The sequence below is a fragment of the Sediminibacillus massiliensis genome (assembly GCF_900156915.1).
In the GTDB taxonomy this organism is placed as follows: domain Bacteria; phylum Bacillota; class Bacilli; order Bacillales; family Amphibacillaceae; genus Sediminibacillus_A; species Sediminibacillus_A massiliensis.
The window spans coordinates 2,535,314-2,650,656 of sequence record NZ_LT732535.1 but is presented as its reverse complement, the minus strand read 5'-3'; the positions used below and the strand labels follow the sequence as shown (position 1 = coordinate 2,650,656).

At 42.6% G+C, this 115,343-nt stretch carries 104 protein-coding genes, 1 pseudogene and 1 riboswitch (2 of these 106 running past the window's edge); of the genes and pseudogenes, 92 read left to right on the top strand and 13 right to left on the bottom strand.

Annotated features, from left to right (window positions below; genetic code table 11):
• The 39 genes from CZ434_RS13800 to CZ434_RS13615 all read left to right on the top strand — a co-directional run.
• Window positions 1–74, top strand: the 3' end of a protein-coding gene (locus CZ434_RS13800; RefSeq protein ID WP_077623686.1) for a polysaccharide pyruvyl transferase family protein. 1,105 nt of this gene lie to the left of the window's left edge; the window shows 74 of its 1,179 coding nt (coding positions 1,106–1,179); the start codon falls outside the window, past its left edge; the stop codon is at window positions 72–74.
• Between the two features lie 109 nt (window positions 75–183).
• Window positions 184–1,749 carry a lipopolysaccharide biosynthesis protein gene (locus tag CZ434_RS13795; RefSeq protein WP_077623685.1) on the top strand — a complete coding sequence of 522 codons (1,566 nt, stop codon included), beginning with the start codon at window positions 184–186 and terminating at the stop codon, window positions 1,747–1,749.
• Between the two features lie 584 nt (window positions 1,750–2,333).
• On the top strand, window positions 2,334–3,416 hold the full coding sequence (locus CZ434_RS13790) for an acyltransferase family protein (protein ID WP_077623684.1): 1,083 nt from the start codon (window positions 2,334–2,336) through the stop codon (window positions 3,414–3,416).
• 218 nt (window positions 3,417–3,634) lie between these two features.
• Window positions 3,635–5,572 carry an asparagine synthase-related protein gene (locus tag CZ434_RS13785; protein WP_077623683.1) on the top strand — a complete coding sequence of 646 codons (1,938 nt, stop codon included), beginning with the start codon at window positions 3,635–3,637 and terminating at the stop codon, window positions 5,570–5,572.
• 14 nt (window positions 5,573–5,586) lie between these two features.
• Entirely contained in the window at window positions 5,587–5,718 is a 132-nt protein-coding gene (locus CZ434_RS21825; RefSeq protein ID WP_143262132.1) for a paeninodin family lasso peptide, read from the top strand.
• A gap of 128 nt (window positions 5,719–5,846) precedes the next feature.
• Window positions 5,847–6,785, top strand: coding sequence for a phosphoenolpyruvate carboxykinase (ATP) (locus CZ434_RS13780; RefSeq protein WP_077623682.1), 939 nt, complete (start codon window positions 5,847–5,849; stop codon window positions 6,783–6,785).
• The gene (locus CZ434_RS13775; protein ID WP_077623681.1) at window positions 6,778–7,071 is read left to right on the top strand and encodes a lasso peptide biosynthesis PqqD family chaperone; all 294 of its coding nucleotides are present in this window, start codon (window positions 6,778–6,780) and stop codon (window positions 7,069–7,071) included. Before CZ434_RS13780 ends, CZ434_RS13775 begins: the two co-directional genes overlap by 8 nt.
• A 17-nt stretch (window positions 7,072–7,088) precedes the next feature.
• Complete coding sequence (locus tag CZ434_RS13770; RefSeq protein WP_077623680.1) at window positions 7,089–7,535, top strand: lasso peptide biosynthesis B2 protein; 447 nt, start codon at window positions 7,089–7,091, stop codon at window positions 7,533–7,535.
• An 11-nt stretch (window positions 7,536–7,546) separates the two neighbouring features.
• Window positions 7,547–8,722 carry a nucleotidyltransferase domain-containing protein gene (locus tag CZ434_RS13765; protein ID WP_077623679.1) on the top strand — a complete coding sequence of 392 codons (1,176 nt, stop codon included), beginning with the start codon at window positions 7,547–7,549 and terminating at the stop codon, window positions 8,720–8,722.
• 11 nt (window positions 8,723–8,733) lie between these two features.
• A complete protein-coding gene (locus tag CZ434_RS13760) occupies window positions 8,734–10,527 on the top strand; it encodes an ABC transporter ATP-binding protein (RefSeq protein ID WP_077623678.1) in 1,794 nt (597 codons plus the stop codon).
• A 367-nt stretch (window positions 10,528–10,894) separates the two neighbouring features.
• On the top strand, window positions 10,895–11,707 hold the full coding sequence (locus CZ434_RS13755; RefSeq protein ID WP_077623677.1) for a hypothetical protein: 813 nt from the start codon (window positions 10,895–10,897) through the stop codon (window positions 11,705–11,707).
• Window positions 11,676–11,942 carry a PqqD family protein gene (locus tag CZ434_RS13750; protein ID WP_077623676.1) on the top strand — a complete coding sequence of 89 codons (267 nt, stop codon included), beginning with the start codon at window positions 11,676–11,678 and terminating at the stop codon, window positions 11,940–11,942. Before CZ434_RS13755 ends, CZ434_RS13750 begins: the two co-directional genes overlap by 32 nt.
• Window positions 11,932–12,396 carry a signal peptidase I gene (locus CZ434_RS13745; RefSeq protein ID WP_077623675.1) on the top strand — a complete coding sequence of 155 codons (465 nt, stop codon included), beginning with the start codon at window positions 11,932–11,934 and terminating at the stop codon, window positions 12,394–12,396. The genes CZ434_RS13750 and CZ434_RS13745 overlap by 11 nt, the downstream gene beginning before the upstream one ends.
• 13 nt (window positions 12,397–12,409) lie before the next feature.
• On the top strand, window positions 12,410–14,227 hold the full coding sequence (locus CZ434_RS13740; RefSeq protein ID WP_077623674.1) for an ABC transporter ATP-binding protein: 1,818 nt from the start codon (window positions 12,410–12,412) through the stop codon (window positions 14,225–14,227).
• Window positions 14,220–15,344, top strand: coding sequence for a nucleotidyltransferase family protein (locus CZ434_RS13735; protein WP_077623673.1), 1,125 nt, complete (start codon window positions 14,220–14,222; stop codon window positions 15,342–15,344). Before CZ434_RS13740 ends, CZ434_RS13735 begins: the two co-directional genes overlap by 8 nt.
• 51 nt (window positions 15,345–15,395) lie before the next feature.
• Complete coding sequence (locus tag CZ434_RS13730) at window positions 15,396–16,373, top strand: metallophosphoesterase (protein ID WP_077623672.1); 978 nt, start codon at window positions 15,396–15,398, stop codon at window positions 16,371–16,373.
• Between the two features lie 162 nt (window positions 16,374–16,535).
• Window positions 16,536–17,051 carry a YtxH domain-containing protein gene (locus tag CZ434_RS13725; protein ID WP_077623671.1) on the top strand — a complete coding sequence of 172 codons (516 nt, stop codon included), beginning with the start codon at window positions 16,536–16,538 and terminating at the stop codon, window positions 17,049–17,051.
• Window positions 17,052–17,083: 32 nt separating this feature from the next.
• Window positions 17,084–17,536: a YtxH domain-containing protein gene (locus CZ434_RS13720; RefSeq protein WP_077623670.1), complete on the top strand. Its 453-nt coding sequence runs from the start codon at window positions 17,084–17,086 to the stop codon at window positions 17,534–17,536.
• Window positions 17,537–17,549: 13 nt separating this feature from the next.
• Window positions 17,550–17,825, top strand: coding sequence for a gas vesicle structural protein GvpA (gene gvpA / locus CZ434_RS13715; protein ID WP_077623669.1), 276 nt, complete (start codon window positions 17,550–17,552; stop codon window positions 17,823–17,825).
• A gap of 75 nt (window positions 17,826–17,900) precedes the next feature.
• Window positions 17,901–18,173: a gas vesicle protein GvpO gene (gene gvpO / locus CZ434_RS13710; RefSeq protein ID WP_077623668.1), complete on the top strand. Its 273-nt coding sequence runs from the start codon at window positions 17,901–17,903 to the stop codon at window positions 18,171–18,173.
• Window positions 18,174–18,179: 6 nt separating this feature from the next.
• Window positions 18,180–20,237 carry a gas vesicle protein GvpN gene (gene gvpN, locus CZ434_RS21740; protein ID WP_095742926.1) on the top strand — a complete coding sequence of 686 codons (2,058 nt, stop codon included), beginning with the start codon at window positions 18,180–18,182 and terminating at the stop codon, window positions 20,235–20,237.
• Window positions 20,238–20,249: 12 nt separating this feature from the next.
• Window positions 20,250–21,011 (top strand): GvpL/GvpF family gas vesicle protein, encoded by a 762-nt coding sequence (locus CZ434_RS13700; protein WP_077623667.1) that lies wholly within the window; start codon window positions 20,250–20,252, stop codon window positions 21,009–21,011.
• Complete coding sequence (locus CZ434_RS13695; RefSeq protein ID WP_077623666.1) at window positions 21,008–21,259, top strand: gas vesicle protein GvpG; 252 nt, start codon at window positions 21,008–21,010, stop codon at window positions 21,257–21,259. The genes CZ434_RS13700 and CZ434_RS13695 overlap by 4 nt, the downstream gene beginning before the upstream one ends.
• Window positions 21,260–21,272: 13 nt before the next feature.
• Window positions 21,273–22,112 carry a GvpL/GvpF family gas vesicle protein gene (locus CZ434_RS13690; RefSeq protein WP_077623665.1) on the top strand — a complete coding sequence of 280 codons (840 nt, stop codon included), beginning with the start codon at window positions 21,273–21,275 and terminating at the stop codon, window positions 22,110–22,112.
• Window positions 22,102–22,347 carry a gas vesicle protein gene (locus CZ434_RS13685; RefSeq protein ID WP_245830989.1) on the top strand — a complete coding sequence of 82 codons (246 nt, stop codon included), beginning with the start codon at window positions 22,102–22,104 and terminating at the stop codon, window positions 22,345–22,347. Before CZ434_RS13690 ends, CZ434_RS13685 begins: the two co-directional genes overlap by 11 nt.
• A gap of 4 nt (window positions 22,348–22,351) precedes the next feature.
• A complete protein-coding gene (locus tag CZ434_RS13680) occupies window positions 22,352–22,660 on the top strand; it encodes a gas vesicle protein K (RefSeq protein ID WP_077623663.1) in 309 nt (102 codons plus the stop codon).
• 15 nt (window positions 22,661–22,675) lie between these two features.
• Complete coding sequence (gene gvpJ / locus CZ434_RS13675; RefSeq protein WP_077623662.1) at window positions 22,676–22,987, top strand: gas vesicle protein; 312 nt, start codon at window positions 22,676–22,678, stop codon at window positions 22,985–22,987.
• Entirely contained in the window at window positions 22,984–23,193 is a 210-nt protein-coding gene (locus CZ434_RS13670) for a hypothetical protein (RefSeq protein WP_077623661.1), read from the top strand. Before gvpJ ends, CZ434_RS13670 begins: the two co-directional genes overlap by 4 nt.
• 797 nt (window positions 23,194–23,990) lie before the next feature.
• The gene (locus CZ434_RS13665) at window positions 23,991–25,391 is read left to right on the top strand and encodes an 8-oxoguanine deaminase (RefSeq protein ID WP_077623660.1); all 1,401 of its coding nucleotides are present in this window, start codon (window positions 23,991–23,993) and stop codon (window positions 25,389–25,391) included.
• 201 nt (window positions 25,392–25,592) lie between these two features.
• Entirely contained in the window at window positions 25,593–26,378 is a 786-nt protein-coding gene (locus CZ434_RS13660; protein WP_077623659.1) for an ABC transporter ATP-binding protein, read from the top strand.
• A 5-nt stretch (window positions 26,379–26,383) separates the two neighbouring features.
• Window positions 26,384–27,241, top strand: coding sequence for an ABC transporter permease (locus CZ434_RS13655; RefSeq protein WP_077623658.1), 858 nt, complete (start codon window positions 26,384–26,386; stop codon window positions 27,239–27,241).
• A 25-nt stretch (window positions 27,242–27,266) separates the two neighbouring features.
• Window positions 27,267–28,289, top strand: coding sequence for an ABC transporter substrate-binding protein (locus CZ434_RS13650; protein ID WP_077623657.1), 1,023 nt, complete (start codon window positions 27,267–27,269; stop codon window positions 28,287–28,289).
• A 179-nt stretch (window positions 28,290–28,468) separates the two neighbouring features.
• Window positions 28,469–29,518: an XdhC family protein gene (locus tag CZ434_RS13645; RefSeq protein ID WP_077623656.1), complete on the top strand. Its 1,050-nt coding sequence runs from the start codon at window positions 28,469–28,471 to the stop codon at window positions 29,516–29,518.
• Window positions 29,515–30,141, top strand: coding sequence for an NTP transferase domain-containing protein (locus CZ434_RS13640; RefSeq protein WP_179107274.1), 627 nt, complete (start codon window positions 29,515–29,517; stop codon window positions 30,139–30,141). The genes CZ434_RS13645 and CZ434_RS13640 overlap by 4 nt, the downstream gene beginning before the upstream one ends.
• Window positions 30,114–31,010 (top strand): FAD binding domain-containing protein, encoded by an 897-nt coding sequence (locus CZ434_RS13635; RefSeq protein ID WP_077623654.1) that lies wholly within the window; start codon window positions 30,114–30,116, stop codon window positions 31,008–31,010. Before CZ434_RS13640 ends, CZ434_RS13635 begins: the two co-directional genes overlap by 28 nt.
• A 15-nt stretch (window positions 31,011–31,025) precedes the next feature.
• On the top strand, window positions 31,026–33,287 hold the full coding sequence (gene pucD / locus CZ434_RS13630) for a xanthine dehydrogenase subunit D (RefSeq protein WP_077623653.1): 2,262 nt from the start codon (window positions 31,026–31,028) through the stop codon (window positions 33,285–33,287).
• Window positions 33,266–33,775, top strand: coding sequence for a (2Fe-2S)-binding protein (locus CZ434_RS13625; protein WP_077623652.1), 510 nt, complete (start codon window positions 33,266–33,268; stop codon window positions 33,773–33,775). Before pucD ends, CZ434_RS13625 begins: the two co-directional genes overlap by 22 nt.
• Window positions 33,776–33,818: 43 nt before the next feature.
• Window positions 33,819–35,015, top strand: coding sequence for an amidase (locus CZ434_RS13620; RefSeq protein WP_077623651.1), 1,197 nt, complete (start codon window positions 33,819–33,821; stop codon window positions 35,013–35,015).
• 368 nt (window positions 35,016–35,383) lie between these two features.
• Window positions 35,384–36,328 (top strand): amidase family protein, encoded by a 945-nt coding sequence (locus CZ434_RS13615; protein ID WP_077623650.1) that lies wholly within the window; start codon window positions 35,384–35,386, stop codon window positions 36,326–36,328.
• Between the two features lie 769 nt (window positions 36,329–37,097).
• Here the strand turns inward: CZ434_RS13615 and CZ434_RS13610 are convergent.
• Genes CZ434_RS13610 through allC form a run of 3 tightly spaced genes read right to left on the bottom strand, consistent with a single transcriptional unit; the run spans window position 37,098 to window position 41,020 of the window.
• Window positions 37,098–38,462, bottom strand: coding sequence for an allantoinase (locus CZ434_RS13610; protein ID WP_077623649.1), 1,365 nt, complete (start codon window positions 38,460–38,462; stop codon window positions 37,098–37,100).
• A gap of 25 nt (window positions 38,463–38,487) precedes the next feature.
• Entirely contained in the window at window positions 38,488–39,756 is a 1,269-nt protein-coding gene (locus tag CZ434_RS13605) for a pyridoxal-phosphate-dependent aminotransferase family protein (protein WP_077623648.1), read from the bottom strand.
• A gap of 19 nt (window positions 39,757–39,775) precedes the next feature.
• Window positions 39,776–41,020, bottom strand: coding sequence for an allantoate deiminase (gene allC / locus CZ434_RS13600; protein ID WP_077623647.1), 1,245 nt, complete (start codon window positions 41,018–41,020; stop codon window positions 39,776–39,778).
• Window positions 41,021–41,185: 165 nt separating this feature from the next.
• Between allC and CZ434_RS13595 the strand changes: the two genes are divergently transcribed.
• The 3 genes from CZ434_RS13595 (at window position 41,186) to uraH (ending at window position 43,876) form a co-directional block, all read left to right on the top strand.
• A complete protein-coding gene (locus CZ434_RS13595) occupies window positions 41,186–42,802 on the top strand; it encodes a PucR family transcriptional regulator (protein WP_077623646.1) in 1,617 nt (538 codons plus the stop codon).
• A 154-nt stretch (window positions 42,803–42,956) separates the two neighbouring features.
• Window positions 42,957–43,475 carry a 2-oxo-4-hydroxy-4-carboxy-5-ureidoimidazoline decarboxylase gene (gene uraD, locus CZ434_RS13590; protein ID WP_077623645.1) on the top strand — a complete coding sequence of 173 codons (519 nt, stop codon included), beginning with the start codon at window positions 42,957–42,959 and terminating at the stop codon, window positions 43,473–43,475.
• 44 nt (window positions 43,476–43,519) lie between these two features.
• Window positions 43,520–43,876, top strand: coding sequence for a hydroxyisourate hydrolase (uraH, locus tag CZ434_RS13585; RefSeq protein WP_077623644.1), 357 nt, complete (start codon window positions 43,520–43,522; stop codon window positions 43,874–43,876).
• Window positions 43,877–43,921: 45 nt separating this feature from the next.
• Here uraH and CZ434_RS13580 read toward each other — a convergent pair whose 3' ends face one another.
• Window positions 43,922–44,176, bottom strand: coding sequence for a DUF4181 domain-containing protein (locus CZ434_RS13580; RefSeq protein ID WP_179107273.1), 255 nt, complete (start codon window positions 44,174–44,176; stop codon window positions 43,922–43,924).
• A 272-nt stretch (window positions 44,177–44,448) separates the two neighbouring features.
• Here CZ434_RS13580 and CZ434_RS13575 point away from each other — a divergent pair, with 272 nt between their 5' ends.
• Together CZ434_RS13575 and CZ434_RS13570 are read left to right on the top strand one after the other, a co-directional pair.
• The gene (locus CZ434_RS13575; protein ID WP_179107272.1) at window positions 44,449–46,407 is read left to right on the top strand and encodes a BglG family transcription antiterminator; all 1,959 of its coding nucleotides are present in this window, start codon (window positions 44,449–44,451) and stop codon (window positions 46,405–46,407) included.
• A gap of 112 nt (window positions 46,408–46,519) precedes the next feature.
• Window positions 46,520–48,472, top strand: a complete 1,953-nt coding sequence (locus CZ434_RS13570) for a PTS fructose transporter subunit IIABC (RefSeq protein ID WP_077623641.1) — start codon at window positions 46,520–46,522, stop codon at window positions 48,470–48,472.
• Between the two features lie 747 nt (window positions 48,473–49,219).
• On the opposite strand, the gene CZ434_RS13565 is transcribed toward CZ434_RS13570, so the two are convergent.
• Window positions 49,220–49,936, bottom strand: coding sequence for a DUF421 domain-containing protein (locus CZ434_RS13565; RefSeq protein ID WP_077623640.1), 717 nt, complete (start codon window positions 49,934–49,936; stop codon window positions 49,220–49,222).
• A gap of 146 nt (window positions 49,937–50,082) precedes the next feature.
• On the opposite strand from CZ434_RS13565, the gene CZ434_RS13560 reads away from it, so the two are divergent.
• On the top strand, window positions 50,083–51,573 hold the full coding sequence (locus CZ434_RS13560; RefSeq protein WP_077623639.1) for an amidase: 1,491 nt from the start codon (window positions 50,083–50,085) through the stop codon (window positions 51,571–51,573).
• A gap of 236 nt (window positions 51,574–51,809) precedes the next feature.
• Here CZ434_RS13560 and CZ434_RS13555 read toward each other — a convergent pair whose 3' ends face one another.
• Window positions 51,810–52,880, bottom strand: coding sequence for a hypothetical protein (locus CZ434_RS13555; protein WP_077623638.1), 1,071 nt, complete (start codon window positions 52,878–52,880; stop codon window positions 51,810–51,812).
• A 104-nt stretch (window positions 52,881–52,984) separates the two neighbouring features.
• Window positions 52,985–53,290 (bottom strand): HesB/YadR/YfhF family protein, encoded by a 306-nt coding sequence (locus CZ434_RS13550; protein WP_077623637.1) that lies wholly within the window; start codon window positions 53,288–53,290, stop codon window positions 52,985–52,987.
• A 155-nt stretch (window positions 53,291–53,445) separates the two neighbouring features.
• On the opposite strand from CZ434_RS13550, the gene CZ434_RS13545 reads away from it, so the two are divergent.
• The 8 genes from CZ434_RS13545 to CZ434_RS13510 all read left to right on the top strand — a co-directional run bounded on the left by CZ434_RS13545 (window position 53,446) and on the right by CZ434_RS13510 (window position 64,561).
• Window positions 53,446–55,155 (top strand): ABC transporter ATP-binding protein, encoded by a 1,710-nt coding sequence (locus CZ434_RS13545; protein ID WP_077623636.1) that lies wholly within the window; start codon window positions 53,446–53,448, stop codon window positions 55,153–55,155.
• Window positions 55,156–55,848: 693 nt separating this feature from the next.
• The gene (locus CZ434_RS13540; RefSeq protein ID WP_077623635.1) at window positions 55,849–56,175 is read left to right on the top strand and encodes a MerR family transcriptional regulator; all 327 of its coding nucleotides are present in this window, start codon (window positions 55,849–55,851) and stop codon (window positions 56,173–56,175) included.
• Window positions 56,176–56,276: 101 nt separating this feature from the next.
• The gene (locus CZ434_RS13535; protein WP_077623634.1) at window positions 56,277–57,944 is read left to right on the top strand and encodes a PucR family transcriptional regulator; all 1,668 of its coding nucleotides are present in this window, start codon (window positions 56,277–56,279) and stop codon (window positions 57,942–57,944) included.
• Window positions 57,945–58,163: 219 nt separating this feature from the next.
• Window positions 58,164–59,372 (top strand): M24 family metallopeptidase, encoded by a 1,209-nt coding sequence (locus CZ434_RS13530; RefSeq protein ID WP_077623633.1) that lies wholly within the window; start codon window positions 58,164–58,166, stop codon window positions 59,370–59,372.
• A 39-nt stretch (window positions 59,373–59,411) separates the two neighbouring features.
• Window positions 59,412–60,614, top strand: a complete 1,203-nt coding sequence (locus tag CZ434_RS13525; RefSeq protein ID WP_077623632.1) for a cystathionine gamma-synthase family protein — start codon at window positions 59,412–59,414, stop codon at window positions 60,612–60,614.
• A gap of 216 nt (window positions 60,615–60,830) precedes the next feature.
• Window positions 60,831–62,045: a M20 metallopeptidase family protein gene (locus CZ434_RS13520; RefSeq protein ID WP_077623631.1), complete on the top strand. Its 1,215-nt coding sequence runs from the start codon at window positions 60,831–60,833 to the stop codon at window positions 62,043–62,045.
• Window positions 62,046–62,051: 6 nt separating this feature from the next.
• Entirely contained in the window at window positions 62,052–63,098 is a 1,047-nt protein-coding gene (locus CZ434_RS13515; protein ID WP_077623630.1) for a homoserine dehydrogenase, read from the top strand.
• Between the two features lie 14 nt (window positions 63,099–63,112).
• Window positions 63,113–64,561 carry an aldehyde dehydrogenase family protein gene (locus CZ434_RS13510; RefSeq protein WP_077623629.1) on the top strand — a complete coding sequence of 483 codons (1,449 nt, stop codon included), beginning with the start codon at window positions 63,113–63,115 and terminating at the stop codon, window positions 64,559–64,561.
• A 57-nt stretch (window positions 64,562–64,618) separates the two neighbouring features.
• Here the strand turns inward: CZ434_RS13510 and CZ434_RS22210 are convergent, their stop codons facing one another.
• Both CZ434_RS22210 and fbpA read right to left on the bottom strand, forming a co-directional pair.
• The gene (locus CZ434_RS22210) at window positions 64,619–64,759 is read right to left on the bottom strand and encodes a hypothetical protein (RefSeq protein WP_179107135.1); all 141 of its coding nucleotides are present in this window, start codon (window positions 64,757–64,759) and stop codon (window positions 64,619–64,621) included.
• 13 nt (window positions 64,760–64,772) lie between these two features.
• Complete coding sequence (gene fbpA, locus CZ434_RS13505) at window positions 64,773–64,949, bottom strand: Fur-regulated basic protein FbpA (protein WP_077623628.1); 177 nt, start codon at window positions 64,947–64,949, stop codon at window positions 64,773–64,775.
• 308 nt (window positions 64,950–65,257) lie between these two features.
• Here fbpA and CZ434_RS13500 point away from each other — a divergent pair, with 308 nt between their 5' ends.
• The 27 genes from CZ434_RS13500 (at window position 65,258) to CZ434_RS13370 (ending at window position 93,750) form a co-directional block, all read left to right on the top strand.
• Window positions 65,258–66,391, top strand: coding sequence for an amidohydrolase (locus tag CZ434_RS13500; protein ID WP_077623627.1), 1,134 nt, complete (start codon window positions 65,258–65,260; stop codon window positions 66,389–66,391).
• Between the two features lie 136 nt (window positions 66,392–66,527).
• Window positions 66,528–67,868, top strand: a complete 1,341-nt coding sequence (locus CZ434_RS13495) for an MATE family efflux transporter (RefSeq protein WP_077623626.1) — start codon at window positions 66,528–66,530, stop codon at window positions 67,866–67,868.
• Between the two features lie 19 nt (window positions 67,869–67,887).
• Window positions 67,888–68,472, top strand: coding sequence for a flavin reductase family protein (locus tag CZ434_RS13490; RefSeq protein ID WP_077623625.1), 585 nt, complete (start codon window positions 67,888–67,890; stop codon window positions 68,470–68,472).
• Between the two features lie 748 nt (window positions 68,473–69,220).
• Complete coding sequence (locus CZ434_RS13485; RefSeq protein ID WP_077623624.1) at window positions 69,221–69,946, top strand: Bax inhibitor-1/YccA family protein; 726 nt, start codon at window positions 69,221–69,223, stop codon at window positions 69,944–69,946.
• A gap of 82 nt (window positions 69,947–70,028) precedes the next feature.
• Complete coding sequence (locus CZ434_RS13480) at window positions 70,029–70,781, top strand: threonine/serine exporter family protein (RefSeq protein ID WP_077623623.1); 753 nt, start codon at window positions 70,029–70,031, stop codon at window positions 70,779–70,781.
• 17 nt (window positions 70,782–70,798) lie between these two features.
• Window positions 70,799–71,239 carry a threonine/serine exporter family protein gene (locus CZ434_RS13475; RefSeq protein ID WP_077623622.1) on the top strand — a complete coding sequence of 147 codons (441 nt, stop codon included), beginning with the start codon at window positions 70,799–70,801 and terminating at the stop codon, window positions 71,237–71,239.
• Between the two features lie 41 nt (window positions 71,240–71,280).
• The gene (locus CZ434_RS13470) at window positions 71,281–72,726 is read left to right on the top strand and encodes a glycoside hydrolase family 1 protein (RefSeq protein ID WP_077623621.1); all 1,446 of its coding nucleotides are present in this window, start codon (window positions 71,281–71,283) and stop codon (window positions 72,724–72,726) included.
• A gap of 89 nt (window positions 72,727–72,815) precedes the next feature.
• Window positions 72,816–73,718 carry an AEC family transporter gene (locus CZ434_RS13465; RefSeq protein ID WP_077623620.1) on the top strand — a complete coding sequence of 301 codons (903 nt, stop codon included), beginning with the start codon at window positions 72,816–72,818 and terminating at the stop codon, window positions 73,716–73,718.
• A 194-nt stretch (window positions 73,719–73,912) separates the two neighbouring features.
• The gene (locus CZ434_RS13460) at window positions 73,913–74,878 is read left to right on the top strand and encodes an NAD(P)/FAD-dependent oxidoreductase (protein ID WP_245831073.1); all 966 of its coding nucleotides are present in this window, start codon (window positions 73,913–73,915) and stop codon (window positions 74,876–74,878) included.
• 361 nt (window positions 74,879–75,239) lie between these two features.
• Complete coding sequence (locus CZ434_RS13455; protein ID WP_245831073.1) at window positions 75,240–76,205, top strand: NAD(P)/FAD-dependent oxidoreductase; 966 nt, start codon at window positions 75,240–75,242, stop codon at window positions 76,203–76,205.
• 930 nt (window positions 76,206–77,135) lie between these two features.
• The gene (locus CZ434_RS13450) at window positions 77,136–77,447 is read left to right on the top strand and encodes a PTS sugar transporter subunit IIB (RefSeq protein ID WP_077623619.1); all 312 of its coding nucleotides are present in this window, start codon (window positions 77,136–77,138) and stop codon (window positions 77,445–77,447) included.
• Window positions 77,448–77,475: 28 nt separating this feature from the next.
• Entirely contained in the window at window positions 77,476–78,810 is a 1,335-nt protein-coding gene (celB, locus tag CZ434_RS13445; RefSeq protein WP_077623618.1) for a PTS cellobiose transporter subunit IIC, read from the top strand.
• A gap of 27 nt (window positions 78,811–78,837) precedes the next feature.
• Window positions 78,838–79,143, top strand: a complete 306-nt coding sequence (locus tag CZ434_RS13440; RefSeq protein ID WP_077623617.1) for a PTS sugar transporter subunit IIA — start codon at window positions 78,838–78,840, stop codon at window positions 79,141–79,143.
• A 27-nt stretch (window positions 79,144–79,170) separates the two neighbouring features.
• A complete protein-coding gene (locus CZ434_RS13435; protein ID WP_179107271.1) occupies window positions 79,171–80,559 on the top strand; it encodes a glycoside hydrolase family 1 protein in 1,389 nt (462 codons plus the stop codon).
• Between the two features lie 279 nt (window positions 80,560–80,838).
• A complete protein-coding gene (locus tag CZ434_RS13430) occupies window positions 80,839–82,776 on the top strand; it encodes a BglG family transcription antiterminator (protein ID WP_077623615.1) in 1,938 nt (645 codons plus the stop codon).
• A 97-nt stretch (window positions 82,777–82,873) separates the two neighbouring features.
• Window positions 82,874–83,812 (top strand): fumarylacetoacetate hydrolase family protein, encoded by a 939-nt coding sequence (locus tag CZ434_RS13425; RefSeq protein WP_077623614.1) that lies wholly within the window; start codon window positions 82,874–82,876, stop codon window positions 83,810–83,812.
• A 194-nt stretch (window positions 83,813–84,006) separates the two neighbouring features.
• Window positions 84,007–84,783: a formate/nitrite transporter family protein gene (locus CZ434_RS13420; RefSeq protein WP_077623613.1), complete on the top strand. Its 777-nt coding sequence runs from the start codon at window positions 84,007–84,009 to the stop codon at window positions 84,781–84,783.
• A gap of 234 nt (window positions 84,784–85,017) precedes the next feature.
• On the top strand, window positions 85,018–86,055 hold the full coding sequence (argC, locus tag CZ434_RS13415) for an N-acetyl-gamma-glutamyl-phosphate reductase (RefSeq protein WP_077623612.1): 1,038 nt from the start codon (window positions 85,018–85,020) through the stop codon (window positions 86,053–86,055).
• A gap of 16 nt (window positions 86,056–86,071) precedes the next feature.
• Window positions 86,072–87,310, top strand: a complete 1,239-nt coding sequence (gene argJ, locus CZ434_RS13410; protein WP_077623611.1) for a bifunctional ornithine acetyltransferase/N-acetylglutamate synthase — start codon at window positions 86,072–86,074, stop codon at window positions 87,308–87,310.
• A gap of 14 nt (window positions 87,311–87,324) precedes the next feature.
• The gene (argB, locus tag CZ434_RS13405) at window positions 87,325–88,110 is read left to right on the top strand and encodes an acetylglutamate kinase (RefSeq protein ID WP_077623610.1); all 786 of its coding nucleotides are present in this window, start codon (window positions 87,325–87,327) and stop codon (window positions 88,108–88,110) included.
• A gap of 10 nt (window positions 88,111–88,120) precedes the next feature.
• On the top strand, window positions 88,121–89,317 hold the full coding sequence (locus tag CZ434_RS13400; RefSeq protein ID WP_077623609.1) for an acetylornithine transaminase: 1,197 nt from the start codon (window positions 88,121–88,123) through the stop codon (window positions 89,315–89,317).
• A gap of 100 nt (window positions 89,318–89,417) precedes the next feature.
• A complete protein-coding gene (gene purU, locus CZ434_RS13395) occupies window positions 89,418–90,317 on the top strand; it encodes a formyltetrahydrofolate deformylase (RefSeq protein WP_077623608.1) in 900 nt (299 codons plus the stop codon).
• Between the two features lie 47 nt (window positions 90,318–90,364).
• Complete coding sequence (locus CZ434_RS22785; RefSeq protein ID WP_077625195.1) at window positions 90,365–90,430, top strand: BBE domain-containing protein; 66 nt, start codon at window positions 90,365–90,367, stop codon at window positions 90,428–90,430.
• A gap of 105 nt (window positions 90,431–90,535) precedes the next feature.
• Window positions 90,536–91,294 carry a hypothetical protein gene (locus tag CZ434_RS13385; RefSeq protein WP_077623607.1) on the top strand — a complete coding sequence of 253 codons (759 nt, stop codon included), beginning with the start codon at window positions 90,536–90,538 and terminating at the stop codon, window positions 91,292–91,294.
• A gap of 129 nt (window positions 91,295–91,423) precedes the next feature.
• Window positions 91,424–92,422, top strand: coding sequence for an NADPH:quinone oxidoreductase family protein (locus CZ434_RS13380; protein ID WP_077623606.1), 999 nt, complete (start codon window positions 91,424–91,426; stop codon window positions 92,420–92,422).
• Between the two features lie 103 nt (window positions 92,423–92,525).
• The gene (locus CZ434_RS13375; protein WP_077623605.1) at window positions 92,526–92,879 is read left to right on the top strand and encodes a YckD family protein; all 354 of its coding nucleotides are present in this window, start codon (window positions 92,526–92,528) and stop codon (window positions 92,877–92,879) included.
• Between the two features lie 133 nt (window positions 92,880–93,012).
• Window positions 93,013–93,750, top strand: a complete 738-nt coding sequence (locus CZ434_RS13370) for an NAD-dependent protein deacylase (protein ID WP_077623604.1) — start codon at window positions 93,013–93,015, stop codon at window positions 93,748–93,750.
• 38 nt (window positions 93,751–93,788) lie between these two features.
• Here the strand turns inward: CZ434_RS13370 and CZ434_RS13365 are convergent, their stop codons facing one another.
• A complete protein-coding gene (locus tag CZ434_RS13365; RefSeq protein ID WP_077623603.1) occupies window positions 93,789–94,190 on the bottom strand; it encodes a secondary thiamine-phosphate synthase enzyme YjbQ in 402 nt (133 codons plus the stop codon).
• 38 nt (window positions 94,191–94,228) lie between these two features.
• Complete coding sequence (locus CZ434_RS13360) at window positions 94,229–95,272, bottom strand: oxidoreductase (protein WP_077623602.1); 1,044 nt, start codon at window positions 95,270–95,272, stop codon at window positions 94,229–94,231.
• 123 nt (window positions 95,273–95,395) lie between these two features.
• Here CZ434_RS13360 and CZ434_RS13355 point away from each other — a divergent pair, with 123 nt between their 5' ends.
• The 4 genes from CZ434_RS13355 (at window position 95,396) to CZ434_RS13340 (ending at window position 100,436) form a co-directional block, all read left to right on the top strand.
• Window positions 95,396–95,776 carry a RidA family protein gene (locus tag CZ434_RS13355; protein ID WP_077623601.1) on the top strand — a complete coding sequence of 127 codons (381 nt, stop codon included), beginning with the start codon at window positions 95,396–95,398 and terminating at the stop codon, window positions 95,774–95,776.
• Between the two features lie 920 nt (window positions 95,777–96,696).
• Window positions 96,697–97,611 (top strand): DUF1002 domain-containing protein, encoded by a 915-nt coding sequence (locus CZ434_RS13350; protein ID WP_077623600.1) that lies wholly within the window; start codon window positions 96,697–96,699, stop codon window positions 97,609–97,611.
• A gap of 141 nt (window positions 97,612–97,752) precedes the next feature.
• A complete protein-coding gene (locus tag CZ434_RS13345) occupies window positions 97,753–99,057 on the top strand; it encodes a purine/pyrimidine permease (RefSeq protein ID WP_077623599.1) in 1,305 nt (434 codons plus the stop codon).
• 71 nt (window positions 99,058–99,128) lie between these two features.
• Window positions 99,129–100,436 carry a lysine N(6)-hydroxylase/L-ornithine N(5)-oxygenase family protein gene (locus CZ434_RS13340; protein ID WP_077623598.1) on the top strand — a complete coding sequence of 436 codons (1,308 nt, stop codon included), beginning with the start codon at window positions 99,129–99,131 and terminating at the stop codon, window positions 100,434–100,436.
• A gap of 47 nt (window positions 100,437–100,483) precedes the next feature.
• On the opposite strand, the gene CZ434_RS13335 is transcribed toward CZ434_RS13340, so the two are convergent.
• Entirely contained in the window at window positions 100,484–101,674 is a 1,191-nt protein-coding gene (locus CZ434_RS13335; protein WP_077623597.1) for an MFS transporter, read from the bottom strand.
• 235 nt (window positions 101,675–101,909) lie between these two features.
• Here CZ434_RS13335 and CZ434_RS13330 point away from each other — a divergent pair, with 235 nt between their 5' ends.
• The 8 genes and pseudogenes from CZ434_RS13330 to CZ434_RS13290 all read left to right on the top strand — a co-directional run bounded on the left by CZ434_RS13330 (window position 101,910) and on the right by CZ434_RS13290 (window position 114,838).
• Window positions 101,910–103,646, top strand: coding sequence for an ABC transporter ATP-binding protein (locus tag CZ434_RS13330; RefSeq protein ID WP_077623596.1), 1,737 nt, complete (start codon window positions 101,910–101,912; stop codon window positions 103,644–103,646).
• Entirely contained in the window at window positions 103,627–105,429 is a 1,803-nt protein-coding gene (locus CZ434_RS13325) for an ABC transporter ATP-binding protein (RefSeq protein WP_425442047.1), read from the top strand. Before CZ434_RS13330 ends, CZ434_RS13325 begins: the two co-directional genes overlap by 20 nt.
• A gap of 97 nt (window positions 105,430–105,526) precedes the next feature.
• Window positions 105,527–106,528: an LLM class flavin-dependent oxidoreductase gene (locus tag CZ434_RS13320; RefSeq protein WP_077623595.1), complete on the top strand. Its 1,002-nt coding sequence runs from the start codon at window positions 105,527–105,529 to the stop codon at window positions 106,526–106,528.
• Between the two features lie 48 nt (window positions 106,529–106,576).
• Window positions 106,577–108,916, top strand: coding sequence for an RNA polymerase recycling motor HelD (helD, locus tag CZ434_RS13315; protein WP_342745691.1), 2,340 nt, complete (start codon window positions 106,577–106,579; stop codon window positions 108,914–108,916).
• Between the two features lie 28 nt (window positions 108,917–108,944).
• A pseudogene (locus CZ434_RS13310) lies at window positions 108,945–110,126 on the top strand (UvrA family protein); the annotation flags it as partial.
• A gap of 558 nt (window positions 110,127–110,684) precedes the next feature.
• Window positions 110,685–110,790, top strand: a riboswitch (SAM riboswitch).
• 97 nt (window positions 110,791–110,887) lie between these two features.
• A complete protein-coding gene (locus CZ434_RS13300) occupies window positions 110,888–111,937 on the top strand; it encodes an LLM class flavin-dependent oxidoreductase (protein ID WP_077623593.1) in 1,050 nt (349 codons plus the stop codon).
• 15 nt (window positions 111,938–111,952) lie between these two features.
• Entirely contained in the window at window positions 111,953–112,912 is a 960-nt protein-coding gene (locus CZ434_RS13295) for an ATP-grasp domain-containing protein (RefSeq protein ID WP_077623592.1), read from the top strand.
• 333 nt (window positions 112,913–113,245) lie between these two features.
• Complete coding sequence (locus tag CZ434_RS13290; protein WP_077623591.1) at window positions 113,246–114,838, top strand: BCCT family transporter; 1,593 nt, start codon at window positions 113,246–113,248, stop codon at window positions 114,836–114,838.
• Window positions 114,839–114,905: 67 nt separating this feature from the next.
• On the opposite strand, the gene CZ434_RS13285 is transcribed toward CZ434_RS13290, so the two are convergent.
• Window positions 114,906–115,343: the 3' portion of an Rrf2 family transcriptional regulator gene (locus CZ434_RS13285; RefSeq protein WP_077623590.1), read on the bottom strand. It continues 9 nt past the right edge of the window; only the last 438 of its 447 coding nucleotides appear in the window; its start codon lies off the right edge, out of view; the stop codon is at window positions 114,906–114,908.

The following is a 115,343-nucleotide window of genomic DNA, read 5'->3' as shown; positions in this document are numbered from 1 at the left end:
ATTTAGTAGAATTCATGCCAAATTACAAAGAAAAAGCACTCCTAGCAGGAGACGAAATAAAAACATTTATATAGTAGAAAAGAAGAATTACTTTATCTAAGTACTTCTTCTTTTTTATTTGCATTCATTTTTTGATAAATCAAAAAGAAATTAAATTATAAATAAATTTCCAAAAGGTGAAATATGAATAATAAACAATATAAAGTCGGAGCTGCATTGTCCTATGCTTCTATATTTATAGGTAATATAGTAGGAATAATATATACACCCATTATGTTAAGAATGCTTGGACAGGAAGAGTATGGTCTTTATGCTCTTGTAGGTTCACTCATAGCAACACTGAGTTTGGTTGATCTAGGGTTTGGGAACGCTTGTATAAGGTATGTATCAAAATACAGAGCTCTGGGAGACAAAGAAAAAGAGTATAACTTAAATGGTATGTTTTTATTAATAAATATTTTCATTTGTAGTTTAGCTCTATTGATAGGGTATATTTCATTTTACTTTTTAGACAACTTTTTTAGCCATAGTTTGTCAACAAATGAGTTAGAAAAATTCAAGATTATGTTTTTAATATTAGTATTTAATTTAGGTATAAGTTTTCCTTTCTCTATTTTTGGGTCTATTATAGTTTCATATGAACAATTTGTATTTCCTAAATTGATAGGAATAATTCGCATACTGCTAAATCCTATAGTTATTTTAGCTGTATTATTTGCTGGTTATGATTCGCTAGCTATGGTTCTGGCTAATACTGTAATTAACATTCTATTTTTATGGGTGAATGTCTTCTATTGTTTTAGAAGATTAAAAATCAAACTTTATTTTAAAAAGTTTGATATGAAACTACTGAAAGAAATATTTATTTATTCAATGTTTATATTTATAGCAATTATTGTAGATAAAATATATTGGTCTACAGATCAATTTATTCTGGGCATGTACTCGGGCACTATAATGGTTTCTATATATGCAATTGCGTCTCAAATTAATATGTACTATATGCAGTTTTCTACAGCTATTTCAGGCATGTTCTTACCTAGATTAACTGCTATGATAACTAAAGAAACAAATATTAAAGAACTTTCACAACTTTTTATAAAGATTGGAAGAATTCAATACATAGTTATTGGATTAGTATTAGTTGGTTTAATATCATTCGGGAAAGAGTTCATTATTATATGGGCGGGTCAAGAATATGCACATGCATATTATATATCTTTAATACTTGTGTTACCTTTTACAATTCCTTTAATACAAAACACTGGACTGACAATATTACAAGCGAAAAACTTACATGGTTTCAGGTCTATTGTACTGTTAATAATTGCACTAGGTAATTTAGCAATAAGCATTCCTCTGGCACGAAATTTCGGAGGGGTAGGATGTGCAATAGGCACTGCTATTGCTATGTTAGTTGGTAATGTAATAATAATGAATATATACTATTATAGAAAAATTAAAATAGATATATTTAAGTTTTGGAAAGAAATCTTTAATTTAAGTTTTCCTTTAACTATGTGTTTATTGATAGGTTACTTTTTAAATGAAATTTTTCTAGGCTATGGATTTTTCTCTTTGTTATTAAAGATAGTATTTCTTACTATTTGCTATAGTGTGTTAATGTATTTAATGGGTATGAACAATTATGAGAAAGAGTTGGTAAAAATTCCCATTCTAAAAATAATGAATAATTTTAAAAAGTGTTATATTGCTCTTAACGTAAATGAAAGAAAAAGTAAGGGTTAAAACTAAGAAAATAAAAAAACGCTGTTATCAGCGTTTTTTACAGGCTGGCGAGAAGATCTCGGCAGCCTTTTTTTATAGATTAATCCTACATATCTCGGGGGTTACTACTGTCTATCTTAATACTCTATAATACGATCAACAGAAAAATAATTAAAATTCCTATCCTCAAAAGTCCAATTTAAAAACAGGAGTTATTCTATTAACTGGTGAAAACCATAGTTACCAGTGGTTTAATAGATTTTTATTTTTAAAAATTGTTTTTACTAAAGGAGGAGGTCTTTAGGTCTTTCTTTGAAAAGTAATAGACGGATAGAATCATTGGACTCATTGAGAGTTATTGGTTTGTATTAAATACCAAAAAAAGGTAATGCGATTGAAACCCTAGTGAATCAAAAATAAAAAATTAAGGGGTTTACGTGGTAAAAATGAGCTAGGGGCAATAAAAAATTAAAGGTAGCATTATCTACTTTTATCATATATCTACATGCTATAAAAAGGAAAGATATAAGAATACTTGTTTAGGTTAGATTAAAAAAAATTTAAATAAATTAACCAAGTAACTCTATTGGTTGGAAGGAGAAACTATGGAACTTTCAAGAAATGATACACGAATTCTTAAAGGTGTAGGTATTATATTTATGGTCATGCTCCATCTATTCACACGAAAAGAAATAAATGGATTATATGAAACTTTTATTTTAATAGGGGATGTTCCGTTAGTATATTATATTGGACATTTTGGTGATGCTTGTAGGCCTATATATTTGTTTGCTAGTGGATACGCTTTTTATATTGCTATAAATAGTGAAAATAACATAATAAATAGAATAAAGAAAAATACTAAGCGAATAATGAAGCTGCTTATCAATTATTGGATTGTATTAATTATGTTTATAATTATTAGTTTTTTTATAGGGAAAGAATATATGATGCCAGGATCAGTTAAAGAGTTTTTATTAAATTTTTTTGTTTTATCTAATTCTTATAATGGTGCATGGTGGTTTTTACAAATCTACATTATATTGGTGATTCTTTCTCCTATTTTAATGAAATTGGTGAAGAATAATAACTCTATTTTGTCCTTATTTTTTATAGGTGTTATTTACTCCATCAGTTACTTACAATTTTATAAAGATATTTTTGAAATCGGAGACCATGGTTTCTTAGCTGCAATTACTAGAACTGCAGTATTAACGGGGACTTCACTATTTTCTTTTATTGTTGGTGCATTATTTGCAAAGAAGAAAATTTTCACCTATCTTCATAAAAACTTTTATGAAGTAAAGTTTAGGAACTTTATCTGCTATTTAGGTATCCTTATTCTGCTTGTCATACATTCTATTTTTGAGTCAACTAGCATAGCCCCTTTAACAGGCATATCATTTATTTGCTTTTTTATATTTATCGATAAAAGTAACTGGGTGAAAAAGATACTTAACATATTTGCTGAACATTCAACGAACATATGGTTAACTCATATGTTTTTTTATTTAACCCTTTTTCCAGGATTAACTTTTGCTCCTAAGTACCCAATATTAATATTTATCTGGCTGCTTATCTTGTGTATTGTTACTTCTTATCTTATAAAGTTTATTTATAATCCTATTTTGAGGTTTATAGATACGGATAAGAAATTAATTAGTTTAAAACGTCAAGCAGTAAGATAGAGATAATTGCTTGTAACAATAGTTCCTTAGTTAATTACAATAAATAAGTATTGCAATTAACACAAAGTTATAGTAATGTTCTTTATAAGGAACGGAATTACAGACATATATAGGTTTATTTTATTTTAGCTGTTTATCAGCTATTTTATTTTGTTGTATAGTTCTTTATTGAGAATATGTGTTAGAGAATTGTAATATTTTGTATTGGAGAGAAATCCATGAGTGCAATTGCTGGTATTTATCAATTAAATAATGAACAAATATCTGATGACCACATCGCAAACATGATGAATAGCTTGCAAAGATATCCAGCAAATGATGTACAGGTATGGCATCAGCAAAATACTTTCTTAGGCTGCCATGCCCAGTGGATCACTCCTGAATCTGTGGGTGAGCTTTTACCTTATTATGACTCTGAGAGAAAGTTGTCGATTACTGCCGATGCGATCATAGATAACCGTGAAGAGTTATTTGAAAAATTGCAAATAGATAAATCTAGACAACGCTTTGTACCTGATAGCCAGTTAATTTTGCTTGCTTACTTTAAATGGGGAGAAGACGCGCCGAAATACTTAATTGGTGATTTTGCGTTTATGATATGGGATCAGAGGAATGGAAAGCTATTTGGAGCTAGGGATTTTTCAGGTGGGAGAACGCTCTACTACTATCATAATCAAAAACAGTTTGCTTTTTGTACGATAATGGAACCTCTTTTTACTCTTCCCTACATAAAGAAAAAGCTAAATGAACAATGGCTTGCAGAGTTTTTAGCTATTTCTAGTGTAATAGAAACCGTAGATACTAATATAACAGCATATCAAGATATTAAACAAATTCCACCTTCTCATTCTATTTCAATAAACGATAAAGGAGTCAAGCTTTCAAGGTATTGTACGATAACTTCTGGAAAGAAATTAAAGCTTAAAGACAATAGGGAATATGAGGAAGCATTTCAGCAGGTATTCCAAGAGGCGGTAAGATCTAGACTTCGCTGTAATCGGCAAGTCGGTTCCCATCTAAGTGGAGGGCTTGATTCAGGAGCGGTTGTTGGTTTTGCCTCTAGGATCTTACAAACAAAAAATGATTCCTTATATACCTTTAGCTATATTCCTCCAAAAGATTTTATCGACTTTACACCAAAATATAGGGTGGCAAATGAAAGCTCCTTTATTAATGAGACTGTCCAATATGTTGGCGGTTTGAATCACCATTTTATGGACTTTAAGGGGGTTAGTCCTCTTTCAGAGGTTGATTTTTTCCTTAATACTTTAGAAACACCATACAAGTTTATTGAGAACTCAATTTGGCTAAAGGGGATCTTTGAAAAAGCTTATAAGGAAGATTTAGGTGTGCTTTTAAATGGAGGAAGGGGAAACTTAACAATCTCATGGGGCTCGGCAATGGAATATTATGCTCTTTTGCTGAAGAGAATTAAATGGATCCGCTTTTTTCAGGAATTAGATTATTATAGCCAAAACATGGATGTGAGTAAAACTAAAACTATACAGTATGTTGGAAAAATGGCGTTTCCTATTGTTAATCAAATTCTCCCAACTTTTAAAAAGTATCAATCAAAAACAATGATAAGTAAAGAGCTAGCGGCAAAGACGGAAGTTTATAAAAAACTTAAAACACATGGAATTAATGAGCAAAGTTCCACTTTACCTAATATTTTTAAAGAAAGAAAGCGACATTTTCATGAGTTGTTTCACTGGAATGCAACTAATACACTTGGAACTAAATTATCTTTAAAATACTCATTATGGAAAAGGGATCCAACAAATGACCTTAGGTTAATTCGTTTCTGCCTATCTCTTCCCGAAGAACAATATGTTCAAAATGGGATGGATCGTTCTTTGATTCGACGGGCGACCAAGAATTTATTACCAGACAAAGTGAGATTAAATTTAAAATACCGTGGTGTTCAAGGAGTCGATTGGGTTCATCGAATGATTCCTAATTGGGATTTATTTGTAGAAGAATTGGAAGAGCTAAGGGCTGATAAAGAAGTATTTAACTATTTAAATGAATCAGTAGTAGAAACTGCTATTAATAAGGTTAAAGAAGGGCCTGAAACAGAACATGCAATTAATCCAGATTACAGAATTGCTCTTAGGAGCTTAATAGTTTATCGCTTTTTGAAAAAGTTTAATTGAAAGGGGGTGATATGATGAAACAAACGTGGAAAAAGCCTGAGTTAGAAGTTCTTAAAATCGAGATGACTATGGCATCAGGATATGAAGGATATCATGATGAAGCCTACAATGGTGAACCTGCTTATGGACCTCATCATGAATCATAAAGCAATTGTAAATAAATACCTACCCCTCATATTTAAATATGAGGGGAAACAATTTAGTTGAAAGCCATTGATTAATTTTTAGTTTGAACATAGTGGTTGTTATCTCTTCTAACGTACAGGAGGAAAATATGATAATTAAAGAAAATAAAGCTTTGTATAAGGCGTTTGGTCTGCATTTTCTTAGTGAAATCGAAATGCCAGAATTATTTAAGGTTAGTCCTGTAGAAGAAAGAGTAGACGTCACAATAGTTATAGAGGATTTGTTAGATTTATGGGCTGCTTATTCTGAACCAAATCGATACTTTTATGTGGAACCAAATCTCTGTATTTTCCTAGTACCTGAAGTAGCGATATTTAAAGTTAATAACGGAAAATGCATCTCCATATCGCCTATAAAAGGAAGCCACGAAGATCAAATACGTCTTTATTTATTGGGAACTTGCATGGGCGCTTTATTAATACAAAGAAAGATTCTTCCATTGCATGGCAGTGCTTTGGCTATAAATGGAAAAGCTTATGCGATTATAGGAGAGTCTGGAGCTGGAAAGTCTACACTTGCTGCAGCATTTTTGAAAAATGGCTATCAGTTGTTAAGTGACGATATAGTTCCCATTAGATTAGATAATAAAGGCATACCGTATATAATACCAGCTTATCCACAACAGAAATTATGGAGGGAAAGCTTGGATAGTTTCGGAGTGGATACAAGCAAGTTCCGTTCAATTATTAAAAGAGACACCAAGTATATCGTTCCTGTCACCAATCAGTTTGCTCAAGAAGCATTGCCTCTTGAAGGAATCATTGAACTGATAAAAACAGATCACTTAGAAATTAAAATGCAGCCTATTCCTAGCCTTCTAAAATTGCGTATCTTATTTGCGCATACGTATCGGAACTTTTTCATTAATCCTGCAGGTTTACTGCAATGGCATTTTGATATTACTACCAAAATTGCTCACAATTGTGTTTTATCCAGATTAGAACGTCCGATAACACGTTTTACTGCCGAGGAATTAACAGAAGTCATTCTAACCACTATCAAGAAGGAGGAACTAGTCCATGATTAATCAGCAAGTTATTGAACTTGATAACGTTGTTGTCCAAACAGAAGGTAATATCGTGAGTGACATGGGTGGAGAGAAAGTTATGTTAAGTATCAGTAATGGTAAATACTATAATCTTGGGGAAATTGGTGGAGAGATTTGGGAGCGGATAAAAGAGCCTGTATCTGTTCATTCGTTAGTGGATTCACTCATAGATCAATATGAAGTCGAAAAAAACGAATGCCGCAATCATGTAACAGCTTTTTTATGTTCATTAGCAGGGGAAGGATTAGTTCAAGTGAAGTCATAAGGAAGGAATTAAGTCTAATGCAGAAGGTAAAACTTTTTTTGCAGACGAACAATGAGTTTAAACTGCTATTAATAGAATCTTATGTTTACTTAGCGTGGGCAAGAATATTAAAATGTGTTTCGTTTTCAAAGGTTGCTCCTTCTTTAGGGATGCAAATGCAAGAGACTTCTTTTGAAATCGATATATCGAATGAAAAATTAATAAAGAATGTTTCTCAAGCGGTCAATCTGATGAGTCGCTATACTTTTTGGGAGAGCCAATGTCTTGTTAAAGCTATTGCCGCTATGAAAATGCTGGAGAAGCGTAAAATAGAAAGTACTCTTTATTTAGGGACGGCTAAGGATGAATCAGGAAAATTAATTGCACATGCCTGGTTGCGAAGCGGTTCATTTTTTGTGACTGGTTATGAAGGCAGGGAGCGGTTTACTATTGTAAATAAATTCGCTAAGAAAGTATGGATATAAAGGAGAGAACAATGGAGACTACTTTTCATCTGGATAAAGCCGACATACCAAAAGAATTAATGTTAATCATAAACATTATAAAGGATAAGAAAGATCATCTAGATTCTCGAATACTTACAGATATTAACTGGGATTTATTTATCGAACAAGTGAATCACCATCGACTTTATCCCACTCTTTATAGAAGATTGAAGCGACTCAAAAAGGGAATTATACCTGAATATGTAATGAAAAGCATCGAACAGCAATATAAAAGGAATACCTTTCAAATGCTGCAGCTTAGTGCAGAAATGGAACAGATAAGTAAGTTGTTTAGTAAAGCCGACATCCTCACTATTTTCCTCAAAGGACCTATGCTTGCACATGAGTTATATGGAGATGTATCTCTCCGAACATCAAGTGATTTGGACCTGCTTATTCCGATTGATCAGCTGGAAAAGGCAGATCGGTTATTAACAGATTTGGGATATGAAAAAGATGATTACATTCAAACTGTATTGAATGACTGGAAATGGCGGCATCATCATGTTACCTATATCCATCCTAAAAAAAGAATGAAGTTGGAAATACACTGGAGGTTGAATCCTGGTCCAAGCTTAGAACCATCCTTTCGACAGTTGTGGGAGCGGAAAAGTAAATGTAACCTTACTAGTTATCCTGTTTATTTGCTAGGAAAAGAAGACTTATTTTTATTGCTGGTTTCTCATGGTGCCCGGCATGGATGGTCACGTCTTCGATGGCTGTTAGATATTGATCGTTTGGTACAGCAAGGGCTTGACTGGAAAAAGACTTGTAATTTGATAAAAAGATATGGTTATCTTCAAACAGGAGGACAAGCGGTTATTTTGGCAAATGATTTGCTAAATACAAAGGTCAGTAAGGAGGTGCGTGATCTATTACAAAATAAGTATTCTCAAAAGCTAGCTCAGGAGGCTGTTTTTTATTTAGAGACAATGATTAATTTACATACAGAACCCCTTCCGGAAAAAGTATCTAACTATCATAAACAGCATTTATTCGCCTTAATGTCTGTAAGGCAAAAAATATTTTTCATTTTAAGTTTTCTATTTCCTTATCCAGAAGATGCTGATACGCTGCCATTGCCAAAGAAACTTCATTTCCTTTACTTTCCGCTACGTCCCTTCTTATGGGCTTGGAGAAAGACGAGGAAACAAGCTTTATCCTAGGGGGATAGACAATGAAAGACTTGTTGTATTTTGTGAAACAAATTAATCGTTATGCTGGGAAAATTCTTTATATAAACCTATTTGCCATGATTGGGATTGGATTGTTAGAGGGGATTGGCGTTCTATTGCTAGTACCAATGATTAGTATAAGTGGTATAGTGGATTTAGAATCCAGTGAGATAGCAGCCTTAAGCTTTTTAGACTTCTTTCAGCAAATGCCTTCCTTAGTGAGTTTATCGATTATTTTGATAATCTATGTTTTAATTGTAGCTGGCCAAAGTATTTTAAACCGTAATATTACTGTTAAAAACGCAGTGATCCAACAAGGTTTTCTTCGACACATACAGCTAGAGACGTATCGTTTAATTACTCACTCCAATTGGAGTTTTTTCATTAAGAAAAGGAAATCTGATTTAATAAATTTACTAACAACTGAAGTAGCTCGTGCCAGTATGGGAGCCCACTCTTTCTTACAGTTTGCAGCTTCTCTTGTTTCTACAGTGATACAAATCGGCCTGGCGTTTTACTTATCCCCTAATATCACTACATTTGTATTATTAAGCGGACTCATTCTTCTCTTTTTTAACCGGAAGTTCCTTACGAAATCAATGAAACTTGGTAACAAGAATTTTGAATTGAGAAAAACCTATATGGCTGGTATCACTGACCAAATGAACGGTATTAAAGATATTAAAAGTAATACATTAGAAGCATCAAGGATGAATTGGTATCGATCTCTGACAAAACAAATGCTGGATGAACAAGTGGCATATACAAAGTTAAAAGCCACTTCCCAACTTTACTACAAAGTAGCTTCTTCTGTATTAATTGCTGCTTTTATTTTTATAGCCATACAGTTATTCAGCAGTCAGGCTGCTCAATTAATGTTAGTAATTGTTATCTTTTCAAGATTATGGCCGAGGGTTGCAGGCATTCAAGCGTCTCTTGAACAAATTGCTACTACCATCCCATCATTTAAGTCTGTTAAAGCTATACAGGAAGAATGTAAAAACGCTTGTGAATTTGAATTTGGTGCGGAAAAAGTTAAGCCGCTTCATATAAATGAAGGAATAAGATGTAAAGGTGTTTTTTTTCGTTATAATCATGCGGAACCTATGTACGCATTAAAAAACGTTAACATAGCTATTCCAGCTAACCAAATGACAGCGTTTGTCGGAAAATCGGGTGCTGGGAAGAGTACCTTAATCGATCTATTGATGGGACTCAATCAGCCAGAGCAAGGTCAGGTATTAATTGATGATCAACCGTTAACAAGTGATAACTTAATAGCTTTAAGGCGTTCTATAAGTTATGTACCACAGGATCCATTCTTATTTAATGCCACCATCCGGGAAAACCTGGCATTAGTTGTGCCTGACACAAGCGAAGAACAAATGTGGGAAGCTTTACGCTTTTCCTCCGCAGCCGACTTTGTTTACAAGCTGCCAAATGGATTAGATACTGTAATTGGAGACAGGGGTATTAAGTTATCCGGCGGTGAGCGGCAACGATTAGTGTTAGCGCGCGCTATTTTACGAAATCCATCCATTTTGGTGTTGGATGAAGCAACAAGTGCCTTGGATACCGAGAACGAAGCACACATTCAAGCAGCATTAGAACGGTTAAAAGGTAAGATGACCATCATTGTAATTGCTCATCGGCTATCTACTATCCGTGATGCGGATCAGGTGATTGTATTGGATCAGGGAGAGATTGTCCAGCAAGGGGAATTTAACCAACTTTCTGAACAGAAACGGAGTGTATTTAGTAACTTACTTGCTAAACAGATCGAAGTCCTTTCATAAGGCAAAAAAAGTGTCGAATGATTATTCTTTAAAAAGAACAAAAGGTGTTTTATTATATTAAGTAAAGGTCAAGTTATTTTTTATAACAAATTTGTTCTTAATAAGGAACGAAAAGGGGGTGTTCAAAATGAAGGTTTATAAAAAACCAGAGGTCTTAAATCACCAAACGATAATGTTTGAAACTGCCCAGAGTTGGAATCGAGGGAAAGGGAATCGAGATCACAAAGGAAACGGTAATGGCGGTAAGAACTATCCACATCCACCATACACAGGTCCTAGACCTAAACCATGGTTTTAATTTTTAAGAGATAAAGGCCAGGGATTTAACTCCTGGCTTATGAACTATAAGGCCAAGGAGTTATTGTTTATGTCTAACTTTATTATAATCGGTGATCATAAATTTAGTATTAATATAGAGGAACATCTCTTTGGTGAATTGTTCGATATAAATTATAAAATATTTAATGAATCGAACAATCATACCGAAAATATGAGGATAGATATTATGCAGGGATATGGTCTCCCCTTCCAAGACTACATAGTTACCATCCAAGAGAACGCCCATAAAATCACCTACCAACGAGCCGACTACCTGATCGAAGTAAATCCATCCTACACCAAAGCAAAGATATTCTTTCATGACGAACTCGCCCTAAAACACGCCATGATGAACCTCTACAGCGCCTTCATCGTCCATAACAACTGGGGGCTGCTCGTCCATTCTTCATGTGTAGTGGATAATGGCGGGGCCCATATTTTCTCCGGCCACTCGGGTGCAGGAAAGTCAACAGCAGCCAAGTTATCAGCGCCGAGACAGCTGCTGTCTGATGAAGCGACTATATTAAAGGTTACAGATAATGGGATAACCGTCTTTGATTCGCCTTTCCGCAGCGAATTGGAAACAAAGGGGGAAGTGACTACAGCCCCTTTGGCAAGCATTAATCTGCTTCATCAAGCCTTGTCCAATAATAGAGAAGTTTTGAAAAAAGGAGAAGCATTTACGAGCTTAATAGATAAGGTATTCTATTGGCCTTATAATTCGGGCGAAACGGCTAAGATCATGATGCTGTTAAGGAAACTGGTTGAGCAGGTTCCGGTCTATAATCTTCATTTTCAAAAGAACAATTCATTTTGGGAGTTGATTACGAATGACAAGTTACAAATGCAGGCAAAGCTTTGAGAAAGTGGAATTGGATGGAGAATGGCTTGTGATGAATACGGATGCTTATACAGTTACCACTTTAAATGAAGTTGGCAGTTTTTGTTGGGATCTGCTTCAGGAGCAACAGACCTTGTCAGAAATCGTGGACGCAGTAAAGAATAAGTATGCAGTACAAGGAGAAGATGTTCAGCATGATGTTAAGTCTTTTGTATCCAACCTGATCAAATGCGGGTTATTGGAACATGCAGGTTAATGCAAAGACATGCCTCATTATAAAAGAAATTATTAAAAAAAGAGGATGGGTGGAGCTGCCGGCGCAAGGAACAAGCATGTTTCCCGTCATACAAGAAGGGGATATTTGTCGATTTGTTTCATGTGAAACAAAAAATTTGCAGAAGGGTGACATTATCTTGTTTCAAGATTCCACGGGCAAGCTGGTCACGCATCGTTATGTAAAAAGTTATGAGGAGTTAAACGAACAGTTTTACCTATTTAAAGGGGACACCAACCTTGGATTGGACGCGCCGATTGCCAAGGATAAGATTATCGGCAAATTATTCTTGATAAAGAAGAAAAAGACAGTGAAAAAAGCGTCTAGTCTGTCATTAGTGGTATGGGGGGCTGTCATTATCCGCTGTCCCATCGTTTCGGGCTGGCTAAGAAGCTATCTGAATAAGAAAACGAGGAAAGCAGTCGCAAACCTTTAGAGGATGGATACATATGAAGAACAGCCAAAAACTGATGAACAAAATACATATTCGGCAGTACTTTTCCCTGGAGGAAGTGAAGCGTACATTCTGGCTGCTCAGGCCTTATATATGGAAGTATAAAAAGGCCTATTTTGGGCTTTTCTTCTTAATGTTTGTCGATATCGCCATAACACTGGCATTTGCCTGGTTCCTTGGAAACATAACGGATGCCGCTGTACAAAGCAATTTTGAGCGGCTTAAATACTTGCTCATTATCGGTGTTGTTCTGTCTGCAATCAGCATTATCTCGAATTTTATTGATACATACTTGGAAACAGTGGCGATCAATGCTGTGAAAAAAGATGTGAGCATAGATTTATACCATCATGTCTTGAGGCTTCCTGGAAAAAATCTTGCCAATATTCATTCCGGGGAATTGTTCTCTCATTTTACAAACGAGCTTCATCATATCGACGGTGTTGCCGGAAGAGGGCTTATCAACTTAGTAAGACTGCCGATTATTTCAGTTGCCGCTTTTATCTACCTCGTGCAAATCAGCTGGAAACTTTCCCTGTTCAGTTTAATGATTGCACCGATAGCGATAATCGGCGGCGCTGTATTTGGCCTGTTAATGCGTAACAATAGCAGGGTAATTAACGAACTGATCAGCAATATAAATAAGAGCCTCAATGAAACGTTTCATGGGCTGACAGTGATTCGGTCATTTACGATGGAAAAGCTGTTTTATAAGAAATATATCAATAACAATAATAAACTCTATGCTTTGGAGTTGAAAGACGCAAAGCTAAGAGGTTCTTTTTATGCAGGAGGAGAGGCTGTCGGCTCGATAACGTTTTTAGTCAGCCTGATTGTCGGAGCCTTTTTTGTTTCAGACAATATTATTACCATTGGTGCCTTGTTATCTTTTATCAATTTGATCAATCATATGGTCTATCCTATGACGGGGCTTGCCGGGCAGTGGGCTGGTTACCAGCGCTCTATTGCAGCTTTAGAGCGGGTGACAAATCTTCTGGATCAGCCAACCGAAGATAAACAACTGTCCACCTATGCACGTCCTAAACAACTAACTAACGGAATCGACATAAAAAATCTTTCTTTCAGTTATGACGACAACCATAATGTCTTTGAACGTTTCAACTTACATATCCCGGCAGGTAAAGTTACCGCTTTTGTAGGGCCGAGCGGTGCAGGGAAATCGACTTTGTTTAACCTGTTGCAAAGCTTTTACAAGCCACAGTCAGGTGACATTCTCTTTGATAAATCAACAATCGGGAATATCGGTGTTTCAGCTTTAAGAAATATGATTGCTTACGTGCCACAGGAGACTTTTCTGTTTAGTGGTACGGTCCGGGAAAACCTTATGCTTGTTCGTCCCAATATTCAACATTATGAAATGGTCGAAGCTGCAAAAAACGCAAACATACATGATTATATCGCGTCACTCCCAGAAGGATATAACACGGTAATTGGGGAGAGAGGGTTAAAACTATCTGGCGGTCAAAGACAGCGAATGGCAATTGCCCGAGCTATTTTAAAAGATGCTCCTATCCTGCTATTGGATGAGGCAACTTCTGCACTCGACAGTGAAACGGAGCATTTGGTAAAAGAAGCGCTTGATCGATTGATGGTTGGGAAAACAACATTGGTGATAGCACATCGGCTATCAACCATTCAACACGCAGACCAGATTGTCGTAATGGATAAAGGACGAGTAGTGCAAATGGGAAACCACGTCGACCTTATCAGCCAGGACGGCTTATACAGGGAACTTAACAAGTCGGATCGTTCTATTCAAAATGAAGCTAGTCCGGTGAGTATGCTTGGATGAGGAAAGGAAAGATGAAACCGTGATAGAAAAGCTTATCAATATACTATATGATTCAGAAAAAGAGCTGCCTTCCAATCATGACTTTTACCATCAAGTCTTAGAGGAAGTGGAAGTCGGTTTCGTCTCCTCGCAAATCTATCATTTGTTAAAGAAACAGGACAGGTTGAAAGAAACACCTTCTTTTTTCCAAGATAGCTTAAAGCAACAGTTTCAAACGGTTTTATACCAGAATATGATTATTAAAACAGAAACAGAGCGTATCCTGAAACTGCTGGAATCTAAGCGAATCGCAGTAATGCCGATCAAAGGCGTTTATTTTTCAGAAAAATATTACGGAAATATCGGAGCCCGAGAAACGTCTGATATCGATTTATTAATCAAGGAAGAGGATTACGATATGGTGGTCTCTGCTGTTAAGGAATTGGGATTTATTCATGAGGAAGAGTTCATTCCAGGTCACTTCCACACTAGTTTCAGTAAGGATATCCCTGGTTCAGCCATTCCTCTGACAGTGGAATTGCATTGGTCTATTTTGAAGGATAATACTTCAAATTTATCAATGGAAGAATTTTGGAGGGATTCTCACAGCATTGGAAATTATCAATATGTAAAGAGCCTGTCAGATTACCACACCTTTTATTTAATCTGTCTGCATGGGTGGAGACATAATTTGGATGCCCCTAAATACTTTCTGGATATTATTCAAATGGCATTCTATATAGGAAAACAACTGGATTATGAAAGATTGATGAAGGATGGCAAAACACATCAAACACGAAGAAGGCTTCAGCGTACGTTGGCAATCGTGTATAGGGAATACCCGGTATTATACGCGATAAGAGATTTTTCACCAGATAAAATTAATAGATATTGGAAAAAACGCAAGTCGAAATGGAAAAGGATAAACGGCTATGCAGTGTTTTTTGATTATCAATTTTTTAGTTATGATAAGCCCAGTCACGGCTTTATAGAATTTTTTCATTGGCTGTTTCCACAGAAACCAGAGATCTTAGCGGAAATAAGCAATCATACGGATCGAGATAAAAGATATGCTTTCCTGTTGTTATTGCTCTATAAAAAAAGATGTACAGGTGCATTAAAATCAATCTTTATCTAACACCCACCCCCGGGTGTTTTTCCATCCTAATAACATGGGAGTGCATGTAATTTGAGAAAGCTGGTAGGTGGTGCATTTATAGCTCTTTTCATTCTCTTAATCTTAGTAGTTATCTATACCTTTTGGGACAACAACCGAATAAAAGTCGTAAAACAAGAGATAGAAATAGAAGGACTGCCTGAACAGCTGGAAGGCTTTTCGATTTTACAGGTAACGGATTTGCACGAAAAACAATTCGGGAAAGAACAAAAGCGGCTCATCGAAACAATCAACGAGATCAACTACGATGCGATCGTTTTTACAGGCGACATGCTTGATGGTACCGATAGTTCAAACTACGGGCCTTTCTATAACATCCTGGAAGGCATCGGTAACAAGCAGCATGCTTGGTATGTATCCGGCAATGCTGATCCTGATAGTTACTTGGTCAATGATTCTCTGGAAAAAAGTGAATTTGTCCGGGGAGTGGAGGCGCGGGGAGTACAGCTTCTTGAATCTATGGAGACTGTTTCGGTAGATGGTGCCAACATTCACTTTGTTAACTTCGAGTTATCAATAGTTAAAGAGCCGGGGGGCAGAGTACAGGGGATTGTGCAGCCTGCTTACACGTCGACACCTCAGTACTTGGATTATCAAGAACAACTAATCAAACAAATGAAGCCGCTTGATCATTTGAGAGATTCGGATATTCTTGTCGCCCTAAACCATTACCCGGTAGTCGATGCGAGAATCGACTTCATTCAATCATCTTCCAACAACATTTGGAGAAACTTCGACCTGATCATGGCAGGACATTATCATGGTGGCCAGATTCGTCTTCCGTTGATAGGCGCCTTATTTGTCCCCGAGGCCTGGTATGAGCCGAATGGCATGCTGCCTCCACGGAACCGTGTGAAAGGGTTATGGGAATACAAACAGAAAAAACAATATGTGAGCGCAGGGCTGGGAAGCAGTGATGCTATTTCCTTGATGAAGTTCAGGTTGTTCAATACACCGGAAATAAATTTATTGAAACTGACAAGCAAGTAAACCACCTAAAGGCGGGGGAACGTACCGATTACGTTCCCCCACCTTTTTGCCGTTTAGGAAAAAATTCCAAACAATTGGTAGATATTACATGCCTTTGTCGCGTTTCATTCCCGGTAGTAAGGGAATTGAAAAACCATGTAAGTTAAAAAAGGAGGAAGTCCTGTGAGTGAGGAACGTGTGAAAGAACGACTGAAAAGAAAGAAGGACGATGTGGAAGATAAAGTCCAGGAAAAAGTGCATGAGTACAAAGATCAGGCCGAAGACAAAGTCGAAACACTGCAGAATACTTCTAACGGAAAATTTATTAAGGGAGCAGTCCTGGGAACGATGGTCGGTGCTGCTATGAGCTTGATTTCTTCTCCGAAATCGGGAAAAGAAGTCAGAGGCAAATTCAAAGAAGGCTACGGAAAAACAATAGATAAAGGAAAGCAGGCCATCGAAAAAGCAGAATCTCTTCCGGAAGAAGTAGAGTTATGGTCCGTTCAAAAAACAGACCAACTCGTCGGCAAGATAATCGAGAAAGCCGAAAAAGTGAAAGGTAATATCTCTGAAAACTATGAGTACGTAGAAGAAGGCTTAGATGAAGATGGCGAACAACAAGAACCAGAAAACCAACAAGGGACCGGGGATCAGGATTCTTCTCCACAGGACCAGAAGTCAAGCAGTCCACAGCAATAAGAGGTAATACTCGCAAAAGGTGGTGAGCTGAAATGGCAAGCTCTCCTAAGAAAAAGCTGAAAAAAAAGGCCAAAAAGACCAAAGAAAAAATAAAAGATGCAGCTCAAGACAAAGCTGAAGACTTAGCAGAAGATTCACCTAAAGCTAAGAATGCCGCCGCAGCAACTATGATTGGAAAAAAATTTTACGACACATTCGACAAAGCAACCGAAAAGAAGGAAGAAATAAAGGACCAGTTTGACAACCTGGGTGATCAGCTTGAAGAAAAAGGACAAGAAGCGAAGGAAAACGTCGGAAAGCTCGGTGAAAATTTAAAGAGCAGTGCCAAGCAAGCTAAAGAGGAAATCCAGGATAATGCCCTGACCAATCCTGGTAAAACGAAGAAAAAGACCATTAAAACACCAAGTGATGTCAAAGGAGTTTCAAACATCAAGGGCGCTACAGATATTAAAGGCGTGAATGATATTAAAAAAATTGATGACTAAAGGAGTGTGCCAAATGGCAGCTATTCAAAAAAGTACAGATAATTCCAGCCTTGCAGAAGTAGTTGACCGTATTTTGGATAAAGGTGTCGTTGTTGACTTATATGCTCGTGTTTCGCTTGTCGGTATAGAACTTATTACAGTAGAAGCAAGAGTCGTTATTGCCAGTGTCGATACATGGCTGCGCTATGCGGAAGCTGTAGGCCTACTAAGAGATGATGTGCAGGGAAGCATCGATGAAGATGAAGTGGATGAAGGCGAGCGTGGGCGCAGTCAGCTCAACTTTGCATAAAGATACCTTAGAAAGCAGGCATATGTGCTTGATGCATATGCCTGATTCTATTTTTTGAATTAGGAGTGGACCGGAATGAAAATCGAAAAGGTAAAAGAGGCCGTAGAACAATTTTTCACATCAAATATTAACCCCCCATTTAAAATAACCTCTATCCAAAAGCAGGAAAACGGATGGGAGGTAGAAGTCGAAGTAATTGAAGAAAAGGACTATATGAAGCGGTATGCCAAAGACCATTTGATTGGAGTATATGAAGCCAAGCTGGATGATGAAATGGAAATTGTCTCCTATCAACGGAAAAGTCTTCGACCGCGCAGCGAACCACTAGTTTCAGAAGAAGGGAGATAATCGAGAATGGCATCAAGTTCCAACAATCAAGACAACAAATCGAACGGCAAAAAAGTACTGCGGAAGAAGCGAATCAAAGTAAAGCCAGACGTGGAATATGTGGAAGACGATAAGCAAGAACAACAAGATGAGAACGAACAGAAGCCTGAATTGAGCGAGAAATCCAGTAATAGTGAGAATAAACAACAAAGTAACCCAAGCGAAGAAGACCAGCAAGATGCTCAAAACAGCGAAGGAAACGATGATTCAGATTCCCAAGTAGATAACGGACAATCGGAAGAGGAACACTCTGCCGAAGAACAAGAGTCTGATCAAAAAGATGACGGCAATGAATCAAAAGAATCCAGTAATAATGGCAGCGATGACCAAGAGAATCAAGATGAAACAGAAGACACAGCATCGAATCAAGAAGGTCAGCAATTAAAAGGTGAAGAGATGCCAGATGAGCAACAAGAACAAAATGACCATTCATCGGGCATAAAAGAGTATCATCCATCCAACGACAGTAATGAGTCAGAGGAATCCAGTAATAATGACAGCGATGATCAAACGAACCAAGACGAAGAAAAAGACACAGCATCTAATGAAGAAAATCAACAATCGGAAGACGAAGGCAAAGAGGATCAAGATGAAGAGCATGATGACCAAAACACCGAAGAAAGGAATGATTCAGATACTGGAGGCGAAAACGATCAATCGGAAGAAGCATCTTCAAGTGAAGAACAACAGTCGGGCATAAAAGAATTTCACCCAACTGGAGACAGCGGTGAGGAGCCAGAAGAACCCAGTAATAGTGAAAATGAAAATCAAGATAACGCTGAAGAGGATCAGCAATCAGAAGAGGAATCTTCAAGTGAAAAGCTGCGATCTGCTATAAAAGAGTTTCACCCTACAGATGAAAGTAATGATTCTAGCGAAAAATCCAGTAACAGAGACGTTCAAGAGAACCAGGACGATACGGAAGCTAAATCGTCAAATGAAGAAGAGCAACAAGAACACGAAAACACCGAAGAGGGCGATGATTCAGAGTCTGAAAAAGAAAACGACCAATCAGCTGAAGATTTTTATCAAGAAGACAAGCCTGATGATAATAGAACATCCAATCAACCTATAGAAGACCAACCAAATAAGAACGAGCAGTATCAGCAAAAGAAAGACGACAAATCCAGCAACAAACGCAGAATCGATATGGATAACTTTGTCGAAACGGACTATATAAAACAAATTGCGGATCGCGCACAAAGGTATATTGAATCCGGATACCCTGTACACTTTACCGGACCTGTCGGTGTCGGGAAAACGTCTTTGGCACTTCATCTGGCAAGCAAGTATGACAAACCGGTGATGCTGCTGCAAGGGAACAGCGAATTATCGAATCAAGACTTATTAGGCTCGATTACCGGTGTATCGACCAAATCTGTCATCGACAACTTTGTCCGTCAGGTTCATAAAAAAGAGGGAGAAATCAATGAAAAATGGACACCAGGACGCCTTGTCGAAGCCGTAAAGAATGGATATACACTGATTTATGACGAATTTAACAGATCAAAACCCGAGATAAACAGCTTATTCTTATCTGTGTTGGAAGAAGGCGTACTGCCGTTGTACGGAACCAAACAGAACAAGCCGTTTGAGAGAGTCCATCCGGATTTCAAAGTCATTTTCACAAGCAATCCTGTTGAGTATCAGGGCGTTCATCAGCCGCAGGAAGCGTTATTAGACCGGTTAATCACAATTGAGGTCAACGGAGTCGGTGAAGAAGCGGAGAGCGAAATTGTCGCAGAGCGAGCGGGAATTGACCCGGAAAAAGCAGAGAAAATCGTTGAATTTGTCAATAAGATCGGTAAGCGTTGCGAGAAAGAAGATGCACAGGGTCCAAGCTTGAGATCGATGTTAATGATTGCTTCCATTGCCAAACAGAATGACATTTCCATTAAGGGTGATGACGAACAATTTGAGGATCTTTGCATGGATGTTCTCGGTGCTCAGCTAGCACGTTGTCTGGGATATAACCAGACAGAGGAAGTTCATTCGATCATAAAAGAAGAATTGAAGGCCGTGTAAGGAGGAGAAAAGATGGAGGAAAAACTAGGTATCTACCTTTTCGGAATTATTGAAACGAATGAATCACAATCTTTTGGGGAAGTAAACCTGGCTGGTGAATCCAGGCAGGTTTACACCGTTTCCTGTCAGGATACAGCCATGGTAGTCGCAGAAGCGCCTGTTCAAATCTATGAGCCGACTCGCCGTAACCTAAAGGCCCATCAAGATGTGGTGACAAGGGTTATGAAGCAGCAGACAATCGTGCCGATGAGCTTTGGCAATGTCTTAGAATCTGAACAAGATGTTGCTATTTTGCTAGAAAAACTTCAGGGCCAGTTAAAGGAAATTTTTCCGAAAATCAGCAACAAAATCGAAGTCGGTCTCAAGGTGATCGGTCATAAGGAATGGATTGAAAAAGTCGCCCAGGAACAGCACGATCTTCAAAATGCCCGGAATAAAGTAGAAGCAAAATCAAAGGAAGCGGGCTACTATGAAAGAATTGAACTGGGAGAAGCGGCCAAGAACTTTATGCTCGGCATGCAGAAGCAATGCGAACAGGAAGTGTTTGAGCCTTTGACAAAAATCGCGGATGCTGCCAAAAGCAATGAAGTTATCGGAGAAAGAATGCTGCTGAACAGCTCATTTCTCGTAGATCTTGATAAGGAAGAAGAGTTTGACCGGAAAGTGAATGAAATCTTTGAGGACTGGGAAGGGAAAGTCGAATTCAAATATACGGGTCCCTGGCCTGCATATAATTTCATCGACATTAAATTGAAGGCTGCCGGTGCTTCATGATCCACAAACTTTTCACCTGGCCGATTGATACGATCATGATGGTCGGCAAAAAGGTAAAGGAAGAAGCCGACAAGGAGTTATATGATGTCGAGCATATTCAAAAGAAACTTGTCCAGTTGGAAATGATGCTGGAGATGGACGAATTATCTGAAGAGCAGTATGACAAACAAGAGGAAGTGCTGCTTGCACAATATCGGATTGCCAAACAGCTGGAGCAGCAAAGGTTGAAAGAAAATCTGGAAGAATAGGGGGAAGTGAACGATGAGTGAACAGCAACTAGTATATCTATATGCTTTTGTTCCGACTGAAGAGTATGAGAACAGTTCTCCTGCCCAATTAGAAGGAATCGAGGCAGGCTCATATGTGGAATATATCCCATTTGGGGAAGTCACTGCTGTCACCTGCAGTGTCGGACCAGAGGATTTTTCAGAGGAAAATCTGGCGAAAAACACAGAAGATATGACTTGGCTGCAGGAAAAAGCTTTTCATCATCACAACATGATGAATGAGTTACATAAAGCTTTTACCGTGTTGCCTTTGAAATTCGGGACTATTTACGAGCAGACAGCCAACTTAGAATCCATCGTGGAAGACTGCCGCGACAATATTGTAAATTTGTTGGCAAAGCTTGAAGGACATGAAGAATGGAACGTGAAGATTTACGGTAAGGACGATAAATTCCGGGAGACAGCGATGGCGGACAATCGGGAAATAGAGAAAAAGAAACAAGAGATTGAACAAATGCCAAAGGGAAGGCAATTTTTCGAGAAGAAAAAGCTGGGTCAGTTTATGGAAAATCTCGTGGAAAAAGAAATCGAAAAAAGCTGCAGAGAAGTCCATGATAAACTGACTGAATTCAGCCAGGCGGATGAAATCAAGAAAAACTGGGCGAAGAAGGTGACCGGAAAGACGGATGAAATGTTTTGGAACAGTGCTTATTTAGTTCCTGAACAAGATGTGAAGGCGTTTCTTGAAACAATCAAGCGAGAACAGGAGCAGGCTGTGACCCAAGGAACAGGTTTTACGTTTGAGGTGACAGGACCATGGCCGGCCTATCATTTTTCCAATTTCACGGACAGAGGTGTCAAAAGTGGAACGTGAAGTTCTGGATAATAAAGACGTTTCGTTGTTGGATGTACTGGATGCCGTTCTCGAAAAAGGCGTTGTCTTAAAAGGCGATCTTACTATTTCTATTGCCGATATCGATCTTGTCTATTTAGATTTACGCGTCTTATTGAGTTCGGTGGATACGTTAATTGATTCTGCAGAAGGAAGAAGGAATTCAACAAGCAAAGAAGAGCATACTCTTAGGTCTTATCCTGTAAAGGAGGAATAATTCGATGAAGCAACCTCAGCAATTGCTAGATGCAAACGGCAATCAGCCGTCAGGGCGTGTCAACTTGGATCCGGACAAAGCAGAAGAAGGATTGTCTCAACTTGTCATGACCGTGATTGAATTGATTAGGCAGCTTGTAGAGCGACAGGCGATGAAGCGTGTGGAAGGTGGCAATTTAACCGACGAAGAAGTAGAAAAACTGGGCATCGCCTTGATGAATTTAGAAGAAAAAATGGAAGAACTGAAAGAAATCTTTGGTCTTGATGACGATGATTTGAACATCGACTTAGGACCTCTGGGAAATTTACTTTAAAGAGGAGGGTGCCATATGTCCGGAAACCATCCGGCCCAAACGAGTAACGGCTTGGTAGAAGTACTGGAAACGGTGCTGGATAAAGGAGTCGTTATTGCAGGGGATATTAAAGTCAACCTGGCAGAAGTGGAATTGCTCACAATCAAAATCAGACTGCTTGTTGCATCAGTCGATAAAGCGAAAGAGATTGGCATGGATTGGTGGGAAAATGATCCACATTACTCTTCCCAGGCTAATCGATTGAGAGAAGAGAATCAGCAGCTGCATGAGCACATCCGTCGCCTGGAAGAGAAGATAGATAGAGTGGAAGAAACGAGCAAGGAGTGATCAATATAAAAAAGAAAGATTTTTTTCAGGATGTCCGGCAGATTATAGAAGATCTAAAGCATTCTGACCGTGCCACAGTTAGACGTACCGAGCAAAATAGAGAGGACAAACCAAGTGAAAAAGTAGAATATCAAATGAGAGCAAGGACGATTGAGTCGATAGTAAAAGAAGAAAATAAGAAGAAATCGCGAGGAAGATCCTATTAAAAATAAGGTTCTTCCTCTTTTTTTGTATTGGCTGTTTTAGAAAAGGTTGATGACTCAGGATATATATAAACTGCGACATAACTTCAGTGTGACTTCCTTTCATCCTTTTCGGATTGAATGCTAAGCCGGCGCTGCGGAAAAATACTCGCTTTCCGTGGGGAACGCTTCAGCCAGGGTACTCCTTGAGTAGGCTCCTTTGCTCCCTTAGGACTGCGATTACTCGTCCCACCGAAAACCCTTGCACCGAGGAAGCTTACTACGAAGCGATACTAGAAGACGCAGGTGCATCACTGCGGGGTCTTCAGACTGTTCCTTTCCCACAGGACTTTGATAATACCTCCCTGAATTTACACCGCACGCAGAAAATTGACCTTTATTTTCAAGGAGTCTCGCATTTTTCCGCAGCTTAGAATAATTTTCTGATTAGGTGAGAAGGGATTTGGAAAGTTGTCTAACATGGAATATTCCTAGCAAAGATTCAAAAACTCCTGCCAGCGAAGTGTTCTGCCGTAGCGAGTGCATGCGCTTAACAATCATCAGAATAACATGAAATAAAAATGTCACTATGTCGCAATTTGCCTCAAAGAAAGCATTAAAAAGCAACAATAGCTAGGAAAAGAGCCTTTGTATCTTACCAACATTTCATCTCTCCTATAACAAAATCCCCAAACTATCCTCCAGAATTTGTACACTCTACCAATGACAAAAATGTCTAAAATTAATATGCTGTATTATAAGTTCACTAACAATGTTAATTAATATAACATTGTTATTTCATAGAATCGAGGCGGTAAATGATGAAGACATTGTTAATAAAAAATGCCAGGAACATTATCACCATGAATGATTCTCGCGATAAACATCCTGGCGGGAGCATTTACATAGAGGGGCAGGAGATCAAGGCGATCGGAAAGGATATTCCGTATAAAAATGCAGATGAGGTAATCGATGCAAGTGGGAAGATCGTTTACCCTGGGTTGATCAATACCCATCATCACTTATATCAGACATTTACCAGGAATATTCCGAGAGCGCAAAATGTGGAATTATTCGACTGGTTAATAACTCTATATGATATTTGGCGCCATATCAGACCGCAGGATGTTTATTTGAGTGCGATGACAGGGCTTGGTGAATTATTGAAGAGTGGATGCACAACGATTGCTGACCATTTTTATGTTTTCCCTGATGGGGTATCCGGAGAGATGATTGATGAAGAGGTAAGGGCTGCGGAAGAAATAGGAGTGCGCTTTTTTCCGACCAGAGGATCGATGAGCCTTGGTCGTTCGCGTGGTGGCCTGCCGCCTGATCAAGTAGTGCAGAAAGAAGATATTATTCTCAAGGACACGATGCGGGTGATTGAAAAATACCATGATGCAAGTAAGTTTTCTAAAGTCAGGGTCGGGGTCGCACCTTGTTCGCCGTTTTCGGTTAGTGCGGACCTGTTAAAAGAATCGGCGGCATTGGCCAGATCGTATGGGGTGCGGATGCATACACATTTGGCCGAAACGAAAGATGAAGCTGATTTTTGCCGGGAGACACTTGGGATGCGGCCGTTGGAATTGATGGAAGAGACTGGCTGGGTCGGTGAGGATGTATGGTACGCCCATGGGATATGGTTTAACGAAAGGGAAATTGCCACGCTTGGTTCGTGTGGATGTGGTGTTGCACATTGCCCGAGCAGTAATATGAAATTGGGTTCGGGGACGATGCCGATCATCGATATGTTGCGATCGGGTGTGAAGGTTGGGTTGGGGGTAGATGGATCTGCTTCAAATGATGCTTCCAACCTATTGCTTGAACTGAAAGTGATGAACTTACTTCATAATCATCATCATGGTACAACTGCCTTGAGTGCGGAAGATTGTTTGTACATGGCGACAAAAGGATCCGCCAAAGTACTCGGATGGGAAGATGCCATCGGCTCAATGGAAGTTGGGAAAGCGGGGGATATGTTTATGATCGACGCTTCAAGACTTGAATTTGCAGGAGCCTTGTTTGACGATACCTCTCTTCCTGTGCTTACCGGTACGCCGCAAGTTGATATGACGATCGTTGGCGGGAAGGTAGTTTATAAAGAAGGACATTTATTGAATGTCGATGAGAGAGGGTTGGCAATCCAAGCCCAACAAGCTGCGTATAGAATGATGGAAACGGCATCGAAACATACGAAAGCTAACTATTTAAGGGCGAGATAATATTCCTGGCAGAATGGGATTTGTATAATATATCTAAAATATTTTGGTAGATTCATCTATTTTAGCCAATGACAAAACGAGTGTTATCCATTAATCTAAGAATAAGCAATAAACTTAACGTAAAATGTTAAAAAACTTAACATACTTCTGTTTTTATTTATCAGAATATTTCTTCTATTCCATAGTAAGGAGAGGATCTTATTGGTTACAGCTCAGCGGGAAGTCGTGGCTTTTCAACATGTTAGTAAAATTTTTGATCAAAAAACAGTCGCTTTAAAAGATTTTCATTTATCGATAAATGAAGGCGAATTTGTCAGTTTTCTCGGTCCTTCCGGTTGTGGAAAGTCGACAGCCTTGAGGCTGGCGGCGGGGCTTGGGGAGGCGTCACAAGGAGAAATTAAGGTTTTTGATAAATCACCGCAAGATGTTATAAAAGCAACGAATGATGTAGCTTTTGTTTTCCAAGATGCTAATTTACTTCCATGGAGAACAGTAATTGACAATGTATTGCTTCCACTGGAATTACGAGGCGGAAACAAAAAGGCACATAAAGAGGAAGCAAAACGGGTCCTGGAGATGGTTGGTTTGAAAGATCACATGAAGTCCTATCCAAGACAATTGTCCGGGGGTATGAAGATGAGAGTCTCCATTGCACGCGCCTTGGCGGCCAAGCCGAAGATGCTGTTAATGGACGAACCATTTGCAGCACTCGATGAAATTACCCGACAAACCTTACAAATGGAATTGCTGGATATCTGGAGACAAGAGAAAATGACGATATTATTCGTCACCCACAACGTATTTGAGGCTGTGTTTCTCTCAACAAGGATAGCGGTCATGTCAGCAAGACCCGGTAGATTGTCTTCCTTACTAGATGTTGATTTAGCATATCCGCGACAGTTGAGCATAAGAACCGAAAAGAAGTTTACGGATTATGTCGAGATAGCCTCAGCTAAATTGGAAAATAGTTCAGAAGGGAAGGAGTAAGGAATATGTCTATGCCTCAAGCAGAAGTGACGAAGAAACAGGAAATCTTGAAGAAGCCCGAAAAGCCGAATAAGTTTTTGTCTTCCTTCAAGCAGTTATACTTAGGTCCTATTATAGCGTTTATCCTCTTTATTGCCTTATGGCAGGCCATTCCGGTCATACTGGGTTTACAGCATTACATTATGCCCAAACCGACTGATGTAGTGGCAGCGGCGATCGAGGATTGGAGCTTGCTGTGGCCCGCTGTACAGATAACTATTATTGAATCTGTCATCGGTTTTCTATTAAGTGCAATAGTCGGTATTGCTGTTTCCGTGTTACTGGCCAGCTCTAAAATCCTGGAAAGAAGTATATATCCATATGCGATTATCCTTCAAACAATCCCGGTAGTTGCCGTCGCACCAATCGTTATTATCTGGTTCGGAGCTGGATATAACTCGATTGTGGTAATCTCTTTCTTGATTGGATTTTTCCCGGTTATTTCCAACACCTTGATGGGATTGAATTCTGTTGATAAAAACATGGATGAATTATTTACCTTATACAACGCTTCCAAATGGCAGAAGATGTGGAAATTAAGAATTCCGTCTGCTTTGCCATATATGATGGCTGGATTGAAAGTATCTTGTACATTGTCCATTGTCGGAGCGATAGTCGGGGAGTATATTGCAGGAATCGGCGGTGGAAAAGGTGGGCTCGGCTATTCCATCACAGTCGCCGCTATTCAAGTGAAGACTTCGTACTTATTTGCCTGCGGAATAGCGGCAGCTTTCTTAGGGATTGGATTTTACTTACTGGTAAGTTACTTATCGAACTTGATGTTGAAGTCTTGGCATGAGTCTGCAATGAAAACAGATAAATAAGGTGATTATCGAAAGGGGAAAACGAATGGGTAAATTAGCGGGAGTTAAAAAGAAATATTTATTTCTATTGAGCACATTGCTTCTATTGCTGTTGGCAGCATGTGGCGGTCAGGATGCAGATGGAGCTTCAGGAGCAACGGAAGGTAATGCAGAAGAAGCTGAAACAAAATCGGTTAAATTGGTACTCAACTGGTTTGAAAAAGCGCAACATGGAGGTGTATTTGCTGCACAGGAACAAGGGTATTTTGAAGAAAATGGTTTGGACGTAACAATAGAGCCAGGTGGCCCGCAAGTTTCTTCCATTCAAATGGTTGCGTCCGGCAGTTCAGAGTTTGGCCTTGCACATGCCGATCAGCTGGTTATCGCAAGAAATGAAGGGATTGAACTGGTTGCAGTAGCCGCTGCCATGCAAGGAAGTCCACAAGCATTAATGTTCCATGAAGGGAAAGGTATCGACGAATTTGAGGAGCTGAACGGACGGACCGCATATATCCAGCCTGGTATTACATACTGGGACTACTTGAACAATCAATATGATCTAGGAGATGTAGAAGAATTAGCCTATTCCGGGCAGCACGTCAATTTTATCGAAGATCCTGAATCAGTGAGCCAGGCGTTCGTCACATCGGAACCCTATTTCATGGATGAGGAAGGTATTGAAACAGAAACAAAGCTAATTTCGGATGCTGGATATGATCCTTACAATATTGTCCTTTATGTGACGAAAGATTACTTAGCAGAAAATGAAGCGACTGTTGAAAAGTTTGTGAAGGCATTTGTGGAAGGCTGGGATTATTATAAAGAATCACCTGATGAAATAACAGAAGTGATCAATGGAGAAAATCCGGATATTTCTTATGAAGCCCTCCAGTTTGAACAAGAAACCCAGGAAGAATTTATTTATGGCAGGGATGCCGAAGAACATGGCGTTGGTTATATGACGGAAGAGCGCTGGGCAACATTGATTGATCAGCTGCTTGAACTGGGACTGCTAGAGGAAGAGTTCGAAGCTTCCGACATATTTACAACAGAATATCTTCCTGAATGATGGTTGATGAGAACGAACGGAGCTGTGAAATTTGCAGCTCTTTCGTTTATTTACCATATATTTGTAAGCATATCTTACAAGAAGATTGAACCTAAGGGGAATTTGTTCCATTATTAGTCAATAAATAAGAATGGTTAGGGAGTATTTATGACAACTATCTTTGAAAAGGAGATACTGAAATGGAAGATATGCATCAAATCCTTGAAGAATTACAAGCATGTGAAGCTGACGGAGTACTTGCTACCGTTATCCATGTTGAAGGATCGGCGTATAAAAAAGAAGGTGCGTGCATGTTCTTTCGACTTGATGGTTCCCGGTCTGGTTTATTGAGTGCAGGCTGTTTGGAGGAGGACCTAGAAGCGAGAATCAGCCAAGGGCTGGGAAGTAATCCTGAAGTGATTGTTTATGACATGAAAGGTGGAGATGAATTTTCCTGGGGAGAAGGTTCGGGCTGTAATGGACTTATCCATGTTTTGGTAGAACCGGTTAACAAACAGATGCGCAGTTATTATAAGCAGCTGCAGGAAAACTTGAACCAGGGAAAAAGTGTCACAATGATTAAACAAATTGCTCCTTTTAAAGAGATGGGAGAGTTTCTATATATATCAGAGGATGGTCATACATTCGGAACCTGGGAGAAAGCTGATTTACCAAGCGAAACAAATCTATTAATCTCTGAAGTGGTAAACGGATCTGCTGGAAACGGGAGAAAGCACCTGTTTTCCTCTAACAAGGATGTATATGTTCATCATTATGAACCGAAACCCAGGTTAATCGTTTTTGGTGCTGGCATGGACGCTGTTCCGTTAGTTGGGATAGCAACACAAGCGGGTTTTTCTGTTACTGTATCTGACTGGAGACCGGCATTGTGCAATGAAAACAGCTTTCCTACCGCAGCCAGGCTTATCGTTGACTTTCCGGTAAAGGCGCTAAGTAAACTGGATCTCCATCCACGGGATTTTGTAGTCATTCTTACGCATAATTTCCAGAAGGACAAAGAGCTGTTATCCGTTTTAAAAGACAAGAAGTTCCGGTATCTTGGAATACTTGGTTCTGAACAGAGAGCAAAGCGTGTGCTTGGTGTAAGGGAACTCCCTGACAATGTCATCTCCCCGATTGGTTTGTCCATTCATGCCGAAGGACCTGAGGAGATTGCCATCAGCATAGTGGCAGAGTTGATCAAAGTAAGAAAAGAAAGTCGTCCAATGATCAGGGCTGTATGTTCATGAATGGACCCCGATTGTTTGGCATTTACCTGGCCGCTGGAAAAAGCAGCCGGATGGGCTGTAATAAACTTTACCTACCGATCGGGAAAACAACGATAGGGAGCAGGTCGTTAATCGCCGCTCTCGAGTCAAACCTTGACGGGATTATTGTGGTTGTCCGAAGAAAAGATTCTCTGGCATGGATGGATGATGTGTTGTTTTCTGATAAATATAAGCATAAATGGACTCCCATCATTTGTGATGAAGCTGAAAAAGGCCAGTCGTTTTCCATCAAGTGCGGTTTGGAAGAGGCGGTGAACCTCGGCGCCGACGGTGTGGTTATCCTTCTTGCGGATCAACCGTTGATTGAAACCAGGATGATTGATCAATTGTTAGTCTGTTATCAAACTAATCCTAGGAGTACACGATTTATCGCTTCAAAATATGATGGAAAAACTCAGCCGCCCATCCTGTTTACAGACTTGTTTTTCCCCGTACTTCGACAAATAAAAGGTGATGAAGGAGCCAGGGCCGTGCTACGCAGACAGGATACAGGACAGATTATCAATTACGAAGATGGGAGAGGTTTTTATGACGTGGATACGGAGGAGGATTACAAATGGGTAAGGAAGTTAACGAATTACTGACACCCACCAGCACTGCATCCACTTTAACAACGACTGTACACCTACCGGGAACCGTTGAAGAAGCATGGGATATGAAAAAGGCATTAGGCGGTTCCTCTGAATATATCGCCGGGGGCACCCTTATGCAGTTGCAAAGAGAACAGGGTAAGCAATTTCCTGCACATCTTGTCAGCCTGGAAAGAATCAAGGGCTTGAAAGGGATCGAGAAAATATATACAGACAGAGGGTTTTTACGAATTGGAGCTATGACAACTCTGTCTGAATGTCTGAAAGACCGGTTAATAAGTGATAGTTACTCTATCTTTTACAAGGCAGTAAAAGAGGTAGCTTCAACGGCTGTGCGAAACAGGGCAACCATTTCGGGGAATATTTGCTACGGCATCGGAGATACAATACCGGGATTATTGGCATTGGACGCTCGGGTATCCTGGTATGACGGAGCTTATATACAAACCGACTCACTGGAAAACTATTTGATGAAAAAAGAAGATACTCTTCTGTTATCAATACTGTTGCCGGAGCGTACAAAAGCGGTTCGAGAATTAAACTTTTATAGAAAGGTAGGGAGGAGAGAATCTTTTATACCTTCTTTGGTGACGACCTCCATTTATCATTGTCAGAATATTGAAAATGAAGCAACCGTTGCCCGAATTGCGGTCGGCGGTGGTACAAACAAGCCTCTTCGTCTGATAAAAATAGAAGAATATCTTATTGGCAAGAAACTTACCGAGCGAGTGCTGACGGAGATATATCAACAGGTGTTCACTGAATTCAATCCAGCATCCGATCCGTTTGTATCTGGTGATTATCGAAAAACCACAGCTGCAAATTTGATTTGTTCAGCATTTGTGCAATTTCAGGAAGAATAGAGAGGGGATGGCAAAATGAATGCAAAGAGAATACGTCCGGATGGCCGTGCGAAGGTAACGGGGGAATTGAAATACCTTACAGATCTCTCTTTTCCCGGTATGTTGTACGGAAAAATTTTGCGAAGTTCCTTTCCTCATGCGGATATCATCTCTATCAATACAGAACGTGCGGAAAATCTGCCAGGTGTTCACGCCGTCATCACATATAAAGATATACCTGGACTGAATGGTTATGGCATCATTACACCGGATCAGCCGGTGCTTTGTCAGGACAGAGTCCGTTATGTAGGTGACGCAGTTGCTGCGGTCGCAGCAGATTCAGTAGCCAACGCGGAGCAGGCTTTAAGTTTAATTGAGGTGGAATATGCACCCCTCGAAGTATTGGATGATCCGCTTAAAGCATTGACACCGGGCGCTCCCTCTCTTCATCCTGATGGTAACATTCTCCACCAAGCTGGATTTAAAAGTGGAAATATCGATGAAGGTTTCAGCGACTGTGCGTTAATAGTAGAAGAGACATACGAAACCCCAAGACAGATGCACGCATACATGGAAACAGAGGGTGGGGTGATTGTACCGGAACCAGGGGGAGGAATTACCGTTTATGTCGGTACACAACATGGATATAAAGATCGTTTCCAGTTATCAAGGATCCTGGCTATTCCAGAAGAAAAAATCCGAATCATCTCGAGTCCGATCGGCGGCTCATTCGGTGGCAAAGATGAATTGAATATTCAACCATACGGCGCACTTTTGGCATTAAAAACAGGATCTCCTGTCAAGATCCACCAAACCAGAAAGGAGTCAGTAATATCAGGACTCAAACGTCATCCAATGAAAATCACCATGAAGACAGGCGTGGGTAAAGACGGGAAATTGCTCGCACACAAAGTCAGGATTTATGCTGATACAGGAGCATATTCTACTTTAGGACCGGCCATTTTAGAATTTGCTGTTGAGCATGCTGCGGGACCTTATATGATTCCGCATATCGATACAGAAGGAATATCGGTTTTCACCAATAACGGAGTGGCTGGAGAGTTCAGGGGGTTTGGCGGTAATCAGATCACTTTTGCGTTAGAAGGGCAAATGGACAGACTCGCAGAGAAATTGGCGATGAATCCCTTGGAATTCCGAAAAATCAATTTGCGTAAATCGCATGACAGGGGACCATTAGGACAGCGAATTGCTGAAACAAATGGTGCAGCTGACGTTTTAGAGTCCGTTAAACACAGGCTTGAAACAAAAAAAGAGAATGAGATACAGGAGAGTCGGTGGATAAAAAGGGGTACTGGTACCGCAATCACAATGCATGGGGGAGGTTTGGGATACGGACGACTCGATCCGGCAGGGGGGCGCATCTCCTTGAACAAAGAAGGGAAAATTGAAATTGCTTTTGGATTCGAAGAAGTGGGCCAAGGTATTTTAGGAGTAATCGAAACAATTGCCACCGAAGAAATGGGCTGTGCGGCGGAAGATCTTGCGATTGTAATTGGGGATACGGAGCTTGTCCCGCACACTGGCTCTACGACAGCCTCCCGAGGAACCAGCATGGTATGGCATGCAGTCCAACGGCTAAAGGGACCGTTTCAACGGCAAATGCTGCAGATGGCTTCCGAGTTGACTGGTGTACCGAAAGATTACCTTCATCTTGGACACGGTGGGGTCGTTTCCCAGGCAAATAATTTCTCTATTATTATCACTTATCAGGAATTGGCGAACGGATTCCGTTCTGATCCCCTAGTTATATCGACGAACTTCGACTTTCCGACAACACCAGATGCCGTGGATTCCGGTCATTTTCTTTATTCTTTTGCCGGTGTATTTGTTCAAGTAGAGGTGGACTTGTTAACGGGCAAGGTTAAAGTAATCAATCTGGACCAGTCTATTTCTGCAGGACCGGTCGTGAATCCGATTGGCTACAGGGGGCAGATCGAAGGAGGAGGGGTAATGGCGCTCGGCTTTTCCTTAATGGAGGATGCTGTCATGGATAAAGGGAGCTATGTAACAGAAAACCTCGATGCATATTTGATACCCAGTATTTCGGATATCCCGTTTGGTATGGAAGTAGAGGCTATTGAACGATTGGCAGAAGGTGATCCGTATGGGCCTAGAGGAGTTGGAGAAATTGGCTCGGTGGCAGTAGCGCCGGCTATCGCAAAAGCAATCCACGATGCGATTGGGTATTGGCCGTGCCGGCTTCCGGTATCCTCGGAAGAAATACTTCAGGCAGTCAGTGAGAGGGGGCTGGTTGAATGGAACACAGTAAAACAGTAAGCGTGCAGGCAGGAGCTGTGTCGAAAATAGCTATATCTTTCACGCTGAATCAAAAATGTGTGGAACTGCATGTATCGCCGACCCTTCGTCTTGTCGATATACTTCGTGACGAATTGAAGGTGACTGGCACTAAGATATCGTGTGGAATCGGCCGGTGTGGGGCCTGCTCCGTTTTGATGGATGGGATGGTCATCAACTCATGTCTATTGATGGCTTATCAAGTTGATAATGCGGAAATAACCACTATTGAAGGTTTGAAAAGAGATAGTGAACTGGATCTAATTCAGCAAGCCTTTCTGGAAGAAGGCGGGTTCCAATGCGGATACTGTACTTCTGGAATGATCATGGCCGTTAAGTCGCTATTAGATGAGAACCTGTCTCCTTCAGACGAAGAAATAAAAGAACATCTGTCAGGGAATTTGTGCAGATGTACTGGTTACGGTGGGATTATCCGGGCAGTCAAAAGATTGTCGGAGCAGAGGAAGTAAGTGTAATAGAAACAAGGTTAAAATAAGGAGAGGTGAATAGTATATGGTGGATAAATTGAATGCTTTTGTCGATGAAAAGCTGAGGCTTGAGCCAAAAGGAAACGGTGAATTGACTGGTTATTCATTTGCAGTTAAAGACGTATTTTCGATTAAAGGCTATACAAATACAGCTGGAAATCCTGATTGGCATAAAACACATATCCCTTCGTCCAAGAACGCTATTGTGATTGACCAATTGCTGGTTGAAGGAGCAGTAATGACAGGAACCACCCATACCGATGAAATCATGTACAGTTTGAACGGGGAAAACCACTTTTATGGGACGCCTGTGAATCCAAAAGCTCCAGATTTAATCCCTGGAGGTTCCTCAAGTGGATCCGCTTCAGCAGCGGCCGGAGATCTAGTCGACTTTGCACTGGGTACCGATACGGGGGGATCTGTGCGGATTCCTTCTGCTTATTGCGGACTGTACGGCATACGGCCTACACACGGACTGGTGGACATAGAAGGGGTAATTCCGCTTGCCGAAAGCTTTGACACAGTCGGCTGGATGTCGAATGATCCGGAATTGTTGATGAAGGTTGGCGATGTCCTGCTTGAGGGCAAAGCCGCTGATGTGAAGGAGGAGTTTAAGCGGGTATATTTTGCGGAAGACGCATGGGAACTGTTGGAGGAGGAAGTCCATCAGGTTCTTAGGGGATACATTCCTTTAGTGGAAAACACTATCAGTAAATCAGAATCCATAAACATCTCAGACGAAGGATTGGATAAATGGGCGGAGACTTTTCGAATTATTCAAGGCCTGGAGATATGGCAGGCACATGGCGAATGGATAGAAAAAGAGAGCCCTGAATTCGGGCCTGGTATAGCAGAACGATTTGCCTGGACAAGTACTTTGAGGGAAGAGGAGCATGAGGATCGGTTTTTGTTGAGAGAACAAATAACAGAACGTCTGGAAGCCCTCTTGGATGATCACGGATTACTGATCATTCCTACCGCGTCCGGTCCAGCTCCTCATCGGAATTTAACCACCGCGGAACTCGAAGACAGGCGGACCCGGACGATGCAGTTATCGTGCATAGCTGGTCTGGCTGGGCTCCCGCAAGTAACAATCCCTATTGCAACAATAAAAGGGCAGCCGCTTGGACTATCTATCATTGCCGGAAAAAATCAAGATAAAAGACTATTGTCACTCGCCGCCAGCCTAAAAACAGGCCTGTCATTATCCCAACCTTATTAAAAAATACAGGTGTTGTTCTCTTTGTTAATACGCATCGCATAATAGATAAACTACGACATAATTTGGTGTGGCTTCCTCCCATTCTTTTCGGATTGAGTGGTGAGCCGTCGCTGCGGAAAAATACTCCCTTTCCGGGGGCAGCACCTCAGCCTCCTCGTGAGCAAAGTGCACTCACTGCGGGGTCTTCGGAAGCTGCTCTTCCCCCAGGAGTGTCGCATTTTTCCTCCGCTTGGGATAGAATTTCTGATTAAGTAAGAAGTGGTCCTAAAGTATGTCTAACATGAGATACTCCCAACCAAATTTCATAGAACTTCTACCAGCGGATGCAGAACACGCAGACTCCTCGAAAATGAAAAACGATTTTCTTCGTGCGATGTCTTGCTGTCGAAGCTTTCCTTATCCTATGGGAACAGCGAAAGGTCTTCGATGGGNGAGGTTCCTCAAGTGGATCCGCTTCAGCAGCGGCCGGAGATCTAGTCGACTTTGCACTGGGTACCGATACGGGGGGATCTGTGCGGATTCCTTCTGCTTATTGCGGACTGTACGGCATACGGCCTACACACGGACTGGTGGACATAGAAGGGGTAATTCCGCTTGCCGAAAGCTTTGACACAGTCGGCTGGATGTCGAATGATCCGGAATTGTTGATGAAGGTTGGCGATGTCCTGCTTGAGGGCAAAGCCGCTGATGTGAAGGAGGAGTTTAAGCGGGTATATTTTGCGGAAGACGCATGGGAACTGTTGGAGGAGGAAGTCCATCAGGTTCTTAGGGGATACATTCCTTTAGTGGAAAACACTATCAGTAAATCAGAATCCATAAACATCTCAGACGAAGGATTGGATAAATGGGCGGAGACTTTTCGAATTATTCAAGGCCTGGAGATATGGCAGGCACATGGCGAATGGATAGAAAAAGAGAGCCCTGAATTCGGGCCTGGTATAGCAGAACGATTTGCCTGGACAAGTACTTTGAGGGAAGAGGAGCATGAGGATCGGTTTTTGTTGAGAGAACAAATAACAGAACGTCTGGAAGCCCTCTTGGATGATCACGGATTACTGATCATTCCTACCGCGTCCGGTCCAGCTCCTCATCGGAATTTAACCACCGCGGAACTCGAAGACAGGCGGACCCGGACGATGCAGTTATCGTGCATAGCTGGTCTGGCTGGGCTCCCGCAAGTAACAATCCCTATTGCAACAATAAAAGGGCAGCCGCTTGGACTATCTATCATTGCCGGAAAAAATCAAGATAAAAGACTATTGTCACTCGCCGCCAGCCTAAAAACAGGCCTGTCATTATCCCAACCTTATTAAAAAATACAGGTGTTGTTCTCTTTGTTAATACGCATCGCATAATAGATAAACTACGACATAATTTGGTGTGGCTTCCTCCCATTCTTTTCGGATTGAGTGGTGAGCCGTCGCTGCGGAAAAATACTCCCTTTCCGGGGGCAGCACCTCAGCCTCCTCGTGAGCAAAGTGCACTCACTGCGGGGTCTTCGGAAGCTGCTCTTCCCCCAGGAGTGTCGCATTTTTCCTCCGCTTGGGATAGAATTTCTGATTAAGTAAGAAGTGGTCCTAAAGTATGTCTAACATGAGATACTCCCAACCAAATTTCATAGAACTTCTACCAGCGGATGCAGAACACGCAGACTCCTCGAAAATGAAAAACGATTTTCTTCGTGCGATGTCTTGCTGTCGAAGCTTTCCTTATCCTATGGGAACAGCGAAAGGTCTTCGATGGGGCGAGTAATCGCAGTCCCACGTGTCCGAAGACCCTGCAAGAAGCGCTTTTTGCTGATGAGGAGGCTGAGGCCGTTACCCATGGAAAGCGAAGTGTTCTGCCGCAGCGAGATTGTACCACCCCTTTAGTATCAGAACGGGAGGAAGTCTCATAATTTTCACTATGTTCCAGTTTTCCTCTACTATCAAATTTTAAAAGTGGGGAATCCTTAGAGAAATAGATAGGGGAAGAAATTCGGCATTTGTCCTGGAGGGGGACGAATGCCGAATTTTTTGTTCATGCCAACTCAAGAAAAAATGGAGTGCATATAAAATGGGTATCTGCGATAATAACAGCCATTTATTTCAGTTGTATAGCTTTCCCTTGAAGCCAGTTGCCTGATCCAGACTTCACTGAACCTTCGTCATACACTAAATTCCCTTGACAGTATGTCTGAATCACACGGCATGGAAAAGAATGGTCCATGTACAATGTTTGTTTATGCTTTGCGAAATAATTGTCAGCAGATACCCGGTGGTTTTCTGCAAGACTGACAATAGCTAAATCAGCATCGTACCCTTTTTTTATCATCCCTTTCGATTCAAGATGGAAGCGACGGGCTGGGTTCGCTGCTGTCCATTCTGCCACCTTATCCAGGGGAATCCCATGTTCCAGGGCAAGTTCGATCAAAGCCATTAAACTGAATTGACCGCCACTTATTCCGCCCCAGGCATTAAGTAAATTATATTTTTCCGGATCTTTCAGCTCAAATGGGGAGGGGGAGTGATCGGAAGCAATGATGTCGAAATAGCCTTTCAGCAGGCAGTCAATTAAACGACTTTGATCCTCTGCACTTCGTAACGGCGGAGCGCATTTCGCTATCGCCCCTTTCTCGATAAGGGCTTGATGGTTAAAAAGTAAATAATGTGGACAAGTTTCGACGGTTACGTCCAAGCCTTGTTGCTTTGCTGCTGTAATTCGATCGACTGCCTGCTTGCTGCTGATATGGACAAAATGCAGTTTGCATCCTGTAATGGCAGCATAATGCAAGGCGCGTTCTACGGCTTCAATCTCGGCGGAAATAGGACGGATCTCGGCATAATCATCGGCACTTGTCTGTCCATTCCGTTTCTTTTGGTCCATAAGAAATTCGGTGATAGGCAGACTCTCGGCATGCAGGGCGAGTACTTTGTCGAGTTTGGCGATTTCACGCATCCCATTTAACAGGGTCCAATCATCGGCAGCTTCAAATTCTTCATTCCCGCTGGCGGAAAGGAACGCCTTGAATCCAACTACCCCTGCGTCCGAAAGAGCAGAAAGGTCTTGTACATTTCCAGGGACCAATCCACCCCATAAACCAAAATCGATGATGGACTTTTGCTTGGCAATAGAGGCTTTTTGATAAAGTGCATCAGTATTGGTAGTCGAGGGGACGCCGTTCAATGGCATATCGAAATAAGTGGTACAGCCTCCGGCGGCCATCATGGCAGATCCCGAAGAGAATCCTTCCCATTCTTCCCGGCCGGGTTCATTAAAGTGTACATGTATATCAATCATACCGGGAAATACATAGTGGCCTTCAGCGTTAACAATCTCTTCAGCGGATGCTTCAATGGATTTTTCCACAAAAGCAATTTTCCCGTCTTTTATACCGATTTCCTGTCTCGTCACACCTTTTGGAAGAACTACAAGACCATTTTTAATAATAAGGTCCAATTGCTTCATTTATTCCATCCCCTTATTCAAGTCGTTACGATGATGCAACAGGTGCCGGTTTTTCTGTTTTCTCCCTTGTATAAACATCGAGGGCAGCTTGCAGTGCTTTCCCGGTAGGAATGGAAACCCCATGTCTGACTAACACTGCTTCCAAAGCGCTCAATACAAATAGAATGTTTTCCTGACGGCAGCTGAATCCCATGGAGCCTATCCGCCAGATTTTTCCATGCAAAGGGCCGAACGAACTCGCTATCTCAATACCGAACTGCTCCAAAAGCATGCTGCGGACAGCATCTGCTTCCACCCCTCCCGGCACTTTGACACACGTAACAGTCGGCAATTTGTTTGCTTTGTCTCCGAAAAGCTCGAGTCCCATAGCCTCCAGTCCGGCAGTAAGCGCGGTTTCATGGAATTTATGTCGTTTAAAACGGTTTTCCAGTCCTTCTTCAAGTACAATCCTTAATCCTTCACGCAACGCGAACAGCATGGAAGTTGCTTCGGTATGATGATTGAGTCTTCTTGGACTCCAATAATCCTGCAGCATACTAACATCGAAATAATTGCTTTTCACCATAGGGCGGTTCATAGTCGATTCTCTCTGACGATCGTCTGCGGTGCTGATACCGCGTTCGACCTTCTTTCTGGAATTGATCACTTTTTCGATTCGCTCATTGTACGTGATCGGCGCCATTCCGGCGGGAACCGACAAACATTTTTGTGTACCTGCAATGATTCCGTCTATACACCATTCATCCACTTTCACCTCTGCACCAGCAATGGAGGCAACAGCATCGACGACAAGGAGGGCATCCACTTCCCGACAAGCTGCACCAATTTTTTCAAGAGGCTGCATTCTTCCTGTGGATGTTTCCCCGTGAACAACGGCCACTACTTTTGGAGACACTTTCTTTATTTCCTCAATAACGGTTTCTTGCTGGAATACTTCTCCCCACCGACATTCCATCGTATGAACGTCAGCGCCGTATCTTTCACATATTTCTGTCAATAAGTGCCCAAATCTGCCGAAAATAGGGACCAGTACTTTGTCGCCTGGCTCAATTATGCTGCAAAGGAGCGCTTCTACTCCGGAACGGGAAGTACCGTCGACTGGAAAAGCCCACTTGTTCTTTGTTTGGAATAGTTTTCGGAGCATATCCATTACTTCGTTCATAATATTAGTGAAAGCGGGGTCGAATTGTCCCAGTATCGGTGTGCTCATGGCCCTTAATACTCTGGGGTCCACTTCAACCGGCCCAGGCGTCATAATGGTTCTAAGCGGTGTGTTAAGTTCTGAATACGTCATGAGAAAATCCTCCTTCAGATCAATAAGCTAGCTTATACAAAACCTCTGTCAATACATCGATCCCCAGATCCATATCCTGCTTCTTGCTGAATTCCCGTGGAGAATGACTGATTCCTTCCAGGCTCGGAATGAACAGGAGTGAGGTGGGGCAATAAGTTCCGAAAACCTGAGCGTCATGCCCTGCACCGCTAAACAAAGTTTGGTGGGGGATGTTTCTGGATTGTGCTGTTTGTTCAAACAATTTCATCAGCCGGCTGTCCATCTCAACTGGTTCGGCTTCCATCCATTGATTGATAGTCAATTGAAAATCTTGATCTTTAGCTACCGACTCAAAATGTTGGAAAACTGCCTGGCAATACGCATCCAGGACTTCTTCTTGATAGTGTCTGACATCCAAGGTGAACAAAACATCACCTGCAATGACGTTGGGGACATTTGGATTTGCATTGATTTTACCTACTGTGGCTACCAGATCCGGATCAGTCTTTTTTGCCTTTTCGGCAATATAGGAGATAAACTCGGATGCCATTTGCAGGGCATCTTTTCGAAAACGCATTGGTGTCGTCCCGGCATGATTGCTTTCCCCGCTTACTCGAATATTGAACCTTCTTTGCCCGACGATATGACTTACAGTCCCCAACGTATCTCCAGTCTTATCTAAAATAATGCCTTGTTCGACATGAAGCTCCAAAAAACATTCCAAATCTTTACGTCGCGGTGAATGATAGGATTCCGGATCAAACCCAGCATCTTTCATAGCCTCGAGCAACGAAATTCCATTAGAATCAACAATTGCTTCAGCATCTTTCAGGGTATATTTTCCGGTAATATTGCCAGAGCCCCAAAAAGTAAGGGGGAAGCGGCTCCCCTCTTCTTCGCATAAGGAAACCACCTCTATTGTCTTTTTCGGATTGCCATATCTTTGTTTCAGTTTCTGTACGGCTACTAAACTAGCAATGATACCAAAAACACCGTCATAGATGCCGCCGTTTACAACAGAGTCGATATGGGACCCCGTTAGTATTGTCTTTGAGCCTATCTTTGAACCTTCAAGTCTCCCAAACAAGTTGCCCACACTATCAAAGTATGTGCTTAAACCGTCCTTTTTCATTTTTGCTTGTAATGCTTGTTGCGCTTCGACCCAGGCTGGAGTGTAGAGTAAACGATTAATACCTCCGTTGTCCGTCTGCCCGAAGGAAGCAAGCCATTTAACCAGCTGTTCCGAGTCTTCTTCTATCAGTTGGCGATCTTGAGATTCTATCATCGTGCTCCCTCCCTCGCTTTTAGCTCTTAATCATATTTTATCAAGATGCTTCCATGACTTCATTGGCAGAAATGTAGTAAATATTCATAATTTTTGTGCAAATTAAATAATTATTCGTATAATTATGATAAGATGGACAGTAAACCACAGAACAGGAGTGCTTTGATGAAGGTATCAGAAGTATTAAATATTCCGGCGCTGGAAGGTTGTCATTTGATTGCAGGAGAGTCTGGTACTAGCAGGGAGATACTGCATGTAAATATGATGGATGCCCCTGATATCGCCCGCTTTTTGAAGCCCAATGAATTGCTGGTAACGACTGCTTACCATGTCAAAGATGATCCAGAGCAGCTGATCGACTTGTTGGAAGCCATGGCTGAACAAGGCTGTGCGGCACTCGGAATTAAGACTCAACGGTTTTTAAAAGCTATCCCGGAACGAGTACTCGACTTGGCAGATAAGCTTGCCTTTCCTGTAATTGAGCTGCCAAACAGTACCTCGCTGGGGGATATTGTCAATCAAACGTTGAGCAGTATATTGGATAAAAGGACAAATGAACTCCGATTCGCAATCGACACCCATAAACAGTTCTCCAAACATATTATGAGCGGAAAAGGCATTCAAAAATTGTTGGAGAACTTGGCAGATCTCGTCGCGCTTCCGGTAGTATTGCTGGATTCCTATGCAAAGCCGATTGCTTTTTCCCATACAGATCCAAACCACGTACATGAAATGGAGAGTCTATACTTAAGGAATGCAGCAGCACTTTTTCCAAACACCCCATTTTTTACTTTTTCCACGATAAAAAACAGACAGACATTCTCTGTGTTTCTGGTGTACACTCATGAAAAAAAGGCCGGATTCTTGATCGCACTAGGAGAAATACATCCGCATAATCACTCTGCAACATTGACAATTGAACAAGCCACCAATGTGATTTCATTTGAATTGATGAAAGAGAATGCGCTTAAACAATATTCCCGCAGAGTCAGAAATGAATTTTTCCTTAATTTCACTGAAGGGCATTTTTCTTCTGATGAGGAAATCGTGAACAGGGCCAGGGAGTTTCAGTTGGAAAATGACCAGAATTATTACTGTGCAGCAGGTAAGCTCGAAGTTCACAATGCGGTTAGAAGTTACACACACAACCAGAAAGAATTCGATACGATTTATGAGTATATCGAAGAGGAGTTGGTGAGTTTGTCCTTATCGACAAACTTATTTACGAGAGGCGATCTTTGTATTTTGCTTTTCCAAGTGAAAGAAGCTTCTAAGGAAACAGCTGAATTCGTTCAAAACTCCCTACAGGTTGTCCAGAAAATGATAGAAGTCAGGTTCGGGAGGTCGATTTCTTTCGGGGTAAGTAATATTTCCCGAAACTTTTTGAATGTCTCTGAAGCATACAACGAAGCACAGGACGCATTACAGACAGGCAAGCTTTCTGGCAAGTCGGGATTCATTCACCGATACCAGACAAAAGATATCATGGAATTGTTGCGGACGGTACCAAAGGATGATTTAAAGGAGTTTTATTATAATTGTCTTCACCAGTTTACCCGGGCTGGAGAAGATGAGGAACAGACGTTGCTACATACGTTATTTGTTTATCTGGAAACGCACTGCCAAATATCGGAAACGGCCAAACGGTTGTTTGTTCACAGAAATACGGTTGTCTACCGCTTGGAAAAGTGTGAAGAATTGCTCGGAAAGAGTTTAAGTGATCCCGAAATGACTTTGCAAATAAGGCTTGCACTCAGAATAAAAACGATGTTGGACTTATAATCCGGATATGCAGCCAACAGAGTGGGGCTGAATTTCATTATGCAATCTGCTTATTAGAGATGGCCACAATTGTTTATTTTGAATAATGACAACATTCACAGAAATATATATTCTAAGAATAAGAACCATTCAATTGTACTAAAGGAGGCGGCAAATGTTGACAATCGAGGAACTAAACCGGCTTGATCAGGATGAATTCGTCAAATTGCTCGGAGAAATTTTCGAACACTCCCCCTGGATTGCCAAAAAAGCAGAAAAGCTCCGGCCATTTCCGACAGTAGATGCTCTTCATCAACAGATGGTGGAAATTGTTCAAAACGCGACCAAAGACGAAAAGTTAGAGTTGATTCGTGCCCACCCGAATTTAGGCGAAAAAATGGAGATGAGCGCAGATTCCAACAAAGAACAACAAGGGGCGGGATTGAAAAATTTAACGGAAGAGGAATACCAAAGTTTTCTTTCATTAAATAAAGCGTACACGGAAAAATTCGCCTTCCCTTTTATATTTGCTGTGAAAGGTAAAACAAAGCATGATATCCATCAGGCTATGAAAGAAAGGATTAATCATTCCATTTCTGAGGAATACGAAGCTGCATTAGCTGAAATATACAAAATTGCTAAGTTTCGATTAAACAGTAAGATGCTGCCTGAGACTGTTGAACCAAGTATTTAAGGGTGTCTATACTGCTATCGGAAAGAAAGGGGACGGAAGATCAAATGGCGGGATTGACTACACACGTTTTGGACTTAACTCATGGTCATCCGGCTTCAGGGGTGAAAATCGATTTATATCGAGTGGATGACCAGGATGTGCGCAGACTGATTGCTTCCAGTATAACCAATCAAAGTGGCAGGTTGGACGAAGCGTTGTTAGTGGAGGAGGATACGGTAGTAGGTCGGTATGAAATGGTCTTTCATATCGGGTCTTACTTTCGCAAGAAGGATGCACATTTAAAGGAGCCTCTTTTTTTAGAAAAAGTGCCTGTACAGTTCGGCATCAGTGAAGACACAGCCCATTACCATGTTCCATTACTCGTTTCTCCCTGGGGATACCAGGTGTACAGGGGAAGCTGATCGAAGTAGATAGACTATCCGTAAATTTTACGGGTAGTCTTTTTGTCATTTTAAATCAAATAAAGCAAAAAGCATCAGCAGCAGGTTCAGCCAGACAACCCCATTTAAAGAAATCAAATAACGTTTTGTTTCCCTCTCATATTTCCATTCAAAGTAAACACGAACACCGAATAAAAGGATGAAAAATGTAATCAAAATATAAAAATGTTTAAAATATGGATAGTTAACGGCAAATATAAAACTGAAAATGATGAACAATATAATCAAACCGATTTCTGCGTGTAAATGTTTTTTATTCACACGGCGGTAGATTCAGCCTTGTTTAGGAATATGGAATTTCTTTTTCACTACCTGTTCACTGATAATACTTAGGATGAAGACAAAGGCCCCTATTGCAATCATTGTAGTAAGATTCATCCTGTGCCTCCTCCAAAAGATGCTATTTTACTCATTTCGACCAAAAGTCTGATTATCCTTCCTTGATAAATCACACCTGTAGCCAGTTGCCCGGATTTTGGTTTATAGTACAAAGGGCGCATGGAAAATCTGTAAACGAAGGGACGGAAAATCAAGTGAATAGCAGGCAGAAAGATATTCTCCGTCTTCTTTTGTTGGAAAGAGAAGGCTACACTTTGGTGCAGGAGCTTACTCAAAAACTAAAGTGTTCGGATAAAACAATCAGAAATGACTTGAAAATCATTGAAGAATTCTTGAAAGACTCTTCGACAGCATACCTGGTCAAAAAGCCCGGGCTTGGTGTCTTTTTGAACATGGAAGAAAAAGATAAAAAAATGCTGTTCCAATATACCCAGCATGACACTGCTAAAGGAGAGGATGATAGAAGGGCGATTTGCATAGCCTACGACCTGCTGACGAGCAGGAAGGCGATCACCATGAACCAATTGGCAAGTAAATACTATGTCAACAGTTCTACCATCAGAACAGATATTGAGAAGGTGAAGAGATGGTTGAACAAAAAAGACTTGGTGCTGATTACAAAGCAAAAAGTGGGCTTAATAGTGGAAGGCGATGAGAAAAAAGTCCGGTTTGCCCTATCCGATTTATCCAGTTTGATAACGTCTCCTATATCTGTCGAGCAATTTTGGGAGGACAAATTTTCCCGCTTTGAAATCGATACAGTGAAAACGGAGCTTCATCATATGGAAAGTCTTTATGAAATGAAGCTTACAGATGAAGCATATGACAGGTTGCTCATGCACGTATTGATCATGGTCAAAAGAGTCAAAACACGGCAGACCATTAAGGTAACCGAAAAAGAACAGCAGGTAGTGAAGAATGCCAAAGAAATTCGAATAGCTGCTGAGTTGTTAAAAAGGATCGGGGAGTCTTTTATCGTCCGCTTTCCGGAAGAGGAAGTAAGTTATCTAGCTCTCCACCTCCTTGGTACGAAAGTCAGGAATGTCCCACTGGAAAACCATCAGAAAATGGCCGAATTGACTGATGAGGCCCCAATGCTTGAGAAGATTATGGAAACTCTTTTAACACGGATGTCTGCACTGATGATAATTGATTTCTCGAAAGACTCCGAGCTCAGGAAGGGATTGAGCCTTCATTTATATTCGGCCTTGAACCGACTTCACGCCGGATTTCAAATTAAAAATCCGATGCTCAGCGATATTAAAAAAATATATCCATACATGTTTGACATGGTGATTTATGTTTTGGATGAAATTAAGGAAACATTTGACGTCACCATACCGGAGGAAGAAGCTGCGTATTTGACCATACATTTTCAAACGGCTATTGAGCGGATGCGAAAGCAGGATTCCGGAAAAAAGCGGTCGGTAATTGTGTGTCATATGGGTATTGGTATGTCGCAACTTCTGCAGGCAAAACTGGAACGGCACTTTCCTCAATTAGAAGTGATTGATACCTTAGCCAAATCGGACATTGATCCATATCTTTCGCAAGAGAAAGTTGATTTAGTCATCACTACTACTTCTTTAGAAAATGTTCCTGTTCCCAACATAGTTCTCTCCCCGTTGATGGCTGACTCTGAGGTTGAAAAATTGGAAGGCTTTTTGCGGGATTTAAATAGCACTCAACAGAAACCAACAGATCGAGACAAATTGGAAAATTTTCTGGATACCTCTCTGGTTTTCTTGGAACTGGAAGAAGAGCATCGCTATGAAGTTATTGAAAAGTTAGCTGTAGCTCTGCATGAGAAAGGGTTTGTGAAGCAGGAATATGGACATAGTGCCATAAAGCGCGAACAAAAATCGGCCACATATATCGGCTCAAGAGTTGCCATCCCACATGGGGCCCCCTCATTGATCAATCATCCTGCGATTGCGGTGGCTACATTGAAACAGCCTTTGGACTGGGGAGGAGAGAAGGTATCTCTCGTTTTTATGCTGGCCATCCGGAATGACAGCCGGGATACGACGAGACATTTGTTCAAGCAACTAGCCTCTTTGACGGACAACCCTGAGTCCATCCAGCATTTAATCGGAGAAACAGATGCGAAAGCTTTTCTTGAAATGCTTCATCATAAAATGGTTAATCAGTAAACCGCTAAATTATGAATGGGTTTCTATCGTTCCGGTAAAAAAATCATTTTTTTAAGAATCGTAACAAGGGTATAGTGGATGTATCGTTAAAAAAGGACAGGAGGATACACCAATGAAATTGTTAGCGATTACTTCTTGCCCTAATGGTATAGCACATACCTATATGGCAGCAGAGAATCTCCAAAAAGCTGCCGATGAACTGGGGGTTGAAATAAAGGTTGAAACCCAGGGTTCTATCGGTGTGGAAAATGAATTTACGGAAAAAGACATTGAAGAAGCAGATGGTGTAATCATAGCTGCGGATAAAACAGTCGAAAAAGAACGATTTGCAGGTAAGAAATTGTTGGTTGTCGGTGTGCAGGAAGGGATTAGAAAACCAAAAGAGCTGATAAATAAAATAGCCTCTGGCGACGTAGAGGTTCATCAAGGGCAGGCGGGAACGGAAGACACTGCCCAGAAAGACAAGAAACAGAAGCAAAATCCCATATATCGCCATCTGATGAATGGTGTTTCTTATATGATTCCATTTATTGTAGTCGGTGGTCTGTTGATTGCAATCGCTTTATCTATAGGTGGAGAACAGACGCCAGGTGGAATCCAAATTCCGGAAGGCTCCTTTTGGAAAACAATCGAAAGTATTGGTGCCGCTTCCTTTACATTCATGGTACCTATCTTAGCTGGATTTATTGCTTATAGTATCGCAGACAGACCAGGTTTGGCGCCAGGTGTCATCGGCGGGTATATAGCCGCTAATGGGAGTTTTTACGGCAGTGAAGCAGGAGCTGGTTTCCTCGGCGGTATTATTGCAGGTTTTCTTGCTGGTTATGTAGCTTTATGGGTGAAGCGGTTGAAAGTGCCGAAAGTCGTTCAGCCGATTATGCCGATCATCATCATTCCGGTATTGTCTTCACTTGTAGTCGGATTGGCATTTGTGTTTGTAGTTGGAGCCCCAGTAGCGCAATTATTCGAGTCTTTGACCGGCTGGTTAGCGGGAATGCAGGGGACAAGCTCGATTCTACTCGCGTTAATCCTTGGTGCGATGATTTCCTTTGATATGGGTGGACCTGTTAATAAAGTGGCATTCTTGTTTGGATCTGCGATGATTGGAGAAGGAAACTATGAAATCATGGGTCCAATCGCGGTAGCTATCTGTGTACCGCCAATCGGCCTTGGACTGGCAACATTCCTTTTCAAAAATAAATTCCAACAGGCCGAGCTGGAAACAGGGAAAGCATCCTTTACTATGGGATTGTTTGGAATCACTGAAGGCGCCATCCCCTTTGCTGCCCAAGATCCGCTTCGCGTCATTCCGAGTATCATGGTCGGTTCGATGGCAGGATCAGTTGTAGCGATGATGGGAAATGTCGGAGACAGAGTTGCCCATGGAGGCCCTATTGTCGGGGTGCTTGGAGCAGTTGATAATGTTTTCATGTTCTTTGTTGCAATTATTATAGGTGCGATTGTGACGGCATTAATGATTAAATTGATCAAAAAGGACGTTCCGGCAGAATATCCTGACACCACTGATGAAGAGCAGGGTGCTGAGCTGGAACAGCCCCAGACCGCAACAGGCCAAGCCCCTGCAGAGGAAATCAATAACGAAGAAATCAATAAACTGACAGATATCACTAGTCTTGACTTAATTGATATTAATCTCCGTGGTAATACAAGAGATGAAGTCATAGATGAAATGATCGAAAAACTGAACCAGAATGATTTAATTAGTTCCTTCGCCGAATTTAAACAAAAGATTTTAGATCGCGAAAGTGAAAGTACCACAGGCATAGGTATGAACATTGCCATTCCGCACGGTAAATCGAATGCTGTTAAGAAGCCAAGTGTTGTCTTCGGTATTAAGAACGAAGGAGTGGACTGGCACAGCATGGATGGTACCGACGCCAAACTTGTGTTTATGATAGCTGTTCCGGAAAAAAGTCAGGGAGATGCCCATTTGAAAATACTACAAATGCTGTCCCGGAAGCTGATGGATGAAAATTATCGTGAACAATTGCTTTCTGTCCAATCAAAAGAAGAGGCTTATCAATTATTAAAAGAAATAGAATAACAACCACAAAGACGCCTGGGATATCACTCCCAGGCGTTTTCATTTACAATTAGCCTGTCAGAACCCCTCATCTTCAGAATAAACCATAAACTGCGACATAACTTGTGTGGCTTCCTTCCATTCTTTTTAGATTGAGTGGTAGTCCGGCGCTACGGAAAAATACTCCCTTTCCGGGGGCAGCACCTCAGCCTCCTCTTGAGCAAAAAGCGCTCACTGCGGGGTCTTCGGAAGCTGCTCTTCCCCCAGGAGTGTCGCATTTTTCCTCCGCTTTCAATAGATTTCTGATTAAGCGATAAGTGGTCCTAAAATAATTCTAATATCAAGTAGTCCCCTGGCTAAGGCCGTGCCTATGTAAAGCGAAGTGTTTTCTGCCTCTGCTGTTTGTAAGTTTCTGCATTTTGGACAGAAAAATCTCTATAATTTCTCAACTGTTATTTCCTCTTACTATTACAGAGTGCGATTACAAGCTGCGATAAAATGCGAGACTCCTACGGGAAAGGAACAGTCTGAAGACCCCGCAGTTGGCGCTTTTGCCAGCGAGGAGGCTGAAGCGTTCCCCGTGGAAAGCGAGTATTTTACCGCAGCGTTGGGTTAGCATTCAACTAACAACAGAAGGAGAGAAAACTTCTTCACAATGTAGAATTATCACTAGTTCGCAATTTGCTTCAACTGTAATCCACACAAAGTGCTTTTGGTTAAGTACGACGGGCAATACTGATCCGGTAGATGGAAAAGAGCTTTGTGCTGTCAGTGAACGATTGGGGGAAGGGAAGTTTGCTCGTCTATTAGGGATATATGTAATTGTTTGTCTTTATTAATGGAAGCATAGAAAACCGAATCCAGCAGAATATTTTGTGTTTCAAGCTGTTTATCCAGCCAAGTTTTGTCCAGCTGGAATCTTTCCAAAACGGACTCATAGACTTTTCCCTCGACAATGACAGGAAAAGTAATCGTGGAATTAGTATGAGAGATAGCCATATCTTCCCTGGTTACTGTGTTCTTTTCGGGTTTTTTTATCACACTTAAAGAACCGTTTGCTTCAATAATTGCTGTTTCCACTTCTGAGATGTCAAAAACGTTTTTCTCTCTCAGCATTTGCAACACATTATCGATTGAATACCGGATTTTTTTAAGTTTAGCCCGCTGCAATTTTCCGTCCTGGATAACGATTGTCGGTTCAAAAGTAATCCATTTGCCAAGTTTGCGGTGGGAAAGTTTCCAATAAGCTACAGTCCGCTGGAGCAGGGTGATGGTTAAAATGGCGACAAAAGTAGGGATATGGTGTATCGCGGGATCAGCAATATCCGCTCCGACCACTGCTCCAAGGACAATGACGATCAAGAAATCGAAGACTGGCAATTCGCCGATCGCCCTTTTTCCCATAATCAGAGTGACAATTAACAACAAGGGCAAAATGGTTATGATCCGTCCTATCACCAGTAACAAATCTTTTAGCATTTCCATTCGGAATATTCTCCTTTGCTTTCCAAACTTTGTATAGTTACCTTTACTTAAACAGGCGAGATTTATGCAAGTAAATCCCATAAGTTGTCGAAGGACGGAGAAATCAGGCAAAATGAATGGAGAAGGACTATAAAAGAGGTGGATATATGAATTACATAGATTTTGATGGTGTAGGGCTTGCAGAATTGGTGAAACAAAAACAAGTGTCGCCAGAAGAATTGATCGAGGCTTCATTTAAAAGGATGGAAGAAATAAACCCAGAAATAAATGCTGTGATTCGTACAAGGAAAGAAAAAGCAGTCAAGGAGGCAAGGGATATAGACTTTTCCCAGCCTTTTGCCGGTGTGCCGATTGTGTTAAAGGATATTTCACAGGCAATCCAAGGAGAGAAGCTGACAGCCGGAGCAAGGCTGATGAGGAACTTCACGGCGAAACAAGATTCCCACCTTGTAGCACGTTTAAGAAAAGCCGGATTCTTGTTTATCGGACAAACTAACACGCCGGAATTTGGTCTGAAAAACATCACGGAACCAGAAATTCACGGACAGACCAAAAACCCGTGGAATACAGACCATTCAGCCGGTGGCTCAAGCGGCGGGTCTGCTGCCAGTATAGCTGCAGGTATTGTTCCGATTGCTGGTGCGAGCGATGGCGGGGGTTCGATTCGGATACCGGCATCGTTCACAGGTTTATTCGGGTTGAAACCGACTAGGGGCAGAACCCCTGTAGGACCTGGAACGGGACGGCAATGGCAGGGGGCATCCATCGACTTTGCGTTAACCCGGTCTGTGCGGGACAGCGCTGCTCTGCTCGATGTGCTGCAAACCTTTCAACCGTCTGCAGCTTTTCATATTCCTAAATTTGAAGTCAGTTATTTAAAAGAACTGGAGAATCCTAAGCTGCCTAAATTCCGTGTTGCGTTTACAACAGAATCCCCAGTAGGAACGCCTGTGAGTGAGGCGGCGAAAAAAGCTGTTCATAAGGTTGCCGGTTCGCTGGTAGAACAAGGCCATCATGTCGAGGAAAGGTCGAATGGTGTTGATGGAATGCGGCTCATGAAAAATTACTACCTAATGAATTGTGGAGAAATGTCGAGTGTCATCTCTAATTTCGAACAAGGACTGGGAAGGGAAATAACCTCCCACGATGTGGAAATTGTGACATGGGTGTTGTACAAAGCCGGGGAAAAGGTTTCAGCCGCAGAATTCGCCAAAAGCCTTGCAGAGTGGGATTTGGCTGCCGCCCAGATGGACGAGTTCCATCAAACTTATGATTTATACCTGACACCTACCAATGCTTTTCCTGCTCCGTTGAATGGAGAGCTGACCCATTCCCATTCGGAAAGGGAGGAATTGCTGGAGGTTGGCAATTTAAACAAACAAGAACAACAGCAATTGGTCTACGATATGTTCGAGCCAAGTTTAACCTATACACCATTTACCCAGTTAGCCAATTTGACCGGTCAGCCGGCAATGAATGTTCCTGTTCATTTGGCTGAAAAAAATCTTCCGATGGGAGTGCAGTTTACTGCCCCGAAAGGAAAGGAAGACTGGTTGTTGTCGCTCGCAAGTCATATGGAACAGTCGGGTCTATGGTTGGATATCACCAAAGCAGCAACAAATCAGAAACCAAGATAAAATGGTTTAAAATCCCGTCGAGGGAGGAAAACTAACCATAAGCAAGATTCGAGGAATGCTTATAAACTTTCACCTCTAAGTTAGGAGGAGTATCAATGGGCAGACTTATCAGGCGAATCATTAAATGGGGACCTGTCATATATCCTCTCATAAGAAAATTCCGTAACAGCCGAAAAACAAACGCTTATAGAAGATAAGGCAAAAACCTGCTGATTCCCAGCAGGTTTTTTGTATAATCAAGCGGTTCTGGCGGTTGTGAACAAGGATTTTACCAATAAAGCCGATTCGATAAGCACTAGGCCCAGTATTGCCCACTTTCCATAAGTAAGGACAGCCTTCAGCATGGCAGATACAATGGAATTTGTGATCGTGTAATTTGTCTTGAAAAAAGAAGTAAATGCATACAACATCCCAAATGTAAAAACCCGGGACCACTGGGATACATCATAACTGAATATCCCTTGCACCAGGCCATACGCTTTGATTCTTACAAGACCTCTTGCACCCTCGATAAGCTCATGAATGACAAAGACAGTAACCGCCAATATCCAGATGAAAAGGATGGCAGTATATCCGAAAGACTGGGATAATGCAGCTGCAGAGCCTGTAATGGAAATCGAACCATGCAGGATGCAATTCGTGTTCTTCCAGTCATCTGCCAGGCTCCAATTGCCCTTGATGTATCTTGTAACAACCATGGTGGCATAAAGCAGGTACAACAAGATGCCGAAAACAATGACACTGCTGTTTAACCAAGTCATCGATTGAATGGACTTCCAAATAGTGTTCGCCATTAACACCATGGATTGTGTTGCAACGACTGTCAAAAGAACGATTCCATGCAGACTGTCTTCCCGGCCATTTTCATAAATAGACGGTACACTTTTCAGCATGAATAATAGATAGATTATCCAGCCTGCGATGATCAAAAAGCCTGCGGACTTTATAAATGATGTAGCCAAGGAAAAATGTTCACTCAATAACATTAAGGAGACAGAAGACCCCGCTATCCATGTTCCTATCGCATACCGCTCAAGCGGATCTTGATAATAATTTTGTTTGAAACTCCCCTCCATGAAAGCCTTTAAGTAAGAGACGAGTAGAAAGACACTAATCACCACAATCAGCATAGTCAAAAACTGAATGTACAACAAATTTACTTTGAATTGAGGCATGACACTTTGAGCGAAAATACCATACGACATGACGATTGCCATAGAAGCAGGTTTTCCGTAGAAAGGTTTCTTTGCAACCAGGAAATAAACTAAGGTTATAGCAGTTGCTGCATATAACAGGTAATAAAGCATAGGAACTCTCCTTTAACGAGGCTATACTGTTTATTTCCTGTATCCGGAAGCGATAAACACTTCGATTAAATAAAAATACCTCCTGTCGGGCGGTATGGGAAAGCTTACTCTGCTGTATCACGTTTTTCAAATACATATTCTATTTCATCGTATTTTCGTTTATATTTAATGTGAAAATCATAATCGTTGAAATACCATGCATCTGACTGTTCTACAAAGAAAGTGACCCCAAGTACTTCTGCTTGGAAAGCAGGATCGTTTGGTTCGTCAAGAGAAACAGCCAGTGAGAAACCTCTATGAATATCGCCATGTCCGCCGTATCTTGCAAAGAAACGGACATAATCACCGTTGGTCAAATCCATTTCATTTATGTACCATTGGGCGGCAGGTTTAGTGATCGAAAATTTCATGATGCACCTCCTCTTACTATCACTATATCAAAAAGGACGGGACAAACACTAGGAAATCAATTGATTTTATAAGTGTTTTAAACTATTGCCTTATCGGAAAGGAAGGCATATAATCCGAATATATTACTAGATTCTGTTAAAGGAAGTGTCTTCGATTGATCAGTCGCTTTTTTTCCTATTATTTACCTCATAAAAAACTGTTTATGCTCGATTTCAGCTGCGCTGTGGTCGTAGCGTTGTTGGAACTGGGTTTTCCGCTGGCAGTTCAATGGTTCATTGATGAACTGCTTCCCAAGAATAACTGGACAGCCATTACGTGGGTGAGTATCGGTCTTCTGACATTATATGTGCTTAGTACATTATTGCAATATATCGTCAACTATTGGGGACATAAACTTGGCATTAACATCGAAACGGATATGCGCCGGCAGTTATTCCAGCATGTCCAGAAGCAGTCATTCCGATTTTTTGATAATACGAAAACAGGCCATATTATGAGCCGTATAACTAACGACTTGTTTGACATCGGGGAGCTTGCCCATCATGGCCCGGAGGATCTGTTTATAGCTGTGATGACATTTGTCGGGGCATTTTGGATCATGTTCACGGTCAATGTGAAACTGGCATTAGTCATTTTGCTGATTGTTCCTTTTCTAGTATGGCTGATTGCATTTTGTAACTTGAGAATGAACAAGGCGTGGAAAAGGATGTACAGAGATATTGCGGAAGTCAATGCCCGAGTGGAGGACAGTGTATCCGGTATCAGGGTCGTTCAGTCCTTCACCAACGAAGAGTATGAAATCAACCGTTTTAACAAAGATAATTACAGCTTCCGGAATGCGAAATTGAATTCTTATAAAGTCATGTCCTATGGAAGTTCGGGAATTTACATGATGACTCGTTTCATTGTTCTTATCGTTTTGGTCTTGGGTGCCTGGCTTAGTTTTAACGGCGATTTATCGTACGGGGAACTGGTTGGATTCGTCTTGTATGTGAATGTCCTGTTCAAACCAATTGATAAAATCAGCGCGCTCATGGAACTTTATCCAAAAGGAATGGCTGGATTTAAACGGTTTACCGAATTGATCGACACGGTTCCGGAAGTTCAGGATGAAGAAGGGGCTAAAAATGTTGCGCACTTACGCGGTGACATCCAATTTGAAAGAGTGACATTTGGATACGAAGATTACAAGCCTGTATTAAAAGACATTGATTTAAATATTCCGGCGGGAGAGACGGTTGCGTTTGTCGGGCCGTCTGGTGCTGGTAAGTCGACAATTTGTTCTTTGATCCCCCGTTTTTACGATGTTGATCAAGGGCGAATCACGATAGATGGAATTGATATTCGGATGATGAAGAAGCAATCTCTTCGCTCTTATATAGGTATTGTTCAGCAAGATGTATTTTTGTTTACCGGTACGCTGCGGGAAAACATAGCCTATGGTAATCTTGAAGCGACAGACGAGGAGATTAAAGAAGCGGCACGGAAAGCCCATCTGGAAAAATTTATTGAATCACTGCCACATGGTTACGAGACTCAAGTTGGTGAAAGAGGACTGAAATTGTCGGGAGGACAGAAACAGCGCATCGCTATTGCCAGGATGTTCTTGAAGAACCCGCCGATCCTTATTTTGGATGAAGCAACATCTGCTCTGGATACAGAAACAGAAGCGATCATTCAATCAGCTTTGAATGAACTTGCCAAAAACAGGACGACACTTGTGATCGCGCATCGTCTGGCAACCATTCGCAATGCCGACCGGATAATCGTCGTGACAGAGAACGGAATCGAAGAGCAGGGCAGACATGAAGAACTGCTCGAAAAAGGCGGCATATTCGCCAACCTCCACAGCGTACAGTCATAGGGCAAAACATGAAACAATGGGGAAAGATCCGCTGATAATAAAGCAAAATGCGCATTTCTTCCATAATAATTTCCATGCCAGCAGCTTTTTGCATAGTAGAGGGAAACTGCGACATAGTGACAATTCCTTCTAGGGAGACTTCCTCTCGTTCTGATTAAAATGAGTGGTATGACTTCGCTGTTAGGGATTTTCTGAATTTTGATGTTAGGAATACCTCCTGTTAGACATACTTTAGAACAACTTCTCACTTGATCAGAAAAACTAATGAAGCGGAGGAAAAATGCGAGACTCCAGTGGGAAAGGAACAGTCTGAAGACCCCGCAGGGCGCTTTTCCCGAGGAGGCTGAAGCGTTCCCCAAGGAAAGCGAGTAATTTTCCGCAGCGCTGGACTACCACTCAATCAGAAAAGGATGGAAGGAAGTCCCGTTAAGTGAAGTTAGTTATGTCGCAGCTTATGGATATTATGGAAGAATAAAGACTTTAAAGCTTTTGACCTTTTGGCCAACGAAGCAGGTACTTACTTAGAGTATCTGCTTCTTTATAATCTCTAAAAACTTATCTGCACATGTAAATTAATTTCACGTAATATACATTTATGTAAGATAATCTTACAAAGTCATATAATCGTTTGAAAATTCCGTGTATACTCAATGTAACGTGTGATTACGAAATCTTAATGGCGGCGGTGAGTAAATGGAACAAGAGTCATCTTATAAAGAAAGAAAAGTAATCACTATTGGTGTGGTTAGCGAGTTAACCGGTCTGACTGAAAGACAAATCCGTTATTACGAAGAACGCAAATTGATTTTTCCGGAAAGATCCCCACGGGGAAACAGGAAATACTCATTCATGGATGTAGAACAATTAATTGATATAGCAAACAAACGAGAAGAAGGCGTACAGACATTTGAAATAAGACAAGACATGTTAAAACAAAAACAAAAAGAAGATGCCAGAAAGGTACGGAAAGAAATGATGAGAGGGCAGATCAATGCCCGTTTTGGCGTACAAAAAGAGTAGTCTTTCTAATTGCCTTCATGCTTCATTCATGAGAGAATTTAAATTGACAGAAAATTTAAATTAAATATCATTCAGCAGATTCTTTCATGTGAGGTGATTCTATGGGATTAACAGCAATGGATGTAATGCAGTTGCCTATCATGGAAACATCAAAAGTAAAAGCAGGAGGCAATTTATTAAAAGAAACCCCGGTTGAATGGATTTCTGTGATAGAAGGGCCTGTAGAAAACTTTGTCCGAAAGCATGAATTCGTTCTGAGTACAGGTATTGGTTGTGAAGATGACCCTGTTCAACTGGAACGGTTTGTCGAGGATGTGATTCAGTCGGGTGCATCCGTCCTTGCGATAGCTACCGGAAGATTTATTTTTAACATCCCCGACCGGATTACCGAATTGGCGGTGAACAACCGCTTTATCCTGCTGGAGGTCCCCTGGGAGGTCCGTTTTGGCGATATAATCCAGGGTGTTCTGCAGGAAATAAATGAAGATAAGCATGTGCAAAGACAGCAGGCGGAGGGAGTCAGGCAGGAACTGACTAACTGCGTTCTGGAAGACAGGGGATTACAGGCTATCACCAAGCTGATTTATAAACACACTCAAATACCAGTGGGAATTGCTGATCAGTCGAAATATATCCGGGCCAACCAGTCATTGAGCAAAAAGATGGTAGACATTCTTGCCAGAGAGCAGCCTGGTAATATGGAAGCCGCTTCCGAGACGGGTGTCCCGTTCCTTGATCACCCTTTATACCATTATATGAAAGAATGTGCTGTCGACGGACAGAAGTGCTATGTGCTCACAATTCAAAACAATAATAAACCCCAGGGGTATATCATTGTTCAACCCGAAATCCCTACACAACTGACATGGTTTGTGATGAATGTACTGGAACATGCTTTGACGGCTTGTGCTCTTTATTTTGCCAAGGAAAATGCCGTGGAAATGGCAGAAATAAGGTTGAAAGACAATTTTGTATTGAATTTGGCTAAGGAAAAGCATATTAACAGTCAAAAGCTGGCGAAAGCACAACTGCTTGGATATGATCTTTCCTTGCCTTATATATGCCTGGTCGGGAAGCTTACCTTGAAGCATTCAGTGTCTATATCTAATGACAATCCGGTCAATTCAAGCATGCAGAGTGTTAACTATTATTTTCAAAAAGAGATAACAAATGCGGGGAATGTCTTGCATAGGAGGACGATGGCCACTTTTGAAGAAGGAAGGGTCATCATTTTTCTAGAGGCAGAGCAGGTTTCTTGCGCAGAGATTGCCAGTCAGTTTATGGACATTATTGAGAGGCGTCTATATGAATTACTCGGTGGAGTAGAAATCTCCTGGGGGGTATCCAAACATGGAGATGGGCTTTACGCTTTTTATGAAAGTTGTCAGGAAGCAAGTACTGCATTAGATATAGGGGAGAAGCAGAACGGTCCTGGGGAACGCACATTTTTTACCGATACCAGAATCAATCGACTGCTCATGGCTGTATCGAGTGAAAAAGTCATTCTGGATATAGTGAAAGACACGCTAGATCCATTGGTGGAATATGACAAAAAAAGACATACTGATTTAATTTATACTTTTTTGACATACAACAAGCATAAAGGAAATGTAAGCCAGACCGCACGGGCATTAAACTTACACCGTCAGTCGCTCCTGCACCGGCTCCGTAATATTGAATCGTTGACCCAGCTCTCCCTGGTGGATTCGGATGATATATTCCTGTTGGAATTGAGCATCCGTTTATGGATGTTGAACAAAATTATTTAAACTGTATGAAGGAATCAGACGCTTCAAAGCAACTTGCTTTGAAGCGTTTTTTTATATTTTGACCAGGCGTTGGATAGTTGGTTAAAGCCGCTAACGTTAAATCTGTATAACACAAATGGATAAAAGTTCATACAATTTTGCCATTACATTAAAATGTATTATTCAATATGCTAGTAGTAAGAAAAAAATAAAATATTCAGTTAACTAGGAGGTAAGCCGATGCTTCCATTTGACATTGTGGAATATCAAAGCCGGTTGAAAAAAACAAAGCAGCGAATGGAAGAAAAGGGGATCGAAGTCTTGCTGATCTCCGACCCTGCCAATATGAATTATTTAACAGGGTATGATGCTTGGTCCTTTTATGTGCACCAGATGTTAGTGATCATAATTGACCAGCCCCAGCCTATATGGATCGGCCGTTATATGGATGCAAATGGAGCAAGAGCAAAAACATGGATCTACGAAGAAAATGTGATAGCTTACCCGGATTATTACGTTAATTCATCCACCCATCATCCAATGGAGTTCATTGCGGAGATTTTAAAGGAAATAGGGCAGGGCAATCGAAGAATCGGAGTGGAAATGGATAATTATTACTTTTCTGCCAAGGCATTTGTTCGTTTGCAACAAAACCTTCCCAATGCCGAGTTCCTGGATGCTGACCTGCTTGTCAATTGGGTCCGCATCGAAAAATCCGACCAGGAAATCGAGTATATGAAGCGGGCAGCAAAAATAGCGGAGAAGGCAATGTTTAACGGTGCCGAAAGCATTCGTCCCGGTGTGCGGGAGTGTGATACAGCTGCCCAAATCTATTATCACATGGTATCAGGAACAGAGGAATACGGCGGAGACTACCCGGCCATCGTACCTTTTCTACCGACTGGGGAGAATACCGCGATACCCCATCTAACCTGGTCAGAAAGGCAGTTCGAAGCGGGAGAAACCGTAACCATCGAACTGGCCGGCTGTTACAAGCGCTACCACGTTCCGTTGGCCAGAACGGTTGCCATAGGCAATCCACCGGAAAAGGTTATCAGTCTGACATCCTATGTTGTGGAGGCAGTAAATGAAGTCCTGTTATCGATTAAACCAGGAATTACTTGCGGAGAAGTGGATGATATTTGGAAACAGTGTATGAAAAAACACGGAATTATCAAAGAGTCCAGGCTTGGATATTCGGTAGGGTTGAACTATCCTCCTGACTGGGGAGAGCATACCGCAAGTCTCCGCAGTGGAGATGCTACGATATTGAAACCTAACATGACCTTTCATATGATACCTGCTTTATGGTTCGACCACTATGGCATCGAATTAAGCGAGACAATCAGAATTACAGAAAAAGGTTGTGAAACACTGACAAATTATCCAAGAGAATTAATTCGAAAAGACCCTTTTATGCCACAACCTCAAGACGGAATCATCAGCTAAAAACGTTTATGGACAAATGTTTACAAGGAGGAATGAGTGATGAAGGACATTAAACAAGGAACACGTGCCATCTGGGCTGGAGAAAAGGACTCCCTAGCATTCGGAGCGACGCAGGTCCCGGTCGTTCATAGCGTATCATTCGGTTATGACGATATGGATGAGTGGTATGAAGTAGCAATCGGCAATAAAAAGGGACACATATATGGTAGGAATACTAATCCTACTGTCCAGGCCTTTGAAGAAAAAATCAGGATATTGGAAGATGCGGAAGCTGTGACAAGCTTCTCGACAGGAATGGCGGCTATCAGCAACACACTTGGGACCTTGCTGCACCCAGGAGACCGGGTCGTCTCTATTAAAGATACGTATGGGGGAACAAACAAGATTTTCACAGAATTCCTTCCTAAGCAGCATGTAGAAGTAGAGTTATGTGAAACAGGGAATCATGAAGCAATCGAAAAAGAAATCGCCAAGGGTTGCAAAGTCCTATACCTTGAAACACCGACAAATCCTACCGTGAAAATTACGGACATCGAACGGATGGCTAAGGCAGGTAGAAAGGCTGGGGCGATTGTCGTTGTAGATAACACTTTTGCAACTCCGATCAATCAACAGCCGCTGGCTCTTGGGGCGGATTTAGTCATCCACAGTGCAACGAAGTTCCTCGGCGGACATGCAGACGCACTGGGAGGATGTGTATGTGGTTCAAAAGAACTTGTCGAACAAATCTATCATTATAGAGAAATCAATGGTGCGACATTAGACCCTATGGCAGCCTATTTACTGTTAAGAGGTATGAAGACACTGAAACTTAGAATCGACAAGCAAAATGAAAATGCAATGGCAGTTGCGAAGTATCTACAATCAGTAGACATTGTAGACGATGTGTTCTATCCAGGTCTCGAAGGCCACGCGGGTCATGAAATCGCCAAAAAACAAATGGCCGATTTCGGAGGGATGCTCAGCTTTGCCGTGAAAGGCGGCGTGGAAACAGTCCGCCAGCTTCTTCCTAAACTTCAATATGCCAACAGAGCTGCTAATCTGGGCTCCGTGGAAACAGTGGTCGGTCCATCACGTACAACCAGTCATGTCGAGTGTACCCCAGAAGAAAGGGCGGCAATGGGGATTCCGGAAGGATTGATTCGCTATTCTGCCGGAATTGAAGATGTGGAAGACTTGATCGGTGACTTGGAGCAGGCGTTTCAGTCACTTCCGAAGAGCTTATATGAGTCAGTAGTTTAGTAGATATACGAATCGAAACAGGAGAGAAGCAGGAATTTGCTTCCCTCCTCCATTTTTCCCGGTGTAACCGTCCGTCTTCCGGTTCAAACCAAATAAGGGACGGAGATCGTTTAGCTGGTGAAAATGGACTCAGCACCACGATGATCAACAGTCAGTGGGGTATGAACCTAACCCCCACTGAAGATATACCTTATCGTCAGCAGGGGGGTGCCCGGGTTGTCAATTGAAACAGAGAATCTAATCAATCGATCAAAAGCATTAAAACCGAGTCTGTCGGAATGGCGGAGAGCACTACACCAATTTCCTGAACTAAGCTTTCAGGAAGAAAAAACGAGCAGATATATACAGGAGAAACTAGAGGAGATGGGTGTTTATCAACTCCATACAGGAATTGCCGGCTTTGGAATGATAGCCGAGCTGAAATCCGGAGATGGACCGGTCATCGGAGTGAGGGCCGATATGGATGCTCTTCCTATCCACGAAAATACGGGGGCTCCCTATACTTCCCGTAATAACGGAATCATGCATGCATGCGGACACGACGCACACAGCGCGATGCTGCTAGGTGTTGCAAACTTGCTTGCAGAAGATTTCAAGGAAGGCAGACTTCAGGGTACGGTCAAGCTTATCTTTCAACCAGCAGAAGAGGATACCGATGAACACGGCAGTACCGGTGCCCCTTACTTGTTACAATCCGGGAAAATAGATGATGTGGAAGCGGCAATCGCGCTTCATGTATGTCCTTGGAGGAGGGCTGGAGAGATTCAGATTCATGCTGGTCCAAGTATGGCGAGCATTGACAACTTTATTTTGACAATCATGGGGACTGGAGGCCATGGGGGGTACCCTTATCAAGGAACAGATCCTGTATGGATAGCTGCAAGTGTGATTCAGGGAATTTATGGATTGATCAGCAGGAGGGTCAATCCTTTGGATGTCGGCACAATTAGTATTGGGGGCCTATACGGCGGAAGTGCCTTCAATGTCATTCCGGATAAAGTGATGCTTAAAGGAACAATCAGATCCTACACCCCGGAAGTAAGACTGTTGCTCATGAAAGAGCTGGAGAACGTTGCTCAAATTGCCAAGTCGCTCGGGGGCGATTTTAAGCTGGAGATAGAACACGGGGAACCGGCATTACGGAACGATCCGATTATAACGGAGCTGATGAAGACGTCAGCCCAGTCACTATATCCGGAAATGCCCATATTCGAAGAGCCTTATGGAATGGGGGGAGAAGACTTCAGCCATATCACGGAAAAGGTGCCCGGTGCCATGTTGTTTTTGGGATGTGGTTGGGATGACGAACCTCCGTATCAACTCCACACAGCGGATTTCGATTTGAATGAAGAAGCATTGCCGGTCGGCGTAGCTCTATTGACAGACTGCACTTATCGGCTCTTGCAAGATAAAGGACAATCTTGGAGGTGAAGGAAAATGAGAATAGCTTTTATCGGTTTCGGGGGAGTCGGACAGTCATTAGCCGAGATCATAAGCTCGCAGTCAGCCAAGTTATTGGGTTCATATGGAATGGATGCTAAAGTTGTGGCGGTCTCGGATGTGATGAAAGGCTCTGTATATGATCCGGAAGGGCTGGATATTGGCGAGCTGTTGAAGAGTGTCCGTGATATGGGTAGTATCGAGAATTATCCCGACGGGCCTGGGATTGTAAAAGGTTGGGACAGCATGGAAACCATCCAGAACTCGAATGCGGATGTAATTGTAGAAGTGACGTTTACTGATGTCAAAACAGGCCAGCCCGCCATCGACCACTGCCGGACGGCCTTCGAAAACAAAAAGAGTGTTATTACTACCAATAAAGGGCCTGTTGCCATTGCCTACAAGGAACTGCAATCCCTGGCAGATGAGAATGGTGTTTACTGGGGGTTCGAAGGTACGGTGATGAGCGGGACTCCTGCCCTGAGGATGCCTGTAACAGCATTGGCCGGAAATGAAATAACAGAGATTACAGGAATCTTAAATGGTACGACAAATTATATCCTGACAGAAATGGAAAAAGGCAAATCCTATCAGGAAGCACTTACTACCGCTCAAAGGCTCGGGTATGCCGAGGCGGATCCTACCAGTGATGTGGAGGGCTATGATGCTAGATACAAAGCGACGATTCTTGCCAATTATTTGATGGATACACCGCTTGCTGCGAAAGATATCCCGTGTAAAGGGATCAGCGGTATGACTTCAAAGATGGTGGAAGAGGCAGTCGGGGAAGGGAAACGGTGGAAACTACTCGCCACAGTCAAAAAAGAAAATGGGAATGTAACTGCTTCGGTTCAGCCTGAATTAATCGATTCCGACAACCCGTTGGCAGGAGTGACAGGTGCTACCAATGCAATCCTTTATCAATGCGATCTCGCTGGCCCGATCATGCTCACGGGAGCCGGAGCAGGGCTGACAGAAACCGGATATTCTCTCCTCATCGATTTAATTGATTTGCAGAGGCGGAACAGTCTAGTAAAAGCATAGCGAGGTGAAATGCAATGCAGACGAAAGTGAGAATGGAACCGATGTTGCTTGCAGGAGAATGGGTCGAAAGAGATCAGACAATTGATGTTTTTGATCCCGGGGATGGACGGCTTCTCGCCAGAGTTCCATCAGGCAGCACCGAAGATATGCTGGAGGCCATAGATAGAGCGGAAGAAGCTTTTTTAAATACAGAGAATTGGTCGACAAAGGAACGGATGGATGTGCTCCAGAAAGCTGCTGCTTTTATGGAGGACCATAAAGAAACCTTTGCCCTAACGATTGCTTCGGAGGGAAGCAAAACAATCACAGAAGCCAAGTCAGAGGTAACTCGGGCAATTGAAACGATTCGCCTTAGTGCAGAGGAAGCGAGAAGGATTAACGGGGAAACCATCAACTTCGATCAGAGGCCTGGAAGTGAAAACAGGGTCGGGTATTACTATCGATTTCCGATAGGTGTAATCGGAGCGATCACTCCGTTCAATGACCCGTTGAATCTGGTCGCACACAAAGTGGGACCGGCGATAGCCGCTGGTAACGCAATCGTGGTAAAACCTGCTTCCGTCACACCGTTAAGCGCCCTGTTATTGGCGGAAGCTTTATTAAAAGCGGGACTCCCCAAAGGGTTTTTATCAATCATAACCGGCCCTGGGCGCGAAGTCGGCGGTGCTTTGATCAATCATCCTTCCGTGAAAATGGTTTCCTTTACAGGAGGATTGGAAGCGGGGCAAAAAATATCCCGTCAAGCAGGGTTAAAGAAAGTCAATATGGAATTGGGATCAAACTCACCGGTGGTTGTATTTGAAGATGCGGATATAAGTGATGCTGTGGAAGCTTGTGTATCTGGTGCATTTTCAGCAGTAGGACAGAACTGTATTGGGGTGCAGCGTATATACGTGGAGAGGGGGGCGTATGAATCCTTTCTCAAAGACTTTGTGGGCAAGACAGCGGAATTGAAAGTCGGCCGCAAAATGGATGAACAGACAGATGTTGGCCCGCTTATTCAGGAACGGGAAGCAGAGCGGGTGGAGGAATGGGTTGAGGAAGCTTTGCTGGAAGGTGCTACGCTGAAGATCGGGGGTTCTCGTCAGGGGAATTTTTATATGCCGACCATATTGACTGATGTGCCTGACACAGCCCGGATCGCCAAAGAAGAAATATTCGGTCCGGTGGTACTCGTTTATCCTTTTAATAATGCTTCGGAAGTTGTAAAAGCCGCCAATAATGTGGATTATGGCTTACATGCCGGCGTCTTTACTGAAAGTCTGGAAAAAGCTTATTATATGATAAAGCATCTTGAAGCGGGCGGCGTAATGATCAATGACAGCAGTGATTACCGGGTGGACGCCATGCCGTTCGGAGGTGTAAAAGGTTCGGGGATCGGAAGAGAAGGGATCAAATCAGCTATCGAGGCGATGACAGAACCAAAAGTAGTCTGCTTCCGGCTTAAAGGTAATGTTGTGTAAGTGCTTGTAAAAGAAAAACAGGAGAGACAGTCCGTACCCGGAACTGTTTCTCCTGTTTTAACTGTTTTGAATCATCCGCAGGAGTTCATAAGCTTTATCCCCTGCAAGTGCGGCAAGGTTTTCCCACTTCTCGTCTCTTTCTATATCCAATTCGACTATTTCTTTTGCCAAATCAACAGCCTCTTTGTTAATCATCACAGTTATTCCCTTCTCAATATTTTAAAATTGATTGACCATAATCTTTAAGTGCGTCTTGGTATTCTTCCAAAAGCTCAGCGACTGTCTTACTGGAAATCTGAGTATCATCGCGACTGACAATGCCTTCACTAATCAACTTTCGAATCATGGCCTGCTTTTGCTGTTCTACAGCTTCCCTTAAATAAGACATACCATCGCTCCTTTACTAATAAGCATACTCTAATAGTAAGGGAGAGAAGAAAACCTATCACTATTTCAGTCAGAAATTCTAACATGGTTTTTATATATGTTTCAATGGATAAGAGAAGAATCTTTGGTGGCCTATTTGTCAGTTTTTAGCCCGTTTTAATCAATTGGAGGAGAATGTAGAAGGAATAAGTAGTATAATATAGTAAAACCAGAATTTGTAATAAAAGACAACTTGATAACAAACAAGCCTTTTCACAGCTGGATCCCCTTTCGCCATTGCAAATTCTAAGGAAAGAAAGCAGGATTGGTATGGGTTCGAACATCGAGAAAGAACTGAAAGAGTATGTATATGAAATGCAAAGCCATTTGCATGAAATACCTGAGCCGGCATTTCAAGAGAGGAAAACAGCGAGTTATATAGCATCCCAACTAAAAGAACTTGGCTATACGGTTCAAGAAAAAATAGCCGGGACAGGCATTGTCGCTTTTAAAGAAGGAAGAAAGAAACGTCCGTGCGTGGCTATCCGGGCAGATATGGACTGCATAGTCCATGATGGACATGACGATCTGCTATATCGGCATTCCTGCGGTCATGACGCTCACTCAAGTATTGCGCTTGGCGCAGCCAAATATTTAAAAGACCGTATTCCGGAGTTGGACGGCAGCGTGAAATTTATTTTTCAGCCGGCCGAAGAGGTTGGGAAAGGTGCAAGGGCGATGACAGAAGCAGGAGTACTTAACGATGTCGATTATTTAATTGGATATCATTTGCGAACAAACCATGAGTGTGAGGTCGGACAGATGGCTCCCGCATTGTATCACAGTGCTGGTCTCAAAATCACTGGTGAAATCGAAGGCAAGACGGCCCATGGCGGGCGGCCGCATCTGGGAATCAACGCAATCGATGTTCTGCATTCTTTGATTTCCAATATCAATACGATCCGGACAGATCCAATGACAGCTACCAACATTAAGTTCACGCAAATTTCTGCGGGGAAAGGTTCGCTGAACGTCATACCTGCCCATGGGAGTTTTGGGATGGATATTCGGAGCGGAAGTAATGAAGAATTGGAAGAAACACTGGAAAAAATCAAGACAATGATAGAACAAACTGCTCTCATGCATCATGCTGAGATTAACTATAACATCAGTGATGGCCTTCCTGCACCAAAATATGATGAATTCCTGATCGAGACTGCTGCCAACTCCATCAAAAAGGTGATGGGCGAAAATGCGTTAGTAGACCCGATTTCTACCCCGGGAAGTGAAGATTTTCATAATTATACAAAATTGACAGAAGTAAAAGCGACTTACTTGGCAATTGGCGCCAACGTTTATCCAGGATTGCATGACCCGGAAATGACCTTTGAAAAAGAAGCAATGAACGACGGGGTCGCTGTTGTGTCAGATATGGTTGAAACAATATTGGTGAGTAAAAAATAAAGCTGGATTCGAAGGACAGGCCATGGCCTGTTTTTTTGTTTGATAAATAACCTTCGTTTAAAGCCGCCTCCCATGCTTATCGGGAAACAGAGTGCTAAGATAGAAAGCAGAACGATCGTTAAGGGAGTCCTTCAAATTGAAAAAACAACATGATTTTACGGAAGGTAATATAGTTAAGCAAATGTTGGTGTTTTCGGCTCCTATTATGTTTACCAATCTATTGCAGGTTTCCTACCAGTTTACAGACAGCTTGTGGGTCGGGAACTTGCTTGGAGCGAACGCACTTGGGGCTGTGGCTGTTTCCAGTACAGTCATTTTCACTATATTGTCTTTTATTATCGGAATAAATAATGCAACCCTGACCATCCTTTCCCAGCAAAAAGGGAAAGACAATGAAACCGGACTGAAAAGATATTTAAACGCATTTGTTGTCGTTTTAACCTTTATGGCAATCGTATTGGGGAGCATTGGGTTTGCAGCAGCTGAATTTGTCGTGGAACTACTCGGAACACCGGAGTCTATGATTCAGGAAGCATCAGCATATCTGCGGATAAATTCACTAGGCATCCTGTTTTTATTGGGATACAACTTCATTGGCACGGTGCTCCGTTCCCTCGGTGACAGTAAAACACCACTAAGGTTCGTCATGATAGCTGTGTTATTGAATATCGTGCTCGATCCCGTTTTTATTTCCTTGTTTGGCCTCGGGGTGAATGGGGCTGCTTATGCAACAATCTGCTCGCAGGGGAGTGCGTTCATATACGGGATATACTATGTACTGCGACACCAATTGGTTCCATTCACCTTTCCATCTCTTCCTAGACGGGAAGAAGTGAAACTCATTTTGCATCTAGGGGTTCCATCTGGCCTGCAAATGTCTGTTATTGCAGCGGGAGTGGCAGCCATTATGAGTGTTGTTACATCACACGGAGAAGATGTGGTAGCCGGTTTCAGTGCTGCCCAACGGCTTGATAGTGTACTCATGCTTCCAGCCCAGGCACTTGGAACCGCCGTTAACAGTATGGCAGGCCAGAATATCGGCGTGGCAAAATGGAATAGGGTCAGAGATATTTCCAAATATGGCGTCCTTTATAATCTGGGAATCATGCTTGTACTCGCATGCCTACTAGTCGTTTTTGCCGACTTTGCGATCCGCTTATTCATTCAGGAAGAGGAAGCTGTGCAGTTTGGCGGAGATTATCTGCGGATTGTTGCCTTCTTTTATCCATTTCTCGGAATCAACTTTATCCTAAACGGAATCGTCCGAGCATCTGGGGCCATGTACCAAGTCTTGATTTTAAATGTGATTTCATTTTGGGTGCTTAGATATCCACTGACATATTTGTGTTCGGCATGGCTTGGAGAAAAAGGCATTGCATTCGGCATGGGCATCAGCTTTGTCATCAGCAGTATCGCAGCATTTCTTTATTATCGGTTTGGAAAATGGCGGGAAAAACAGTTGTTCAAACAATCATAGTCTAATGGGGAGAGATAGCATGAGAATAGAAAAGTCACAATTTGCCGAAAGAAATATGAGCAAGCTGGTCAAAGGGGCTGTAGTTCCAAGACCGATTGCATGGGTTTCCACCATCAGCAAGCAAGGTGAAAGAAACCTTGCCCCTTTTAGTTTTTTTACCGTAGCTTCCATGGACCCTATCACTCTTTGCTTTTCAGTCGGTGGCGGAGACAGGCAAAAAGATACTTTGCAGAACATAGAAGAAACGAAAGACTTTGTGATTAATATCGTTTCTAAACCTTTGGCAAATCAAATGTATGAAACAAGTAAAAATTTCGATGCTCCTATCGACGAATTCACAGAGGCAGGCCTTGCCTCGGCAAAAAGCAGGTTCGTGCATTCTCCATTGGTGAAAGATGCTCCAATCCAGATGGAATGTGAACTGGACCGAGTAGTGGAAGTAGGAACAAACCGGCTTGTGCTTGGAAAGTTGGTTTGTTATCACATCAAAGAGGAAGTATATATGTATGGGGATAAAGTGAATCCCGAGAAGCTTGAAGTCATTGGCCGAATGGCAGGGGATTACACCCTGATCAACAATTTCTTCCCACTGCCAGAACAATAAACATGTCCAATCAGGACACCTTTCACAGCAGCAGAGTTGAAATTTTTTGTTCTTAGTTGAGAGAAACTGCGACACAACTCTCAGTGTGGATTCCTTCCATCCTTTTCGAATGGAGTGGTAGACCAGCGCTACGGAAAAACACTCCCTTTCCGGGGGCAGCACCTCAGCCTCCTTGAAAATACAATTCGATTTTCTGCGTGCGATGTTTCGCTGCCGAAGCGTTCTTGGGCCTGCGATTACTCGGCCCACCGAAAACCTTTGTCCTCGTGAGCAAAATGCACTCACTGCGGGGTCTTCGGAAGCTGCTCTTCCCCCAGGACTTTGAAAAAACATCGATGCATTTACACCGCACGCAGAAAATCGAACTTTATTTTCAAGGAGTGTCGCATTTTTCCTCCGCTTTGGACAGATTTCTGATCAAGTGAGAAGAGGTCCTAATATATGTCTAACATGGGTTTTTCCCACCAAAATTCAAAGAACTTCGACCAGCGTAGGCAGAACACGCAGACCCCTGCAGGAATAGCGAAAAGTCTTCGATGGGGCGAGTAATCGCAGTCCCACGCGTCCGAAGACCCCGTAAAGAAGCGTACTTTGCTGATGAGGAGGCTGAGGCCGTGCCCGCGGAAAGCGAAGTGTTCTGCCGTAGCGGTTGTATGGCACTCGACTTAATCAGTATGGGGGAAAGTCACACTGAAGTTATGTCGCAGTTTATGATTTTTTCGATATAAAACACAAAAGGAGGATGGGAATGAGGACTAGTAATCCAGTTTGGAAGACGGGAGCATTTCAGGATGCTAGAGGTAGTGGTGAACGCATGACAATGGGCGGGACCATCGGAAAAACAGCAGTGTTGTTCCTGTTTCTGTTGGGAACCTCCATTTATACGTGGTCTCAATATATCCAGGGTAACGATATCGGGATGATGATGTTGATTGGTATCGTCGGCAGTCTCATCTTTGCTCTGATCACCATATTCGTTCCGAAAGCAGCCCCTGTCACTGCACCCATATATGCTGCATTGGAAGGATTCATGATCGGAGGAATCTCTTCATTTGCAGAAGCAAGATTCCCTGGGATTGTGATCCAGGCAGCCATGCTCACCCTTGCCGTAATGGGAGCACTGCTGTTCTTATATACATCGAGAACAATCAGAGTGACAAAGAAGTTCCGGGTAATGGTGCTGTCTGCGACACTTGGGATCTTACTGGTGTATGTCATCAATTTCGTTCTAAGGATATTTTTTCAAACAGAAGTGCCCTATTTGCACTCCAGCGGACCGATTGGTATCGGGATAAGTTTGTTTATCGTTGCAATCGCCGCATTGAACCTTGTTCTTGACTTCGACTTCATTGAACGTGGAGTCCGAAGAGGAGCTCCCAAGCATACGGAATGGGTCGGGGCGTTCGGTTTGATGGTTACATTGGTATGGCTGTACATCGAGATACTACGGCTTCTTCAAAAAATCAGAAGATAGGCAGATTGGAGCCTTTGTAATTGTTCTTCCTTCCCTTTTGCCATTATAATGTACGTGTAGAAAAGCAATCGGAGCGATCAACATGAAAACAGATTTGAATGTAACGGAAATCGTAGAAACATGTCTCCTGGCAGGCAAAATTATGCTCCAAAGCGGTGCTGAAACACACAGGGTAGAGGATACCATGCAGCGAATGGCCCACTCTTTCGGGGTAACTGGTTCACAGAGTTACGTTACCCCTACCGGGATTATTTTCTCGACTGAGGGGACTGAACCTACCAATTTTCTGCGAATATCCGAGCGTTCAACAGACCTCCATAAGATTGCTGCTGTTAATAACATCTCCAGAAAAATTAGCAGCGGTGATTTGTCTCTTTCCATTGCTAATGAAAAACTGAAGAAATTAGATGTAGAGAGCCAAACTTATCCGTTATTCATTCAAGTAATAGCTGCAGCGCTTGTCAGCGGATGTTTCACTATCATGTTTCAAGGAAGCTGGCCGGATTTTATTCCGGCAATGACAGCAGGAGGAATTGGTTTTTATGCGATGGTGCGTTTTCACAACTTAGTGGAAATCCGTTTTTTTGCCGAGTTTTTGGCTTCCTTGATCATAGGATTGCTTTCTTTCCTGTTTATTAATGCAGGGGTCGGAGCGGAAATCGATAAGATTATCATTGGAGCTGTCATGCCGCTTGTTCCGGGACTGTTGATTACGAATGCGGTCAGAGACTTGATGGCTGGCCATCTGGTGGCAGGATTATCTAAGGGAGCGGAAGCTTTTCTGACTGCTTTCGCCATAGGCGCCGGTATAGCCGTCGGTTTTTCATTTTTGTAAGGAAAGGGTATACATCTATGGTAGAGCAGTTGATTACTAGTTTTATTGCGGCAGCCGGGTTCGGTATTCTCTTCAATGCCCCCAAAAACTCACTGATTCAATGTGGTATTGTCGGTATGCTTGGCTGGGTCCTCTATTTTGGTTTGGCGGCAGAAGGAACGGATGCTGTTCCCGCCACGCTAGCCGGAGCTACTCTCGTCGGCGGTCTCAGCCAGGTTTGCGCAAGATTCTATAAGACACCGGTCATTATCTTTAATGTATCCGGAATCATCCCGCTGGTACCGGGAGGACTTGCTTATGATGCCATGCGAAATTTCGTGGTGAATGATTACAACCTGGCAGTACAGCTTGCCGCAAAAGCATTCCTAATTTCAGGCGCAATTGCAATTGGACTTGTTTTCTCGGAAGTTGTCAATCAGATTATTAAAAAGGCTGGCAGTAAACCAACCGTCAGATAAACATCAGACCGGCTTTTGACTCAATTTAGAGGAGGAAGTATATGATACATAACAAATTAAAGCCTTTTCCGGATAATTTCCTATGGGGAGCTGCGTCGGCAGCATATCAAATTGAAGGGGCATGGGATGTAGACGGAAAGTCGCCATCCATCTGGGACGAATTTGTCCGTATCCCCGGAAAAACATTTAAAGGTACAAACGGAGATATCGCTGTAGACCATTACCATCGCTGGAAAGAAGATGTACAGTTGATGGCTGATATGGGATTGAAAGCTTACCGTTTTTCCGTATCCTGGCCACGCGTGATCAAGGATGGAAACGGTGAAATCAATGAAAAGGGACTAGAGTTTTACGACAATCTTGTTGACGAACTGGTAAAAAACAATATTGAACCGATTGTCACGTTGTACCATTGGGATTTACCACAAGCATTGCAAGAACAATACGGCGGCTGGGAATCCAGGCAGGTAATTGATGACTTCTATCGCTATAGCACGACGTTGTTCAAACGCTTGGGAGACCGTGTGAAGTATTGGGTAAGCCTTAATGAACAGAATATATTCATCAGTCTTGGCTATCAGAAGGCGGCCCATCCGCCAGGGGTAACCGATATGAAGCGAATGTATCAGGCGAACCACCATGCGAGCCTGGCCAATGCGAAAGTGATCGCTGATTTTCACGATTATGTGCCTGAAGGAAAAATAGGACCGAGCTTTGCGTATGGCCCAGCCTATTCTTATTCTTCCCATCCAGAAGATGTATTGGCAGCTCAAAATGCAGAAGAGATGCAAAGCCATTGGTGGATGGATGTGTATGCATGGGGCAAGTATCCACAAGCGATTTGGGATTACTTGGAAGATAACGGGTTGGCGCCGGATCTCGAAGAGGGCGACATGGAGTTGTTGGCTAAAGGCAAACCTGATTTTATGGGCGTCAATTACTACAAGACGACCACATATGAGCGAAATCCGCTAGTTGGCGGAACAGGGGAAGGGGAAATGAATACATCCGGTAAAAAAGGGACAACACAGGAGAGCGGTATTCCTGGACTCTTTAAAACGAAAAAGAACCCCAACCTGGAAGCCACTAATTGGGATTGGGAAATAGACCCTGTGGGGCTCCGAGTCGGGTTAAGACGCATCACTGATCGTTACGGGCTCCCGATTTTGATTAGTGAAAACGGGCTTGGAGAATATGATAAACTAGAAGAAAATGATGTGGTCAAGGACGATTATCGGATCGATTATTTGAAAGGCCATTTGCAGGAGTGCCAGAAAGCAATTACGGATGGCGTAGATTTGATGGGTTATTGTGTCTGGTCTTTCACCGACTTGCTCAGCTGGTTGAATGGCTATCAGAAACGATATGGCTTCGTCTATGTAAACCGTGATGAAGAAAGCGAGAAAGATTTGCGCCGAATAAAGAAGAAAAGCTTTGACTGGTATAAGGAAACAATTGAAACGAATGGAGAAAAACTGAACGGATAAACGTGCTAATCGAAAGGGCCTTGGTACAGGCCCTTTTTGATTGGTTTGATCTGTTGGTAAAATCGAACTGATGCTTGGGGGGTGATATGATGGAATTTTTAGGGGTACTGATTCCGATTTTCGGTGTGTTTGCCCTTGGCTTTGTTGGCCAAAAGGTCTGGAAATTCGATATTAAACCGATATCCACGGTCGCTATTTACTTAATGTCCCCCTTCCTCGCCTTCCGTACTTTTTATGAAAATGAAATTACGCTTGATTATGTTTACTTGAGCATATATTTGGCAGGACTGTGCCTGATTTCGATTATCTTCTGTTATTTGCTTGGAATGATGAGGAAATGGGAGTCGGATAAGACGAGCAGTATGATCCTTTCTTCTGCCTTCATGAACAACGGCAATTACGGGGCCCCGTTAGTCTTATTGATATTTGGCGAAGAAGGGTTTCATTATGCGGTTATATTGATGGTTTTACAACAATTGATCATGTGTACGGTCGGGATATACTATGCAGCCAAGGGTGGTGATGCGGGAGGTAAAAAGGTATCGCCAATTAAGGCAGTTATCAAGGTACCGATAGTTTATGGTGCTTTGCTTGGCATCGTTTTCAACCTGATTTCCATCCCGATTGGTGACAGGATAAGTACAGCGGTGGATATGGTGGCTGATGCAACGATACCGACAGTGATGATTGTCTTGGGTATGCAGCTTGCCAATATTACGTTGAAAAAACTGGAATATACAGATTTGTCCATTGCCTTAGTAATAAAACTGGCCCTTGCTCCAGCTATTGCATATTTAATTACCAGTTTCCTTCCTATGGATGAGATGGTCAAACAAATCATGATTATTACCGCTGCTACTCCTACAGCAGCCAATACAACTATTTATGCGTTGCAGTTCAATACAAGACCCGGGTTTGTATCAAGCGCGACTCTGCTAAGTACTCTTTTCAGTATAATGACCATTCCGGTGCTGATGTGGATTATTTTGTAAGGTGATCGTAACATTGTCCCGTTGATTTGTAGTTCTATTAAGTGTGAAGGCAATAATTTTTTCCACTCCTCCCGTCCCTCCTTTTGGGAATTGCTTACTCGGTATCAATGCAATCCTGCGATTATAACAGATAAATGCAAGGTCAATTCGTTGAAATTACGGACCCGGTGAAGCAATTGGAGATAAATACCATGATGAAGTATGGTTTGCCAGCTTATACTAATAAGACAATTAACACGGGAAGTGATGCCTATATGCATGATTGTATTGTAATCGGAGGTGGAATAGCAGGGCTTCAGGCAGCTATCCAGCTTGGTAGATATCAACGAAATGTCCTGGTTGCTGACTCCAATCAGGGTCGCTCCAATTTATGCCGGTGCTATCACAATATTCTCGGCTGGCCAGACGGAATCAGTGGGGAGACTTTGCGTGAAACAGGCAGAATCCAAGCAGAAGAACTGGGTATTGAATTCAAGGATGTACACGTTCAAAAAGTGAACAAAGAACCAGGCGGTTTTAGAATCATAACAGCCCAAGATCAATTCAAAGCCAAATCGGTTTTGTTTGCAACAGGCGTTGTAGATCGTTTGCCCAATCTAGACAAACTTCTTCCTTGTTTGGGAATCAGCATGTACATTTGTCCGGATTGTGACGGCTATGAAGTATTGAATAAACCAGTCATTGTAATTGGTTCGGGAGATGCCGGAGCAAATATGGCCATTGCACTGACTTACTGGACTGATGAAGTAATATTGATTAACCATGAGATTGAAGAGATAGACGACCAATTATTGAAGGAGCTTTCCGATAAACAAGTGACTATCCACCAATCACCCATTCACTCATTGGAAGTGGATGGAGACAGGTTGAAAGGTGTCTTGCTGTCAAACGGTTTGAATATTAAAGCAGAACATGGTTTTGCGGCCCTTGGCGGAAATGAGGTCCGATCAGAACTTGCTGCGGATCTGGGCGTTGAACTTTACAAGAACAAGCACATACTAGTAGATCAACGGACAAAGATGACCAATATAGAAAACGTCTTCGCTGCCGGAGACGTAGTAGCTCATTCCGAACAAGTAACAATCGCCATGGGAGATGGCATGCAGGCAGCCATATGGATTCACAAAAAACTGAAACAAGCAACAGAAAGAAGCATGTAAAAATGCTTCTTTTTTTTGCTTTTTTCCAAGGTATTGGCTATTAAAAAATAAACAGTAGAGGGGAACTGCGACATAGTGAAAATTCTATTTTTTGAAGCTTATTCTTGTTCTGATTTTAGTTAAGCTTATATACTCGCTGCGGCAGAACACTTCGCTTTCCATGGGGACGGCCTCAGCCTCCTCATCAGCAAAAAGAGCTTCTTGCGGGGTCTTTANGCAATAATTTTTTCCACTCCTCCCGTCCCTCCTTTTGGGAATTGCTTACTCGGTATCAATGCAATCCTGCGATTATAACAGATAAATGCAAGGTCAATTCGTTGAAATTACGGACCCGGTGAAGCAATTGGAGATAAATACCATGATGAAGTATGGTTTGCCAGCTTATACTAATAAGACAATTAACACGGGAAGTGATGCCTATATGCATGATTGTATTGTAATCGGAGGTGGAATAGCAGGGCTTCAGGCAGCTATCCAGCTTGGTAGATATCAACGAAATGTCCTGGTTGCTGACTCCAATCAGGGTCGCTCCAATTTATGCCGGTGCTATCACAATATTCTCGGCTGGCCAGACGGAATCAGTGGGGAGACTTTGCGTGAAACAGGCAGAATCCAAGCAGAAGAACTGGGTATTGAATTCAAGGATGTACACGTTCAAAAAGTGAACAAAGAACCAGGCGGTTTTAGAATCATAACAGCCCAAGATCAATTCAAAGCCAAATCGGTTTTGTTTGCAACAGGCGTTGTAGATCGTTTGCCCAATCTAGACAAACTTCTTCCTTGTTTGGGAATCAGCATGTACATTTGTCCGGATTGTGACGGCTATGAAGTATTGAATAAACCAGTCATTGTAATTGGTTCGGGAGATGCCGGAGCAAATATGGCCATTGCACTGACTTACTGGACTGATGAAGTAATATTGATTAACCATGAGATTGAAGAGATAGACGACCAATTATTGAAGGAGCTTTCCGATAAACAAGTGACTATCCACCAATCACCCATTCACTCATTGGAAGTGGATGGAGACAGGTTGAAAGGTGTCTTGCTGTCAAACGGTTTGAATATTAAAGCAGAACATGGTTTTGCGGCCCTTGGCGGAAATGAGGTCCGATCAGAACTTGCTGCGGATCTGGGCGTTGAACTTTACAAGAACAAGCACATACTAGTAGATCAACGGACAAAGATGACCAATATAGAAAACGTCTTCGCTGCCGGAGACGTAGTAGCTCATTCCGAACAAGTAACAATCGCCATGGGAGATGGCATGCAGGCAGCCATATGGATTCACAAAAAACTGAAACAAGCAACAGAAAGAAGCATGTAAAAATGCTTCTTTTTTTTGCTTTTTTCCAAGGTATTGGCTATTAAAAAATAAACAGTAGAGGGGAACTGCGACATAGTGAAAATTCTATTTTTTGAAGCTTATTCTTGTTCTGATTTTAGTTAAGCTTATATACTCGCTGCGGCAGAACACTTCGCTTTCCATGGGGACGGCCTCAGCCTCCTCATCAGCAAAAAGAGCTTCTTGCGGGGTCTTTAGACTCGTGGGACTGCGATTACTCGCCCCATCGAAGACCTTTGGGACTGCGATTACTCGCCCCATCGAAGACCTTTGGGACTGCGATTACTCGCCCCATCGAAGACCTTTGGGACTGCGATTACTCGCCCCATCGAAGACCTTTGGGACTGCGATTACTCGCCCCATCGAAGACCTTTGCTGTTCCCACAGGAGTCTGCGTGTTCTGCCTTCGCTGTTAGGGATTTGCTGAATTTTGGTTAAGGAATACCCATGTTAAACAAATTTAGGACCACTTCCCATTTGATCAGAGGTTCTATTCAAAGCGGAGGAAAAATGCGAGACTCCAGTGGGAAAGGAACAGTCTGAAGACCCCGCAGTGATGCGTCTGCGTCTTCTAGTATCGCTTCGTAGTAAGCTTCCTCGACGCAAGGGAGCAAAGGAGCCCACCCAAGTAGTACCCTGGCTGAAGCGTTCCCCACGGAAAGCGAGTATTTTTCCGCAGCGTTGGACTACCACTCAATCAGAAAAGGATGGAAGGAAGTCCCGTTAAATGAAGTTAGTTATGTCACAGTTCATAGTTCCTCTTCATTAGTTCCTCTTCCTCTTTATTGAAACCGCAATCATTTCCGTTGGGCAACGGAAAAACAATGTGTGTAGATGAAAGCGGTTGTAAACTACAATGTAGTTAAGCAAGAACAAACAATAACTTTTTAACATTCTAAGGAGGAATTTTTAATGAAACATATATTACTAGCATGTTCAGCAGGTATGTCTACAAGCCTATTGGTGTCCAAAATGAAAGAAGCAGCTGAGAAAAAAGGAATCGACGCTGAAATTTGGGCGGTCGCACAAGATAAGGCACCAAAAGAGATGGAGAGAGCCGATGTACTATTAATTGGACCTCAAATGAGATTCATGAAGAAGAAGTTCTCTAAAACTGCAGAAGAAGTCGGCATTCCATTGGATGTTATCGATCCTGTCTCTTACGGAAGAGTCGACGGAGAAGCAGTACTTAACAAAGCTTTAGAGCTTATGGGTGAAAAATAGAGAAACCTTCGAGGGGGAGAGTTAAGCCATGAACAGATTTATGGAAATTCTTGAAAATATATTAATGCCAATTGCGGACAAGTTGAACAACAACCGCTATTTAACAGCTTTGCGTAATGGCTTTATGGTCGCACTACCATTCATCATTTTCGGTTCTATCTTCGTTGTTATTGCAAACTTGCCGTTTTTAGATAAGTTAATCGGAGAAGATGCATTTGCTTCTTACCAGGCTGCTCTTGGTCCTGCTTCTGCAGCGACCTTGAGTATAATGGGACTGTTTGTCATCGTCGGAATCGGCTATAAGCTCACCGAGCATTACGGTGCTGAAGCCATTTATGGCGGAACAGTAGCCCTTGCATCCTTTTTGATTCTGACTCCGCAAACCATTGATTTTGTCACATCGAATGAAACTACTGAACAAGTCAGCGGAGTAATTCCAACTTCAGTACTTGGCGCAGAAGGTATGTTCCTTGGAATTTTCACAGCCTTCATAGCAGCAGAGTTGTATCGCTTCTTTGTTCAAAAGAACTTGACAATCAAGATGCCGGCCGGTGTTCCGGATGCGGTTTCAAGATCATTCAGTGCATTAATTCCGATTACATTGACTCTTAGTGTATTCTTAGTTATTCGTATTATCTTCAGCTATACACCATTCAACACGGTGCAAAACTTTATTTACACATTGATTCAGGAACCGTTGACCGCTCTTGGAAGCGGGTTGCCTGCAACAATCATTGCGGTATTACTAATTCAGTTGTTCTGGTTCTTTGGCCTTCATGGGCAAATTATCATCAACTCCGTATTCGATCCAATCTGGTATGCACTTAACGACCAAAACCTGGCAGCGTTTCAAGCCGGTGAAGAACTTCCGAACATCGTAACAAAACAATTTCTTGATACATTTATCGTAGGTATCGGGGGATCTGGTATGACGCTTGCAGTTATTATCGGTATTTTCTTGATTGGCCGTAGCCGTCAATTGAAAGAATTGGGTAAATTGGGTGCTCCTGCGGGCATATTCAATGTTAACGAACCGGTTATTTTCGGTCTGCCTATTATCATGAATCCATTAGTGCTAATTCCTTGGTTGGTAGCACCAGTAGTCGTTGCCCTTATCACCTATTTCTCTATGGCAACAGGCATAGTACCGAAACCTGCGGGGATTATCGTTCCGTGGACGACTCCGGCCTTAGTCAGTGGATTCCTTGCAACAGGTAATGCATGGCAGGGGGCAGTATTGCAGGCGTTCAACATCTTGGTTGTCTTCATTATCTGGTGGCCGTTCTTGAAAATCATGGACAAACAATACTATGAAAACGAAAAATCTGCCGGAGAAGACAGAAACGAAGCCACAAATATGTAACTAACTTAGTGTTCAGGAGTGAAATTCATGGATAATATTACAGAAATTGCTTTTCAAATCATCCTTTTTGCCGGCAATGGTAAGTCCAGTGCAATGGAAGCCATCCAAGAAGCAAAAGAAGGTAATTTTGAAGAAGCTGACCGATTAATAGAAGAAGCCGGAACCGAACTCGGCAAGGCTCATAATTATCAGACAAAATTGCTGCAAGAAGAAGCAAGTGGGGAGGGGACTTCTGTGAATGTGATTCTTGTCCATTCACAGGACCACCTGATGACTTCCATGACCGTACGGGATCTCGCAGTAGAAATCATCGAAATTTATCGTAACAAGTAATCGAAACAAATATTGGAGGAATCGTCTATGTCTTTGAAATACAAATTCCCTGAAGGTTTTTGGTGGGGAAGTGCTACTTCTGCTACGCAAATTGAAGGGGCGGCAGATGAAGGTGGAAGAGGAAAAAACATCTGGGATGAGTGGTATGAAAAGGAACCAAACCGTTTCTTCGATGGTGTAGGTCCGGAAACTACTTCTGATTTTTACCACAAGTACAAAGAAGATGTCCAGTTGATGAAGCAAATCGGACATAACACGTTCCGTCTTTCGATCTCCTGGTCAAGATTGATTCCTGGTGGAAGAGGAGAAGTGAATCAGGAAGCAGTTACTTTTTATAACAATGTCATAGATGAATTGATAGCTAATGACATTGAACCATTTGTGAACCTTTATCACTTTGACATGCCGCTTGAATTGCAAAATGAAGGCGGCTGGGAAAGCAGAAGCGTGGTGGACGCTTATACCGAATATGCAAAAGAAGCGTTCCGTTTGTTTGGCGATCGTGTTAGTAAATGGTTTACATTCAATGAACCGATCGTTCCTGTCGAAGGCGGATATTTATATGATTTCCATTATCCGAACGTGGTGGATGCCAAGCGTGCGGCTCAAGTTGGATACCATACGATGGTGGCCTCTGCGAAAGCTGTAGAAGCATTCAGGACTTTCGACATTGCAAATGGGCAGATTGGTATCATCCTTAACCTGACACCTTCTTATCCAAGAAGCCAAAATCCGGCTGATTTAAGAGCTTCAAGAATCGCTGATTTGTTCTTCAACAGAAGTTTTCTTGATCCTGCCGTGCTAGGTGAATATCCTCAAGAGCTGGTCGAAATACTGACAGAGCATGGCCAGCTGCCAGTTACCGAAGAAGGGGACAAACAGTTAATTAAAGAAAATACGGTAGACATCCTTGGTGTAAACTATTACCAACCACGCCGGGTGAAAGCCAAAGAACATCTTCCGAATCCTTACAGCCCGTTCATGCCGGAGTGGTTCTTCGACCATTATGAAATGCCTGGCAGAAAAATGAACAAATATAGAGGCTGGGAGATATATGAAAAAGGCATTTACGATATCATGATCAACCTTAAAGAGAACTATGGAAACATAGAGTCGTTTATCTCTGAAAACGGTATGGGTGTCCAAGATGAGGATCGCTTCATTGAAAATGGCCAAATTCAGGATGATTACCGGATTGAGTTTATTCAAGGACATTTAGAATGGCTTCATAAAGCAATCCAAGAAGGTGCAAATGCCAAGGGGTATCACCTATGGTCGTTCATGGATAACTGGTCATGGATGAATGCCTATAAAAACAGATATGGCTTCTTCTCAGTAGATATCGAAACAAAAGAACGTACTCCGAAAAAGAGTGCAGAGTGGATTAAGCAAGTAGCGGAGAACAATGGTTTTTAACGTTGGTGAATAGAATAAGGCGTGACGGGAACATCAAAACCGTCACGTCTTATTTGCGTGATGGAAGTAAAACCATTTTCCCAAAGGTTGTTCTTGTAATATACTAGATTGGTACTATTTCCTCACACGGCAAGATGCGAAAGGGAATCTTGCCGACAAGGATATTCTTTTATGAAAACGAAAACACGGGTTGTGAATTATCGCTAAGAATGCCATCTGCAGGCCGGGATCCTTGCTTTTGGCTGAATATTTCAAATAGATATAGAGAGGGGTGATAGGATGGACTCTCGTATTATTACCATACTCCGCGAACTGATGGCTGCTAATACACCGCTCACCAGTGAATACCTTGCAAATCTTAATCAAGTCACATCCCGTACGACAAGAGAGGATGTCAAGCACCTGGATGAATTATTGGCGGGTAACGGTGCCAGTATTCAACCAATCCGGGGAAAGGGTTATTTACTAGAAACACCAGATGAGCAGAAGTTTCGCAAGTTTCTGCAGGAAGTATTGGAAGACGAAACAGAGGATGACCAGTCGATTCCCAACCTTCCCGAGGAAAGGACAGCTTACTTAATCAAGCGGTTGTTGCTGGCGGAAGGTTATTTAAAGCTTGATGATCTGGCAGATGAAATGCATATCAGCAAGTCAACTATCCAGAACGATTTGAGAAGTGCCAAGAAAATACTGGGTAAATACGGAATCTCCCTTGAAAAGAGACCGAATTATGGGCTGAAAGTTTCCGGTAGTGAATTGAAACTCCGTTTTTGTATGTCGGAATATCTTTTTGATCGGAGCGAGGAAGTTGGCTATGGAATGTTGAATGCACAGCTTTCTTCCATAGCCAAGGAAGACTTGACGGCAATTTGGCAAATTATCATGAATCAAATCAAGGAAAATGATATCACTTTGTCTGATATTGCCATCAATAATCTATTTATCCATATCGCCATCGCTTATAAAAGGATAAAAAGCGGTTACCATATCTCCTTGTTTAAAAAAGAATTGCAAGATATTATCGGACAAAAGGAATATGATGTGGCCAAGAAGATTGTCGACAAGGCCGAAACCGAATTGAATGTTATTTTTCCGGAAGCGGAAATTGCTTATATAGCCATTCATTTGCTCGGAACCAAAATGCTCAACCAGACTAACGACAAAGAAAAAGCAATGGAGCAAATGATGGAAGAGGATGTCTATAAACTTACCATGTCTGCCGTTGGCAAAATGGAAGAAAAGCTGCACCTCGGTATAAAGCAAGACCAGGAATTGATCATCAGTCTGGGCCTTCACTTGAAGCCTGCGATCAATCGCTATAAATATGGGATGAATATTAGAAATCCGATGCTTGACGATATCAAGGCCAATTATCCACTTGCTTTCGAAGCAGGAATTATTGTCGGGCTGGCATTGGAAGAGCATACCGGCGTGAAAATCGATGAAAATGAAATAGGCTACCTTGCTCTTCATATAGGTGCTGCTATAGAGAGACGAAAATTGAAAACAGGGCCTAAGCGTTGTCTGGTGGTTTGTGCTTCAGGCATGGGAAGCGCACAGCTGCTTTTGTATAAAATAAAGTCGAAATTCGGTCAGAAAGTCGAGGTTGCAGGCACAACAGAGTATTATAAACTACATGAAGCGGATTTTGACGAAATTGATTTTGTGGTAAGTTCTATCCCTATTCCGGACGAACTTCCTGTACCAGTGATAGAGGTCAATACTATACTGGGTGAAAACGATTTGAAAAAAATTGAAGGGCACGTGAATGACAATAATAAAAGTGTCTATGAGTTGTTCAGGAAGGATCTGATTTTTTTCGATCAGGCTCTTGATACAAAAGAAGAAGTGCTCGCATTTTTTGAAGAAGTTTTAAGGGAGAAGGGACTGGTCGGGAATACTTTTATAGATGCTCTGCGTGAACGTGAAGCAGTAGCTCCGACAGCATTCGGTAACCTCGTAGCTGTTCCGCATCCCATTACACCACAGTCAACTGAGACATTCTTATCTTTCTGTATTCTGAGGAAACCGATTGAGTGGGCTGACAAACGGGTACAGTTTGTCTGTCTGCTAAGTGTTGCAAAGGATAGCACAGAAGATTTACAAAGTATGTATGACATCCTTGGTAAGGTGATTGATGATCCAGGAGTTGTCCAGCGGTTGTTGAAAACAAAAACTTATGAAGAATTTATGAAGATCATTATCAACAGTCACTAAGAAAAAACAGGTAGTCTGACAGACTATTCTGTTTTTTTTCTTTCAGTAAGCCGAAACGGTGGTAGAATAGAAAGAAATCAGAAAAGGGGAGTTGTGTATGAAGTTAATCAGTTACAAATTACGCGGGAAACCAGGTGATTACAGAATTGGTTCTGTGATTGACGATAGGAGAATCATAGACGTTCAGGACGCTTACCGGCAACTCTTACTCTCCAATCACCAAAAAGATGGGGCGTCGGCAATAGAGCAATTCCTTCCATCCGATCCCGATAAATTCTATTCAATGGGGAAAATTGCGGTGGAAAGAGCCGGAGAAGCACTGGATTTTTGTAAAGATTCTCAAGAGCAATCGTTTATTATCGAGAAAGAAGATACATACATTGGACCGCCTGTACCGAATCCATCCAAAATCATTTGTATCGGTACGAATTACGCCGACCATGTAGCGGAAATGAAGAGTGACATACCGGAATTCCCGGTTCTGTTTGCCAAATTTAACAACGCTTTAATCGGACCAGATGATAACATTCACAAACCATCGGCAACAGAAAAATTAGACTATGAAGTCGAATTGGCAGTAGTAATTGGCCAGGAGGCATCAAGGGTCAAGAAAGAACAAGCACTTCAGTACATTGCCGGCTACAGCATCGGCAATGATACATCCGCCAGGGATTTGCAGAAACGGACTCCACAATGGCTGCAAGGAAAGTCACTGGACAATAGTACACCGGTCGGGCCCTGGCTGGTAACGGCTGATGAAATTCCTGATCCATCCCAGTTGGCAATCCGTTCCTATGTAAATGGCGAGGAGCGGCAGTCATCAAACACGAGCAAATTGATATTTGATATCCCCACCCTGATTGATTTCATTTCACACCTGATCACATTGAAACCAGGCGATATCATTTTAACCGGCACACCGGATGGAGTGGGTTTTGCAATGGACCCTCCTGCATTTTTGAAAGAGGGGGATACAGTCCGAATGGAAATCGAAAAAATAGGTGTCTTGGAAAACAATGTGGTGGAAAGTAAATAAGCTTGTGAAAATCGGGATCAGTACATACGGATCCCGATTTTTGTTTCAACGAAAAAAGGGGTTAACATCCCCTACTGTTTATTTTCGGAGGGTTTGGGGTACGGAATATTAGTTGACCCTAACTTGGTTAATCAATCTCTTTGTGTGCTCACATTTTAACTTATCCATAACTGAGCTTGAAGGAGGAGAAAGAATTGGCTTTCCATCCACCGGATAAAATTGCGGAAGTAGCCGTGGAAAAGGGTGCTCAAAAGGTCCATTTACCACTAGTGAATGTGCTGCTGTTGGGCTTTCTGGCAGGAGCGTACGTGGCCTTCGGTTTCCTGCTGGATATCCGTGTTACAGGGAACATGCCGGAAGAAATATGGGGGTCCTTCAGTACATTTATAGGCGCCGCCGTTTTCCCTGTGGGATTGATATTTGTTCTGGTCGCAGGTGGAGAATTGTTAACAGGGAACATGATGGCAGATGCTGCTGCCGTTTTTGCGGGTAAAGTGAAGGCGGGTCTGCTGGCAAAAAATTGGGTGATCGTCTGCATCAGCAACTTTGTCGGTTCCATTTTTGTTGCCTATTTTTTTGGCCATGTCGTCGGATTGACTGAAACAGGCCTCTTTCTGGACAAGACGGTAGGAGTGGCCCAGGCGAAACTGGATGATACTTTTTTTCAGGCTTTTGTATCTGGGATAGGGGCTAACTGGCTTGTTTGTCTTGCGGTTTGGCTGGCATTCGCTGCACAGAATGTGATGGGGAAAATCCTGGGTATATGGTTCCCGATCATGGCCTTTGTTGCAATCGGTTTCCAGCACGTGGTCGCTAATATGTTCGTCATCCCGGCAGCCATATTCGCAGGACACTTTACATGGTTGGAGTATCTGGAGAATTTTGTTGCCGTTTTTGCAGGAAATGCTGTGGGAGGCGCCATTTTTGTTGCATGGTTTTATTACATGGCATATATAAGAAATGCAGAATAATATGTGACTACAATCGATGGAGAATCATTTCCGGCAAGCTGTTTTGGCAGTCTTAACCTGATAATCGGGAGACTGCCATTTTTTGTCATACATATACTTGTCAAATTCAAACAGACTATAGTGCCTTTCTGGCCTATATTTGTTAAAATATATACAGGAATTAATGATTGTATAAATATTAGTTATAAAGTATAATTATTTACCAACTAACTGAATTTTAGGAGTGAAATAGCTGTGAAAGTAGCTGTCATTGGTGGGACCGGTTATGGAGCGATCGAATTAATCAGATTTATACACAACCATCCATATGTAGAACTCGAAACGATCATCTCCCACTCGCAAAGTGGTGAAACAATAGATTCAGTGTATCCGCATGTTACCGATGTAATTAATCAAACGATGGAATCATTGAATGTGAAGGAGTTATCTTCCAAAATAGAATTAGCCTTTTTTGCAACACCTCCGGGAGTAAGCAAGAAGTTGGCTCCGGAGTTCCTTTCCCACGGAATTAAATGTATCGACTTATCCGGTGACTTCCGTTTGAAGTCTCCGGAAGTATATGAGGAATGGTACCAGCTTCCTGCGGCTGATCAGGAACAGTTGAATCTAGCAACCTATGGATTAAGTGAATTATATGCAAATGAAGTAAAGGATTCCTCCCTGGTCGCGAACCCTGGATGTTATCCGACCGCGACACTGCTCGGATTGCTCCCTGCTGTCAAACAAGGGATCATAGATGCAAAATCAATTGTTATTGACGCAAAATCAGGTGTATCGGGTGCTGGGCGGAGTACTTCTCTTAACACGCATTTCGCGGAAATGAATGATAATTTGAAAGCATATAAGCTTGGCCGGCATAAACATATTCCGGAAATCGAACAAATTATACAGACGGAAAGCGGTTTGAATGCTCCAGTAACGTTCTCTACCCATCTTGTTCCAATGACAAGGGGGATCATGAGCACTATGTATGCAAACCTTATACAAGAAACGACTACACAAGAGATAATTGACTTATATAAAGAGTTTTACAAGGACCATCCTTTTGTCAGGATCAGACCGGAAGGCACTTTTCCGGCCACTAAAGAGGTCTATGGCAGTAATTATTGCGATATAGGCTTCCATGCCGACCAGCGAACTGGGAAATTGACGTTGGTATCGGTAATCGACAATTTGGTCAAAGGAGCATCCGGTCAGGCTATTCAAAATATGAATATATTGAATGGCTGGGACGTGCAGACAGGTTTGAACCATTTACCTGTTTATCCTTAAGGAGGACGATTTAAAGATGGCGGAACAATCAAAACAATTAGTCAGAGATAAAGTCATAATGCTTGCAGACGGCCATGTGACAACACCGGCTGGATTTTCAGCAGGGGGCGTCCATTGTGGCATAAGGAAGAGAAAGCTGGATCTTGGCTGGGTCCGTTCGGAAATACCGGCGACTACTGCCGGGGTCTATACAACCAATACCTTCCAGGCGGCCCCTTTGAAGGTTACTCAGGAGAGCATCTCAAAAGAAAATAAAATCCAGGCGTTGATTGTCAATTCCGGTGTGGCGAATGCATGTACAGGGGAACAAGGCTTGGCCGATGCTTACCAAATGCGGAGATTGGCTGCACAGGCGATGGATGTTTCGGAGGATCATACAGCTGTAGCTTCTACAGGGTTGATCGGGGAACTGCTTCCGATGGAAAAAATAGAATGGGGCATCCAGCAGATCAATCAGGCGGATAACAATGAGGTATCCAGATTCGAAAGCGCCATCCTGACTACCGATACAAGGGAGAAAGGCATTGGTGTTCAAGTCGAGGTGGATGGTAAGACGGTCTCTATCGGCGGTGCTGCAAAAGGATCGGGAATGATCCATCCCAACATGGCAACCATGCTGAGTTTTATTACGACAGATGCCGAAATAGAAGCAGGAGCATTATCCACCCTCTTGAAGGATATCACAAATACATCGTTCAACATGATTACCGTGGATGGTGATACTAGCACAAACGATATGGTATTAGTTATGGCAAACGGACAGGCTGGAAATAACCAGCTGAAACCAGGGCATCCTGATTGGGATGTGTTCAAAGAAGGCCTTACCATGGTCTGTGAGGAACTGGCAAAAGAAATAGCCCGTGACGGAGAAGGAGCTACAAAGCTGGTTGAAGTGCAAGTAAACGGTGCCGTTTCTGAAGAAGCTGCGCGTGCCATTAGCAAATCTGTGATCTCCTCCAACCTGGTTAAAACGGCGATCCATGGTGCGGATGCCAATTGGGGCAGAATCATCACAGCCATCGGATACAGTGGACAACAATTGAACCCGGACAAAGTGAGCATTGCATTAGGTTCGATTCCGGTCGTGGAAAGTGGAATGCCGGTTGTCTTTGATGAAGAACAAGCGAAAGACTACTTATTGGAAGACTCTATCACCATCTATGTAGAAATGGGAGATGGAGACGGAAAGGCTACTGCCTGGGGCTGTGATTTGTCATATGAATATGTGCGCATAAATGCTTCATACAGGACATAGGAGGAGAATTCCATATGAATTATCTTGTCATCAAGTGCGGCGGCAGTGTTTTTGAGGCGCTGCCTTTTTCCTTTTTCGAAGATATCGTCAATCTGCAGAAGAACAGCCCATATCAACCGGTTATCGTACACGGCGGTGGCCCGTTGATAAACTCTTTATTAGAGCGGCTTGAAGTAGAAAGCCCCTTTGTCGACGGGCTTCGTGTGACAAACAGTGAAGTGCTCGACGTAGTGGAGATGGCATTGAGTGGTTCACTGAATAAACAAATTGTCAGGAAACTGCACAAGGCCGGGGGAAATGGGTTCGGGCTGAGCGGCATCGACGGCCAGCTATTAACAGCGGTTCCCGCCGGTGAAAATCATTCGCTTGGTTTTGTCGGCAAGGTTTCCGAGGTGAATTCAGTAATCGTCGATCAAATTGCCGGTCTTGGCTATATTCCTGTCATTTCGCCTTTGGGGATAGACGAACAAGGCCAAACCTATAATATCAATGCAGACATGGCGGCGGCATCTATTGCCCAGGCTTTAAAAGCCAAATTGTGTTTTATCAGCGATATTCCCGGCATCCTTGTCGAAGAACACGGAGAGCAAACAACATTACACCAAGCGACAGCTGAGAAAATAGAAGGGCTGATCGAAGCGGGCATTATAAAGGGCGGTATGATTCCTAAAGTGCGCTCGGCGATAGAAGCTCTCGGTCATGGGGTTCCGGAGGTATCTATTATCAATGGCATGGCCCCGGACAGTTTGACCGAATTTACAAATGGTGAAAAAATCGGTACGAAAATCACTCTGGATTAGGAGGCAACTCATGGATAAAGAAGGTTCATTATCAAAAGCACAAGTTATTATGCCGACATATAACCGGTTTCCGATTACCCTCGTCAAAGGTAAAGGAAGCTATGTATGGGATGACCAAGGAAATAAATACTTAGATTATACGTCAGGAATTGCTACATGCAATTTGGGCCATACCCCTGAGCCTGTCAAACAGCAAGTGCAGGAACAATTAGACAGCCTGTGGCATTGTTCTAATTTATATCATATTCCATCTCAACAGCAACTTGCGGAGAAACTCGTCGAAAACAGCTGCGGAGACCAAGTGTTTTTCTGCAACAGCGGTGCGGAAGCCAATGAAGCTGCGATAAAGCTTGCCAGAAGATATGCACAAGAGGTAAAAGGTACCAATGCCTCAGAAGTCGTTACTTTTACCAACTCTTTTCATGGAAGAACTTTGGCTACGCTTGCAGCCACAGGCCAGGAGAAAATCCAGAAGGGTTTTGCACCCTTGACACCGGGATTCCGGTATTTACCATATAATGATCCTTCTGTTTTATCGACGGTCGTTTCAGAGCAGACTTGCGCCGTCTTGTTGGAGCTTGTTCAAGGAGAAGGCGGAGTTATTCCTGTCGATCAGGAATGGCTGAACCAACTATCGGAAATCTGCAAACAGAACGACATATTGTTAATGGTGGATGAAATACAGACTGGCATGGGCAGAACAGGCACATTGTTTGCCTATCAGCAATATGGGATAGAACCGGATGTCATCAGCCTGGCAAAAGGATTGGGCAGCGGGATTCCAATTGGTGCAATTATTGCAAAGGAAGAAGCCGCCAAGGCGTTCACACCCGGTTCCCACGGCAGCACCTTCGGAGGCAATCCACTAGCGACTACAGCCGGACTGGCTACGATCACGGAGCTTGTGGAAACAGATGTTATTTCGGAGTCTGCTATATTGAGCGATTATTTAGTTGAACAAATGCGTCAATTACAGGCTAATCATTCTTCGATCAAGGATATCAGAGGAAGGGGAATGCTCCTGGGTATTGTAGTGGAAGGAAATGCGATCGATTATGTTCACAAAGCAAGGGAACATAATTTATTGATTCTGGTCGCAGGTCCACAAGTAATCAGAGTGCTCCCACCGTTAACGACTGACCGTCAGGAAGTGGAAGAGTTCACTGCCATCATGGCAAAAGTCTTTGAAGAGATAGAAGAAGTATGACATTGCTTCCGGTCTGCATTGATTGGACGTAAATTTTGAAGTAGACTGGAAAAAGTATGGTCGATGAAGTTTAATTTATGATATATGAAGAGGTAGTAAAATGAAAAAGTTTATCAAGGAAAAGTTGGAAGACTTCCAACAACAGCATGAAAACCGGGCAAGGCTGCTTATTCATTGTCCGGACCGGCCTGGAATTGTTGCTACTGTATCGGAATTCCTGTTCAGGCACGAAGCAAATATTATCGAGTCCAGTCAGTACACCACCAATCCAGAAGGTGGCGAATTCTTCATGAGAATTGAGTTTGAATCGCCGCATATAGATTCTTCAAAAGCCCAGTTAGAACAAGCATTTGAACAAATTGCCGAAAAGTTTCAGATGGATTGGCGGATTACTCGCGTCTTCGACATAAAAAAGATGGCGATTTTTGTCTCGAAAGAATTACATTGTCTACGAGAGCTTCTCTGGGAATGGCAAACTGGTGATTTGATGGCAGACATTTCCCTAGTTATCAGCAATCATGAGGATTCCAGGGAAATTGTCGAATCTCTTGGTATTCCTTTCTATTACATTCCTGCAAATAAGGAAATTCGTAAACAAGTTGAACAAAAACAATTGCAGCTTGTTGAGGAGCATGATATCGACTTCATCGTATTGGCGCGCTATATGCAAATATTGACTCCCGATTTCGTGGCAGCCCATAAAAACCGAATTATTAACATCCATCATTCGTTTCTGCCTGCCTTTGTCGGAGCCAAGCCATATGAACGCGCTTATGAACGAGGGGTCAAGTTGATTGGCGCCACTTCTCATTTTGTTACCGATGACTTGGATGAGGGACCTATTATTGAACAGGACATCAGTAGAGTAGACCATCGCGATAACAGTGAGGATATGAAGAAGATCGGGCAATCTATTGAAAGAAGTGTCTTGGCAAGAGCGGTCAAGTGGCAGTTGGATGACAGAATTATTGTCCATAAGAACAAGACCATCGTATTTTAAGATACGATGGTCTTGTTTTGTGAAGTACCTATGCGTACTATTCAAGGTTGCTTGAAATAAAGAAAAAGTATGACCCTCAAAACGTATTCAGACACAACCATAATATCAACTAATAAAACCAGGATCCGGGATTTACCCGGGTTCTGGTTTTACTAATTTGTGAGTTCAGGGCACATTTTCCATCGTTCGTGAATAGGTTAGTTGTGGGCGGTGGTATCATGAAAAGAGGTTTTGAAGTCAAACAGGATAAAGAGAAACTTACCATTATACCTACACATGACATGGAGGAGCATTTTTACAATGTTTTTCTTGATGAGCATCTAGTTGCTATTCATATGATTGGAAGGTATTTTTTCATAGATATTTCCTGGCTTAAGGAAGGCAGCCATCATTTGGTGATTGTTGCATCACGTAAAGACACCGGAACTCCGGCTTTTGCTGAACAATATCTGTTCCATGTAATGGGTTTACACCGGGATCGGGATTTCCAGCCTGGTGATATATTAGTAGCGAGTGATAACCTGGATATGACAAAGACGGGGTATGTAGGGCATTCAGCACTAGTCGTAGAAGGCGGAAAAGTCATTGAATCTCCGGGGCTTTCTCCTGCTATAAGGAAAGACACAATCGACCAATTCCTAAGGAAACACCCTGAACATGCCCAGTTTCGGCCGAAATCAGCTCAAATGGGACATAATGCAGTAGTTTATGCGGAAGCATATCTTTCCGAGTTCAAGGAGAAAGGGGAAGAAGCACCTGTATTTTCTTTCAGCTTGTCGTCTTCTTTAGACGACCCTTGGGAATATATTTACTGCTCTAAACTAATTTGGTTAAGTTATTATCACGGTGCAGGGTATGAAATGAAAAATGATTTTCTTTGGTTTTCCCCGGAAGACTTATATAAAAACTTAAGCAGTAATGGCGACTTCGAGCTCATTTACGAGCATCCTAATGTAAAGTTCATTCTCAATACGTAGCCAAACCGGCTGCGTATTATTTTGAGCGTTTATTCTGATAGGATAGAATGAGGATGTATGTTACGACTACCTGAAAAATGGGAAACAGAAACAAGATAAATGACTACTAACTGGAAAGGAGCGCTGAAAATGGCAGAATCATTTCGCGCATTTGTCGTCAATCAATCGGAAGAAGGTTTTTCGGCGAAACTGGACAAGCTCACCAAAGAGGAATTGCCTCAGGAGGGAGTCTTGATCAAAGTTCATTACTCCAGTGTCAATTTCAAAGATGGTATGGCAAGTACACCAGACAATAAAATCGTCCAGTCGTATCCAATGGTGCCTGGTATCGACTTGGCCGGAGAAGTAGTGGAATCAGATGATAATCGTTACAAACCTGGAGACCAAGTCATCGCTACCAGTTATGACATTGGGACAGACCATTTCGGAGGATATAGTGAATATGCCCGTATTCCCGGTGAATGGATTGTGCCTCTTCCCGACGGATTGACTCTAAAAGAAGCAATGGTCCTTGGTACAGCCGGATTTACTGCAGCATTATCTATTCAACAATTAGAGGAAGCAGGGCTAGCTCCGGAAAAAGGGAAAGTACTTGTAACAGGCGCAACCGGAGGGGTCGGCAGTACAGCCATTTCTATGTTGAAAAAACGTGGATACCATGTAGTTGCAAGCACGGGTAAAGAAAGCTCCCATGACTATTTACGGCAAATAGGTGCTGATGAAATTATTTCCCGAGAAAAAGTCTATGATGGAAAAATCCGACCGCTTGATAAACAACAATGGGCCGGAGCAGTGGATCCAGTCGGTGGTGAACAGCTGGCTGCTTTACTAACCAAACTCAGCTATGGAGGCGGTGCTGCTGTAAGTGGTTTGACAGGCGGGACAGATGTGCCGACCGTTGTATTTCCATTCATCACGAGAAATATAAAGCTGTTAGGTGTCGACTCTGTCCATTGCCCGATGGAAATAAGGGCAAAGGTATGGGAACGACTTGCAGACGATCTTAAACCGGACGGCTTGACTGAACATATTCAAAAAGAAATTTCACTCGATGAATTACCAGATGCTTTGAACACAATTATAGAAGGACAAGCCCAAGGCCGGATGGTCGTTAATTTGCAAAAGTAATCACCTTTATCTGCATGATGTCATTCATGCAGATTTTTTTTGTATATTTTCCAAATTCAAGGCAAAAAGTAAAATAACTTTCAGTAGAAAAGGAGCAGTCAAAATGAAGAATAAATGGATTATATCGGTTGTGTTTGCCTTGTTTTTGACTTTGATTGGTATAAGCGGCACTCAGATTCAAGCAGAAGAGGAGTCCGGCCGTGACAACGAGAAAGTCGAACTGACAGAGGCCCAGAAAAAAGAAATGGCCATTCTCTATCAAGATTTAATGGATAAGCGTAAAGGGATCATCAATAAATATCTCGAATATGGAGTGATTGATGAGGAGGACGCTAAGAAAATGACAGAGCACATGGATGCCCATTACAAAAAGATGGAAGAGAGCGGGTTCCAAATGCATTGGGGAAAGCATAAAAACAGACACATGGAAAAACCACCAGTAAAGTTTCCACATTAAGTAATGATTTTGTACCCCTTTATTTTACAACCGGCCTCGTTCAGTTATAAGATGATGCCATAGAAAGGGAAACAGCCAAATCAGGAATGATTGTGCGGGTTTCCCCGGGATAAAAGGAAAAGGGGTCTTTTGATTGGAATTAATAAACAAACTTGCTAAAGAAATAGCCAAAGCTGACTCAATCACCGTGTTGACAGGAGCCGGTGTCTCTACTTCCAGCGGGATACCGGATTTCCGGTCTGCAAATGGCATCTGGACGGGTAACCACAGTCGGGAGTATTACATGTCCAGGCGGTATTTCTTAGAAGATCCGGTAGACTTTTGGGTTAAATATAAGGAAATTTTCCGGTTGAAGCTGCTGAAAGATTATGGGCCCAATCATGTCCATTATTTCTTGAAGAATCTGGAGGATTCGGGAAAGAAAGTTTCCATCGTTACCCAAAACGTTGATGGACTGCATAGTATGGCGGGTAATCACCATGTCATCGAATACCATGGAAATCTGAATACAGCTACATGCCCTGTGTGCGGAAGTGAATACAACTTGGAGTATGTCATGGAAAATGATACACCAGTCTGTGAAAAACGCGGTTGCGGGGATATTTTGAAGCCGGATATTGTGTTGTTCGGAGATCCGATTATGGGACATGAACAAGCGGAAGCGGCTATAAACGATTCGGATTTGTTGTTGGTGCTGGGTACGTCTTTATTGGTATCGCCGTTTAATATGCTTCCAAACTATGCCAGCATGGCGTTGGATATGCCGCTGGGAATTGTCAATCGCGAACCTACCCCAATGGATGCTTTATTTGATTACGTCATCCATGATGATTTGGTAGATACGGTCCGTAAAATCGAGACACAGATGTAAGGGCTGCCGGGTATGACCCGCAGCCCTTAGTTTGTAGATTACCCTTGAATAATCTTGGCCTGGAATTTTCTGTTTCGGGGACCGTCGAATTCACAGAAGTTCACTCCCTGCCATGTCCCGAGCGCGAGTCTTCCGTCCATAATAATTAATGTCTGAGCATGGCCGACCGTGCTCGTTTTTAAATGGGAAGCAGTATTCCCTTCACCATGCCTGTCTTTGGGGTGTTCCCAAGGATAAATTTCATCCAGCCGCATCAAGAAGTCTGTTTTGACATCAGGATCAGCATTTTCGTTCACAGTGATTCCTGCTGTTGTATGAAGGGAGGATACAACCAATAAGCCATCCTTCACGTTTTGTTCCCTAATCCAGTCTTCCAGTTCATGGGTAATATCGATCATCTCTGAATGGTGATGGGTTTTCACTTGAAAAGTCTTATTCATGTAATTCCTTCCTTTCTAGTCAATTATCCGAATTTGCATTAATACAAACGGACTACACCCTTTTGTTTACTGCTTTTGACGGCAGTTTCGATGATTCTTATTGTCGCAAGGCCTTCCTCGGCAGGTACTGGGTTTTGCCCTTGTCCACGGAGGCAGTTATATATCCCTTCATAATAGGACGGGTAGGAACCCGGTACGGTTTTCACTTTTTTTTCGAAGGGTTGTCCACCTTCATTGACATAAAGTGTGCCATGCCATTCCGGCTTGTCTGCCCCCCAATTTTCGCCAACAGGGGATTTGCCATCCATTAAATCTTCCGCTTGTCTGTCTTCTCCGTATTTAATAAAGCTGCCTTTGCTTCCGTGCAGTAAATATTTAGGACCTTGCTGTTTGACGATAGAGCCAGAATGGAGGATTACCCGCATCCGTTGGTAACCAAGAATCAAATGGAAATAATCATCCACAACGGAAGCTTCCCGTTGGTTCCATAAATCACAAAACACTTCCTGCGGCTCTCCGAACAAATGCAATGCCTGATCGATCAAATGAGAGCCAAGGTCGTATAGTGTGCCCGCGCCTTTTTCTTTTCTTTCCCGCCAAAGCTGGTTGGGTTTAGGATTGAAACGATCATAATGGGCGATAAACGTATTCATTGTGCCGAGTGATTCATTTTTGATGAGTTCTTTTATAGTCAGGAAATCATTATCCCATCTCCTGTTTTGATAGACGCTCAGCATCAGCTTTTTCTCTTTAGCCAGCTGAATCAGTTCTTCCCCTTGTTTCGAATCGAGAACCATCGGTTTTTCCAAAATGACATTTTTGCCTGCGAGCAAGCTTCGTTTAGCCATGTCATAATGATATCTGTTCGGTGTCGTAATGATGATTAGTTCGATTTCCCGGTCGTTCAGAACGTCTTCCAATTCCTCTGTGACTTCGACAGCGCCAACTTCTTCGAAAACTTTATCTCGCTTGGAACTGACGACCTTTTTGATTTCAAATTGGTCTAAGGCCTTTAAAATCGGCGCGTGGAAAACAGCGCCAGAAAACCCATAACCGATAAGGCCGACCTTTACCTTGTTCATTGACAGTTCCCTCCTTTTACCACTTCTCGCTTATATTGTATCATGGGAGATTTTTGCAAGCTTATGATATGGTTGAATTTATGGTAGACTAACAGAAAAGTACATAAAACAGGAGGTCTTATCATGGTAAGAAAAGAAATCCAAACTCGACAAGCTCCTCAAGCAATTGGGCCATATTCACAAGCAATAGAAGCTGGAGGATTTGTCTATGTTTCCGGTCAGATTCCGATTGATCCTGCTACAGGAAACGTTGTAGAAGGAATAGAGCAGCAGACGCATCAGGTCATGAATAATCTACAGGCAGTACTTGAGGCGGCTGAGCTGAGTTTCGCGAATGTAGTGAAATTTACGATTTATATCACTTCCATGGATGACTTCGCGAAGGTGAACGAGGTTTATGCAGGATACCTCGAACAACCCTATCCAGCACGGGCCACTGTAGAAGTGAGCAGACTTCCAAAAGGAGTCGCCATCGAAATGGATGTCGTAGCAGTAAAAGGTTAATACTAGAAAAAGGATGGCAAATGCTGTCCTTTTTTATTGGCACTCTTTTCTCATCCTTTATTAGGGCAGCCACAACCCGACTATCCTTAGCTTTACAGTTGAGGCAAACTGCGACACAACTCTCAGTGTGACTTCCTACCATCCTTTTCGGATTAAGTGGTAGACCAGCGCTGCGGAAAAAATACTCCCTTTCCGGGGGCAGCACCTCAGCCTCCTTGAAAATACAATTCGATTTTCTGCGTGCGATGTTTCGCTGCCGAAGCGTTTCTTGGGCCTGCGATTACTCGGCCCACCGAAAACCTTTGTCCTCTTGAGCAAAAAACGCTCACTGCGGGGTCTTCGGAAGCTGCTCTTCCCCCAGGACTTTGAAAAGACATCCATGAAATTACACCGCACGCAGAAAATCGAACTTTATTTTCAAGGAGTGTCGCATTTTTCCTCCGCTTTGGATAGATATCTGATCAAGTGATAAGTGGTTCTAAGTCATGTCTAACATGGGCTATATTCTTAACAAAAATTCAGAAAGCCTCTAACAGCGAAGGCAGAACACGCAGACTCCTGCAGGAACAGCGAAAGGTCTTCGATGGGGCGAGTAATCGCAGTCCCACGTGTCCGAAGATCCCGGAAGAAGCGCGCTCTTTGCTTCTGAGGATGCTGAGGCCGTGCCCGCGGAAAGCGAAGTGTTCTGCCGCAGCGGTTGTATAGCACTCGACATCATCAGGATAAATTTATGGCGCAGTTTATGGAAATAATGTGATAGCAGGTCATATTTGCAGTCTTTATAAAAAGCCTTTTTGGAAATTTTTCTTTCCATATTCACCAAAAAAACGCATAATATAGACGTGGACCATTCATGTGGGATGAAGTGAGGTCTTGTCCCTTGGTGGACGAAGAATCAATAACAAAGGAGATCAATCGTTATGATCAAACGGCTTTTACATGTATCGATCGTTTTGTTGCTAATGGTAGGATTTGCCTCTTATTCAGCGGGAACTGTCTCTGCCAGCAGTGGAAACAGCACTGAATCAATCAATGAAAAATTCGGGTTGCCAAGAGTTGTTTATGGTGAAACACTGACAGAAGCACAAAAAGAAGAAGTAAGAAGGCTGTTAGGCGTAGAGGACCCTGAAATGGTTGATGAATATACAATCACATCAGAAGACCTTGTTAATTATATCGGCGGTGATGCTGGTGCACGCATGTTTTCTTCTGCTAAGATCACTCGTGAAGAAAAAGGACATGGCCTAGTGATCAACATCGTCAATTCGGAGAATATAACAGAAGTAACCAATGAAATGTATGCTAATGCCCTTATCACAGCAGGAGTGGAAGATGCTACCGTCGAAGTGGCTTCGCCGGTAACCGTAAGTGGACATTCCGCTCTGACAGGTATATACAAAGCATTTAATGTAGAAGGGGAATCTCTGGATAAAGACAGGATGGAAGTGGCCAATGAAGAACTGAGTGTTGCCACAGATCTGGCAGATAACGAAGGAATAGACCAAGAGAAGGTCAGCGAGCTGCTTGCGGAAATTAAACAACAGATCGCAGAACAAAACCCTGTCACAAGAGAAGAAGTAGAGCAAATTGTCCAGGAACAGCTTGATCAGCTAAATATCCAGCTAAGCGAAGAAGACAAAGCAATGCTTACTGATTTGTTCGATAAAATGCGAAATTTGAATATCGATTTCGATAATGTTGCCAGCCAACTGGATGACCTTGCTAACGATATCAGAAGTAAATTGGAAGAAGTTGCAGGCAACGAAGGATTCTGGCAAAAAGTATCCGACTTTTTCGATAAACTCATCGAAAATCTAAGAGGTTTGTTTAGCTAAATAGTATGATTACCAGAGCCGCTATAATAGACGATAGCGGCTTTTTCCTATTATGATAGTAATAGGACATCGAGGGACATTTTCGGAGTGCCGCAAAATATTCCAAGAAATAACAAGATAGTGGTTGTAGGAGCGAATGTAATGAAACAAGCAGTAGCAATTTCAAAAGATAGTCTGGAGACTTTACAATGGTTTATTTTTTTACTGGCTAGTTCTGTAGCATTGCCGATCGTAATCGGTTCTTTATTTGACATGGATTTCAATCAGTTGGCAGGACTGATGCAACGAACCTTCTTTGTCGTCGGGATTGCTTCTTTGCTTCAATCTGTCATCGGGCACCGCCTCCCGATTATGGAAGGGCCGGCCGGATTGTGGATCAGTATTTTCTCAGTGATGGCCGTGACGGGCAGTCAGCAGGGGTTGTCCTCTATGGAAACACTGCAAACGATAGAAACCGCCATGTTGTTTACGGGTATATTTCTATTACTGTTCGGTGTTTTTAAGTTTGCGGAAAAATTATTGCCATTGTTTACACCACTGGCGACAGGGTCGTTTCTATTCTTATTGACTGTCCAGCTTAGTGGTACATTCCTGGAAGGCATGCTTGGCATACAACAAAAAGTGGAAGCTATCCATGGTACGGAAGCACTCTTGGCTTTCCTTACCTTTTTTATTGTGCTCGGATTGTCTTTGTTTGCCAAAGGCTGGCTCGGAAGCTATGCAGTCTTGATTGGAATCGGAATCGGCTGGATTTCCTATGTCTTGCTGGTGGGACCTGGAGCGGCTGACAAGGAAGCTGTATCATTATTTGCCCTTCCTGAAGTATTCAGTTGGGGACCGCCACGCCTGGATTGGGGTGTTCTCCCGATCTCTTTCATAACGGCGGTCATTTTATTATCAAATATAGTGGCCTCTGTCGTTGCAGCCAGTCAATCGATCTCGGGAAAAGCTTCTTACTCCGCCAGACAAATTAATAGGGGAAGCAGCATGCTGGGGATCAACCATGGTGCTGCCGGTTTGTTTTCGGCAATCGCCAATGTTCCGTTAGCCACTTCTGCTGGTTTCATCAAAATGACAGGACAGAAGCGAAGGAAGCCGTTCGTTTATGCTTCTATCTTGCTTATCTTCATTTCTTTGTTTCCGCCCGTGGTGGCCTTGCTATCGGCAATTCCTGCGCCCATAGCCAATGCAGCCATTCTGGCTACCTTTGTGCAGTTGATGGGGCTTGGTTTGAGTAATATTGCCAGTGAGAAATTGGATAACCGCAGGCTGACGATCATTGCCGTTTCCTTTTTATTCGGAATTGGAATCATGTTCTTGCCGCTGGAAGTTTTTGAAGAACTACCGGCACTTGCCCAGAACCTGGCAAGCAATGGATTGCTGGTAGGGACTGTTCTGGTTATTGTGATGGAACAATTATGGAAAGATAAGGAAAACGGTGCTTAATGATAGGCGATAAAGGGAATACTTCATAACCATGTAGAAAGGCATTGCAAGTGAAGGATGTGTTCGAGTTAATGAAAAAAGTTTATGACTTAATCGGGATTGGTATCGGTCCGTATAACATGGGGCTTGCTGCATTATTGGAAAAAACGAAAATCGATAGCATATTTTTCGATAAAACGGAAAAATTCGAGTGGCATCCGGGCATGCTGATAGAGGGAACGAGCCTGCAGGTTCCCTTTTTGGCCGATCTTGTTTCTTTTGCTGATCCCACCAGCAGGTATACTTATTTAAACTACCTCCATGAACAAAACAGATTGTACCAATTTTATTTCTTCAAGAAGTTCGAAGTGCCCAGAGAGGAATACAATGACTACCTTCAATGGGCTGCTGCCAAGATGGATAACCTCCATTTTGGTTATTCCGTGATAGATGTCCTCGACCATTCTGAGTCAGAGGAACCTTTGTTTGAAGTAGTAACAGAAGATGTAAAAACGGGAAAACAAGTACATTATCTGGCAAAGAATATCGTCATGGGAACCGGAAGCGAGCCCGTGATTCCTAAAGGTATGGGAGGCCACCCATCGAAAGATGTCATTCATACGAGCCGTTACATGTATGAAAAACACAGCCTTTTAGACTCCGATGTGGTAACTGTGGTCGGTTCCGGTCAAAGTGCCGCAGAAGTGTTCCTTGATCTGTTGAACGAACAGGATAAGCACAGCTTTGAACTGACATTGCTGACAAGGTCGGCCGGACTGTTCCAGCTCGATGAAGCGAAACTGGGACAAGAATACTTTTCTCCTGACTATGTCGACTATTATCATTCCCTGCCGTTTGAGCAGCGAATAAATGCGCTTGATACATTGGGGAATTTGCGGAAAGGAATAGATCCGGACACGTTGACTGCAATTTACGACAAGCTTTATTACAAATCAGCCGGTGGACGGAAGCTTGATATAACGATTCAGCCGCTGACCTCGGTTGAATCTGTGAAGAGTTATGGTGGGAAGTACGTACTGGAATGCAATCAGTGGCAGGAGGAACATAGCTTCGAACATACCACTGACAAAGTCATATTGGCGACTGGTTACAAACCGCATTTGCCTGAATGGTTCATGGATCGTTTTGCCGGCAAAATTGAATGGGAAAAAGACAAATTATTCAAAGTTACACGAGATTATCAGCTGTCATTTAAGGAAGAGCGCAAGCATAAGTTCTTTACGCTGACAAATCTGGAACACACCCATGGTGCAGGAGCGACAAATCTGGGTCTTTCCGTACAGCGCAATATCCATATCGTCAACTTGCTTGCAAATGAACAGGTATACGCAAACAAACGCAACACAATTTTTCAGCAGTTCTCTGTAAGAGAAAAATAAAATAAAGGCCGCCGGCAATTGCCGGCGGTTTTTTGTATGGATGTCATTCAGCGTCCGACGGAATGGCTGTGGTGCCGAAGCAGCCCCGGATGTTTGTATAGAGAACCGAGCAGAATCACACCGCTTAATATCAATAATCCGCTCGTGACAAAGAAAACAGATGAAAAGCCGAAATACCCGGAAAGCATGCCGCCCATTGCAGGACCAATCATGTTCCCGAAAAAGCGGATACTCGTGTTATACCCAAGTACTTCTCCTTGCATGGATAATGGTGCTTCCTGCCGGATATATGCGATACGGACAGGGATGATGCCGCCGATTGCGACTCCGAGGAAGAAGCGGAGTATAACCAACTGCCAGATGTTCGTGACAAATGCTCCCGGAAAATAAACAATTCCGGCCATGAATAGCAAGAGAACCAATATTTTTAGATAACCAACCTTGTCTCCGATTTTCCCCCAATTTCTGGCCATAAGGAGATTTCCAAGCCCGGCAGCGGAAAAGGCAATCCCCGAGAAAAAGGCAAGGTTCACCGGTCCATGCAATTCACCAACATATAGGGACAAAATTGGCTGGATGCTGAAATGGGCGATTTGGACAAACATGGAGATCAGCATCACATTCAGCAATAATGGATGTTTCCCTATATGCAACAGCACTTCTTTGCTGGAATAATTGGTTTTTGTCTCTTTAGAAGAAATAGACTGTTCCTTGATTCCGAACAGGACGAGCAAGGCGGAAAGGAGCAAGGCGAATGAAATACTTTTAAAAGTAGTCGCATAACCTAAAGCATCAGCCATTGCTCCACCGATTAACGGGCCCATCAGGCTACCGGTAATACTTCCAGTTTGAAGCGTTCCAAGCACGCGGCCGGCGATATGCTTCGGTGTTTGAGTGGAAATCAACGCCTGAGACATTGAAATGAACCCGGTGAACACACCCATAAACAGCCTGAGCAAGAACAGCTGCCATACCGAAGTGACAAAGCCCATCAAGAATACCGACAGTCCTAAACCGAGTGCAGAAATGACCAGAATCGGCTTTCGACCATATTTATCTCCGATCCTTCCCCAAATTGGTGAAAAAATAAACGCGGCCACAAAGGTGATTCCGAATGTCCACCCAGACCATTTTTGAACATACGAATCAGAGAAGTTTCCCAATGTTTCAATATATAAAGATATAAACGGCAATACCATAGTGATACTTCCCGCGATGAAAAAATTGGCGAACCACATGATACGCAGGTTTTTCTTTGCGGTTTTCTCCTGGTCGGTGATAATAAATCACTTCTTTCCAAATTATTTCGTAACACTAAATAAGTATTCTATCGAATATAGAGCAAGATTGAAAGGGATTTGCAACTTGAGAAAAGAAGGTAATTAAATCCGCCATGTCGAATTTGATTAGGATATGCAGTGATCAGGATTCTTGCTGTCTTTACTACATAGCTAATACCCGGAGGAGTTAGAAATGAAGACTATTTTTTCTTATGCGTCTGCTTACCGAAAAGCAGTAACCATTGCTTTAATATTGATGGTAGTAGAATTAATCGTAGAACTAGTTCAACCAATTATTATGGCGGTTATCATCGATGAAGGAATAATGAAGAGGGACTTCGGAACAATTGTCTTATGGGGTGGTGTGCTGCTTGGATTGACCATTCTTGCTTTTGCGGCCGGAATCATCAATTCATTTTATGCCTCGGAGGCAAGTCAGGGCGCTGGATTCGACTTGCGAAAAGACCTTTTCGAAAAAGCACAGGCTTTTTCGGCGCAACAGATAGAACGGTTCGCCTCCTCGTCTCTTATTACCAGAATGACCAATGATGTTACACAGGTGCAGGCATTCATCTTCATGAGCCTCAGAATTATGCTTAGAGCACCTTTATTTATTATCGGGGGCCTGATTATGGCATTCACCGTCCATGTCGAACTGGCACTCATCTTATTAGCCACGGTCCCTTTTTTATTAATATTTATGCTCTGGTTAATGACGAAAGGCGTTCAATTGTTCAGGCAGGTCCAGATAAAAATCGACAAAATCAACTCGATTATTCAAGAAAACCTGCTGGGCATGCGGTTGATAAAGTCCTTTGACAGAGGTGACCATGAAGGGGCACGGTTTCAAACCGAGAATAACTCGCTAATGGATAAGAACAAAAAAGCGCTGCAAGTAATGGAAGCGACGATGCCAGTCATGATGCTGGGGATGAACCTGGGAATTATTGCAATACTCGCCTTTGGGGCGGTGGAATTGGACAATGGTACGGCCCAGGCAGGGGAAGTTGTTGCGATTATAAACTATGCCACAAGAATGCTTGGTTCTTTTGGCGTTTTTTCCTTCTTACTTATGAACTTTTCAAGAGGCAGAGCTTCTGCAGATCGTATATCGGAGGTGCTCTCGGCTCAAGCTTCGGAACCGGTGGGGGTTCAACAGGGGAATGATATGAAAATCAGGGGAAAGATAGAATTTAATCAGGTCACTTTTCATTATCCGGGAGTGAACCAACCAGCCTTGAAAGATGTATCTTTCATTGCCGGGGAAGGTTCAGTTGTCGGGATCATCGGGGAAACGGGATCTGGGAAAACCTCTCTAGTCCAGTTGTTGCTCCGTTTATATGATCCGACAAGCGGAGCTATTTTGCTGGATGGGAGAAACATCAAAGAGATGGATCTGAACTCTCTCCGTGCCCAAATCGGGTTGGCGACACAGGAAGCTCATATTTTTACAGGATCAATAAAAGAAAACCTTTTGTGGGGGAACAGGAAGGCATCCACGGAAGATATCATGGATGCTGCCAAGGATGCGTGTATTCATGACTTTATCATGAGTCTGCCGGAAAAATATGAAACAATTGTCGGACAAAGGGGAATTAACTTGTCCGGTGGTCAGAAGCAGCGCCTTTCTTTAGCCAGGGTGCTAGTCAAAAATCCGAAAATATTAATCATGGATGACAGTACCAGTGCCCTTGATGCCAAAACGGAAGCTAACGTCCTCCGTGCGTTGGAGAAAAGGGATTGCTCTATGTTGATTATTGCCCAGAAGATGACATCCGTCCGAAATGCCGATCAGATTCTCCTGATGAAAAACGGCGGGCTTTCGGCAGCGGGAAATCATCAACAATTAATGGACACTAGTAAACTATATGCGGAAATGAATCGTTCGCAAGTAAAGGAGAAGATAAGCAATGTCTCCCAACACCAATAATACGAATTCGCTGCCGATGAAGCGAAACCGGCATAATCGCGGCGTGAAGATGAAAAAGCCGACTATTTCAAACATGAAAGAAACGTTATACAGAATATGGATTTTAATGGCGGCCAAAAAGGTACTGTTGATTTTCGTATTGATTATGGTTTTCCTCAGTTCTGCATTGTCTCTGCTCGGCCCCTACTTGCTGGGGGTGACAGTCGATAAACTTATCGAAGACTTTGCTTATCAACAGTTAGCGACGATGCTATTGCTGTTGGGAGTTGTCTTTGTCATTCAGTCTGCAGCTGTCTGGTTTCAAAACTATTGGATGATTTCTATCGCACAGCAAACCGTCTTCACGTTGAGAAACAACTTATTTTCCCATCTGCAGCGACTGCCATTGTCCTTCTTTCAAAAACGGCAGACAGGAGAATTGATGAGCCGTTTGACAAACGATATCGAGAATGTCAGCAGAACGTTGAATTCTTCCGTCATTCAGCTGGCGACAAGTATATTGACACTAACCGGAACGATTATCATGATGTTACTTTTAAGTCCTTTGCTGACTTTGCTGACAATGTTGATTGTACCGTTGATGTTTTTAGGAATGAACTGGATTACAAACAGGACAGGCCGGTTCTTCAAGCAACAGCAATTTCATCTTGGTGATGTAAATGGATATGTTGAAGAAACTTTGTCCGGCCATGAAACGATCAAGATATTTTCCCAGGAAAAGCAGGTTATCGACTCCTTTCATGAAAAGAATACCATGCTGAGGGATGTAGGCTACTGGGCGCAGACTTATTCAGGGTTTATTCCTAAACTAATGAACTCTTTAAATAATGTCAGTTTTACCATTATTGTCGGTGCCGGAGGATTACTGGCTCTCAACGGAATGGTTTCGATCGGGATAATCGTCACCTTCACTACCTATGCGAGACAGTTTACAAGACCTTTGAACGATCTTGCCAATCAATATAATGTCGTGCTGTCTGCCGTCGCCGGTGCGGAACGTGTATTTGAAGTTATGGATGAAAAAGAGGAAAGGGATCATTCGGGTAATGAAGATTTGGAAAAACTGAAGGGAGATGTCGAGTTTAATTCTGTTTCCTTTTCTTATGAAGAAGACCAGCAGACTTTAAACAATATCGATTTTCACGCATATCCAGGCCAGACAATTGCACTTGTCGGCCCGACTGGTGCAGGCAAAACGACTATTATTTCTTTACTATCTCGTTTTTACGATGTGGAAGATGGAAAAATTCTTCTGGACGGAAAAAATATTAACCTTATAAAAAGGAGTTCCTTAAGGAAACATATAGGTGTCGTCTTACAAGATACATATCTATTTGAAACCTCTGTAAAAGAGAATATCAGGTATGGGAAACTAACTGCCTCAGACAATGAAGTCGTTCAGGCAGCAAAGCACGCCAATGCTCATGATTTCATTATGAAACTTCCTGATGGATATGAAACAATTCTTCACGCGGATGGAAGGGGGATAAGCCATGGGCAGAGGCAGCTTTTGTCCATTGCGAGAGTCATGCTGGCTGATCCTTCATTACTTATATTGGATGAAGCGACAAGCAGCATAGACACTATTACCGAAATGAAAATCAATGATGCCCTGCAGAAGTTGATGAAAGGAAGAACCAGTTTTGTTATTGCCCACAGATTAAATACTGTCGAGAAGGCCGACAATATTCTCGTACTCCAGCAAGGGGAAATTATCGAACAGGGGAATCATGAAGAATTATTGAAAAAACAGGGCTATTATTATCATTTGCAGCATGCTTAGCAAACAGCCTTTGTGCACGCCATTGGTAAATACGCCCTTTAGGTTGTACCATATGGAAATAACAAGCAATTATTTTTGCTGCAGGAGGGATATAACCATGGTAAGGTTGAGCGTTTTAGATCAATCAGCAATCAAAAAGGGCGGAACTGCCCGTGAAGCATTACAAAATACAGTGAAACTAGCCCAAGTCACCGAGGATTTGGGCTACCATCGATTTTGGATATCGGAACACCATTTGGAAACATTGGGTCATTCCAGTCCGGAGGTATTCCTACCGCATATCGTTGCAAACACATCTACTATCAGAGTTGGATCAGGTGGCGTGATGCTCCCTCATTATAGTGCTTATAAAGTCGCCGAAAACTTCCGGCTGCTGGAGGCGCTTTACCCCGGCCGGATCGACCTTGGGGTGGGGCGTGCACCAGGTGGGATTCCCCTTGCTACAGCAGCATTGCAGGAAAATAAACAAAGAGGCGGGGAAAACTACGCCCAACAGATAGAGGACCTGGTTCATTATTTGACAGGTTCCTCTAATAAACACCATCGGTTCAGGGGGTTGAAGGCAATGCCGGATATACCTACCGTTCCGGAATTGTGGCTGCTCGGATCGAGTGGAGGCAGTGCGGGGCTTGCTTCTGGACAAGGAATCTCATACGCTTTTGCCCAATTCATCAGCGGCCAGCATGGGGGTCCTGTCGTCAAACAATATCGGGATAGATTCCAGCCATCGATTATACAGGAGCAACCACAAGCTTTAGTAGCATTTTTCTTGGTATGTGCAGAAACGGATGAAGAAGCTGAGCGTCAGGCTACAAGCATGGATGTTCAATTTTTGAAAATTGCGAGAGGGGAAACTGGAGAAGGAATCATACCGCCGGAAGAAGCACTGAAATATGAATTCTCCCCCTATGAAAGACAATATATCGAAGAAAACCGTAAACGAGTGCTCATTGGGTCACCGGAGACGGTTAAACGTAAGATTATACAATTAGCCGATGAATACGGAACAGAAGAGTTTATGTTGGCAAGTATGGGTTATGATTTTGAGGACAGAGTGAAAGGTTATCAATTGTTGGCAGAAGCATTTGCGGAAAAGTAAAAATGGATATCAGGGCAGACAACCATATCGGTAAACCTTCTTAGGAGTGTGGCTGTATTGAGTGAGAAAGATAAGAATTGGATGACAGAGCAGAAACGTCTGGAACAGGTGTTGGAAATCATTAAGCACCAATCAAGAATCTTGGAAGAAAGAAAGGGAGGATTGAAAGACAGGGTCATCGACATTCGTAAAAACTTTTGGGAAGACGTCACCGTCAACCTGGATGAAATCGATGATATTATTGAAACACAAGCCAGTTTAAAACAACAAGCAGAATTTCTCGGTGAGCGTGAAAGAAGCCATGGGCAATTGAGCGATCAGTTGAAAACCCTGGACAGACTGAAAGATTCTCCTTACTTTGGCCGGATTGATTTCCAAGCAGAAGATGAAGATGCTCCGGAACAAATTTATCTGGGCATTGCTTCTCTGATGGATGAAAATGAAGAGGATTTCCTCATCTATGATTGGCGTGCACCGATTTCGAGTTTATATTATGACTTCCCGCCAGGTCCTGCGGAATATGAAACGGCGGAGGAAAAGGTCAGCGGGGAAATGACTTTAAAGCGTCAGTACATTATCCGAAATGGACAACTAAAAGGGATGTTCGATACAGGATTGACGATCGGCGACCATTTACTGCAGGCCGTTTTGGGTGGTAACGCAACTAATCAAATGAAAAGTATAGTAGCAACCATTCAGCAGGAACAAAATCAAATCATCCGGAATGAAAAGAGCAAGCTTCTCATCGTTCAGGGTGTTGCTGGTAGTGGAAAAACATCTGCAGCCTTGCAACGGGTTGCCTATTTATTATATAAATACCGGGAGACCCTGTCTTCAGAGAATATGATTTTGTTTTCGCCGAATCCGTTGTTTAATAGTTATGTTGCAACGGTTCTCCCTGAATTAGGCGAAGAAAACATGAAGCAAACGACGTTTTATGAATATTTGAAAACACGGCTTGGCAGGCGCTTCCTGATCGAAACGCCGTTCGAACAAATGGAATACTACTTGAATGCTGAACAGGACAGGGATTACAGAGCTAGAGTGACTGGCATGCAATGGAAAGGGAGTCTCCGTTTCAAAAATCTGATCGACAATTTCCTGGAAACTCTTCGAACAGAGGGACTGGAATTCAGGAATATCGTCTTCCGTGGAAAAGCGGTTGTAACCAACAGCGAAATAGCCAGCTATTTTTACTCCCTTGATAAGGCCATGTCTATTTCCAACAAAATGGAAGGTGTTTCGAAATGGCTGTTAAAGAAGGTTAAGGATTATGCCCGCAACGAACTATCGAAGGATTGGGTATTGCAAGAGAGTGAGCTTCTGGAGAAGGAAGAATATCATGATGTCTATCACAAAATGCAGGAAGAAGATGCAGCTTCGGACGACCCGTTCTTTGATTTCGTGAGGGAAGAAGAACTTCTACGAAAAAGGGTAATCAAAGAGAACTTCCAACCATTGATCCGGAAAATCAAACGGATGTCCTTTGTCCATGTCAAAAATACTTACCGAAAACTATATGAAAGCCAGAGTGTGGAGAGTGGTTCTGCGAGCCTGCCGGACGGGTGGGAGGATATCTGCAGAGTGTCCATCGACATGCTGGATGATAATAAACTGACATGGGAAGAAGCGGCACCGTTTTTATACTTCCAGAACAAACTGATCGGTTTTCAGGTTAATCGCACCATCAGACACGTATTCATCGACGAGGCACAAGATTACTCTCCATTTCAGTTTGCCTTTTTCAAAGAGATATTTCCTTACAGCAGGATGACGCTGTTGGGAGACATTAACCAGGCCATATATGCACATGCACTGGAAGACGGGACATTATTATCAGAGGATATCGAAGACCGGCACGAAAGAATCACTTTGATGAGGAGTTACCGATCTACAAGACAAATTGTCGAGTTTACAAAGGCTTTTATGCCAGGTGGTGAAAAGATCATCCCGTTCAACCGGGATGGAAACAAGCCCGCTGTTAAAGAAACAAATAATAAGCAGGAGCTGCATGATCTGTTACTCGAGCAAATAGAAGCATATCGTTATAAAGGATATAAAAATGTGGCGGTTATTTGTAAAACGATGGCAGAAAGCGATGATGCCTTTGACTTTTTGGAAGGGAAAGTAGATGCGGCATTAATCGACCAGGAAACCTTCACGTTCCAGGAAGGCCTTGTTGTCATCCCTGCTTACTTGGCAAAAGGAATCGAATTCGATGCAGTCATCATCTACGACGGCTCACAGTCTGCATATAATGACGAATTGGAACGTAACTTGTTCTATACAGCCTGCACACGCGCCATGCACGAACTAACAGTCCTGTCTCTCGGTGAGCGAAATGACTTCATCAACCAGGCCGGAAACGACAAGTATATCCTTCTCTAGGCAACCATGTAAGCTTCACAGTANCGAGCACGGCGGTCAAATCGTCTCAAGCGGGACACCGAAACAAGTGATGAAGGATAAAAATTCCCTGACAGGCCAATATCTATCAGGAAAGAAATTCATCCCGCTGCCAACGGAACGGAGAAAGCCGGATAAACGGGCGATTGAAGTCATCGGGGCGGAAGAAAACAACTTGAAAAAAGTGAACGCCAAGATTCCGCTTGGATTGTTTACAGCCGTGACCGGTGTTTCCGGTTCCGGTAAAAGTACGTTGATCAACGAAATTTTGCACAAATCTTTGGCCATGCAACTGCACCGCGGCAAACAAAAGCCCGGCAAGCACAAGCAAATCAAAGGGATAGACAACCTGGAAAAAGTCATCGATATTGACCAGTCCCCGATCGGTCGTACGCCTAGGTCCAATCCGGCGACATATACCGGGGTATTCGATGATATCCGGGATGTATTCGCCCAGACCAACGAAGCGAAAATCCGCGGCTATAAAAAAGGCCGCTTCAGTTTCAATGTGAAAGGCGGACGCTGTGAAGCATGCCGCGGCGACGGAATCATCAAAATCGAAATGCACTTTTTGCCCGACGTTTATGTCCCTTGCGAAGTGTGCCACGGCAAAAGGTACAACAGGGAAACATTGGAAGTGAAGTACAAAGGCAAAAACATTGCCGATGTGTTGGATATGACGATTGAAGAATCTCTTGATTTCTTTGCCAACATCCCGAAAATCCAGCGCAAGCTCCAAACGATTTTCGATGTCGGGCTTGGCTATATCAGGCTCGGACAACCGGCAACTACTTTATCAGGCGGAGAAGCACAGCGTGTCAAACTGGCAAGTGAACTCCATCGCCGTTCCAACGGTAAATCGTTGTATATACTGGATGAACCGACAACAGGGCTGCATGTGGACGATATCTCCCGTCTGCTTGAAGTATTGCAGCGTCTCGTCAACAATGGCGATACAGTATTGATCATCGAGCATAACCTCGATGTCATCAAAGCTGCCGACAACATCATCGACCTCGGCCCGGAAGGCGGAGACAAAGGCGGCCAGATTATCGCAACAGGCACCCCGGAAGAAATAGCCGACCATCCACAATCCTATACAGGCAAGTACTTGAAGCCTATTTTGGAACGGGACAGAAAAAGAATGGAAGACAGAATAACCAAACAGGAAAAAGTCGCACAAAATAATTAACAAATAACCAGCCCCTCTCTCCAATAGAGGGGCATTTTTGCATACTTATCAGGGTGTACTCGTCCCGCTTTTTACTTACTTTTAAGGTTCAAAGTAGAGGGAAACTGCGACATAGTGACAATTCTATTTTTTGAAGCTTATGCTGTTCTGCCTTCGCTTTTAGGGATTTTCTGAATTTTGATGTTAGGAATACCTCATGTTAGACATACTTTGGAACAACTTCTCACTTGATCAGAAAAACGAATGAAGCGGAGGAAAAATGCGAGACTCCAGTGGGAAAGGAACAGTCTGAAGACCCCGCAGGGCGCTTTTCCCGAGGAGGCTGAAGCGTTCCCCACGGAAAGCGAGTATTTTTCCGCAGCGCTGGACTACCACTCAATCCAAAAAGGATGGAAGGAAGTTCCGTTAAGTGAAGTTAGTTATGTCGCAGTTTATCTATATTGCGTAATAATGATGCCTTTTAAATAATGGTCTTTTACAGATATTGTTAAATAAATCGACAAAAAAATATTGAAATAAACCCTAGTTATTTGATATGATTTAAACAAATAAATATGAATCTTATAAAGAGCGGCGGAGGGAAAGGCCCTATGAAGCCCGGCAACCCACTGGATTACCAGGAAGGTGCCAAATCCTGCAAAACATTCGTTTTGAAAGATAAGAGAAGCGTTGATGGAAAACTTCTTCTTGTCGAAGAAGTTTTTTTGTGTCTATAAAAATTTTCTGACATCGATGTGAAAGAATAGAAGGAGAGAAACGAAATGAAATATGGTTTTTGGCTGCCAATCTTTGGTGGATGGTTACGAAATGTAGAGAATGAAAACATGCCTCCTACATTCGATTATGCAAAAAAAGTAATTCAATCAGCTGAAGAGTGGGGCTATGATACTACTTTGATTGCTGAATTATATTTAAATGATATAAAAGGAACAGACAGGGATTCCCTTGAAGCATGGTCAACTGCAGCCGGCTTGGCAGCAGTAACAGACAAAATAGAAATCATGACAGCGGTCAGACCGGGATTTCACAATCCGGCAGTGGCTGCAAAAATGGCCTCAAATATCGACCATATCAGTAACGGCCGCTTCACTCTGAATGTAGTCTCGGCATGGTGGGAGGAAGAGGCCAGGCAATATGGAGGTGCTTTCACAGCACACGATGAACGATATGACCGTACTGAAGAGTTTCTGGACGTATTGAAAGGCATGTGGCATGAAGATACTTTTTCTTATAAAGGAAAGTACTATGATGTACAGAATGCCAAACTTGAACCAAAACCCGTACAGAAACCGAATCCTATCCTGTATGCTGGTGGAGAAAGTCCGCGTGGAAAGCAGGCCATAGTTGAAAATTGCGATGCATATGTCATGCATGGAGGAACAATCGAAGAAATTGCCAGCAAAATTGCTGAAATGAAAGTATTAAGAGAAGAAAAAGGCAAGGAACCTTTCCAGTCATTCGGCATGGCGGCATATATTATTTGCCGTGACACAGAGGAAGAAGCCCTCGAGGAATGGAAGCGGATTACAGATGTAAAAGATACAGGCGGATATGCAGGTTATCAGGACTTTGTAAGCAAGTCGCAGCTGGAGCAACAAGTGAAACTCAATGATTACTCTGTTTCCAACAGGGGACTCCGGCCAAATCTTATCGGCACACCAGAACAGATTGCGGAACGGATTGTTGCTTATGAGGATGCGGGGTTGGATTTACTCTTGTTACAATTCTCTCCGCAATTGGAAGAGATGGAGCGTTTTTCAAAGCAAGTCATGCCAGTGGTAGAAAAGAAAAGACAAGAACGGGAATACTAGGGGGAGGACATACAGATGGAGAAAGTCTACGTCATTCATGAGAATAAAGAATGGACAGAGCATTTAACGAAACGATTGGACGAGCTTGAGGTTCCATATGAAGAATGGCATTTGGACCAAGGGCTCGTAGACCTGACGGAAGAACCGCCGCACGGAGTCTTCTACAGCAGGATCAGTGCTTCATCTCATACAAGAAATCACCGCTACGCTCCAGAATTGACTGAAGGAGTTCTTGCATGGCTGGAGCGTCATGGCAGGAAGGTAATCAATGGCAGTAAGGCCCTTCGCCTTGAAGTCAGCAAAATCAATCAATACATGGCCCTGAATCAAGCCGGAATCCGGACACCAAAGACCCTTGCGGCAGTGGGAACGGAACAAATTATACAAGCGGCTGAGAAGCTCCAGACACAATCATTTATTACCAAGCACAACCGTGCAGGCAAAGGATTGGGTGTGCAGTTGTTTCATTCCATCCAGGCCTTAAGAGAGTATGTGGAAGGACCTTCATTTGAGGAGCCTGTTGATGGAATAACGCTTGTGCAAGAATACATTCAAGCACCAGAGCCTTATATCACACGATGTGAATTTGTGGATGGTAAGTTTTTATATGCGGTAAAAGTCGATACTTCGGAAGGATTTGAGTTATGCCCGGCGGATTCATGCACCATTGACGATTTATTCTGCCCGGCGGGTGAGAAACCGGAAGACCAATCGAAATTCCGGGTTACCCAAGAGGTCGATAAGGCCCTTATCGAAAGTTATGAGCGGTTTTTAAGCGAAAATAATATTCAGGTTGCCGGAATAGAGTTTATCAAAGATCAGGACGGGCGAATCTACACTTACGATGTGAACACCAATACGAACTATAATTCAGATGCGGAAGCAAAAGCCGGGAAATACGGCATGTTGGAAATGGCTGCCTATTTAAAAGAAGAGTTGGATAAAGTGAAAGACAAGCAAATATTAACAGTATGATGATAACGAAATGCTTACCCATATCAGGGTAAGCATTTTTTTTGGACGGGATGAACAATGTCATTATTTGACGCTTTTTAAGCATAAACTTATAATATAACTTATGTTTGGAAAGATAAGAAAGGTGTGAGCAGTTTTCCTGTTTTAAAATCGAATGACAAGTGACTAAACAAGTAAAAATACGGAGAGCAAGCCGATGGTCTTTCGGACTTGAAGAATTATTCGATTTTATAAGGTAAGAATAATTTCCCATCCAATGGTCTGCAATGACAGATAGAGAGAGAGGGAAACGTTGTTGTGGGCACTTGCTCCTTAAAAATCAGGAGGAAAAAAGTGCGACAAAAGAAAAACATACCAGCTTCTGCAAAAACCGACAAAACCGTTTTTGCGGTAAGTGGAGGATTATTACTATTATTTGTGATTTTATCTTTAATTGATTTAGATATGGTTGGAGAGTGGATTACCCAATCATTTAACGTATCTGCAAAATACTTTGGATCATATTGGCAGATATTATTATTGGCAAATCTGGTTATCGGCCTGGTCCTTGCCTTCTCTAAGTATGGAAAAGTTCGTTTAGGGAAGAAGGACAAGCCTGAAAATTCCTATTACCGCTGGATTGCCATGATTCTATGTACCTTGCTGGCAAGCGGTGGAGTATTTTGGGCTGCGTCGGAACCAATGTACCATTTCATCACCAATCCCCCGTTGTTTGACGATAACTCCTCAACTATGGCAGGAGTAGAGCCTGCTTTGGCGCAAAGTTTTCTTCATTGGGGGTTTATGGCTTGGTCAATCTTAGGAACACTGGCAACCATTGTGTTAATGTATGCCCATTATCATAGAGGCTATCCTATGAAGCCAAGAGCCATGTTATATCCTGTCTTTGGCGAAAAGATTTTTCATAAAAGCATCATCGGCAGTCTAGCAGATATCATATCGATAGTTGCGGTGGCTGCCGGTACAATGGGACCGATCGGGTTCCTGGGAATGCAAGTAGGATATGGTGTGCATTCGTTGTTTGGTATTCCGAATACATTAACAACCAATATCATCATTATTGGCGTATTGGTTGTTATAGCTGCCATTTCGGTTGCTACAGGAGTCGACAGAGGAATCCAGTTTTTAAGCCGCATGAATGTTGGTTTGACTGTTTTTCTTGCGATTGCCATGCTTATTGTCGGACCGACTATGTTTATTATCAACAAATTTATTTCTTCAGAAGGCTTTCACCTTCAGAATATGCTGACAATGTCATTATACCAGGGAGATCAGGCGTGGCTTGGTGCCTGGACCGTGTTTTTCTGGGGATGGTTTCTCGGATATGGTCCAATGATGGCTATTTTCATCGGCAGAATTTCGCGAGGCAGGACGATTCGTGAACTAATTATCGCAGTCGCTGTGGTTGCACCTCTTGTCAGTAATTTCTGGTTTACTGTAGTTGGCGGGAGTGGCATCTTTGCGGAGTTGAATAATCCAGGAGTTATATCCAACCCCTTGAACGAGGGTGGAATGCCGGCTGCGGTTATGTCGATTATGGATCAAATGCCAATGGGATTATTATTGGCTATCGGGTTCCTGATCGTTACAGTCGTGTTTGTGTCGACAACGGTCGATTCCATTTCCTATACAGTGGCAGTGACACTTACTGGTGATGATCATCCGCAGAAATGGATCAGAGTTTTCTGGGTACTATTATTCGGTATCTTGTCTGTTATTTTGCTGGCAATCGATCCTGGCAGTGTGACAGCTATTCAAAACTCCATCGTTGTCACTGCAGTTCCCGTGTCCATTTTGATGCTGCCGACACTCTGGGATGCTGTGAAGGTTGCACGTCACTTAGCAGCAGAGCAGGGGATAACGAACACAGTAAAAAAACCAGTCGGGAAGAAGTCTAACCCGGAAAAAGATTTAGTAGAAGATTGATTGCTTGTTATATTTGTGCCATCACCATTAAAAGGGTGATGGCTTTTTTTTTGCGATTTCCCGGTTATTACTCTGCTGCATCGCTGCTCATAAGCTTTTGGAGATTATCTTTGTTAATAATCATATCCCCGAGTGTATAAGCATCCAGTGTAGCCAAAAAAGCATCAAGTGCTTTCTTAAGGACTCCCTGTAGACGGCAGGCATCAGTCAGGATGCAAGAATCAGTAGAAGGATCGAAGCACTCTACGACAAAGAAATCCTCTTCCGTTTTTCTAACCACTTCCCCTATGTTAATTTCTGCAGGAGGCTTGGCCAGCTTCAGCCCTCCGTTCCTGCCTCGGGTTGTTTCCACATATCCCAATTTACCGAGCTCGTAAATAATTTTCATTAAATGATTGTGAGAGATATTGTATATAGAAGAAATCGTCTTGATTTGAACCAGTTGATTATCAGGACGAGTCGCCAGAAACATGAGTACTCTAAGCGAATAGTCCGTGAAACGGGT

Coding starts and splice junctions, on each gene's coding strand:
- CZ434_RS13645 (WP_077623656.1), top strand. CDS start 28,469: ATGGAAGATATGCATCAAATCCTTGAAGAATTACAAGCATGTGAAGCT.
- CZ434_RS13780 (WP_077623682.1), top strand. CDS start 5,847: ATGATAATTAAAGAAAATAAAGCTTTGTATAAGGCGTTTGGTCTGCAT.
- CZ434_RS13435 (WP_179107271.1), top strand. CDS start 79,171: ATGTCTTTGAAATACAAATTCCCTGAAGGTTTTTGGTGGGGAAGTGCT.
- CZ434_RS13690 (WP_077623665.1), top strand. CDS start 21,273: ATGAGTGAACAGCAACTAGTATATCTATATGCTTTTGTTCCGACTGAA.
- pucD (WP_077623653.1), top strand. CDS start 31,026: ATGAATGCAAAGAGAATACGTCCGGATGGCCGTGCGAAGGTAACGGGG.
- CZ434_RS13760 (WP_077623678.1), top strand. CDS start 8,734: ATGAAAGACTTGTTGTATTTTGTGAAACAAATTAATCGTTATGCTGGG.
- CZ434_RS13720 (WP_077623670.1), top strand. CDS start 17,084: ATGGCAAGCTCTCCTAAGAAAAAGCTGAAAAAAAAGGCCAAAAAGACC.
- CZ434_RS13345 (WP_077623599.1), top strand. CDS start 97,753: ATGAAACAAGCAGTAGCAATTTCAAAAGATAGTCTGGAGACTTTACAA.
- CZ434_RS13555 (WP_077623638.1), bottom strand. CDS start 52,880: ATGCTTTATTACCTGTTATATGCAGCAACTGCTATAACCTTAGTTTAT.
- CZ434_RS13700 (WP_077623667.1), top strand. CDS start 20,250: ATGGAGGAAAAACTAGGTATCTACCTTTTCGGAATTATTGAAACGAAT.
- gvpO (WP_077623668.1), top strand. CDS start 17,901: ATGAAAATCGAAAAGGTAAAAGAGGCCGTAGAACAATTTTTCACATCA.
- CZ434_RS13795 (WP_077623685.1), top strand. CDS start 184: ATGAATAATAAACAATATAAAGTCGGAGCTGCATTGTCCTATGCTTCT.
- CZ434_RS13330 (WP_077623596.1), top strand. CDS start 101,910: ATGAAGACTATTTTTTCTTATGCGTCTGCTTACCGAAAAGCAGTAACC.
- CZ434_RS13375 (WP_077623605.1), top strand. CDS start 92,526: ATGAAGAATAAATGGATTATATCGGTTGTGTTTGCCTTGTTTTTGACT.
- CZ434_RS13625 (WP_077623652.1), top strand. CDS start 33,266: ATGGAACACAGTAAAACAGTAAGCGTGCAGGCAGGAGCTGTGTCGAAA.
- CZ434_RS13490 (WP_077623625.1), top strand. CDS start 67,888: ATGAGAATAGAAAAGTCACAATTTGCCGAAAGAAATATGAGCAAGCTG.
- CZ434_RS13525 (WP_077623632.1), top strand. CDS start 59,412: ATGAAGGACATTAAACAAGGAACACGTGCCATCTGGGCTGGAGAAAAG.
- CZ434_RS13385 (WP_077623607.1), top strand. CDS start 90,536: ATGAAAAGAGGTTTTGAAGTCAAACAGGATAAAGAGAAACTTACCATT.
- argJ (WP_077623611.1), top strand. CDS start 86,072: ATGGCGGAACAATCAAAACAATTAGTCAGAGATAAAGTCATAATGCTT.
- CZ434_RS13650 (WP_077623657.1), top strand. CDS start 27,267: ATGGGTAAATTAGCGGGAGTTAAAAAGAAATATTTATTTCTATTGAGC.
- CZ434_RS13610 (WP_077623649.1), bottom strand. CDS start 38,462: ATGAAGCAATTGGACCTTATTATTAAAAATGGTCTTGTAGTTCTTCCA.
- CZ434_RS13680 (WP_077623663.1), top strand. CDS start 22,352: ATGAAGCAACCTCAGCAATTGCTAGATGCAAACGGCAATCAGCCGTCA.
- CZ434_RS13465 (WP_077623620.1), top strand. CDS start 72,816: ATGGAATTTTTAGGGGTACTGATTCCGATTTTCGGTGTGTTTGCCCTT.
- uraD (WP_077623645.1), top strand. CDS start 42,957: ATGTTGACAATCGAGGAACTAAACCGGCTTGATCAGGATGAATTCGTC.
- CZ434_RS13500 (WP_077623627.1), top strand. CDS start 65,258: ATGGGTTCGAACATCGAGAAAGAACTGAAAGAGTATGTATATGAAATG.
- purU (WP_077623608.1), top strand. CDS start 89,418: ATGAAAAAGTTTATCAAGGAAAAGTTGGAAGACTTCCAACAACAGCAT.
- CZ434_RS13350 (WP_077623600.1), top strand. CDS start 96,697: ATGATCAAACGGCTTTTACATGTATCGATCGTTTTGTTGCTAATGGTA.
- CZ434_RS13535 (WP_077623634.1), top strand. CDS start 56,277: ATGGGATTAACAGCAATGGATGTAATGCAGTTGCCTATCATGGAAACA.
- CZ434_RS13440 (WP_077623617.1), top strand. CDS start 78,838: ATGGATAATATTACAGAAATTGCTTTTCAAATCATCCTTTTTGCCGGC.
- CZ434_RS13335 (WP_077623597.1), bottom strand. CDS start 101,674: ATGTGGTTCGCCAATTTTTTCATCGCGGGAAGTATCACTATGGTATTG.
- allC (WP_077623647.1), bottom strand. CDS start 41,020: ATGATAGAATCTCAAGATCGCCAACTGATAGAAGAAGACTCGGAACAG.
- CZ434_RS13365 (WP_077623603.1), bottom strand. CDS start 94,190: ATGAATAAGACTTTTCAAGTGAAAACCCATCACCATTCAGAGATGATC.
- CZ434_RS13695 (WP_077623666.1), top strand. CDS start 21,008: ATGATCCACAAACTTTTCACCTGGCCGATTGATACGATCATGATGGTC.
- CZ434_RS13450 (WP_077623619.1), top strand. CDS start 77,136: ATGAAACATATATTACTAGCATGTTCAGCAGGTATGTCTACAAGCCTA.
- gvpJ (WP_077623662.1), top strand. CDS start 22,676: ATGTCCGGAAACCATCCGGCCCAAACGAGTAACGGCTTGGTAGAAGTA.
- CZ434_RS13770 (WP_077623680.1), top strand. CDS start 7,089: ATGCAGAAGGTAAAACTTTTTTTGCAGACGAACAATGAGTTTAAACTG.
- CZ434_RS13605 (WP_077623648.1), bottom strand. CDS start 39,756: ATGACGTATTCAGAACTTAACACACCGCTTAGAACCATTATGACGCCT.
- CZ434_RS13665 (WP_077623660.1), top strand. CDS start 23,991: ATGAAGACATTGTTAATAAAAAATGCCAGGAACATTATCACCATGAAT.
- argB (WP_077623610.1), top strand. CDS start 87,325: ATGAATTATCTTGTCATCAAGTGCGGCGGCAGTGTTTTTGAGGCGCTG.
- CZ434_RS13655 (WP_077623658.1), top strand. CDS start 26,384: ATGTCTATGCCTCAAGCAGAAGTGACGAAGAAACAGGAAATCTTGAAG.
- CZ434_RS13530 (WP_077623633.1), top strand. CDS start 58,164: ATGCTTCCATTTGACATTGTGGAATATCAAAGCCGGTTGAAAAAAACA.
- CZ434_RS13360 (WP_077623602.1), bottom strand. CDS start 95,272: ATGAACAAGGTAAAGGTCGGCCTTATCGGTTATGGGTTTTCTGGCGCT.
- CZ434_RS13510 (WP_077623629.1), top strand. CDS start 63,113: ATGCAGACGAAAGTGAGAATGGAACCGATGTTGCTTGCAGGAGAATGG.
- CZ434_RS13475 (WP_077623622.1), top strand. CDS start 70,799: ATGGTAGAGCAGTTGATTACTAGTTTTATTGCGGCAGCCGGGTTCGGT.
- CZ434_RS13460 (WP_245831073.1), top strand. CDS start 73,913: ATGAAGTATGGTTTGCCAGCTTATACTAATAAGACAATTAACACGGGA.
- CZ434_RS13355 (WP_077623601.1), top strand. CDS start 95,396: ATGGTAAGAAAAGAAATCCAAACTCGACAAGCTCCTCAAGCAATTGGG.
- CZ434_RS13765 (WP_077623679.1), top strand. CDS start 7,547: ATGGAGACTACTTTTCATCTGGATAAAGCCGACATACCAAAAGAATTA.
- CZ434_RS13480 (WP_077623623.1), top strand. CDS start 70,029: ATGAAAACAGATTTGAATGTAACGGAAATCGTAGAAACATGTCTCCTG.
- CZ434_RS21825 (WP_143262132.1), top strand. CDS start 5,587: ATGAAACAAACGTGGAAAAAGCCTGAGTTAGAAGTTCTTAAAATCGAG.
- uraH (WP_077623644.1), top strand. CDS start 43,520: ATGGCGGGATTGACTACACACGTTTTGGACTTAACTCATGGTCATCCG.
- gvpA (WP_077623669.1), top strand. CDS start 17,550: ATGGCAGCTATTCAAAAAAGTACAGATAATTCCAGCCTTGCAGAAGTA.
- CZ434_RS13745 (WP_077623675.1), top strand. CDS start 11,932: ATGCAGGTTAATGCAAAGACATGCCTCATTATAAAAGAAATTATTAAA.
- celB (WP_077623618.1), top strand. CDS start 77,476: ATGAACAGATTTATGGAAATTCTTGAAAATATATTAATGCCAATTGCG.
- CZ434_RS13295 (WP_077623592.1), top strand. CDS start 111,953: ATGGAGAAAGTCTACGTCATTCATGAGAATAAAGAATGGACAGAGCAT.
- CZ434_RS13560 (WP_077623639.1), top strand. CDS start 50,083: ATGAATTACATAGATTTTGATGGTGTAGGGCTTGCAGAATTGGTGAAA.
- CZ434_RS13635 (WP_077623654.1), top strand. CDS start 30,114: ATGGGTAAGGAAGTTAACGAATTACTGACACCCACCAGCACTGCATCC.
- CZ434_RS13755 (WP_077623677.1), top strand. CDS start 10,895: ATGTCTAACTTTATTATAATCGGTGATCATAAATTTAGTATTAATATA.
- CZ434_RS13550 (WP_077623637.1), bottom strand. CDS start 53,290: ATGAAATTTTCGATCACTAAACCTGCCGCCCAATGGTACATAAATGAA.
- CZ434_RS13790 (WP_077623684.1), top strand. CDS start 2,334: ATGGAACTTTCAAGAAATGATACACGAATTCTTAAAGGTGTAGGTATT.
- CZ434_RS13470 (WP_077623621.1), top strand. CDS start 71,281: ATGATACATAACAAATTAAAGCCTTTTCCGGATAATTTCCTATGGGGA.
- CZ434_RS13400 (WP_077623609.1), top strand. CDS start 88,121: ATGGATAAAGAAGGTTCATTATCAAAAGCACAAGTTATTATGCCGACA.
- CZ434_RS13380 (WP_077623606.1), top strand. CDS start 91,424: ATGGCAGAATCATTTCGCGCATTTGTCGTCAATCAATCGGAAGAAGGT.
- CZ434_RS13325 (WP_425442047.1), top strand. CDS start 103,627: ATGTCTCCCAACACCAATAATACGAATTCGCTGCCGATGAAGCGAAAC.
- CZ434_RS13595 (WP_077623646.1), top strand. CDS start 41,186: ATGAAGGTATCAGAAGTATTAAATATTCCGGCGCTGGAAGGTTGTCAT.
- gvpN (WP_095742926.1), top strand. CDS start 18,180: ATGGCATCAAGTTCCAACAATCAAGACAACAAATCGAACGGCAAAAAA.
- CZ434_RS13570 (WP_077623641.1), top strand. CDS start 46,520: ATGAAATTGTTAGCGATTACTTCTTGCCCTAATGGTATAGCACATACC.
- CZ434_RS13785 (WP_077623683.1), top strand. CDS start 3,635: ATGAGTGCAATTGCTGGTATTTATCAATTAAATAATGAACAAATATCT.
- CZ434_RS13320 (WP_077623595.1), top strand. CDS start 105,527: ATGGTAAGGTTGAGCGTTTTAGATCAATCAGCAATCAAAAAGGGCGGA.
- CZ434_RS13540 (WP_077623635.1), top strand. CDS start 55,849: ATGGAACAAGAGTCATCTTATAAAGAAAGAAAAGTAATCACTATTGGT.
- CZ434_RS13430 (WP_077623615.1), top strand. CDS start 80,839: ATGGACTCTCGTATTATTACCATACTCCGCGAACTGATGGCTGCTAAT.
- CZ434_RS13775 (WP_077623681.1), top strand. CDS start 6,778: ATGATTAATCAGCAAGTTATTGAACTTGATAACGTTGTTGTCCAAACA.
- CZ434_RS13300 (WP_077623593.1), top strand. CDS start 110,888: ATGAAATATGGTTTTTGGCTGCCAATCTTTGGTGGATGGTTACGAAAT.
- CZ434_RS13620 (WP_077623651.1), top strand. CDS start 33,819: ATGGTGGATAAATTGAATGCTTTTGTCGATGAAAAGCTGAGGCTTGAG.
- CZ434_RS13740 (WP_077623674.1), top strand. CDS start 12,410: ATGAAGAACAGCCAAAAACTGATGAACAAAATACATATTCGGCAGTAC.
- CZ434_RS13485 (WP_077623624.1), top strand. CDS start 69,221: ATGAGGACTAGTAATCCAGTTTGGAAGACGGGAGCATTTCAGGATGCT.
- CZ434_RS13455 (WP_245831073.1), top strand. CDS start 75,240: ATGAAGTATGGTTTGCCAGCTTATACTAATAAGACAATTAACACGGGA.
- CZ434_RS13515 (WP_077623630.1), top strand. CDS start 62,052: ATGAGAATAGCTTTTATCGGTTTCGGGGGAGTCGGACAGTCATTAGCC.
- CZ434_RS13640 (WP_179107274.1), top strand. CDS start 29,515: ATGAATGGACCCCGATTGTTTGGCATTTACCTGGCCGCTGGAAAAAGC.
- CZ434_RS13750 (WP_077623676.1), top strand. CDS start 11,676: ATGACAAGTTACAAATGCAGGCAAAGCTTTGAGAAAGTGGAATTGGAT.
- CZ434_RS13425 (WP_077623614.1), top strand. CDS start 82,874: ATGAAGTTAATCAGTTACAAATTACGCGGGAAACCAGGTGATTACAGA.
- CZ434_RS13565 (WP_077623640.1), bottom strand. CDS start 49,936: ATGGAAATGCTAAAAGATTTGTTACTGGTGATAGGACGGATCATAACC.
- fbpA (WP_077623628.1), bottom strand. CDS start 64,949: ATGTCTTATTTAAGGGAAGCTGTAGAACAGCAAAAGCAGGCCATGATT.
- CZ434_RS13340 (WP_077623598.1), top strand. CDS start 99,129: ATGAAAAAAGTTTATGACTTAATCGGGATTGGTATCGGTCCGTATAAC.